The sequence below is a fragment of the Ruegeria sp. YTSA135 genome, assembly GCF_059610165.1.
In genome coordinates, this window is record NZ_JBXWNC010000013.1 from 1 (window position 1) to 113438 (window position 113438).

A 113438-nucleotide genomic window follows, 5' to 3' on the forward strand; every position below is an offset into this window, starting at 1 on the left:
CGCGGGATGGAGCAGCCCGGTAGCTCGTCAGGCTCATAACCTGAAGGTCGTAGGTTCAAATCCTACTCCCGCAACCACCATAGTCGAACAAAGTACCGAACAAGCCGCCTCAGGGCGGCTTGTTCGTTTTGAGATGACCCCAATCACCGCCGCCAGCGCCCTCCATCGCAAGGTGTTCACCATCCAACTAAAGTGGCGGCTGTCGTTCGATTTTGGATCGCTTTGTTGACAACCGATTCTGAAGCCTGCTGGGTGGGCATTCCGGCGTAAAGTCGCCCATTTCGACTGTTTTTTGTGTATTTGCTTAACAGGTATGGCTTTGCACATTGACATGCGCACGCAAATATATGCCCCGTGCCGCTGTTGTAGCAAAATATTCGAAAGTGATAGTATTAAGCTACATCACTGTATGAAGAAGAGCGTTACGAAAAAATAACTTGAACTGGAAATCAGATGCAGACTTCGAAAGAAATTGTTACAAGATTTTGCGATGCGCTCGCATCTGATGACGACACATTAGCAGCGCAGGAAGGCGAGACGTTTCGCAGTCTGTTTAGATCACAACTATCTTCGCGCAATGCCAAATCATCCGCCGCTATTTCCTCTCTGTATAACGAGGTACGTAACCGTCCGGAAACTTGGGGTAACTTACCAAAATTCGAAGATGCCGGTGATGAATACAAGCCGGACTACAGTATCGCCCCCGGTTTTTCGGTCGTTACATGTTGTATGAACAGAAATGACCACCTCGCTCAGTCCCTGCCAACATGGTTGGCTCATCCGGAAATTGACGAAGTTATCATCGTAGATTGGAGTTCAAGGGTTCCGGTTTCGATCACTTTTGACCAAGCCGGGATACAAGACCCGCGCATACGAATTTTGCGAGTAGAGGATGAGGGCACTTGGATCCTATCCCATGCGTATAACTTGGGCTTTCGAGCGGCGAGCAGGGATAAGATCATTAAAGTTGACAGCGACATCATGCTTGATGCTGGATTCTTTCAACTAAACCCGACTGACGCAGCACGGTTGACCGCCGGAAACTGGCGGCAGGCTAAATCCGGACAGAGCCACGTGAACGGCTTTTTTGTTGTTGGGCGCGATGCGCTTCTAGCTGTAAATGGGTTCAACGAACGGATCGTAACCTATGGGTGGGACGATGACGACTTGTATGAGCGACTGACGAAGGCTGGTGTTCAAAGGAAAGACGTCGACCCCGATACGATCAGGCATATCGACCACTCTGACCTGCGACGGATTGAACACCCGAAATGCAAACCGCTGACCGGTTGGGACGAAATACAGACCTTTCCCCAGTTCTGGATCGCCCTGAACAGGCAATACGCGTCTTCGTGTGCGCCTTGGGATGCAAGTTGCCCGATGACCGCTTTTCGCGTCCTTGGCGACTCCCGTCGCGAACTGAGGCTAAGGCGGAGTCACCCTTACGGAATCGACACAAACCTTATTGGCACCCGCATCGAACGTGCCATAGCGGCCGTCAGCGCGATTGAAGATGCCTTCAGCGGCGTTGCCGTCACGGTGTCACCAGATGTCGTCGATTATGCCCTTATGACGCGTTCGCTGAAAGACGCCGTTGCCGCCATCAGCAACCAGTCTCTGCAGCCTGTTGAGGAAACCAGTGAAGTAACTGCCCCGATCGGGCACCGAATTGACAGGCCAAGGCTTATCCTGGACGCCCAGCACGGGTTGGGGAACCGGCTACGCGCGATCGCTTCGGCCTATGCGTTCGCGCAGGTTCAGGACCGGGAATTGATTATCCAATGGGTCCGTGACGAACATTGTGATTGCAGCTTTGACTCGTTGTTCGACTTTGATGGCACCGTCGAAGATAGCCGAAAGAGCACCGCTGAAGACACTGTCGAAGTCGACCTGATGAACAAAGCGTTTCGAGACGCATTTGATCCTAACTTATTGGTTCGCACAAACCGGGATGTGGTCATTCGGTCCGCTTACAGGTTTACATTTGGCAAACCCTACGACCCAATTGAAAGAGAGTTTCTGCGCACGCTCAAGCCGAGCGCGGACGTACAAACGTTAATCGACTCGGTGCGCAGCCCAAACGACATTGCTGTGCATGTGCGTATGAACGGGGGCGCGTCAACCGATCCTCATGGGGATGTACCGGGCGATTGGTCGCGTTCAGAAGACGAGATTTCAAGGCGGGCCCGTAGCCGATCGCACTATGGGTATTTCTTTAAGCGCCTGGATGAATTGTTGGAGGAGAAAAGCACCCTGACAATTTTCCTCGCGTCGGACAACTCTGAATCCTACGGCGCCTTCAACGCAAAGTATGGTGATCAGGTAACCAGCTTACCAAGGACGGTATATGACCGATCAGAAATGCAGCTTAAATTTGCACTGGCAGACGTGATATTACTGTCGCGCGCACCGGTTTTATTGGGCAGCAATTGGAGTTCCTTTACAGAAATTGCGCATTCAATGTCCGAAAATCAACGTTTGGAAATTTCGGGCCAGCATTTTTGATATAGTCGAAATTTCAAGGACATCCGCTAAAGTAGCAATGCGTACTGATAAAACTGCCAGAGTGAAAATATAAATGAACGACAATAAAACAAGGAGCTTAGCCGTTGAGAAAGTTATCTCAGCGATTAAACAACCGGTGAGTGAAGTTATTGTTCTGGACGGCAGGCATCACTCGGATTGGTGCGCGGCGTATCAGCAGAACGCGATAGAACAAGTATCGCACACCACCTTCGGCAAGTTTACGCAGACCGCTCGTGACAATGTTGCCGAAAATAGTGTGCGAATTGTCCATGTTACCAAAGGTGTTCCCGCAAACAGCCTAAGCGAAGCAGAGCACAGCGTTAGTCTTCTAACGCAACGAGCGGACATAGTGGTTTTCTCGCCGGTTCCCGCTGCTGAGCAGAATGTTCAGGATTTGCTGATCTCGTGGCCCAGCTTTTGGGCCATGCTATTTCTCGCCGAAGGCTTCATTATGCGTGACGTTGTCCGCCCTGCTGTATGGGACAGTTACTACAGTGATTGGGACACGCTGCAGAGCACCATTGTTTTTACCAATTCCGCGTTGGGCGACGCTTGGCTGGACGTTGACGGCAATACCCTCAACTCGGTTGTCGATTATGTCCACCCCTCGTTGTTCGAGATCAGTCTGCAACGCCAGTTGGCATTACAGACAAGCGCGCTATTGTCATTGAATTCGGGTTCTTCCAATCCCGGCGTGTCAGGCGTGTCAGGCGTGTCAGGCGTGTCCGGCGTGTCCGGAGAGTTCGGCTCAAATATCTATATTGCCTTACCCAAACGGTATTCGAAGAAAGAGTACGAAAAGAAACTTTTTCAGGAAAGCCGCAGGTGGTGGCAAGTCGCGGTTTTTTCTCCTTGGCGGATTTCGTATTGGGGTGATCTGTGGCGTTTGCAGCGGCGAACCAAGCGTCGAATGAAATCTAAATAGCCTGGCTGTTATGCCCTGAAATGCGCATAAATCACTTTCTGCAAGATTTTTTACTAAAATCCGCGTCAGTGTTTGAAACCCGTATCCATCAGCGGTTGCTACACCGTGACCTGATCTATTGACGCATAGTCGGGTGATTTTTTGTTGCGATGGCAATCTGACGGCCATTGCAGGGTGACACTGCACACGGGAACTTGCAAAAAAGTATCATTAAAGTTTTGATATAAATCCAATTTTCGCCACACAGACCACATGGCTGCGGCGCGTCGCTTCTTTAGCCCTGATCTGGATCGTTACAGGATTCGGAGACAGAACAATGCCGCGCTTCATCAATCGTTTTGCTAAAACCCGCCGGACCGCGAAGGGTCTGTTTTCCCGCGGAGGCATCAGGTTCGTTCCCGCGTTTCTGGCCGTTGCGGTGTTGCTGCCTGCGGTCAATGCGCCGTCCCGTGCCGTAGCACAGCAGCTCTATATCATTGGAAATGATCGCGGCGGATATCTGCATGACCGCTTGATTGAGCTGGAAAACCTTCAGCGCAACGGTATCCAAGTCGAAATTCGCGGTCGTGTTTGTTACTCCACATGTACACTGTTCCTCGGCCTTGACGGAACCTGCATCGATCCGGACACAGTTTTTGGTTTCCACGGCCCGTCCCGCAGCGGAAGACGCTTGGCAGAAAAGGACTTTGACTACTTCAGCAATGTCATGGCGGATTACTACCCTGAGCCGTTGAAGTCATGGTTCATGAACAAGGCACGCAATCGGATCAATGGTGTCTATAAGGTCAAAGGCAGCGAGATTATACGCATGGGTGTGCCCCCATGTCGGTCCGCCTGACCTAATCTTGCCCGCAGACGGGCCCCCAGATATCAAGCGGGCAGCCATAACCAGTGCTTTGTCCAGCGCGTTGGATGGTTTTTGGCCACCGGACAGGAGATAGGCGCATGGTGCTGTCATCGCTTATGCGACGAATAGGACGACGCAAAACGTTCTCGCCACCGAAACCAGACGGTCCGATATGCGTGATTGGTGACGTGCATGGCTGTATCGTTCAGTTGGAAAAGCTCCTAGCTCAATTGCCGCAGGCCCACCGGGTGATACTGGTTGGCGACTACGTTGATCGTGGTGAACAAAGTGCCGAGGTATTGCGCCTGATCAGTGCACGTCGCGATCTGACTTGCCTGCGGGGCAACCACGAAGAGATGATGCTGCGCTTTCTCAAAGATCCCCAATGCCACGGCCCGCGATGGCTTCGCAATGGTGGATTACAAACACTTGCCTCGTTTGGAGTTCGTGGGGTGCGGCCCGAGATGAGCGGCGATGAACTGGCCGAGTGTCGGGACAGCCTGCAAGAGGCGATGGGTGAATCGCTACTCCAGTGGATGACGGGGTTGAGGACATACGACCTGTCGGGCAACGTTCTTGTGGCGCATGCAGGCGCTGATCCTGACGTCGCACCGAGCGAGCAATCGGACACTGTCCTTGTCTGGGGACATCCATCATTTCAGTCTACCGATCGCCGAGATGATGTTTGGGTTGTCCACGGGCATACGATCGTCCCCGTGGCCGAAGCGCGGCGGGGGCGTATTGCTATTGATACAGGCGCTTTCGCAACAGGTGTCCTGAGTGCGGTCTGCTTGGATGGAAGCGACCCAAGATTTCTGATGGCACAAGTCTGAAGGGTTGCTTCTTTAGGGGCGATCCGGTGCAATTCTGTCGCTAGGCTTGCTTTTTCAAGTTGAAGCAGAGCAAAATCTTGTAAATGCAAGTTACATCCAATAGGGCCTGTACAATATACGTCAGGTTTCGAGCTTATCATGATGATCACTCCTGTCCTCCTGTGCGGAGGGTCCGGAACACGTCTTTGGCCGCTGTCCCGGAAAAGCTATCCCAAACAGTTTGTACCGCTTGTAGGAGAGGAAACTCTTTTTCAGGCCTCTGCCCGCCGTCTTTCGGGCACAACCGAAACGCTCCAGTTTTCAACGCCCACTGTTTTGACCAATTCGGATTTCCGATTCATCGTCGCCGAGCAATTGCAGGCCGTCGGCATTGATCCCGGCGTCATTTTGATCGAACCCGAAGGCCGCAATACCGCTCCGGCGGTCTTGGCTGCCGCGTTGCACAGCCATGCCAAAGACCCGGATGCGGTGCTGCTGGTCGCACCCTCCGATCACGTTGTGCCAGACGTTGCCGCATTTCACGCCGCTGTCGCACGCGGCATGGAAGCCGTCGCGCAAGGGCAGTTGGTCACATTTGGCATTACTCCGGCGCATCCGGAAACCGCTTACGGGTATCTTGAATTGGCAACCACGCCCGACGATAGTGGATCGCCTGTTCCTCTGAAGCAATTTGTTGAAAAACCCGATTTGGCCCGAGCGACCGAGATGCTTGAGGCTGGGAATTTCAAATGGAATGCCGGGATTTTCCTGTTCCGTGCCTCTGACATGATCGCAGCCTTCCGGGAATATGCACCGGAATTGATGGCTCCGGTAGAAGAGGCCGTTGAGACAGCCAAACCCGATCTGGGCTTTTTGCGTCTGAACCCGGACCCTTGGGGGCGGGCCAAGGATATCTCGATTGACTACGCAGTGATGGAGAAGGCAACAAACCTGTCCGTTGTCCCTTTTGATGCGGCCTGGTCCGATCTGGGCGGCTGGGACGCGGTTTGGCGTGAAAGCGGGCCAAATGCCGATGGTGTCGTGACCGGGGGCGCGGCGACGGCGATCGACTGTCAGAACTCGCTTTTGCGGTCGGACAGCGATCAGTTGGAACTGGTGGGTATTGGTTTGGACAACATCATCGCGGTGGCAATGAATGATGCGGTTCTGGTGGCAGACTCCTCGCGTGCGCAGGATGTCAAGGCAGCCGTGACCGCCTTGAAGAAAAAAGGCGCTCCGCAGGCGACCGCTTTCCCCAAGGATCACCGCCCCTGGGGGTGGTTCGAAAGCCTTGTGGTCGGCGAGAGGTTTCAGGTGAAGCGCATTCATGTGCACCCCGGTGCGTCGCTCAGTCTGCAAAGCCACTTTCACCGGTCAGAGCATTGGATCGTGGTCGAAGGGACAGCCCGCGTAACCATCGATGATCGGCAGCAATTGGTGACCGAGAATCAGTCGGTCTATATCCCGCTCGGGGCTGTTCACCGCATGGAAAACCCTGGCAAGGTTCCAATGGTCCTGATCGAGGTCCAGACCGGCGTGTATGTCGGTGAGGATGACATCGTTCGGTACGAGGACAAATATGCGCGTGGTCAGGGCGCGAAGGGTTAGCGGACAAAACTCTCTCAGCCTATTCAGTCATAGCTGCACAACCAAAAGCCCCCGAGCGGGGCTTTATTGTTGCCGTAAAGCGGACTGATGGGGTGCAACGCACGGTCGGCTTTCAGGGCGTTAAGCGGATTTTCCTAGCGTGCCGTCAATTGTTACAACACGTGAGGCCTGAGCCATGACATCCAATCCCTTCACCGAGCGCGCGTCCAGCCTGTCAGGCCCTGCACGAGATGTTGCACCTGTTACGCCGTCCGACACGACCGATTTGGCCAACGTGGCGATCAGTCTCTACATCGAAACAGGAGGCACCGTGGCGGTAACTACTGTTCGCGGGGAAACGCGTACCGTTCAGGTGGCGGATTTTTCCATCCTGCCTGTCGGTGTCGCACGCGTTCACGCCACAGGGACAACTGCGTCGGGTATCCACGCCTTTGTACTTGCCTGACGCAGCCGGTTCACACGTAGTGTCTGACCGACAGGACCCTGCGGCTTGAATTCAGGTCGCTGGGGTTTGTCTGTTTCCTACACAGTCTTAATCCGCGCCAAACAAGTCGCGGGTAAAGACCTTGTCTCGCACATCCTTTATCTCGTCCGAAAGGCGGTTAGCGACGATCAGGTCGGCCTGCTGCTTGAAGGCATCAAGATCGCGGATCAAAGGTGAGTGAAAGAAATGCTCCGCCGACAGTACCGGTTCGTAGACAATGACCTGTATGCCCTTGGCCTTGATCCTTTTCATGATGCCCTGGACTGAGCTTTGACGAAAATTGTCACTGCCTTCCTTCATGACAAGCCGATAGATGCCAACCGTTTTCGGACCTCTCATCAGGATCTGGTCGCTAAGGAAATCTTTGCGGGTACGATTTGCATCGACGATGGCCCGGATCAGGTTCTGCGGGACGTGATTGTAATTTGCCAGCAACTGCTTGGTGTCCTTGGGCAAACAATAGCCGCCATAACCAAAAGACGGGTTGTTGTAATGCGTGCCGATCCGCGGGTCGAGGCTGACGCCTTCTATGATCTGGCGTGGATCCATCCCACCGGCCAGAGAGTAGCTGTCGAGCTCATTGAAAAAGGCCACGCGCATCGCAAGGTAGGTATTGGCGAAGAGCTTGATCGCCTCGGCCTCATCCGGATCCGTGAACAGAACCGGCACGTCCTTGTCCAAGGCCCCCTCTAACAACAGGTCGGCAAACACTCTGGCGCGGTCAGACCGTTCGCCGACAATGATCCGGCTGGGATGCAGGTTGTCGTACAACGCGCGGCCTTCGCGCAGGAATTCGGGCGAAAAAAACACGTTTTCAGTTCCGAACCGCGCACGCGCCTCAGTAACAAAGCCGACGGGGATGGTGGATTTGATCACGATCACAGCACCAGGGTTCAGCGCTGTAACCTGTTCGATCACCGCCTCGACCGAGCTGGTATCAAAATAGTTGCTACGCGAATCATAGTTGGTCGGTGTAGCGACCACGACAAAGTCCGCCCCGACATAGGCAGTTTCTGGATTTGTAGTGGCCGAAAGGTTGAGCGTGCGATTGCTCAGAAAATCTTTGATTTCGGCATCCTGGATCGGGCTTTGTCGTTGGTTGATAAGGGCTACACGATCTTCTGATACGTCAAGGGCCACCACTTCGTGGTTTTGTGCAAGCAGCACCGCGTTGGACAAGCCGACATAGCCGATACCGGCGATCGCGATTTTCATATCGCTGTTCCTTGTGTAACCAGAACCCTAAAACCCCGCCCGACCATAATCATGTTTTTACTGTCTGATAAGCTCTGGAAACAATTCAGGGCGATTATTCGGCTCGACCCTTTGTCGTACGCGGGTTTTTAGGGCAGTGTCCCGTCGGTTGTGTCAATTCACGGCAGCATTGATCGGCGTTGTGATGAGGGACGGCGTGATCTGACTTATAGTTCGGCCCCAACGAGTGACGGGGTTTTCGGCGATGAAGATGATATCGTTGCTTCGCAGTTCGAACTGGGCGGCCAGTGTCAGGTGCCCTGCGTTCCTCGTATCAAGGTGCCAGGCTGTGACCGCACCGAGCTCACGGAGGTCTTGAGCCGCGCGCAGAACATAGATTTCAGAGACATCGCCGGTTTCCTTGGCGATGCCGCCACCGGTGTCATACAGTGCATCGGCCAGAGTGGCCTTGTGGTTGAAGGGCAGGACGTAACGGCCCTGGGTGCGCACCTCGCCAGAAAGGTAGACGTAGTCGCGGTCAACGGCGTTCAGGTCTATGGACTGGATGAAATTGCTGCGGCGCTCCTCCAGATCGGCGCGGCGCAGGTTCACCGCGGTGGTCAGCTCTTGCAGGGCGGTCTGGCGGCCCTTCAGTATCGTCTCGCGCAGGGCGATTTGTTGCGCGAAATAGCGCTCGGCGCGGTCCAGATCATAGTCCGTGTCGACAAAAACCGCATCATCAGCGATCAGATCAAGATTTTGCAGTTCGGTGCGCGAGTAGAGGTCTTCAAGCGGTATCTGATACACCTGCCCGTCGCGGTAGATGCGAACCGAGGAGTTGTCTATATCGCTGACCGAAACTGAGCCAGCGGCAGAAAGCGCCTCGCCCAATGTAAGTCGGGTCAGCGTAACAGGTTGCAAGCCCGGTCGTCCTACAGCGCCGCCGACTGAGACGCGGCGGGAGTTGAACTCAGCTATTTCAAGGCTGAAGGTGGGGTCGATCTGGTTTTCTACCAGGCGTTGGAACAGTTGCGCCTCGGCCTCATCCACGGTCAGGCCGTCCAGTCGAACGCGTCCCAGATCGGGAATGTTGATCGCGCCGTCATCCTGCACGGTATAGCCGTTGCGGCTGTTCTGCGCGGTCAGCAGACCCGACAACTCAGCGGCGGTTCCTTGTGTGGACGGTGTGGACAGCACCAGCACGTCGCCAATGCCGATGGTATAAGGGCCGAGGTTGACCTGCGGCGGCGGGTCTAGTTGCAACCCGGCGCGCGAGCCATCTTGGGTCGAGGGTGCCTGAGGCAATGGGCCGGTGCCACGCAGACCGGTATCGGAACCCGATCCGGCTGACACGCCGAACACCGAGGGGAGCGTTTTGGGGGAATAGGGCGCGCGGTTGGCGATCAGAACGGTTTCGGGCGTGACCGGTACGACACGGACCTTTCCGGCATCTGACACGCCTGCGGTCACCGAAGGGCTGCGGTAGATGGTCGAGCATCCGGCGATCAGACCGGTCAGAGCCAGAGCACCTAGGAAAACTGGAAGATGGCGCATCAGAGGGCCTCCGCTGTTCAAAGACTTACAGGTCATCGGGCACGACTTTTATTGCCATGTTGCCCAGAAAAGTGTCGGTCCATTGCGAGGATTGGACGATACGGCCGGTGCTGTCCCGCACCCAGTAGATGTTGGTGAAGCTTTCGGCCAGCCCATAGCAGTCTTCCTGCCGCTTTTGCGTGGCAACGGGCATGCCTTGCAGGATCACGGTCTCGGGTCCCAGCGTGGAAACCCGGCATTTATAGGCGTGCAGCTCAATATCATCATTGCCGTTGAGAAAGCTTAGAAAGCGTACGGCCTGACCCGTGCCGCCGCTCAGGATCAGGTCGGCGCTTTGGTGGATTTCCGACCCGGCCAAGCCGCCACCGAACCCCTTAGCCGAGGTAAGCAAACCCTGATCCAGTGTGATGGTTGCGCCATCTGCGGTCAGCCAGGTCTGTACCCCCTCGCGTTCGGTCTCAAGCAGCATGACACCGGCCAAATCGCGTGACGGGAAGCCAACCTCAAGCCGGGGTGGAAGCGGGCGGCGTGCGACCAGCGCCTCGGCCCGCGGGTGCAGCCGGGGCGCATCAGGAAACAACGCACCTTTCAGCAGATCAACATCATCCCGCGCTTCACCGCAGGAGATCAAAAACAAGGCCAGCAAGGCGGGACGCAGCGCCTTCATCGCCAGAACCTTCCCCAACTGCGGGCAAGGTTTTGTGCGCGAGCTTCACGTGTGACGCCATAGAGCCGGTTGCGCACGTTCAACCGCGCCCCGCCGTCGCGCAGGACCGGACGAATGGTTTGTGCAACCTTGTTTCGGGATGGGCGTCCGGTCAGCCACGAAACGGGGATTTCCAGTCGGATGCCCTTGTCAAACGAGCCTTCGCCGAACTCTTCTGAACTGACATTGGTCAGGGTGAAAAACGCGCCGACCTTGAAGCCATTGGTGAACTCGCGATCCAGCGTGAATGTGGCACCGTAATCGCCAGCCAGATAGCGCCCGACATCGACCTGCGCGTGGTAATCACCGGGCAAGTCGTAATAGGCCGAGGCATGACCAGTGCCGACGGAGTAGCTTTTAAAACCGAACAGTACGTCGAAATCGCGTTGTGCGACATAGTTGGCCTCAACCCCCAGGGCGAGACGGTTGTTGGTTGGGTACCAGAGCAACTCGACCGAAACCCCGCCGAACATGGTCTCCAGATACCCCAGAGAGGTGCGGGCATAGAGGTTCTTGCCGGGTCGCCAGATGTATTCGGCGGTCAAATGCTCGATCCGCAGGTTGGAGTCCCGCGCATAACGCGCCCAATCCGAACGCACGCGTGGCAGCGTCGAGTCTGAGATCCGCGTGCTGTCATCCAGTGTACTCAGGATCGGTAGGCGCAGGCCGGTCGATAAGGTGAAGCCGGGCGACAGGATGTAATCCAACCCCAGCGCAGCCCCCAGTTCGTATCGCAGCGGGTCGTCAGGGTCAAAAAACGAGAAGTTCAGATAGGGACCGAAGCGATAAGTGAAATGCGGGAAAGCATCGGTGAGGGTGCCACCCTGCACCAGCGGCAATGTGTCTGAAATCTCGGCCCGGGCAAAACTGCGCCAGGCATTGTCGGAATCATGCTCCAGTTCATACAGGTCGCTGCGATTGATCCGCACCGCGCTGAGCGGGACACCGTTCGACATAAGGGCGATATCGAATTGCTCGGTCCGGGGTGGTTGTTCATTGGCCAGCACGCGGGCGGTCCGGCCCAGAGCCTGTGCCGCCTGTCCGTAGGTGGGATTTTCGACCCCGACCTGAACGGTGTCCCCGGCCCCGGACAGGTAGATCAGCCTCAGCCCCTCCTGGTTCAGCGCGGCCTGCAACTGATCCCGAATGCCGCCCGGGCTGCGCTTGGCAGTAGCGGCAACCTGCGACTTGGGCCGCAACGGCGGCGGTGCTGCACCTTGCCCGCCCGGAACCACAGATTTGCGCGGGTCGATGAAATAGCTGAAGCTAAGCCCGAGCGAGGCGCCATAAAGGTATGAGGCCGTCAACTGCGATCCATTGCGAAACCGGTATTGCAAGCCAAAATTAAAAGGGGATTTGACCCTGAAACTGTCGTTTACGCTTTCCTGAGTGTAAAGGTCGGGGGAATACTCGGCCAGAAATGTCAGCCGGTCATCGTATTGCCAGCTTGCCCCGCCGAAAAGGGCGGCGTCACCATGGAACCAGTTGCCAAAATCCAGCTCGCCCGTCTCTCCTGTATTCGAAGCGGGCCGTGTGTCGAACTGGTTGCCCAAGGCGCCCAGTGGATTCGAAAAAGAGCCCCGCCCCGCCACGCGTCCCCAGCCAATACCGCCGGTTAGTTTGAACTGATCCTGAAAGGTCTTTGTGGCCACCAAATACTCTGCAGCATAGATGCCAGTGCCTCCGAAATCGCGCAAACCCAACGCGATGGCCGGACTGCGTTTACTTTCGTCACGCAGCCGAAAATGGAGGTCGAAGCTGCGGTCATAGCGTGTTGTGCCCGACCCATCCAAATCGTGAATGACCGCATACCGGAAACTGCCGTGAACCCAGGGGAGCATCTGGAATGTCATAGTGGCCCGACCGGTTTTTTGGAATCCGGCGGCGGTGAAGACAAGCGTGCCGTCCTCAAACATTTCAGCGGTCGGTATCTCAAGCAGGCCGGGCGTTCCATAGCTTGAAACGGTCTGCGCCTGTGCTGCGGTGGTTGAAACAGCACAAATTAGCGCCAAAAGACTTCGCTGCGCAGGATTTACAGTTCGGGTCTTGATGCTTGGCCTTTGCTTTTTCGCGGCCTGACCGGTGGCCATTCCCGGCGGCATCTCAGCTGTTTCGTTGTGGCTAATATCACTTTGAAAAGAAGTAATTTTACCAGCTCGGATGTGAAAATCTTTCAGCGGTTGCATTCTCAGTTCCGACCCGGTGTGCTAGCGTCGGGCCAGCATTTATCAAGGAGATGCACGATGATCAGGGCGAGCCTTCTGATTCTGGCCTTTTCCACCACCAGCGCATATGCGCAGGCCACCACCGATGGGGCCATAAACCAGAATGACGATGTTCGCACCGCCGCAACGGACGAAGCGATCAACGCGGCGGCAGAGGCGGGAGTGACCGGTTTCGTACCGCTTGTAGCGCCTGCGCTTGGTGTGGCTGCCGCCGCAGTTGGTGTGGCCGCGGCTGGCAGCGGCAGCGGTTCATCGAACAGCACTACAAGCACGGTCGGCACCTCGAATTAAGTCGCTGGCTCAAACGGAACGAAACAGCGCGAAACACCATGGCGCTGTTTTTTGTGCCCAACACCAGACCTAGTTGCTGTAATACGTCGTGGCATAGTTACCGTAAGCATAGCCATAATGCCGCGCGCTGCGTGTATTGATCTGGCCGAGAACAAGTCCAGTAAAGCGCTGGTTGTCGGTGTGAAAAAGGCGGAGTGTTTCTGCGACGTCTTGTTCGGATGTGTCGTTCCATTTGACTGTTAACAGCACTGCATCTGCATTGCGCGCGATCAGGCGTGCATCTGACACCAACAGGATCGGCGGTGTGTCGATCAGTATGACGTCATAGAACGTGCGCATCTCGTCCAGGAATTGCCGGAACCGCTCTGACGCGAAAAGGTCCGCAGCGTTGGCCGAGGTCCTCTCACCCGCCAGAACATCACAGGCCAGAAGCGGATCTTGGAAAATGGCCTCTTGCGCCGATACATCTGCCGCCAGAACGGATACGATCCCGTGTTTCGGGGCATTATTCAGCTGCGATGTCAAGGTCAGGCGCCGGATATCACCTTCGATCAACAAAACCTTTTTGCCGATGCCCACAAAGTTCTGCGCCAGTGCCAACGCGTTTGTTGTCTTGCCTTCACCAGGAAGCGATGATGTCATTACGACAACCTGAGGCGGGCGGTCGACGTTGGACAACATCAAAGAGGTACGCAGGTTGCGCATGGCCTCTGCAGTGGCCGAAGAAGGCTTTTCAGCGAGATATTCCAATACCTTGCGGCGACCACGTGCGGGAAAGGTTGGTATCTGGCCAAGAACGCTGTAGCCTGTCTTTCCTTCCAATTCCCGCGTCGAGCGGTAGCCCTTTCGCCGCACCTCGGCCAGCAAGATGACTGCTGTGCCAGCCAAAAAACCCAAAACGGCCATTGCCGCAAGGATCAGACCCTTTTTGGGTTCGGATGGATCCTTTGGAATAACGGCACGCGAAAGTTGCCGGCTATCAGCTTTCTGGATACCCTCTTGCGCTGATGTTTCTTTCAGTCGTGCAAGGAAATACTCATAGAGTAGACGCACGGCTTCAGCCTCGCGAGCCAGCTGTTGAAGTGTGATCAGATCAGTGCTTTGCTGGGCAATCTTCTGGCCCAACTCCTCGATCGACACCATCAGGGTCTGAACCTGCTGTGTCGCGCGCTGGGCTTCGATCGCGGTTCGCGCACGCACGCGCCGGAAGGCCGTATCAAAGGTGGCTTTTGCTGAACCGGCTCCGTCGATCTGGGTCAGCAGCCGTTGCAGTTGTGGGTCTTGACTGGCTTTTGCTTGTTCCTTGCGGCTTTTGGCTGCGTTCAAAACCTCATATCGCGCCTGCGCAGCAGCGCGGATAGATTCTGCAGATGCGCGGCGTTCACGCAAATCCTTTAGCTGTATTTCTTGCAGTTTCAATGCCTCGGGCGAGATCAGTGCCGTCGCAGAATTGAAGTCGCTGACCTTTGCCTCGGCTGTTTCCAGGTCGATCTGCAACTCGGCTACGCGGTCGGTTAGCCATGCGGTTGCCTGCTCGGTCGCCTCGAATTTTACTTCGATCTGGCTCAGCACATAAAGCTCGACAATCGTGTCCGCGATCAGGGCCGATTTGCGCGGTGACCCGGTTTCAATCGTCACTTCAAAGACCAAACTTTGTGGTACGTTGCGGATCGACACCTGCTTGAGCAACGCGGTAATCACATCGTCCCGAAGTATTTGGTCCGCCAGTTTCTCCGACGCCGCCTCGGGGATAGGTTTAAGCCGAAACGTTTTCGCAAAGAGTTCCTTCACCTTTTCAATAGTCGTTTCAGGTCGCAGGTTGGCGTTGAATTCCGGATCCAGGATCAGGTTCAACTTGTCCACAACCTTGCCCATCAGGCCACGTGACCGAAGAACTTCAAGCTCGGAATTGACTTCTGCTGTGTCACCGGCCAGGCCACCCACCACAGATTGCAGATCAATCACGCTGGTCTGATCGGTTTCCAGCATGACCACTGCGGACGACCTGTAGATCGGGGCAGCACCGAAAAAAGCATAAAACGCCCCGGTCAGAATGAACAGAATGCTGATCAGCGAGATGAACCACTTACCACGCCACAACGTGCCCATTAAAGCACCCAGGTCGATAACGTCACTTGCAGGCGCGTGTTCGAAAGGGGACCGACTTGATGGGAACTGCGCGTTCTGTATTGGGGATTGCTTCATAATTTACGTCAAAACCCCGCAATTTCCAGCACTCGCATAACGCGAAGGCCGCGGCTTCCAAAACATGGGTGAAAGTCTGCGCATCTGTTACAGCCCCGTTCTGCGAAGTACGGCCGAAGCTGTCAAAAAGATGATCCTCAGATCGTTCAGAAAGCTTCGATGTTCGAGGTATGTGACATCCATCGCCACCCGCTCGGAATAGCTGATGCTATTGCGACCCGATACTTGCCACAGCCCGGTTATACCCGGCTTCTGCGCCAGGTAGGCCGAGGCGCAGCTGCCATATTTGATCAACTCGACCGCAACTACAGGGCGCGGTCCGACAAAACTCATCTCACCTTTCAAGACATTCCAAATCTGTGGCAACTCATCCAGACTGAAGGTGCGCAGTATGCGCCCCAAATGGTTGATCCTAGGATCATCTTTCAGTTTTTGGTGGTGCTCCCACTCGCTTGCGGCGTCGGGATTCGCGTTCAGATATTTTTGCAGCCGTGTTTCAGCATCGACGACCATGGTGCGAATCTTCCAACAATTGAAAGGCTTGGCGTCTTGCCCCACACGCTTATGACCAAAGAAGCCGGGCCCTCCATCGCGGCGCACAAGGAACCACAGTAGGGCAATGGCCGGAATAACAACGGGCAATAGCACCAGGGCGAGAACAACGTCAAAAGTACGTTTCCCAACGCTTGAATACAAACCTGCTGGGGCTGAGCAAGACGTAGGCTGTCCTGCTTGCCGGCTTGACATCTGCGTTGGGGACGAGACATCCAACATTGTTTTTTCATCCTGGCGCCAGTGATCCGCGTAGATTGCATCGAAGACGCAATCAATCGGTGTCTCGGATAACTACGCAACGGGAAAAGATTAAGATGCAAAATGAACGAGTATGAGAAATTTCCTGCGTCTGACATGGTTTTACGCCGAATCTGATAGGTAAAAGCCGCTTGCCAAATACTTTTGCCCCCATACCACCACAGATTGTGTCGATCACAATCGATTGGGTGCCACGCAATGCGAAGCTGTCCTGCGTCTGGACAGTCTTCCTTTGTGCCAGTAATTCCACCGGCGGCGCTGCAGCCACGCTGAAATTGGTTGGGCATCATATGAAAAAATTGACTGAAAAGACGAAAAATGCTGCCATCTCGCCACACAGGAGAGTGTTATGAAAAAAGCTAAATTCTCAAGACGAATGCTGCTGGCTGCGGCCGCGGCGATATCTACCTTGTACTCCGCTGGTCTGGCGGCGGCAGAAACTGTCAAGGTGGCGGCGATATATACTTTGCCGGTTGAACAGCAATGGATCAGCCGCATTCACAAGGCTCTGAACACCGCAGCCGAGAGGGGCGACATCGAATACGTGTTCTCAGAAAACGTCGCAAACACGGATTATGAGCGGGTCATGCGTGAATATGCCGAACAGGGCGCTCAGCTGATTGTGGGCGAGGTTTTTGGCCTGGAACGCGCAGCACGCAAAGTGGCAAAGGACTATCCCGACACCGCGTTTCTGATGGGTTCGTCCTTTGGACCGGTGGCGCCTAACTTTTCGGTCTTTGACAACTGGATCCACGAACCGTCTTACCTGACCGGTATGGTGGCCGGGGCGGCGACTGAGTCGAACGTTATCGGTATGGTCGGCGGCTATGCGATCCCCGAAGTGAACCGCCTGATGAACGCCTTCATGGATGGCGCGCGTGAGGTGAACCCGGATGTTACCTTCCTGGTGACCTTCATCGACAGCTGGTATGACCCGCCCAAGGCCAAGGAAAGCGCCATCGCGATGATGGATGCGGGGGCTGACATCATGTATGCCGAACGTTTTGGCGTTTCGGACGCGGCGGTGGAGCGTGGTGTAAAAGCAGTGGGCAACGTCATCGACACTTCGGGTGACTATCCGGGTACGATCATGGCATCTGCCCTTTGGCATATGGAGCCAACCATCGACAAGGCCATTGCCAATGTTGCAAATGGGTTATTCGAAGCAGCAGATTACGGCCAGTACAGCTTTATGGGCTATGGCGGTGGCTCACTTGTTCTGGATGAGGAACTTGTTTCAGCCGAAGTCATCGAGGCGGTGAATGCCCGCCAAGCCGAGATCCTGGACGGTCTGTTTCGTGTAAACGTGAACGACGACCGCCCGGTTTCTGATAATTGATTACTTTTGGGCCGGTCGTCATGCCGGCCCGCAGTCCCAATGAAAGACTCCACAGTTCTGAAGCTAAACGGGCTGAGCAAACGGTTCGGCCCGGTCATCGCTAATGACGATGTCAACCTGACCCTGAAAAAGGGTGAGGTTCTGGCGTTGTTGGGCGAAAACGGCGCGGGCAAGACCACGCTGATGAATATACTGTTCGGGCACTACCTGCCCGATTCAGGCACGATCGAGGTCGCGGATGAGGCGGGTGTGCTACACCCGCTGCCTCTGGGGCATCCTCAGGTCGCGCTGGCCGCGGGCGTGGGCATGGTTCACCAGCATTTTACACTGGCTGAAAACATCTCGGTTCTGGATAATATCACGCTGGGGTCCGAACCCCTGTTCGCAATAAGCCGCAATCGGCGTGCCGCAAGGCGAAAAATCGAGTCTATTATGGCGCAAAGTGGCTTGAATGCGCCGCTGGATATGCGTGTTGGGCGACTGTCCGTAGGCGAAAGGCAGAGGGTCGAGATCCTCAAGGCGTTATACCGGCAGGCGCGGATTCTGGTGTTGGACGAACCAACGGCGGTGCTGACCCCGCAAGAGGCCGACGCCCTGTTTGAAAACATCCGCATGATGACGGATGAGGGGCTGTCGGTGATCTTCATCAGCCATAAGCTGCGTGAGGTTCTGGCTTTTTCCGACCGGATCGCCGTTCTACGCCACGGGAGGAACGTGGGTGAGATGGCCACGTCGGAGGCGGACGAGAAATCCATTGCCCGCATGATGGTTGGTGCCGACACTCCGGAACTGGCAAGCACTAAGATGGCTCCGGGCGCACCGGTTTTGACGTTGTCTGACATCTCGGTCGCGGGCCGTTCAAAGCGCGATACACTTAACGGACTAAACCTGACTGTGCATGCGTATGAAATCCTGGGAATTGCCGGGGTGTCAGGAAATGGTCAAACCGGGCTGGCAAACGTGATCTCAGGTACAGCTGTGCTTGAACAGGGTCTAATTAAGGTAAACGAAGCCAAAATTGACGCCCCAAACCCTACAACGATGGTGCGGGCCGGCGTCGGTCGCATTCCTGAGGATCGTCACCACGAAGGCATTGTCGGGGCGATGAGTGTTGCGGAAAACATGATAATTGAACGGCTGGATGACCCCGATGTGCAGTCGCGCGGTCTTTTGCGGCGCGAGGCGATTCAGGACAACGCGGAACGTCTGGCCAAGGCCTATGACGTACGCGGGCCCGGCGTGGATGCGCCATCACGCCTATTGTCTGGCGGCAACATCCAGAAACTCATCCTAGCCCGTGTTTTTGAGCGTTCCCCCAGCCTGATCCTTGCCAACCAACCAACGCGTGGTCTCGATATGGGGGCTGCGGCCGAAGTCGGGCGTCGCCTGCTTGACGCGCGCGCGCGCGGTGCGGGTGTCGTGCTGATTTCGGAAGACCTTGATGAAATCTTGGGCCTTGCCGACCGGATCATGGTGATCCGCGACGGCGAATTGCACGAGGCCCCCAGTCGCGATAGGGAACAGATCGGGCTGATGATGGCAGGAGAACCGGCATGATCCGTATTGAGCCGCGCCAGACCCAGTCGCGCGCTTTCGCAGTGGGTGTCCCCATCCTGTCTGCCCTGATCGCACTGGCCTTCGCTGCCATTCCTTTAATGGCCGCTGGGGCGAACCCAATCCAGGCGTATGGCGAGATGTACAAGGGTGTTTTCGGCTCAGTTTTTGCTTTTTCCGAAGTTCTGACGCGCGCTACGCCACTGATTTTTACCGGTTTGGCCGCCGCTTTGGCGTTTCGCGCCAAACTTTGGAATATCGGTGCCGAGGGGCAGCTGTATCTGGGGGCGATGGCTGCCGTGGCGATTGGATCAGGAGTGTTGGATGTGCCCGACCTCTTGCTTCTGCCTCTGATTGTCGTCCTGGGTGCAGCGGCTGGTGCGGCGGGGATGGTTGCCCCGACCTATCTGAAAACCCGTTTTGGCGCGGATGAGGTTGTGACCACGCTGTTGCTGAATTTCATCATTCTGATCTTTGTGCAGATGATGCTGGAGGGCCCACTGCAAGACCCGATGAGCCTGGGCTGGCCGCAATCTGCCCCGGTTCTGGATCAGGGAATGCTGCCCCCCCTGATCGAGAGGATGCGGGTTCATTCCGGGCTGATTTTGGCTCTGATACTGGCTGGTTTGGCTCAATTCATGCTGGCGCGCTCTGTCTGGGGCTTTCGGGTGCGGGCTGTAGGGGAAAACGCCGCCGCCGCGCGCCATGCCGGGATCAATGTTAAACGTTCGCTATTTGGCGTTGCCATTCTATCGGGCGGTGTGGCCGGTCTGGCCGGTGTCAGCGAAGTCGCCGGGCTGAAAGGATACCTGACATCGGACCTTTCACCTGGCTTTGGGTACACGGGAATCGTCGTGGCGATGCTGGCGGGTTTGTCACCTGCAGGCGTGGTGATCGCGGCGTTGTTCATCGCATCTGTCTTTGTCGGTGCAGACAGCATGAGCCGCGCCATGGGCGTGTCATCCTTTCTGGCTGATCTGGTCGTATCAGTTTCGTTGCTCTGCGTACTCGTCGGCGGTTTCTTCGCTCGATACCGGGTCGTGCGGGCCAGCACCACGAGGGCAGCATCATGATGGATATTCTCAACATCCTTCTGTCCGAAAGCTTTTGGGCCGCGTCCCTGCGCATCGCAACGCCGCTGATCTTTGGTGTCTTGGGCGCGCTGATCTGCGAGAGGGCGGGCGTGCTGAACCTTGGGATTGAAGGTATTTTTGTCGTCGGCGCGATGTGTGGCTGGATGGCGGTTTGGCTGGGCGCCGGGCTGTGGGGTGGCGTTCTGGTCGCTGCGTTGGCCGGGGCGTTTTTTGGCCTGCTGCATGCCATTCTGACGGTGCCACTTGGGCTGTCCCAGCACGTTTCGGGCCTAGGGATCACTCTGTTTGCCACATCGGTCAGTTATTATACGTACCGCACTGCGCTGCCGAATGTTTCCTCGCCACCCCGGATTGAGCCGTTTCAGCCGCTGGATCTGCCGGTGCTGTCCGATTTACCCTTTTTAGGGACTGTCTTGTTCCAGCAAACCGCATTGACATGGCTGGCCCTTTTGCTGGTGGCTGTGGTCTGGTACGTGATGAACCGCACCGCGCTGGGCGTGGCCGTTCAGGCGGTCGGGGACAACCCCGACAGTGTCGACGCGCAAGGTCTATCGGTCTACGGGCTGCGGATTGGCGCCATTGTTGTTGGTTCGGCCCTTATGGCGCTGGGCGGCGCGTTCCTGACGATGAGCGCCTTTGACGCGTTCTTCTTCGGTATGGTCAACGGGCGCGGCTGGGTTTGCATCGCGCTGGTGATCTTTGCCAGTTGGAGACCGGGCAAAGCGCTGTTGGGTGCCCTGCTGTTCGGCGCGTTCGATGCCTTGCAGGTACGCCTGCAGACCGAGATCGGCGCGTTGGTGCCCGGTCAGGTATTCCTGATGGCCCCCTATATCCTGTCGATCATCGCGCTTGTTGTTGCGGCGCGGTCGGCGGACTATCCTCGCGCATTGCTTTCCCCCTGGTTCAAAGGCCAAAGATAGGAGCCTGCATGTTCGACCTGATCGTAAAAAACGCCACCCTGCCTGATGGACAGACCGGGGTGGATATCGCCTGCATCGATGGCAAGATCGCTGCGGTTGAGCAATCGATCACCGCCGAGGCGCAAGAGGTCATGGATGCCGGGGGGCAACTGGTCTCTCCGCCTTTCGTAGATCCGCATTTCCACATGGACGCGACCTTGTCACTGGGCACGCCGCGCATGAACGTTTCAGGCACCTTGTTGGAGGGGATCGCGCTGTGGGGCGAGTTGAAGCCGATCCAGAGCGTAGACGATATCATCACCCGCGCCTTGCGCTATTGCGAGCTGGCTGTGGCCAAGGGTATCGGCGCAATCCGTAGTCACGTAGACACCTGCGATGACGAACTCAAGGGTGTGCAGGCTTTGCTTGAGGTCAGGGAACAGGTGAAGGACTATCTGGACCTGCAACTGGTCGCTTTCCCGCAAGACGGGGTGCTGCGTGACCCTACCGCCATGCAGAACACGATCCGCGCCTTGGATATGGGTGTAGACGTGGTGGGCGGTATTCCTCATTTTGAGCGCACCATGGCCGATGGGGCCGAGTCCGTCCGTCTGCTGTGTGAAATCGCAGCTGAGCGTGGGTTGATGGTCGACATGCACTGCGACGAAAGCGACGATCCGCTGAGCCGCCATATCGAGACCTTGGCCTATGAAACCCAACGTTTGGGTCTAAACGGCAGGGTTGCGGGATCGCATCTGACGTCCATGCATTCAATGGACAACTACTATGTCTCAAAGCTGATCCCGCTGATGGTTGAGGCCGGGGTGCATGCAATTCCGAACCCCCTGATCAACATTATGTTACAAGGTCGGCATGACGCGTACCCCAAACGCCGGGGCCAGACCCGCGTGCGTGAACTACGTGATGCCGGGATCACCGTTGGCTTTGGCTCGGATTGCGTCATGGATCCGTGGTACTCATTGGGGAAGGCTGACATGCTGGATGTCGCCTTTATGGGGTTGCACGTCGGGCAGTTGTCCAGTCGGGCAGACATGGGCTGGTGTTTTGATGCGGTGACCGAAAACTCTTCCCAGATCATGGGGTTAGAGGGGTATGGCATTGCCAAAGGATGCGCGGCAAATTTCGTTCTGCTGCAAGCCAGCGACAGGATTGAGGCGATCCGGCTGCGCGCGCATCGATTGGCTGTGGTGCGCAAGGGGCGCATCATCGCGCGGTCAAACCCGGTCACATGCGACCTGAGCCTGCCCGATGGGACAAAAACCCTGGACGAGGCGCGGGTGCCATTCAGTTGATTCGGGGTACTTTCCCCCGCGTCTTCATTTTCAAACACAATCTAGTGTTGCAACTGCTGAACTGATCTGGATGATCGGGTTTACTACGGCCGCAGCAAGCGGCCGGCCGTTGCAATGACGGCGCTAACAATAAACCGGGGAGACTATAATGATCCTAAGAAACCTGATGATTGCCGCCAGCGCCACTGCGTTGATGGCGGCGAGCGCGTCTGCTGAAACTTTGCGCTGGGCGCGGGCGGGTGACTCGCTGACGCTGGACCCGCATGCGCAGAACGAAGGTCCGACCTCGGCGCTGGCGCACCAAATCATGGAAACGCTGGTGATGCGCGACCATTCCGGCGCGCTGGTTCCGTCGTTGGCGACTGAATGGGCGCCCTCGGAAGACAATCCCAATATCTGGGTGTTTAAACTGCGTGAAGGTGTGACCTTCCATGATGGTGCCGAGTTTGACAGCGAAGATGTTGTCTTTTCGTTGGACCGTGCCAGAACACCGGATTCCGACTACAAGGAATTGCTGGCCTCTGTGAAAGAGGTGCGCGCGACCGATAAATACACGATCGAGATCGAGACCGACGGTCCGAACCCGATCATGCCCAACAACCTGACCAACATGTTCATGATGGACAAAGGTTGGGCCGAGGCGAACAACGCCGTCAAGGTTCAGGATTACGAGGGCGGTGAAGACACGTTCGCGGCCAAGAATGCCAACGGCACCGGACCTTATATGCTGGTCAGCCGCGAACCCGATGTGAAAACCGTTCTGGCAGCCTATGACAACTACTGGGGCAAGGACGAGTTTCCGTTGGAAGTGACCGAAATCATCTACACTCCGATTCAGAACGCAGCCACTCGTGTTGCCGCCTTGCTGTCGGGTGAGGTCGATTTCATTCAGGACGTGCCCGTGCAAGACCTTGAGCGTGTTGCCAGCGCTGATGGTCTGGACGTCCGCACCGCGCCGCAGAACCGCGTCATCTTCTTTGGTATGAACATGGGGGATGCGGACTTGGCCAACGACAATGTCGAAGGCAAGAACCCGTTGTCGGATGTTCGCGTGCGCCAGGCCATGTCCCGGGCAATCAACCGCGATGCGATCAAGCAGGTCGTGATGCGCGGTCAGTCGGCCCCGGCGGGCATGATCGCTCCGCCGTTTGTGAATGGCTGGAATGAGGCGATGGACAGCTCGACCACCGATATCGAAGGTGCCAAAGCCCTGATGGCCGAGGCGGGTTACCCGGACGGGTTCTCCATCCAGCTTGACTGCCCGAACGACCGCTACATCAACGATGAAGCGATCTGTCAGGCGGCGGTTGGTATGCTGGCACAGATCGGGATCACCGTGAACCTGGATGCCAAACCGAAAGCGCAGCACTTCCCGCTGATCAACAACCTGGAAACCGACTTCTACATGCTGGGTTGGGGCGTTCCGACCTATGACTCGGAATATATCTTCAACTTCCTGGCGCACACCAAGGGTGAAAAATACGGCTCGTGGAACGGTACGCGCTATAGCAACCCGGAACTGGATGCCAAGATCGTTGCGCTGGCGTCGGAAACCAACCTGCCCGAGCGTGACAAGCAGATCGCTGAGATCTGGCAAGTTGTACAGGACGAACAGCTGTACATCCCAATCCACCACCAGGTGCTGAACTGGGGCATGAAGTCAAACGTGGGTACTGTGGTCGAACCGGAAGATTCGCCCAAGATCAAGTACTTCACCCTGAACTAATCACTCAGAGTCAGTGATATGGCAGGGCGTGATCATCGCGCCCTGCCTTTTGTGTTACCCTTCAAGACCACGCCCCGGTTTGGGGCATACAGGGAAGTTCCGCCATGATCCTCAGAAACAGTGCCGTTGGTCTCGCGATGCTCATCGCCACCAGCGCTCAGGCTGCCGAGTTCAAATGGGCCTCAACCACCGATCCGCAGACGATGGACCCGCACGCGGTTAACTCTGCCCCGGTTCTTGGCTTTCTCAACAACGTCTACGAAGGGCTTGTCCGCCGCGATAAGGATATGCAGGTGGAACCAGCCCTTGCGGTCAGCTGGGAACCAATCGGTGACGGCGAAGGCTGGCGGTTCAATCTGCGCGAGGGCGTGACCTTTCATGATGGCAGCACATTTGATGCGCAGGACGTGCTGTTCAGCTATCAGCGCGCCTCGGGCGAGGCGGCGGATACCCGTAGCTGGTTCGCTCCGATCCGAGAGGTGAAGGTCGTTGACGATTATACCGTCGATTTCCTGACCACCGCTCCGAACCCGCTGTTTCCGTCGTCTATCGCCAACTGGATGATAATGGATCAGGGCTGGACCGAGGCCAATGACGCCGTTGTGCCGGACAAGGAAATTGGAAACTATGCCACGCTGAACGCGAATGGCACCGGCGCATTCAAAGTTACCGCGCGCGAACCGGGGCTGCGCACTGTTCTTGAGCCGTTTGAAGGATGGTGGGGTGAAACCGAACACAACATCACCCGCGCCGAGTTTACCCCGATCCAGAACCCGGCCACTGCCGTTGCGGCCCTTCTGTCGGGTGACGTGGATATGATCAACCCGGTGCCAATTCAGGACGTGACACGCTTGCAGGGCAGTGACGGTGTTGATGTCATTCAGGGCATCGAGGCGCGGGTCATTATGCTGGGATTTGATCATCGGGCCGAGACGCTGAAATACACCGAAGATGAGGGCAAACCGAACCCGTTCCGCGATCCGCGCGTGCGGAAGGCCGTAGCGCATGCTGTGAATGTCGATGCAATCCTCGCCACCATCATGCGTGGGAATGCCGAAGCAGCCTCGCAACTCGTCAGCCCGGCTATGAGCGGGTATTCGCAGGCCAATGCCGAACGCCCGGCCTTTGATATCGACGCCGCCAAGGTTCTGCTGACCGAGGCAGGCTATGGCGATGGATTCTCTTTCGGTCTGAAATGTCCCAATGACCGCTACCTCAACGATGAAGCGGTCTGTCAGGCTGTCGTCAGCATGCTGGCACAGATCGGGATTACTGCAGAGCTGGACGCAATGCCTGTTCGCAACTACTGGCCCGAACTGCGCGAGGACAATTACGACATGTACCTGCTGGGCTGGAGCCCGGGGACCTTTGATGCGGAACATCCGGTGAGATTCCTGGTCGCAACACCCAACGAAGAGAAAAAGCTGGGCAGCTGGAACTTCGGCGGTTTCTCGAATGAACGGATCGACGAGGTGCTGCCGTTGATCCAATCAGAGCTGGACGCCGAAAAACGGCAGGCAATGCTGGATGAGGTCGCGCAGATCATTCAGGATGAACAGGTTTACGTGCCGCTTTATGTCCAACCGTTGCTGTGGGGGACGCGCAGCAATATCGATCTGACACAACGCCCGGACAATTTCTTCCTGCTGCGCTGGGTGACGGTAAACTAATTGGCGGGAACTTGACGTCTGGATGGTGGCGATAACTTGACCACTTGGTCAGCACTGGCCTAGACAGACAGACCAACGGGGAAAAGTGAATGTTCGCATATATTGTCCGAAGGATGTTCCAATCCGTGATCGTTCTGCTGGTCGTGGGTCTGGTAGCATTTTCGATGTTCCGCTTTGTCGGCGATCCGATCGACAACATGCTGGGGCAGGAAAGAACACAGGCTGACATCGACCGCCTGCGTACTGAGCTTGGGTTGGATCAACCATTCCCGGTGCAGTATTTCAAGTTCCTGCAAGGCGCGGTGCAGGGCAATTTCGGTGTGTCGTATCGGCAGGGCCGCCCGGTTTCCACCATCATAGCCGAGCGTGCGCCCGCGACGTTGGAACTGGCCTTTGTCTCCGGTGTCCTCGCGATCACGTTGGGCATCGCACTGGGGGTCTTCACGGCGATCCGACGACAAGGGGTCGCGGCGAATGTCATCATGACGGTGTCGCTGATCGGAGTATCCTTGCCCACCTTCCTGATCGGCATCTTGCTGATCTACATATTCTCGGTTGAGCTTGACCTCCTCCCCAGCTTTGGGAGGGGCGAGACCGTTATGATTGGCAACTGGTCCACGGGGTTTCTAACGACCTCGGGGCTCAAGGCACTGATCCTGCCCGCGATCACGCTGGGCCTGTATCAAATGACATTGATCATGCGGCTGGTAAGGTCGGAAATGCTTGAGGTGATGCGCGCAGATTACGTCCGCTTCGCCCGCGCCCGAGGGTTGTCGGACCGGGTGATCAACTTTCGCCATGCGCTCAAGAACACGTTGGTGCCGGTGATCACCATTACGGGCTTGCAGCTGGGCTCGATCATCGCCTTTGCCATCATTACCGAGACGGTGTTCCAGTGGCCCGGTGTCGGGCTGTTGTTCATCAACGCAATCCAGTTCGTCGATATCCCCGTCATGGCCGCTTATCTGATGCTGATCTCGGTCATGTTCGTCACGATCAACCTGATTGTCGATCTTCTCTACTATGCCATTGACCCGCGCCTGCGTGTCGACGCGAGGGCCACATGACCGATACCATCGAAACCCCGACAGCCGCACCCAAGTCGCGTTTCGCCAAATTCTGGGACAGCGATTTCGCGTGGTCGTTCCGGCATTCGCCTGTGGCGATCATTGCGTCGCTTGTGGTGAGTGTACTGGCGTTGGCGGCGATTTTCGCACCGCTGATTGCGCCCTATAACCCGTTTGATCCGGCAACCCTGAACCTGATGAACGGATTTACCCCGCCAAGGACGCCAAACGCATTCACGCAAGAGACATTCCTGATGGGTACCGACGATCAAGGACGGGATGTATTCTCGACCATCCTATACGGCATGCGCATTTCGCTGTTCGTCGGTGTTTCGGCTGTTCTTCTGGCGATGATCATCGGCGTCATCCTGGGGTTGATGGCTGCTTACTTTGGCGGCTGGACCGAAACCATCATCATGCGCATCGCGGATGTTCAGCTGACGTTTCCGGCCATTCTGGTGGCCATGCTGATCTTTGGTATCGCCAAGGGCGTGACCCCGCCTGAATACCGGAATGAAATGGCAATCTATGTGCTGATCATCGCCATCGCGCTGTCCGACTGGGTGCAATTCGCCCGCGTGGTACGGGGTGCTGCGCTGGTTGAGAAGAACAAGGAATATGTGCAAGCCGCCCGCCTGATCGGGCGCGGGTCGATCCCCATAATGTTCCGCCATATCCTGCCCAACGTGCTAAGCCCGGTTCTGGTGATCGCGACGATCTCGCTGGCGCTGGCGATTATCGCCGAGGCAACGCTCAGCTTCCTTGGTGTCGGTGCCCCGCCGACGCAACCGTCGTTGGGAACCTTGATCCGTATCGGGCAAGGCTTCCTGTTCTCGGGTGAGTGGTGGATCCTGTTCTTCCCGGCCTGCACCCTTCTGGCGCTTGCGTTGTCTGTGAACCTGCTGGGCGACTGGCTGCGCGACGCGCTGAACCCCAAGCTGCGGTGATTTCATGAGCCTTCTGACGATCAATGACCTGACAGTCGAATTCCCGACACGCCGCCAGCTGTTTACTGCGGTGGACCATGTGGATCTGTCGGTTGAACCCGGTGAAATCCACGGTCTGGTGGGCGAATCCGGTGCTGGTAAATCCACCATCGGCGCCGCGATCATGGGCTTACTGGATCGGCCCGGCCGTATCGCCAGCGGCACGATCAAGCTGAGCGGTGAACAGATCAGCGGTCTGGACGCCGAGGCGATGCGCGGGCTGCGTGGCAAGAAAATCTCGATGATCTTCCAGGACCCGCTGACATCGCTGAACCCGCTGTTCACGGTGCGTGAGCAGCTGGTCGAGACGATACAGGCCCATCTGGGTGGTTCGGACGCCGAGGCGAACAAGCGCGCCCGTGACCTGATCGACCGGGTGGGTATCCCTGACCCCGATACGCGGTTGGATCAGTACCCGCACCAATTCTCAGGCGGGATGCGGCAGCGCGTGGTGATTGCGCTGGCGCTGTGTACTGAGCCGGATGTGATTATTGCGGATGAACCGACGACAGCGCTGGATGTTTCAGTTCAGGCGCAGATTCTGGATCTGATCAAGGAACTGGCGACCGAACGTCAGGTCGGCGTGATCCTGATTACGCATGACATGGGTGTAATCGCGGACACCACCGACAAAGTGACCGTCATGTACGCGGGCAAGGTTGTTGAGACTGGCCCGACTTCACAAGTCATGGGGCGACCCAGCCACGAATATACCAAGTCGCTCATTGCTGCTGTGCCCCGCCCTACGCTCAAGCTGCACCGCTTCCCGCAGATCAGCTATGGCGGGCGTGAAACGCGCTTCGCGATCGAGGATATGGCCCGCCACTGGCCGAAGGTGGACAACGACACCTCCAAGCCGGTGTTCGAGATTCGCGACCTGACCAAGAAGTTCCTGCAACGCAAAGGTCTACTGCCTTGGGATCGCACCTATTTCACGGCGGTGGATCAGGTCAGTTTTGACATCCGTGCGGGTGAGGTTTTTGGTGTCGTGGGCGAGTCCGGCTCGGGCAAATCCACCGTCGCCCGGATGATCGCGGGGCTGTATCCGGTGGATGGCGGAACCATCACGTTCGAAGGGCAGGTGGTGAGCGACCTGAAAAACCGGGCGGCCCTGGATGCATATCGCAAGAACATCCAGATGATTTTCCAGGACCCGTATTCCTCCCTCAATCCGCGTATGCGGGTGGATGATATTGTGGCCGAACCCATCCGCCATCACCGTCTGATGGACGGCGCCGATATCAAGCGCCGCGTTGATGAGCTGCTGGATCAGGTTGGGCTGGGACATGAGGCGGGGCTGAAATACCCGCATGAGTTCTCGGGCGGTCAACGTCAGCGAATTTCCATTGCGCGCGCGCTGGCCACGCAACCGCGTTTCCTGATCTGTGATGAGCCAACCAGCGCCTTGGACGTGTCAATTCAGGCGCAAATCCTGAACATCCTGAAGGATTTGCAAGAACATCTGGGTCTGACCCTTCTGTTCATCAGCCACGATCTGCCGGTGGTGCGCCAGATGTGCGACCGGGTCGCAGTGATGAAACAGGGCAAAGTTGTGGAATTGCAAGAGACCAACAGCCTTTTTGCCAATCCGCAGACCGAATATGCCAGTGAGTTGCTTCGCTTGATGCCGAGATTGGATGACCTGTCGACCGAGGGACTAAGCGCCGAGGGTTAAGCCGCCGGTCAATATGGCAGGCGCCCTAACTTTGTTCATGGCTTGGGTGCGACCTGCCATCATGCGGGCTCTGCTACACGCTTTAAGGCTCCAAAAACGGATGTTCGGGGAACAAACCTCGCTTGGAGTCTCGCTTTTGCCTCGGCATGCCAGAGGTTTGCTTTGCGCATGTCCATTTTTATCTGCCCCCGACATTTCTCCGAATTATTCGTCATAATGACGTAACTTTCGACGCTTTCGTCAAGAATGCCCCTGCGGTTCGAACAGCCCAAGCCTCATACTTTTGAGAAACCAAAAAAGGAGGCGCGTCTTGAGCTGGAGCATTTGTGTCATAGGGGCAGGTAAAATCGGTCAGATGATCGCCAGCCTGCTGCAATCATCATCCAATTACTCGGTCACGGTTGCCGATCGGGATTTGGCCGCGCTGGCGGTTCTCAACAAACAAGGGATTGCAACCCGGCAGATTGATGTGGGGGATGAGGCGCAATTGGCCCAAGGGTTGGCGGGGTACAATGCGGTAATCTCGGCTGCTCCTTTCTTTTTGACGCCGACAATTGCAAAGGCGGCGAAGACCGCAGGCGCGCACTACTTCGACCTGACCGAGGACGTGGCCGCCACCAATGCCGTGCGCGCTTTGGCCGAAAACAGCGAAACAGCATTTATGCCGCAATGTGGTCTTGCGCCGGGCTTTGTCGGAATTGCAGGGGCCGCCCTGGCCGACGAGTTTGATGAGCTTGACAGCCTGCACATGCGGGTGGGCGCTTTGCCGCTGTATCCGACCAATGCGTTGAAATACAATCTGACGTGGTCCACGGACGGCCTGATCAACGAATACTGCAACCCCTGCGACGCCATCGTGAATGGCGAACGGGTCAAGACCGCACCTTTGGAAGACTATGAAGTGCTGGGCCACGACGGGGTTGAGTACGAATGTTTCAACACGTCCGGTGGGTTGGGTACGCTGCCCGAAACACTGGAAGGCAAGGCGCGGGCAGTGTCCTATCGCTCGATCCGTTATCCCGGGCATTGCGATATCCTGAAGCTGCTGCTCAAGGATCTGGGGCTGGAACGCCGCCGCGATTTGCTGAAGGATATCTTTGAAACCGCCCTGCCGCGCACGGATCAGGATGTGGTTCTGGTTTATTGTACCGCAAAGGGCATGATCGACGGGGCGCTGCGCGAGAAATCCCTGATCAACAAATCCTTTGCGCGCACCCTTAACGGGCAGGTCTGGAGCGCCATTCAGATCACCACCGCCGCTGGCGTTCTGGGCGTGGTTGACCTGATGCGGACGGGGGCCGTGCCCACCAAAGGTTTTGTTCGGCAGGAACAAGTGAAACTGTCCGACTTTCTAAACACTGAATTTGGCCGGCTGTATCGCGCCGGTGACGAAACCAATCAGAACAAGGCGGCCTGAGATATGAAAGATATTGTGATGACTGCGCAAACCACACTTGCAAACCTGGACCTGTCCAAGGCCGAACTGACAGGCGGTACGCTCAAAGTGACCTCGCCCATCGACGGCAGTGTTCTGGCTGAGGTGCATCAAACGCCCGAATCCGAGATGGAGGCAGTTTTTGCCCGGTCCAAGGCGGCCTTCAAGGCATGGCGCACGGTTCCGGCCCCTCGCCGCGGAGAATTGATCCGCCTTCTGGGTGAAGAATTGCGCGCTGCCAAAGATGACCTTGGTGCCTTGGTCAGTTGGGAGGCGGGCAAGATCACATCCGAAGGTTTGGGCGAAGTGCAGGAGATGATCGACATCTGCGACTTTGCCGTTGGTCTGTCGCGCCAGCTTTATGGTCTGACCATTGCGTCCGAACGTCCAGGCCATCGTATGATGGAGACATGGCACCCGGCGGGTCCGGTCGGCGTGATCTCGGCCTTCAACTTCCCGGTTGCGGTCTGGTCATGGAATGCGGCGATTGCGCTGGTCTGTGGTGACACGGTGATCTGGAAACCGTCCGAGAAGACTCCGCTCACGGCGATGGCCTGCCAGAAGATATTCGAGCGCGCGCTGGCGCGGTTTGGCGATGCGCCCGACCATCTGCTGCAAACGGTGATCGGTGGTGCCGCGCTGGGCGAGGCGCTCGTGGCCAGCGAAGACGTGCCCGTGATCTCTGCCACCGGCTCTACCCGTATGGGTCGCGCGGTTGCCCCGGTCGTGGCGCTGCGGTTCGGCAAGTGCATTCTGGAATTGGGTGGAAACAACGCGATGATCGTTGGCCCGTCGGCCGATTTGGAAATGGCGGTGCGGGCGATTGTGTTCTCGGCCGTTGGGACGGCTGGTCAGCGGTGCACTTCCCTGCGCCGCCTGATCGTCCACAACGCGATCCGAGAAGAGCTGCTGAGCCGCTTGAAAAAAGCCTATGCCGGTCTGCCGATCGGCAACCCGCTGGACCAAGGAACGCTGGTCGGTCCCCTGGTGGACGAAGCCGCGGGTGAAGCGATGACCGCAGCACTGAAAGCCGCGGAGGTCGAAGGCGGGCAAATATTTGGCGGCAATCGCGTGACCAAAGGTGTTCCGGACGGCGTTTACATGGAGCCTGCAATCGTCGAGATGCCGGATCAGACCTCGGTGGTGAAGACCGAGACTTTTGCCCCGATCCTTTACGTCATGGGGTATGACGACTTCGACGACGCGATCGAGATGCAAAATGATGTGCCGCAGGGGCTATCCTCGTGTGTGTTTACCCTGAACATGCGTGAGGCCGAACAGTTCCTGACCGCCGCCGGCTCAGATTGCGGTATCGCCAACGTAAATATCGGACCATCAGGGGCCGAGATCGGAGGCGCATTCGGCGGTGAAAAAGAAACTGGCGGCGGGCGCGAAAGCGGGTCTGATGCATGGAAGGCATATATGCGACGTCAAACCAATACGGTGAACTATTCCGCTGAACTACCGCTGGCGCAGGGCGTGAAGTTCGATATCTGATCAACGGTCCGGCGGCGTCGACAAGTGCCGCCGGATCAATCCGCGAACAAGTAGTCCAGCCGCAGGACGGAATTTGCCTGTTCATTCGACACACCTAGAAACTCGGCTATCGCCTCCGCGTTCTCGGCTTGTGTGTTGGTTTCTCTCATAAGTGAGTATCCACTGAAACCTGCCGCCCGGATCAACTCGGATTCGTGGGCCAACGCGTTGCGCAAAGCTGGCACAAGGCGGGCCACAGTTTCCGTCGGGCTGTTTTCACCGGCCAGACCAACCCGGCGGGCATGTCCGATCAGGTAGTCGTCGGAATATTCGCACTCGATCTCAAGCACGTGCGTTTCGGCCTGGTCGGCACAGAAATCCTGAATGATATCGAGATTGGCGGGATCGACGCAGAGCACCAGCTTGCTGGCGCCAAAATGGTCGAACAACATACGCAGGACCGCCCGGCGGTGGCGCGAGCGTTTCTCCAGCGTCGCCTCGATACCACCCAGATCGGGCAGGGGCGCACCCTCTTCGTTGAACAGATATTCGATGCAGGGGATTTCTGTCTCGGACCTGATTTGATGAACAAGACGCTTGGCCACGTGCCATTTCTTGCAGGCGATCAGCAATATCTGACGCTCGGACCCCAACGTATTGCCCGCCTCCCAGAACCGTTGCCCGAAACGGCGGCCAACACGGCCACGTCCGGTCAGAAAGCTGTAGAGGTTTCGCCCCTCATCCGAGATTTTGAATTCGACCCCTTCGCTGGCATAAAGCGCGCCCAACCGGTCCTTCAACTCATGCGCTTCGGGGCTGATCTTCCGGGCGAACAGGTAGTTTTGTCCCAGCAGCATGTCATAGTGGTCGTTATAGAAGGTCACCGGCATTCCATAGTCTGAGAACATCAGAAAGGTTGGGGTGCGGTTCTCGATCTCTTCCTTGGGAATCAGGTGACGGACAAGGGTTTGGAAAAATGTTTCGTCCGGTATCCATGTGGTCGAGAAAAACCGGATCACGTCCGTGCGCTTTTGCCGGAAATCGAGGATCATCTCAATTGTGCGGCGGCGCAGACACCACCACTGGCTGCCGATCGTAACCTGAAGATCAGCCGGAATGTCGCGCTTCAGCCCAAACCGTTTCTGAAGGCTAAATGAGGCGTAAAATAACGTGCTCTGAGTGCGTTCATTAAAAAAGTGGCGATAGATCAGCCGGTCCTCTTTCATGCCGGTTTTGATCCAGTTGCTCGCAAAGAAATCGTGACTTTCGATGAAATCCCTTTCGTTGTGGTCCAGAAACCAATGCGCATATTCGGCGGTTTTGATGGCCATGCAGTCACCGGACAGCATGTAGAAATGCGTGGCCCTTGGGAACGCTTCTACCGCAACCTGCAAAGCATTCAGGGTTGCTTGCACCAGGGACCACTCGCCCCAGCCGCATTTTACACGCTTGGCGGCAAAAACCACATTCGGGTTGTCCTTCAGTGCACTAAAAATACGGTCATAGGCCTGCGTACTGGCCCGTGCATCAAAGTGTATCGCCATGCAATCGCCTGCGGCCGTCAGCTGCTCTGCCTGCGCAACAATCGCGTCAGGGTCTTTATGGCACAATAGAATATAGGCAATCCTTGCCATCTTGTGTCTGCGATGTCCGTTTCTGCCTGTTTACACCCTGATACTGAGGATGAGCGATTGAATAAACAGATTAATTTTGGTTCTTTGGCAACCAGAGCAGAAGTGCGTTGCGAGTTCCTACACGTTGAGGAGGCACAGCAGATGGGTTTTCCCGGTGTTTGGATGACCGAAAGTGAAAGCATGATCTATAGGGTCGTGCCGAAATGTGCCTGCTCGACCATTGGCCAGATCATGTACTACTCGGATCATGGCCGCTTTTTCGACGGGGACATTCACGACGCCACGCAGGGGTTGCACAAATGGGCCTTTGCTGACAGCCAGGACCGGATTTCGAAAACTGTGCGCGAACATACGTCCTACTCGTTTACTTGTGTGCGCAATCCGTACACGCGGATACTCAGCTCATTCTTCGATAAGATTTGCGGCATTCAGCGGAATGGCAGCCGGTATCGTGGCAATTTGGTGCCGACATTGATCTATAATTACGGGATCGAAGTTGGTGGAGACGACGGCAAGGGAGAATTTGATCAGATCGCCAGCTTTCGCCGGTTCCTGCTGTTTGCGCGGGATACGATCCGCTGGCGTCGGCCAATGGATCCTGACATCCACTGGTCGGCCATGTCGGGTCACGTTTCGACTTTCATTGTGAATGGTGGGCGGTACGACCAGATATTCTGGACCGAGAAATTCAATGACGGGATGCAGGGCGTGTTGGACGCGTTGGAAACCCCACATCCCGTGTCCCTGTCCGAAATCCCGCGATTCAATGAATCCGAAGGGCACGGCCCCAAACGCGCGCATCCGGTCGAGGATTATTTTGACGATCTGTCGATGCATCTGGTCTATGAAATCTACAAACAGGATTTCGAGCTGTTCAGATACGATTTCGAAAACCCGGCAAACAAGATGCCGGTGGGTGAGATTGACCTGGACGAGATCCACGCCAAGTTGGGGGATTGATCTAGTCTGCCCCAACAGGCCGGGGCGCTCCCGCCCATCGTCAATGTCTCTGGCGAGACATCTTCTCTGGTTAGGCCGGGCGCCGCGCTGCGCGCGGCCCAAGACTGATGGAAGCATCGGCGAAGCCGATGGTGCCGGTCAGACGCGGGAGCCTTTGGGATTTGGGTGATCGTCCGGTCCACGTGGCGCGGACCGGTTGAGATCAGACCTGACGCACGGCACCTTTCGCCGCGCTGGTGGTCAGCTTCGCATAGGCTTTCAGTGCCGTGGACACCTTGCGTTTGCGCGGCTGGGCAGGCTCCCATCCTTTTGCGTCCTGCGCCTTGCGGCGTTCGGCCAGTTCTTCGTCGGACACGGCCAGATGGATAGTCCGGTTGGGGATATCGATCTCAATCGTATCTCCGTTCTGCACCAGCCCGATCTCACCGCCCTCGGCGGCTTCGGGTGAGACGTGGCCGATCGACAGGCCCGACGTGCCGCCCGAGAACCGACCATCGGTCAGCAGGGCGCAGGCTTTGCCCAGCCCTTTGGATTTTAGGTACGATGTCGGGTACAGCATCTCTTGCATTCCCGGACCGCCGCGCGGGCCTTCGTAGCGGATCACCACGACGTCGCCCTCTTTGACCTTGCCGGTCAGAATATCGTTGACTGCCTGATCCTGGCTTTCACAGACATAGGCTGAACCGGTGAATGTCAGGCTGCTTTCATCCACGCCCGCGGTTTTTACGATACATCCGTCACGCGCGATGTTGCCGAACAGAACGGCCAGACCGCCATCTTGACTGAAGGCGTGTTCCTTGGTCCGGATCACGCCGTTTTCGCGGTCAGTGTCCAACTCTTTGTATCGGTTCGACTGGCTGAACGCCTGTGTGGTGCGCACACCACCCGGGGCCGCCTTGAACAGATCCTGTGCCTTGGGGTTATTTGCAACCGTGATGTCCCAGTTGGCAATCGCCTCACCCATGGTCGGTGTGTGAACCGTGTTGCAGTGCTCGTGGAACAACCCGGCCCGGCTGAGTTCGCCGAGGATCGAGAAAATGCCGCCGGCGCGGTGGACGTCCTCCATATGTACATTCTCGGTGTTGGGCGCGACCTTGCACAGGCAGGGCACCTTACGGCTCAGACGGTCCATGTCGCTCATCGTGAAGTCGACGCCGCCTTCATTGGCAATGGCCAGCAGGTGAAGAACGGTGTTGGTGGAGCCCCCCATGGCAATATCCAGGCTCATCGCGTTTTCGAAGGCGTCAAACGTGGCGATCTCGCGCGGGAGGAAGCCCTTTTCGTCCAGCTCATAGTGACGTTTGGTGATTTCAACGATCCGGCGACCGGCTTCAAGGAACAGCTCTTTGCGGTCAGAATGCGTGGCCAGAGTCGAGCCGTTGCCCGGCAGGGCCAGACCCAGCGCTTCGGCCAGGCAGTTCATCGAGTTCGCGGTAAACATGCCCGAGCACGACCCGCAGGTCGGGCAGGCGTTCTCTTCGATGTGCTGAACCTGCTCATCGGTGAACTTGTCGTCAGCGGCGGCAACCATAGCATCGACGAGGTCGATCTTCTTAGCTTCCAAATCTTCGATGTCGATCTTGCCGGCCTCCATCGGGCCACCCGAGACAAAGATCGCTGGGATGTTCAGGCGCATGGCGGCCATCAGCATGCCGGGCGTGATCTTGTCGCAATTCGAGATACAGACCATCGCATCGGCGCAATGCGCGTTGACCATGTATTCGACCGAGTCCGCGATCACTTCGCGCGACGGCAGTGAGTACAACATGCCGTCATGCCCCATGGCGATACCGTCATCCACCGCGATGGTGTTGAATTCCTTGGCAACACCGCCTGCGGCCTCAACTTCGCGCGCGACCATCTGGCCCAGATCTTTCAGGTGTACGTGGCCCGGCACAAACTGGGTAAATGAGTTGACGATAGCGATGATCGGTTTGCCGAAATCGCTTTCGGTCATGCCTGTGGCACGCCACAGGCCGCGGGCACCGGCCATGTTGCGGCCATGAGTGGAGGTTCTGGATCGGTACATTGGCATGATGCTGTTTCCCTTTTGCCCCGGTTGCGATATGCGGGATATGTGCGTTATAACGCACGTACCATATGTGCGCTATAACGCACAAGGGGATTCGAAAGACGATGAAGATGGCACCGGACGAAATCACACTGAAGCTAAGGGATGTGCGGGCCGCCGCGGGCTTGAGCCTATCCAAGGTGGCAGAGATGACCGGTGTCAGCAAAGCAATGCTGGGCCAGATCGAGCGCGGCGAATCCAGCCCGACCATCGCAACGCTGTGGAAGATCGCAAAAGGGTTCCAACTACCTTTAGGCGCTCTTATCGGTTCGGAAACGCTGCGGGAAACGCCCGGTTCGGACGTGTTTCGTACTGTGACTTTCCCCGGCAGTCTTGAGGTCAAGATCGTGTTTCCCTTTGATCCCGCGCTGCGGGCCGAAACCTTTCATGTTGATCTTGCTCCAAACCAGAGCCACGAATCCGCAGCCCACGCCACTGGCGTGACCGAAGAGGTTTTTGTCCTGCATGGATCGCTTGAGATTCTGCGCGATGGCGAATGGGTTCCGTTGCGGGCTGGGCAAGGACTGCGGTTCGCCGCCGATTCACCGCATGGCTACCGTGCCGGTGATCAGGGCGCGGCGTTTCTGAATATGCACCACTACGCGCAGCTTGACGCTCTGGCCGCGATCGGCTGATTCAAGGAGTGAAGTATGGCCGCATTGCTGAACAGTCTGACGCTGGCAGATGCCATTGGGTCTTTTGGGGCGCTGGTTGTCGTAGCCGCCTATTTCGCCACGCAGATGCGGATGATGAATTCCAATGACCTAGCCTTTCCGGTCCTGAACCTCGCCGGGTCCATTCTGATCGTCTATTCGCTGCTTGAGAACTTCAATCTGGCCTCGATGCTGATCGAAGGGTTCTGGATTCTGATCAGCCTGATCGGGATTATTCAGTTTTTTCGACTTCGCCGCACGGGTTAAGCCTGCAAACCCCCTTCCAGCCTTGAACCCGCATGCCTGCGCGTATAGGGAAAAACCAACCGCGATTTGGGGAAGCTTTGATGCAGGACGATCCAAAAACCCTCGTTTCAACCGAATGGCTTGCCGCCCATATCAAGGACCCGGATCTGCGGATTCTGGACGGGTCTTGGTATCTGCCGCAACAGGGGCGGGACGCCAAGGCGGAATATGACGCGGGTCACATCCCGGGCGCGCGGTTCTTCGATATTGATGAAATTTCCGACCTACGCTCGGACCTTCCACATATGGCTCCGCCGGTTGAAAAATTTATGTCGCGCTTGCGGGCGATGGGTGTGGGCGATGGTCATCAGGTCGTGGTCTATGACGGCGCCGGGCTTATGTCCGCCGCGCGGGTTTGGTGGCTGTTCCGGCTGATGGGGCAGGAGAATGTCGCCGTTCTGGATGGCGGTATGCCAAAATGGCAGGCCGAAGGGCGCGAGGTCGAAGACCTGCCCCCCGTCATCCGTGACCGCCATATGACCGTGCGTGTGCAAAATCATCTGGTGCGCGACGTGACGCAGGTTTCAGCTGCCGCCAAACTGGCGGATCATGAAATCATAGATGCCCGGTCGGCAGGCCGCTTTTCCGGGGCCGAGGCTGAGCCGCGCGAAGGCTTGCGTTCTGGTCATATTCCGGGGTCGCGAAATGTACCGTTTGGCAATTTGCTCAATAAGAATGGCACTATGAAGTCACCTGACGAATGCCGTGCCATATTCGAGGCCGCAGGTGTCGATCTGTCGAAACCTGCTATTACGTCCTGCGGATCGGGTGTAACGGCTGCGATCCTCAGCCTTGCGCTGGAACGCATGGGCAAGAAAGACCATTCGCTTTATGACGGCTCCTGGGCCGAATGGGGTGCCTTCCCAACCCTGCCCGTCGCAACCGGAGAGATCTGATGTTCGAGAACCTCAAACCGCAGCCCGCCGACAAGATCCTGGCGCTGATGCAGATGTACCGCGAAGACCCGCGCGACAATAAGATTGATCTGGGTGTTGGCGTCTATAAGAACGCCGAGGGTATCACTCCAGTCATGCGGGCGGTGAAAGCTGCCGAAAAACGTATTCTGGAAGAGCAGGAGACCAAGGCCTATACCGGTCTGGCCGGTGATCCCGCTTATGCCGATGCGATGATCGGTCTGATCCTTGGGGCCTCGGTGCCGCGTGCCAATATCGCGGCCGTGGCAACCCCCGGAGGCACAGGCGCCTGCCGTCAGGCGTTTGAGATGATCCGCATGGCCAATCCTTCGGCCCGCGTTTTTGTGTCTAATCCAACATGGCCGAACCATTTGTCGATCCTGAACTATCTGGGGATCGAGACGATTCAGTACCGCTATTTCGATGATGAAACGCGTGGTGTCGACTTCGACGGCATGATTGAGGACCTGAAAACCGCCAAGGCGGGCGATGTGGTTCTGTTGCATGGCTGCTGCCATAACCCGACCGGCGCAAATCTGAACATGGTCCAGTGGCAAGAGGTTGTGAACTTAATCAACGAGCGTGGTCTGGTGGGGATCATAGACATTGCCTATCAGGGCTTCGGCGACGGTCTGGAAGAAGACGCGCAAGGCGCGCGGCTGGTGGCGTCCTCGGTCAAGGAATGCCTGATTGCAGCCTCCTGTTCAAAGAACTTCGGCGTATACCGCGAACGCACTGGTCTACTGATGGCGATCAGCGATGACGCGGAGCAAACGGCCCTGAATCAAGCGACATTGGCGTTTTTGAACCGCCAGAACTATTCCTTCCCACCCGATCATGGCGCGCGCGTTGTGACCACGATCCTCAACGACGAAACTCTGCGTGCGGATTGGGCGACCGAGTTGGAAGAGGTCCGCCTGTCCATGCTGGGACTGCGACAGCAGCTGGCGGACGAGTTGCAGCGCCTGACCGGCTCCGACCGTTTCGGGTTCATCGCCCAGCACCGCGGCATGTTCTCGCGATTGGGTGCAGCGCCCGAGCTGGTCGAAAAGCTGCGCGCCGATCACGGCATCTACATGGTCGGCGACAGCCGCCTGAACATTGCCGGGCTGAACGCGACAACCGTGCCGATTCTGGCGAAGGCAATTGTCGACGTTGGCGTTTAGACCACTCTGCGAACAAAGGAAAACCCGGGCGCGAACGCCCGGGTTTTTTGTCTGCGCGTGGCTAAGATTTAGCCTTTGGAGAATTCCGGATAGGCTTCCATACCCAGTTCCGCCATGTCGAGACCGTTGATCTCTTCTTCCTCGCTGACGCGGATGCCCAAGGTCGCCTTTAGCACGCTCCACAGGATCAGGGCGCCGACAAAGGTAAACACGCCATATGCGACGATACCGGTCAGCTGCGTGATAAGGTTCGCCTCACCGTAGAAGATCACGGCGATGGTGCCCCAGATACCCGCGAACAGGTGAACCGGGATCGCACCAACCACGTCGTCGATCTTGAACTTGTCCAGCATGGGGATGGCCAGCACGACGATCACGCCGCCAACTGCACCGATCCAAAGGGCACCGAACAGGGTTGGGGCCAGCGGCTCGGCCGTGATCGAAACCAGACCGGCAAGTGCACCGTTTAACACCATGGTCAGGTCAGGCTTTTTGTACAGAATCTGCGACAGAAGCAGGGCTGCAACGGCGCCCGAAGCGGCTGCCATGTTGGTATTGGCAAAGATGCGCGACACGTCGGATACGTCACCCACGGTGCCCATCGCCAGTTGCGAGCCGCCGTTGAAGCCGAACCAACCCAGCCACAGGATGAACGTACCCAGGGTTGCCAGGGCCAGGTTCGAACCAGGGATCGGATGAACCTTGCCATCTTTGTACTTTCCGATCCGTGGGCCAAGGATGATGCAGCCAGCAAGAGCCGCCCAGCCACCGACCGAGTGAACGACGGTCGAACCGGCGAAGTCGGAAAAACCAGCTTCGGACAGCCAGCCGCCACCCCACTGCCACGACCCCGAGATCGGGTACATGACACCTGTCAGCACGATCACGAAGATCAGGAAGGGCCACAGCTTGATGCGCTCCGCCACGGCACCCGACACGATGGACGCGGTTGCAGCCACAAAGACCAGCTGGAAGAAAAAGTCTGAGCCGATTGAGGCGTAGTCCAAAGCTGCCTCGGCAGGGTCAACACCAACCGGATCAAGCACGGTTGGACCGCCAATGGCAAAGAAACCATTGAAGTCGCCCGGATACATCGTGTTAAAGCCGATCAGCCAGTACATGATCGCGGCAATGGAAAATAGCGCCACGTTTTTGGTCATTTGCATGGCAACGTTCTTGGAGCGCACCAGGCCGCCTTCCAGCATTGCAAAGCCCGCGGCCATGAAAAACACTAGGAAACCCGCCATCAGGAACAGCAGCGTGGTAAAGATGTACTGAGTGTGCAGCGCGGGCTCTCCGGTCGCGGTGGCCTCTTGCGCAAGGCCCATCTGCGGCAGCGCGACGATCGCGGCAGCAGGGATGAGAGATTTCATCAGATTCATTGTCAGTCCTCGAATGTTGTGAATGGCGGCGCTTACAGCGCCTCTTCGTTCGTTTCCCCGGTCCGCACGCGCATGGCCTGCTCAACTTCGAGGACGAAAATCTTGCCGTCGCCGATCTTTCCGGTCTTGGCGGTTTTTGTGATGGTTTCGACGATCTGGTCGGCCATCGTGGCAGGCACCACGATTTCCAGTTTGATCTTAGGCACGAAATTCACGGCATATTCTGCGCCACGATAGATTTCTGTGTGACCCGATTGCGAGCCGAAGCCCTTGATTTCGGTCACCATCATGCCGCGTACGCCCGCGGTGGTCAGTGCCTCGCGCACCTCCTCAAGCTTGAACGGCTTGATTGTCGCAATAATCAGTTTCACGTTTATCCCCTCTGCTTTCCGGGTCCGTCCGGTCTGTTTTGCACTTGCAGGAAAAGAGCGTGACTGACCGCAGTAAGGAACGGTTAGAGGGCGCTATGGGGGGTAAACTGGGGGTAAGGTGCACAATTTTTGCACAAAAATAAATGAATGATTAAAAATTAGGCGAACTGATGAGGCGATTTGACGGAAATTCAGACCTCTACTTCATCGCCATTGCGGGGTATTGTGCCTCAAAACGATAACCGGGCAGAGTTTGAGCATGACTGAGTCCAGGCGCCGCAAGACACCGCTTGTCGCGGACAAGAGATACCCGTCGAAAGGGCGCAGGCCCGCAGCGACCAAACGAACGGCGAAACCCGCGGGCAAAAAGGCGGTTGCGCGCAAAACGGCTGCGCGCAGAACCACACGAAAAAAGACGCGCAAGAAATCCGGTGGCGGAGGCGGTTTTTTTCGCCGCCTCTTTCGCTGGGCCGTGCGGCTGATCTGGAGCGTGACCTGGCGTGTGGGCGCGGTCGCCGCAATGCTGTTGGCGCTGGCCGTCGGGGTGGTTTACACGTCGCTGCCCGATCTGGATGCCTTGCTGGATGGGCGCGCGCGTGGCTCGGTCACATTGTTGGACCGCAACGGAGATGTCTTTGCCTGGCGTGGCGATCAGTTTGGTGGCGTCATCACGGCGGATACCGTCTCGCCGCATTTGAAAAACGCCGTCGTCGCCACCGAAGATAAACGATTCTACCGTCATTTCGGGGTCAGCCCGCGCGGTATTGCCAGTGCCGTACGCATCAACCTGAGCGAAGGGCGCGGGCCATTGTCAGGGCATGGCGGATCGACGATCACGCAGCAAACCGCGAAGCTTCTGTGCCTAGGTGTGCCATATGTTCCAGGCGAATGGGACTCCGAAGCCGCCTATGAGGCGGATTGCCGTCAGGGTTCGTTGTGGCGTAAGGCCAAAGAGGCGGTCTATGCCATCGCGATGGAGGTCAAATACTCAAAGGACGAGATCCTGACGATCTATCTGAACCGCGCATTCCTTGGCGCAGGCGCGCGTGGGTTCGAAGCCGCAAGCCAGCGCTATTTCGGCATCTCTGCGGCCGAGGTTAACCCGGCGCAAGCGGCGATGCTGGCGGGTCTGCTGGTTGCACCGACACGCTATGCGCCGACGAACAACCTGCAACGTTCGCAAAACCGGGCGCGCTTGGTCATTGGGTTGATGGAGGATCAGGACTATCTGACCACTGCCCAGGCCAGCACTGCGCGCAACAACCCGGCCCAGCTGTCCGATGCAGCCGCGGCGCAGGCTGGTGGGTATTTTGCCGATTGGGTCATCACCGAACTACCAAGCTATTTTGGCACGAACACCAGAGATGACGTCGTTATCCGCACCACGCTGGATCAACGGCTTCAGAAATCGGCAGAAGAGGCGCTGAAATACATCTTTCAGGAAAAGGTCCGCGAAGGGTCGAAAGCGCAGGCCGCGATTGTTGTGATGTCTGCGGATGGTGCCGTGCGCGCAATGGTCGGCGGGCGCAAAACACGCGTATCCGGCGCGTTCAACCGTGCCACGCAGGCGCTGCGCCAAACCGGGTCGTCCTTCAAGCCCTTCGTCTATGCCACGGCTCTGGAATTGGGCTATTCCCCGCTGGATACGGTCGTGGACGAACCGTATTGCGTCAACATTCCGGGTTCGGGCCAGTGGTGCCCCAAGAACTATACCAACAAGTTCTACGGTCGGGTCACCCTTGCGGATGCGCTGAAGAATTCGCTGAACATCCCCGCAGTCAAAGCGGCCGAAGTTGCAGGGCTAGACAATGTCCGTACGGTTGCCAGCGAGTTTGGTATAGAAAGCGATCTGGCGCAGGGTCCGGCCCTGGCGCTGGGTGCGTCGGAAAGCACGCTGATCGAGATGACCGGAGCTTATGCCGGTATCCTCAACGGTGGTTCCGCGGTTGAGCCGTACGGTCTGTCTGAACTAAAGCTGCTGGGGGATGAAACGCCCGTGATGGTGACGACAACCGGCATCGGCGAACGGGTAATCAACGACAAGGCTGCCAAGCAACTGACCTGGATGATGGAGCGCGTGGTGTCCGAAGGCACCGGTGGACGCGCACAGCTACCGGGCTGGCAAGTGGCAGGCAAGACTGGCACGACCCAGGCAGCACGGGATGCCTGGTTTATTGGGTTCACGGCGGATTATGTGGCCGGTGTGTGGATGGGGTATGATGACAACACGCCCCTGTCCGGTGTGACGGGTGGTGGATTGCCTGCCGAGATATGGCGGGAAACCATGCTGCGCGTGACCGAGGGTATGACGCCCACGCCGCTGCCCATGCTGGCCCCGGACCCCCCGGTGCGGACAGCTCAGCCGCAACAGCAAAGACGCCGGCAGGGTGGCGGTTTTGAAAATGCCATCAACAACCTGCTGAACAACCTTTTCGGAAACTGATACGCGAAAAAAAAGGCGGTGCGTCTGGCACCGCCTTTCTGTTCAATCGCACCCAGTGATCAGAGGCTACTGTCCAGTGCGGCCAAAATCGCGTCGCCCATCTGGGTGGTCGAGACCGGTGTTACCCCTTCATCCGCCAGCAGGTCGCCGGTGCGGACGCCATCGGCCAACACCTTCTCGATCGCAGCTTCCAGGCGGTCAGCTTCGTCGCCCTGATCAAAGCTATAGCGCAGCGCCATGGCAAAGCTGAGGATACAGGCGATCGGGTTGGCCTTGCCTTCACCTGCGATATCCGGGGCAGACCCGTGCACGGGCTCGTACATCGCCTTGGGACGGCCATTCGCCATTGGGGCACCAAGGCTGGCCGAGGGCAACATACCAAGCGATCCGGTCAGCATCGCGGCGCAGTCAGACAGGATGTCGCCGAACAGGTTATCGGTCAGGATCACGTCGAACTGCTTGGGTGCGCGCACCAGCTGCATGGCGCCGTTGTCGGCATACATATGGCTCAGCTCGACTTCGGGATAGTCTTGGCTTACGCGGGTCACGACTTCACGCCACAGGATGCCCGATTCCATCACATTGGCCTTTTCCATTGAGCACAGTTTCTTGTTCCGGCGCATTGCCAACTCAAAGGCCGAACGCGCGACGCGCTCAATCTCGGATTCGGTATAGCGCTGGGTGTTGATGCCGACGCGCTCATTACCTTCCTCGAAAATGCCGCGCGGCTCGCCGAAATAAACGCCCGAGGTCAACTCGCGCACAATCATGATGTCCAGACCCGCGACGATGTCTTTTTTCAGCGATGAGAAATCGGCCAGCGCGTCAAAACACTGTGCCGGACGCAGGTTTGAATACAGGTCCATTTCTTTGCGCAGTCGCAGCAGACCGCGCTCGGGCTTGAGGCTGAAATCCAGATCGTCGTATTTCGGGCCACCGACGGCACCCAGCAAAACGGCGTCCACCTCTTGCGCCTTGGCCATGGTTTCGTCCGACAGGGGCTTGCCGTGCGCGTCGTAGGCCGCGCCACCCACCAGGTCTTCGCTCACGTCGAAGTGAAGGCCGCGCTTGTCGCTGAACCAATCGATAATTCTGCGCACTTCGGCCATAACTTCGGGGCCAATTCCGTCTCCGGGCAGGATGAGGAGCGAAGGGTTGGACATGAAGGATCTCCTTGCGTTTGGTCGAAAAGGCCCTAGCGTCTGCGCCGCATCGGGTCAATGAGACGAACCCGCCAAACTACGAGGAAAATACATGCTGACACCGGGAAAACCCGTCCCTGCGCTGAAAATCGAAACAGTAGGCAACGGAACATTCGATCTGGATACCGACAAGGGCGAAAACGGCACGCTGGTGATTCAGTACAGGGGTTTGCACTGCCCGATCTGCATCAAACAAATGTCCGAGGTCGAAGCCGCATTGGACGAGTTTGCCGCGCTGGGCGTCGAAGTAATCATGATCTCGACAGATACGGCGGACCGTGCGGTAGAAACCGCGCAGAAGGCTGGTGTCTCGCGTCTGCGTGTTGGCCACAGCCTGCCGCTGGCGACCGCGCGCGAGGATTGGGGGCTGAACATCTCAACCGCGCGCGAGGGCAGCGCGGAACCGGCACTGTTCGCCGAACCCGGCCATTTCTATATTGCACCCGACAGGTCGCTTTACTTCGCCTGGCAGCAAACAACACCATTCGGGCGTCCATCCACGTCTGATATCGTGGGTGGCCTGAAATTTACCCTGGGCAATAACTACCCGCCGCGCGGAACTTACACCGGCCCGCTCTGACCAGTCGTAGCCAAGGCGAACTCGTTTCGCTCATGGTAGGTGGAGTTCGGAACGTCACCGGACAAATTGGGCAAGTCAGTTCATTGGGTGGGTAGGCGCGGTTACGTCCACCCACACCAGCCGATGCCTGCTGGCTTGCTCAGCCGTTTTCCGCAGGGGCGTGTCCGGGTTGGGCCAAAAGATGCCCGCATCCAATACCTGCAGGTCCGCTGATGGCAGCACATAATCGACCCGCATCTCACCTACGGCCTTCCATTCCACGGTCGTCAGCGCGCCTGACGCATCAGCGGGGCGGGGATCTTGCAGCCGCGGATCGGCCAGCAGGGCCTGTATTGCTTCGGTGCGTCCATCCCCCCGCACGGGGTCCAAGTTGGCATCTGCGGCGATAACGAACGGGCCATCCGGTTTGCGCCCGAGTTCACCGTCCAGAACAAGGGACCAGAAACGGATCTCATCACGGTTTCGCAGCCCGTTGCGATCCTCGGGCCCGTCAAACACAGGCGGTGCCGCGTGAAAAGTCATCAGGTCCAGTGACCCGATCGGCGTGTCCACAGTCACGATCCAATGGGCAACAGAAGACAGGCGCTGTATGGCCTGCGCCTCTTCCGAGGGGAAAGGACCGGCGTCCGTTACCGGCAATTCTGCACCCGGCAAGTCACGCCACAGCAGGTTGGTAAAGTCCTGCACCTTGTTTTCATTGATGGGGTAACGCGAAAGCACCGCCAACCCGGCCTGACCAGTGAAGCGACCCCAGCCCTGGGCGTCTGCCGGGCCGTGGGTTCGCCCGTCACCATTCAGGTCCAACGCGGTTTCGAGCCCCGAATTCGGTGCCCCAGCAAAATGATAGCGGTAGTCCAGTCCTGCGGTACGGAGTTGGTCGATCAAAGCGGCAATAGCTTGCCCCTCCAAGTCCCAGTCGACCCCCTGCAGGGCAACGATATCCGACTGCGCTGAGACAAGCACATCGACCACGGCCTGCACCTGCGGGTCGCCACGCTGAATGTCGCGCAGCAGCAAGCCCGGTCCATCACGGCTGAGTTCGGTGTTGTATGTGGCAATACGCACTGTTTCTGCCTGCGCCATCATGGGCAGCAGTAAGATAAACAGGGCGCGGATCATGCGGCCTGTGTGAAGTCGGCGGTAGAATAGGCGCGGCGTTTTTCGACAATCAGGTTGGCGATGCGCAGTGTTGCCATGCCGCGCATGATCATGCTGGCGGGCAGGAAGGCCCAGGCGCTCATTGTCCAGATTAGGGTTTGCGGGTTGCTCAGCGAAATCGGGTTGGCAAAATCGGTCAGCAGCTTGATTACGGCCGGGATCAGGAAGGGCAGCAGCACCCCGATCGAGATGTTCAGGCGCCCGTCCCGTTGCAACCGGGTGACGACATCTCCGCCTTTGGTCGGGTCGAACAAGGGCAGGTTGGTCCAAACGTTGAAGGCACCGTTGCCGGTGGGCCAGCCACGCATTTTCACCGCGTAGGCAAAACTTGCAATTGTAACCAACGCTGCGACATAAGCCACGCTGGCCGAAATGCGCACCAATTCGATCAATTGCGGGCTGGCATCAGAAGGCAGAACCAGAACGACGAGGCGAACGGGTGAGTAAGGGAAATCAACTACATTGGCGACGCCCAGACCCATCGCATAGAATGACTCGGTCAGATCAGTTGGCACATAGGCGTTTTTACAGATCAGCGTCAGGAAGGTGACCATCGACATCAGCCCGACAAAGCGCAAGCGGTTCACAGGCGGCGCATCGCGGAATTCGATAAAGCTGGGAAAAGCCGAGTTGTATTCGGCAAACGTCAGGAAAAAGGCGAGAATCGCAAGGAAGACGACGATCTCGGTGCCGTTTGTTGATGATATGGGCAGGTACAATGCGGGGGTCAGTACCATTAAGGCGACCAATATACCCCGAACCGCCGCCCCTGTTGTGCGCGCAATCACTATCCGAACCCTTTCCAAACCGGAATAGCCGATTCTACGCCGACTTCGTTCCAACTCGTGCCCGCCGCGTGTTTCGTAGACGGATGCCTCTTAAATTCCAGACATTGGCGATAAGCGACATTTCGCTCAAGCCAAGCTTTAGAAAACACTGAGTTTTGGGCAAAAAGATGGCGCAACTGGTGCGGGATTGCATCATTTTCGACGCAAATCCGACGTGTATCGCAACAGGGTATCTATATATTGTGGTTTACTGAAATTTAACCCCAAGAATGAGAATGGGGCCGCCGAAGCAACCCCATTGGTTGAGTGTCCACAGATTCGTCCTCAGAATCACACCCAGGGACGGGCTTGACTCGCGTGTTGCTCAAACTTGTCGATATGGTGGTCTTTCTCCATGGTCAGACCGATATCGTCCAACCCGTTCAAAAGGCAGTGTTTGCGATGCGGATCGATGTCGAACTCGATCACATGCCCATCCGACGTCGTGATCTGCTGATCTTCCAGATTGACGGTCATACGGGCATTTTCTCCCTTGTGCGCGTCGTCCATCAGGATCGCATGGTGTTCTTCGTTAACCACGATGGGCAGGATGCCGTTCTTGAAGCAGTTGTTGAAAAAGATGTCTGCAAAGCTGGTTGAGATCACAACCTTGATGCCAAAATCCTTGATCGCCCAAGGCGCATGTTCACGCGACGAGCCGCAGCCGAAATTGTCCCCCGCGACAAGAATTTCGGCCTCACGATACGCGGGCTTGTTCAGAACGAACTCGGGATTTTCCTGACCGTCGTCATGATAGCGCATCTCATCAAACAGAACCACGCCAAGACCAGACCGTTTGATGGTTTTAAGGTGTACCTTCGGGATGATCATATCCGTGTCGATATTGATCAGCGGCATTGGGGCGGCCACCCCGTGGACTTTTTCAAACTTTTCCATGTTCATTCTCCTGCGGGAGAGGGCCGCGCCCGTGCCCCGCGTTTAAGCCTCTTTCGCTTTAGTTATTTCGCCGGGCGCGCTTTTGATAAAGAGCGCCATGAAAACCAATCCGAACCCGTTGAACAGCATCTCGATACCCAACAAGATACCCAACAAGCTAAGCGCCAGCCCTATTGAGGCATTGGCAAGGATGTAGGCGGCCAAGGCCAGGGACAGGACACCTGAAACCAGCGTTGGCCAGTAGAATTGAGTGCCACGCATCTGGAACGACAAAATGATGCGAGCGATTCCGCCGGCCACAAACAGGATCATGACCACAGTTGTCAGGGTCAATGTCCCCTCCAGTGGGTTATCCAGAAACGACCAGCCCAGAAACAACATCACGGCACCCATTATGAGTGACAGGATTTTGTTGCCTACACCTTCGACCGTGAAGCCGCCCACAACTTGCAGCCCGCCCGAAATCAGCAGCAACACGCCGGTTACCATGGTTACGGCGATCGACGCCACAACCGGCGCGCCCAGCACAAAAATACCAAACGCAATCGACAGCAGCCCCAACAGAAGCCATTTAATCCAGTCACTCATATTCTTAATCCCTCAAATATCTAGATATGAGGGGACCTTACATCAATTCACGGACGTCTGTCAGCCGTCCTGTGATTGCCGCTGCGGCAGCCATTGCCGGGCTAAGCAGATGGGTGCGCCCACCACGCCCCTGACGGCCTTCGAAGTTGCGGTTCGAGGTCGCCGCGCAGCGTTCACCCGGCTGCAACTGGTCGGGGTTCATCGCCAGACACATTGAGCATCCTGCAAGACGCCATTCGAAACCGGCCTCTTTGAAGATATCGGCAAGGCCTTCTTCTTCGGCCTGCATGCGCACAAGGCCCGATCCAGGAACGACCATGGCGCGCATGCCGTCCTTGATCCTCTTGCCTTTCAGGATTTCGGCAGCGGCGCGCAAATCCTCGATCCGGCCATTAGTGCAGGATCCGATAAAGACGGTATCGATTTCCACATCGCTCAGCCTTTGACCGGCTTTCAGGCCCATGTATTCGATTGAACGGCGGGCTGCGTCGACCTTGCCGCCCTCGAAATCTTCGGGGTGCGGCACAGTTGCCGTGATCGGCAGAACATCCTCGGGGCTGGTGCCCCATGTAACGACCGGCGCGATATCCTCGCCTCGTATGGTGACGACCTTGTCGAAATGTGCGCCTTCATCGGTATAGAGTGTCTTCCACCAATCCATCGCCGCTTCCCACTGGGCACCTTTAGGGGCGTGAGGGCGGCCTTTGACATATTCAAAGGTGGTTTCATCAGGCGCGATCAGGCCAGCGCGGGCGCCGCCTTCGATCGCCATGTTGCAGACGGTCATGCGGCCTTCCATCGACAGGTTGCGGATTGCTTCGCCGCAATATTCGATGACATAGCCAGTACCGCCCGCGGTGCCGGTCTCGCCTATAACGGCAAGAGTAATATCCTTGGCGGTCACGCCCGGCTGAAGTTTGCCAGTGATTTCCACCTTCATGTTCTTTGATTTCTTTTGGATCAGGGTCTGAGTTGCCAGAACATGCTCAACCTCTGAGGTGCCGATACCATGGGCCAGCGCGCCAAACGCGCCGTGGGTCGCGGTGTGGCTGTCGCCGCAGACGACGGTCATGCCGGGTAGGGTCCAGCCTTGTTCAGGGCCAACAATGTGCACAATGCCCTGACGGACGTCATTCACCGGGTAATAGTGAATGCCAAAGTCCTTGGCGTTCTTGTCCAGCGCTTCTACTTGAATACGCGATTCCGGGTTTTCGATCCCGTTCACGCGATCCGGTGTGGTTGGAACATTGTGATCCGGCACGGCGATGGTCTTTTCCGGCGCGCGCACCTGACGGCCCGCCATGCGCAGGCCTTCGAACGCCTGCGGGCTCGTGACTTCGTGCACCAGATGGCGGTCGATATACAGCAGGCAGGTGCCATCATCGGCTTCGTGCGCGACATGGGCATCCCAGATCTTGTCATAGAGTGTTTTGGGGGACATCGGTCCTCTCCCGTATGTAATGAGAAATAGCTGGCGAGTTGGCTCAGGCGACAGGTAGGCGTGCCAGGACCGTGCGGGCAGCCCCAAAGAACCGCTCACGCAGGCGCGCGCGGTCTTCCAGATTCTGGAATTGGGCCACATTGAGTCTCATGCGCACCAGATATAACGGGGTTTGCTGTCAATCAAGGTTCAATCCAGCACCAGGCTTGCATCATGTGGAAACGCTGTTCAAGCTGGCAGTATGGACCAAGATCTGATCCCCAGTTCGCTGTCGGACCTCTATCAGAACATGACAGCGGGCTTTTCCGTGCAATTCGAAAATCTTGTCGAGCTGATTGTCACGCCTGGCTGGCGGCAGCATCAGTTGGTCATCATTCTGGTTTTGTGGGCCGTGGCCTATAGCCTGAAACTGGCAACGCAAGGCCGGTGGGAAACTTGGGCGCGGGCCCGGGCTGGCTGGCCAAAATGGCGGCTGCGGATCCTTGTCCAGCTGATGCAGCGCCTGACTTTGGTCTATTTCGTGGTACTGTCTTGGGCGTTGTATCTGCTGATGCAGCAGATCACCTGGCCGTCACGCAGCTACATCATCGGGGTTGTGGCGACGCTGGCGACGGCATGGCTGGCGATTGCGCTGGTTGCCCGGCTGGTGCGCAACCGAACCCTGCGGCGGATCTTCAAATGGGCCATGTGGGTCTATGCAACCCTGATTGCACTCAATCTTACGGATGATGTGGCCGAGTTTCTGGACGGTGTGGCGGTATCCATTGGTGAGCTGCACATCTCGGTCCTTGGGATACTCAAGGCGACCCTGCTGATTGGTATCCTACTGACCCTGGCCCGTTTAGGTGCCCGTGCGGCCGAACGGGGTTTGCAGAGCAACGACGATATTTCCCCATCAATGCAGGTGCTTTTGGCCAAGGGTATCCAGGTTGTGCTTTATGGCACCGTCTTTCTGGTGGCCATCCGCACGTTGGGCTTTGATCTGACAGGCATCGCGCTGCTGTCCGGTGCGATCGGCGTGGGGATCGGCTTTGGTCTGCAAAAGGTGGTGTCGAACCTGATCTCGGGGATCATCATCCTGATGGACCGGTCCATCAAGCCGGGTGATGTGATCTCGCTGGGCGACACGTTCGGTTGGATCAATGCGCTCGGCGCGCGGTATGTTTCGGTTGTGACGCGAGACGGGCGGGAGTACCTGATCCCGAACGAGGATTTGATCACCAACCAGGTGGTGAACTGGTCGCATTCGGACCGGTTTGTGCGGTTGGATCTGGATTTTGGCACCAGCTATGGCGACGATCCGCATCAGGTGCGTGCAACCGCGATCCGGGCAGTCAAAGGGGTCAAGCGCGTGCTCAGCGGCGGGCCGCACGAACCGGTCTGTCACATTACCGGCTTTGGCGACAGCAGTGTCGATTACGTCCTGCGTTTCTGGATCAGCGATCCGACCAAGGGGCTGACCAATATTCGGGGCAATGTCTACCTCGCCCTGTGGGACGCGTTCAAAGAGCAGGGTATCTCAATCCCCTTCCCACAGCGCGAGGTTCGGTTGCTGGACGACGACGCAGCCACGCAACAGGTCGCCAAAGAGTGACCCCCTGTGCCTTACGCGTCGCGGCATTTCATTGAAATGTTGCATTCCTCTTGCTACCTTTATACTACCCCGGCGCCGGGGGTTTGCGGCGCGCAGCAAAGGAGGACGATGTTCTGTCTCTACATACTCAGGCGGGTTTGCCCGCCGAAGACGGGGCCAGCGTGATGGCCCACTCTCAGTCAATCAGCGATAAGCTGCTTGAGCGTATCCTTTCCTCACTTTCCGATGACAAGGCCGAAGATGTCGTGCAGATCAACCTGCAAGGCAAATCATCGGTTGCAGATCACATGGTGATTGCCTCGGGTCGGTCGACCCGTCAGGTCTCGGCCATGGCGGAAAAACTGACGGATCGCATCAAGCAGGAGTTCGGCTTCACCTCGAAGGTCGAAGGCAAGGATGCCGGCGACTGGGTGCTGATCGATACGGGCGACGTGATCGTTCATATCTTCCGCCCCGAAGTGCGTGAATTCTACCAGCTGGAAAAGATGTGGCTGCCTCAGGGCGGCAGCGCCTCGGCCAACTAAGGCGCTATCCCGGTCTGCATTAACAGGCCGGTGGCGAGAGAAATATGCGTATAAACATTTGTGCGGTCGGGCGATTGCGTGCCGGACCGGAGAAGTCCCTGCTTGATGATTACCTGACCCGATTTGACAGGACCGGCCGCAGCTTGGGCCTTGGTCCCGCGCGTGTGGTCGAGGTCGAAGACAAGAAAAGCACAGGCAAGAGCGCCGAAGCCGCCCTGCTGCGCAAATCGCTGCCCAAAGGCGCGGTGATCTGCACGTTGGATGAACGCGGACGGGTGATGTCATCGCCGGAATTTGCCGAGAAGCTCGGCGGCTGGCGGGATGCGGGGCGGCAAGACCTTGCGCTGATCATCGGCGGTGCCGATGGAATAGACCCTGGTCTGCGGGCTGAGGCCGATTTTTCCATCTCCTTCGGGGCGATGGTCTGGCCTCATATGCTGGTCCGTGTGATGCTCGCTGAACAGCTTTACCGGGCCGCAACGATATTGTCGGGTGGCCCATATCACCGGGTCTGACATGGCGCAGCTTCTGATTGTTTACCATTCCCGCACTGGTGGAGCCCGGCAGATGGCCGAAGCGGCGGCTGAGGCCGGGCGAGACGAGGCGGATGTTGTTCTGACATTCGCAGATCAGGCCGGGCCGGAGGATTTGCTGGCCGCCGATGGCTATATCTTCTGTGCCCCGGAAAATTTGGCTGCGATTTCGGGTCTGATGAAGGAGTTTTTCGACAAATGTTATTATCCCGTGCTGGGCAGGATCGAAGGACGCCCCTATGCCCAGATGGTTTGCGCGGGGTCCGACGGAGAGAATGCCGCGCATCAGATCGCCCGGATCGCGACCGGTTGGCGGCTGAAAGAGGTGCAACCGCCTCTGATCCTGTGCACCCATGCGAAAACGTCCGAGGCGATACTGGCTGAAAAGACCATCCCTAAGGATCAATTGGAAAAATGCCGTGAGATCGGTGCTGCCTTGGCGGCTGGTCTCAGCCTTGGCGTGTTTTGAAGTTTAGTTCAGATCAACTACCATAGCGCCGTCATTCCAGCCATCGACATTGCACCGCGCCTGTATCTGAACCTGAGTGACTCCGTCTGGGATCACAACACCACTTAATGAGCGCGTAAACGGCTGCTCAGTCTCGTGCGGGTGATGCAGCACGCGCATGCCCAACTCGTTACCGTTCATGTCCAGAACACGCCAACCGTCAGCATAGTGATCCCAGCCTGTATCTGGGTGACGAATTGTGACATCGAAACGCCAAGTCTCACCGTTTTGACGGGCCGAGACGTTTTCGATCACAGCGGGATCGGCAAAGGCGGGGCTTGCCAGAAAGGCACTGAGAATCAGATAGCGCATAGAACGACGATAGGTGGCCTGCCTTATCCGCGCCATCATGACTTGGTGTTGGGCGGTAATTTCAGCAGCACCGAGCGTGAATGGGATGCAAATTCTCGCCGGTATAGCACTCCAAACGTCGCAACAGTTCCGATAATCAACGCGACCGGCCCTAAAATCCATGTGACCGAGGCCAGCGCGAAATAGGTGGCACGCAGGGCGCGATTAAAGCTGCGCGCCGCCGTCACGCATATTTCGGCAGCCTGTGCTGCACGGGGATAGGCCTGTGGGTCCTCGGGATCGTTTGGCACGGCGGCCATCATCACGGCGCAATAGCCAAAAAGGCGGTGTGCCCAGACATATTTCAGGAATGCGTTCGACAAGAAGACCAGAACCACCAGTATCTTGATCTCCCACACCAGCGCAGGTGCGCTGCCGATGGCAAGATCGCGCGCTACTCCCGCAAGGCGTTCTGTATTCCCCAACAGGGCCAGTCCGCCCCCGATCGCGATCATGGTGGTCGAGGCGAAGAATGTGCTGCCCTGCCGCATGCTGGCCACCACTTGCGCATCGAACATGCGCGGTTGACGCGTCACCATCTCATGCATCCAGTCGCGGCGGAAATCATCCATCATCATCGCGACGGATTTCCTGTTGGGCGAGGGGTTGTCGATCCGCCAACCGATCCACTGCCAGGCACAAAGCAGCAGCAGAATGGCGGCGTAGTCGAGCGGTGAAAACACCATGGCGCGTTCGATCCAAGTCATGGCCGTGACACTACGTTGAGATACGGAAACTTGCCAGATGGGTAAATTGGTAATATTACTTTACCAAACGTGAGGGATCGCCATGGATATGCCAACGCCAAACCCCGATATTTTGAACCGCAAAGCCTTGGTTTTGCGCAGGTTACAGCAAGTGTTGCCCGATGACGCCGTGATTCACGACCCTGCCGAGACGCGCGCCTATGAATGCGATGCATTGACGGCTTACCGCTGCCCTCCGATGCTGGCGGTTTTGCCATCAACCACGCAGCAGGTCTCGGACGTGCTGCGCATCTGCCATGAGGAAGGCGTGCCCGTTGTGCCGCGCGGTTCGGGCACGTCGCTGGCAGGCGGGGCGTTACCAACAGCAGATTGCGTTATCCTGGGCGTCGCCCGCATGAATGAGGTTCTGGAAACCGACTACGACAACCGGTTCATTCGCGTTCAGACCGGGCGCACCAACCTGAGCGTGACCGGCGCGGTTGAAGAAGAAGATTTCTTTTATGCCCCGGACCCGTCCTCGCAACTTGCCTGCGCCATCGCAGGAAACATCGCGATGAATTCTGGCGGGGCACACTGTCTGAAATACGGGGTGACTACCAATAACCTTCTGGGTGTAAAAATGGTCCTTATGGATGGCAGCGTGATCGAGATCGGCGGCGCGCATCTGGATGCGGGTGGGCTGGACCTGCTGGGTCTGATCTGTGGGTCGGAAGGTCAGTTAGGCGTAGTGACCGAGGCGACACTGCGCATTCTACGCAAGCCCGAAGGGGCGCGGCCCGTCTTAATGGGGTTCGATGACAATGAGGTGGCCGGGCAATGCGTGTCCGATATCATCAAGTCTGGCATTCTGCCTGTGGCGATCGAATTTATGGATACGCTGTGTATCAAGGCCTGCGAAAATTTCGCCCACGCGGGCTATCCCGACTGCACGGCGCTCCTGATTGTCGAGGTCGAGGGCTCGGAGGCTGAGATCGACGATCAGCTTGCAAAAATCATCGAGATCGCAAAACGCCATAACCCGGTGGAACTGCGCGAAAGCCAGTCAGCCGAGGAAAGCGCCAAAATCTGGTTGGGGCGGAAATCAGCGTTTGGCGCGATGGGGCAGATGAATGACTACATGTGTCTGGATGGCACAATCCCTGTGTCCTCTTTGCCCGAAGTGCTGCGCCGGATCGGAGAGTTGAGCAACGAATACGGCCTGCCCGTGGGAAATGTGTTCCATGCAGGCGATGGCAACATGCATCCCCTGATCCTGTTTGATGCCAACAAGCCCGGCGATCTAGAGAAATGCGAGGCTTTCGGCGCCGAAATCCTGAAGCTTTGCGTGGATGTTGGCGGTTGCCTGACGGGTGAGCATGGGGTTGGCATAGAAAAGCGGGATCTGATGTCTCATCAATACGCGCCGGCAGATCTGGAGGCGCAGATGGCGGTTAAGGATGTCTTCGACCCGAACTGGTTGCTGAATCCTGCCAAGGTATTTCCGCTGGCCGCATCCGAGGCGCGTCGTACGGCGCAAATAGCGGCAGAATAAGGCTCTAACAAAGAATGATTGCCATGAAACCTAGGACAGAAGCCGAACTGGCCGAAATGGTGGCCGGATTGCAAAACCCGGTGCGTATTGTCGGTGGTGGCACGCGTGGGGTGTCTGGCCCCGAAGCCGTGATCAATACCTCGGGTATCAACGGCATAACCCTGTATGAACCCGGCGCGCTGACGCTGGTGGCGCAGGCGGGAACGCCTGTGGCAGAAATCGAGGCCGCGTTGAATGCAGAGGGTCAGCAACTGGCGTTTGAACCGATGGATCATCGCGGATTGCTGGGTACGAAAGCAGAGCCAACCATTGGGGGCGTGGTCGCGGCCAATATCTCGGGCCCGCGTCGCATTCAGTCCGGGGCGTGCCGCGATTTCTTGCTTGGCGTGCGATATGTAGACGGGACAGGACAGGTTGTTAAGAATGGCGGTCGCGTGATGAAAAACGTGACCGGATACGATCTGGTCAAACTGATGGCGGGGTCTTGGGGCACGTTGGGCGTTCTGACCGAAGTATCGCTGAAGGTGCTGCCAAAGCCCGAGGCCGTTGCGACCCTTGCCGTTCGGGTCGCCGATATCGACAGGGCGGTTCAGGTCATGTCTGTTGGGCTGAATTCTCCGTTTCAGGTCAGCGGAGCGGCGTATGATCCGCAGGATGGCAACGCCTATCTCAGGGTCGAAGGATTTCAGGACTCGGTGTCTTACCGACTGGAACAGTTGACGCCGTTGCTTGCCAACATAGGGGAGGTAAGCGAGGTCGCTGATCCGATTGCCACGTGGCCTGCCATTCGTGATGTGCAGGCGTTTCATGATCAGGGCGGTGATGTCTGGCGGATTTCGGTCAAGCCAACCGACGCACCGGAAATTTCGGAACGGCTGGGCGCGGATCAGACCCTGTTCGATTGGGGTGGCGGCCTGATCTGGGCCCGTGTCCCGCAAGGCACCGATCTTCGCACAAGACTGGGGCACTTTGACGGACATGCCACGCTGGTGCGTGCCGCCGAGGAAACCGTCAAGGCGTTTGGTCGCTTCCAACCTGAACCGATGGCATTACAAGCTCTAACAAGGGGAATAAGACAGCGATTCGATCCTCGCGGTGTCTTTAATCCCGGACTGATGGGGTAGGGTGATGCAGACGACATTTACCAAAAAGCAGCTTCAAGATCCGGCGATCCAACGCTCAAACGAAATCTTGCGCAACTGCGTCCATTGCGGTTTTTGCACCGCCACCTGCCCGACCTACCAAGTTCTGGGCGACGAATTAGACAGCCCTCGCGGCCGCATCTATCTGATCAAGGACATGCTTGAGAATGAGCGTGTGCCCGACGAAAAAACGGTCAAACACATCGACCGCTGCCTGTCCTGTCTGGCCTGTATGACAACATGCCCGTCCGGCGTGCACTACATGCATCTGGTCGATCATGCGCGCGAATACATTGAGGCCAGGTATAGACGCCCCTTCACCGATCGTGCGTTGCGGTGGGTGCTGGCGCAGATTCTACCCTATCCGATGCGGTTCCGCTGGGCTCTGATCGGGGCCAAGCTGGGCCGACCATTTCGTTTTCTTGTCCCTGATGCGCGGTTGCGGGCGATGCTGGATATGGCGCCAAGACATATCCCTCCGGTCAGCCGAAATGATGACCCGCAAAGCTTTGCGCCCAAAGGACAGCGCCGAAAGCGCGTGGCGCTGATGACAGGATGTGCGCAGAAAGCTTTGAACACGGACATCAACGACGCCACGATCCGCTTGCTCACGCGGTTGGGGTGCGAGGTCGTGGTCGCCAACGGCGCCGGTTGTTGCGGTGCTTTGACCCATCACATGGGCAAGGTGGAAGACAGCCACAAGGCAGCCGCCGCCAATATCAGAGCGTGGACTTCCGAAATGGACGGGGATGGTCTGGACGCAATTGTCATCAACACCTCGGGCTGTGGGACAACTGTTAAGGACTACGGGCATATGTTCCGCAATGATCCGCTGGCAGAGGACGCTGCGCGTATTTCGGATATCGCAATGGATATCAGCGAGCTGCTGGTCCAGTTGGACCTGCCGGCAGGGGCCAACAAAGGTATGACGGTTGCCTACCACGCAGCGTGTTCCTTGCAGCACGGTCAAAAGGTAAAGATGCATCCCAAAAGCCTGCTAAAAAAAGCGGGATTCACCGTGTTAGAGCCTGCTGACAGTCATCTGTGCTGCGGTAGTGCAGGGACCTACAACTTGATGCAGCCCAAAATTTCGGGGCAGTTGAAACGGCGTAAAGTCAAAACTCTTGAGGCAAAAAACCCCGATGTGATCGCTGCGGGTAATATTGGCTGCATGATGCAGATCGGGTCGGGCACTGATATCCCAATCCTGCACACGGTCGAGCTGTTGGATTGGGCCACCGGCGGACCCGTACCGCGGGCTTTGCAACAGGACAACGTGCCGGCGGTTCCGATCCTCAGATAGGCTGTCTGGTGCCGCGGTGCATCACTTGGATTTGAAAACCAGATCTGAACCCGTCGCCCTATTTTCGCCCCACACCAACCGTAGGGATAAAAGCAAGCAACAACGCCGGAGAACCGCTTGCGAAACTGGATCAAGGCTTTAGCGCTGGCTCTGACGCCGATGGCGGCGATGGCGCAGGATAGCGGGCTGAAAAGCCTCGACACCACCGATGCCGGGCGGGCTTGGATGGCCGTCGGCCGCTTGGACATCAACGGGGTGGGCTTTTGCACCGGCACGCTGATCTCACCGACATTGGTTCTGACGGCCGCGCATTGTTTATATGACAAGGCCACAGGACAACGGATCGACTTGTCAGAGATTGAGTTCCTTGCCGCTTGGCGTTTGGGTCGGGCGTCGGCCTATCGCGCGGCGCGGCAGGCGGTTGTGCATCCCGATTATCGTTATGAAAACGAGACATCGACCGCGCGACTGCGCAATGACATTGCATTGATCGAGCTGTGGCAACCCATTCGCAACACGACCGTGATCCCCTTTGAAACCGGTGATCGCCCGGGCCACGGAGAAGAGGTTGGCGTGGTTTCGTACGGGCGGGATCGGGCCGAAGCGCCCGCGCTGCAAGAAGTCTGTTCGGTCATGACCCGTCGGTCGGATGTTTTGGTGATGTCCTGCGACGTCGAGTTCGGCTCGTCCGGGGCACCGGTTTTTTCATTCGCGGGCGAGCGTCCACGTATCGTGTCTGTCGTGGCCGCAAAGGCCGAATTTGACGGCCAACGCGTTTCAGTCGGCACCCCGGTCGCAGGATCGCTGCATCTGTTGCAGGCTGAATTGTCGGCAGGCCGTGGGTTTCGGGCACAGATCTCCGAAGGCGTGACCAAAAAGAACATCGGCGCGAGGTTCATCAAACCATGATACGTCTGATGCTTGGCGCCGTTATGTGCCTGTCTGTCCTGTCAACCGCATCCTTTGCGCAAAGCGCCAAGCGAAAACTGACTGATCGAGAAGACCTGTACGGATGGGAAGCCATTGGTCGGCTGGATATTGGCGATCAGGGCTTTTGCACCGGTACTTTGATCGCGCAGGATTTGGTTCTGACAGCGGCCCATTGCGCGGTTGAGAAAAGGACAGGTCAGATCTATGCGCCCGGCAAGCTGATGTTTCGGGCTGGCCTGAGTGCGGGAAAAGCGTTGGCGGACCGCAAAGTGGTTCAGATTGCAATACATCCGGACTACGTCCACTTGCCAGAGCTGTCCGCGGCCTCCGTTCGGGCGGACGTGGCTTTGATGCGGCTGGAACACCCCATTCCCTACTCTGTCGCCGATCCCTTCGCCTTGCATAGCGGCCGCGTGGCTGGGAACGAGGTTAGTCTCGCATCATATGGGCGTGGCCGGTCAGAGGCGATCACACGTGAGCGGTCGTGTCGAATACTGCAACGCCAGCAGGGTTTGATTTCATTCAATTGCGATATCACCTTTGGCTCGTCCGGTTCGGCACTGCTGGCCCGGAACGGCCCGCGCTGGCAGATTCTGTCGGTCGTGTCCGCAGTGGGAACCGATGGTCGCCAAAAAGTTGGATACGGAATGGAACTGGCTGGAATCGTTGCGGAACTCAAGGCCGATCTGCGGCGAAATGCGCCACAGCCCAAGGCCGCGATCCGACGGCTGCAGGTCGGGTCGGGAAAGTCGAACTCGGGCGCGAAATTCATCTCATCCGGCGGGTCTTGAACTCGGCCAAAACGCTTCCCATTTCAATCTTGCCGGGTCGCCAATAACGGGGCTTGGCAATCTCAGTCGCCCGTCCAAACGGAGGGCGTAATACAGATCGCTCAAACATGAGGATATGACACATGCGTAGTTTTGATTTTGCACCGCTGCACCGCGCCACAATTGGTTTTGACCAGATCGCCGACATGATGGATCGCGTTCTGACCAATGACGTGGCCCAGCCCACCTATCCGCCCTATAATATCGAAAAAACCGATGCCGACACCTATCGTATTTCGATTGCTGTTGCCGGTTTCTCGGAAACTGACCTGTCGGTCGAAGTCAAGGAAAACGCTCTGATCGTTGCGGGCAAAAAAGCCGCTGAGGATAAAGAGCGGAGCTATCTGCATCGCGGAATTGCCACCCGCGCGTTCGAGCGCCGCTTTGCCCTGGCCGACCACGTGCGCGTGACGGGCGCAAGCCACGAGGATGGGATGCTGAACATCGACCTGAAGCGCGAGGTGCCAGAAGCCCTTAAGCCGCGTCGGATCGAAATCTCTTCGGCGAAAGCCATCGAAAAGGATGTGGTCGACGCCAAAGCCGTAAACTAAGGCGGTCGACATTAACGAAGCGATGATCCTGTCCTCTTTGGATCATCGCACCATACGCCCCGCGTTCCTCCAGGCGCGGGGCGTTGTATTTATTACCCACGTGGTAAGACTGATCATGCATCGCACAATTGCTGCAGGCGTCTGCGCCCTTTGCCTATAGGAGCGTTGTCAAGTTAGGCCAACGCTTGCAGGCGCTGGCCAAAACTGGATCACACGGACAGACAGATGTATTTCATCTCAAGGTAGTCTTCCATGCCGTGGTGGCTGCCTTCACGTCCAAGGCCGGATTGCTTGACGCCCCCGAACGGGCCCAATTCGGTTGAGATGATGCCCGTGTTCACACCGACGATGCCGTATTCCAGTGCCTCTGCCACTTTGTAGACGCGGCTCAGATCTTTGGCATAGAAATACGAAGCCAGACCAAAGATGGTGTCATTGGCCATGGCGATCACGTCATCTTCGTCTTCGAACTTGAACAAAGGGGCAAGCGGGCCAAAGGTTTCGTCCTGTGCCACCATCATGTCCTGAGTCACATCGGTTACGATGGTCGGCTGGAAGAAGGTGCCGCCCAGATCGTGGGGCAATCCGCCGGTCAGAATCGCGCCGCCCTTGTCGGTGACGTCCTGAATGTGTTCCTGCACCTTGGCGACAGCATCATCGTTGATCAGCGGGCCGGTTGTGGTGCCCTCGGACAGGCCATCGCCAACCTTCAACGCCTCTACCGCGGTTTTGAGTTTGGCAGCAAACTCATCGTAGACACCGGCCTGCACATAGATACGGTTGGCGCAGACGCAAGTCTGACCGTTGTTGCGGAACTTGCACAGCATCGCACCTTCGACGGCCGCATCCAGATCAGCATCGTCGAACACGATGAACGGAGCGTTGCCGCCCAATTCCATCGAGCATTTCATGACTTGATCAGCCGCCTGACGCAGCAGGATGCGGCCCACTTCGGTCGAACCGGTAAAGGTCAGCTTACGCACGCCGGGGTTTTCGCAGAATTCCTTACCCACCTCGCTGGCACTTGATGACGGTACAACGTTGAACACGCCAGCCGGGATACCTGCCTGTTCGGCCAACACCGCTAAAACCAGTGCCGACAAAGGGGTTTCCATTGCCGGGCGCGCAACAAAAGCGCAGCCCGCAGCCAGCGCTGGTCCGGCCTTGCGGGTAATCATCGCGTTGGGGAAGTTCCATGGCGTGATCGATGCTGCAACACCGATGGGCTGTTTAAGCACCATAATCCGTTTGTCGCGTTGGTGCCCGGGGATGGTTTCACCGTAGACGCGCTTGGCCTCTTCACCGAAAAATTCAATGAACGAGGCGCCATACCCGATCTCACCAATGGCTTCGGCCAGCGGTTTGCCTTGTTCAGCGGTTAGGATCTTGCCCAGATCCTCGGCGTTTTCCATCATTAGATCAAACCAGCGACGCAGGATCGTGGCGCGCTCTTTTCCGGTCAGTTTGGCCCATTCCTTCTGCGCAGCCTCGGCCTGTGCAATCGCACCAGCGACCTGGGCGCGGCTGACATCGGCCACCTCGGCGACCACGTCACCGCGTGCGGGGTTGGTTACCGCGAAGGTGCCATTGTCACCCTCTACCCACTGACCACCGATATAGGCTTTGGTCGCAAGCAGGTCGGGGTTTTTCAAAATGGATTTCAGATCGGTTGTTGCGTCCAGCATGGGTCAGCCTCCGGCAGGAATTTTGTTCAACGCACCCAATCAGGTGGTGTCTGGATTGTCTATGCCCACTATGCAAAGCGGATCAATCCAGATTTGATCAACAAACGCAGGTATCAGGTCAGAACATCGCGCCTATCTTTTTGAGACCGAGTTTGTCACAGTTTGCGGGAATTTTGGACTCACGGGGATGTAAATCAGCGTAACATTCCCTATCTTATTGGGTAATTGAAGAAAAAAGGGATAGCAGTGATGTCGAACCACCAATTTGACGCCTTGATCGAAGAAACTCAGGCGAAAGTGCGGGAAAGCCAATCGCAGATTGAAGGGCTGACATCCCGGATCGAAGCGGCCCGAACCAAGATCGGCACGGCCGAGGCGGATATCGACATCGAAAACGCAACGCTCGAAGACGTGCACGCCCATACCGAGGTGATGAACGCCAACATCGCCGAGTTGATCATGGGTCTGGATGACGTCACCAACGCGTTTTCCAAGGATTTTGACGAGATGCGCTCGAAAACCGGCTGGGAATCGTTTGTTGGCATCTTCTCGAAAGGCAAATCCGAGTCGATGCGGCAAGAGAGGATGCGCACGGCTAATATCGACGACAAGCTGCAGGACCTGATCGCCAAATCAGACGTGATCGTGAAACTGCTGGAAGGGCAGCTGGCGGTGCTCGAAGAGCAGCGTGTCAAGGTCGAGGATAATCTGACCGGCACGCTGGATGACCGTGAGGCGACCGTTGCGGAACTCGAGGCGCTGCGGGCTGAGATTCAGAGTATGGACCCAACCATTATTACGCTGGAAAACAAGATCAGCGTCGAACAGGACGCTGCCGCGCGTACCCAGCTGGAGACCGAACTGGCCGAGCTGAACAAGCAATACAACGCCAAGGTTCAGGAAGAGCAGGTCAAGCTGGCCAAGTCTCAGACGCTGGAGCGGTATATCGAAAAGGGCAAGACCTGGGTCGATTCACTGCAGAACCAGGCGGCGACGCAGATGGTGCTGATCAACAAGCTACAGACAGACACCCAACAGCGCGTGGTGCTCTATGACGCCCTCACCAAATCGCTGAAAACCGCGCAGCAGCAGGACGTGGCGCACCGCATCAACGAGATCGGCGTGCAGACAGACCAAGAGGCGCAAACCGCCATGGCCGCCATCGGCACCGCGACCAACCAGAAAATGGCCGACATGCTTGAGGCGCATGAGGACCACATGGTCTTTGCCCGCGACGTGTTGGAGAAAAAGGCCAAGGCGGACGAACGCTTTGCCCGCCGGTTCGCGTCGATTGTCGAGAAGCACGATAAGAATTTGTATGGGGGTTAATCCTCGATGGTTCGATTGGGTCGGACTAGCTCAACACTCAAATTCTTGGCTTCGTTCTTGGGGCTTGGCGCCATCGGAGTGTTGCTTTGTGTGGGATCATGTGTGATCGCAATACGAGCTTTTGGTTCGGACGCTTTGATCACCGAGGTCGTCATAGTCTTGGCCAGTTTGGCGCTCATCGCTTATGGTTTTTGGTTGTTCATTTGGTTCCACAGAAAGGGGAGCGAGCTTGATCGAAAATACCGCCCTTGGGCCTACGACAAGTTTGGTAACCCAAAATGACTAACCCCACCCAAGACCATGTCGGCCTGACCGACACTTTCGCTTCGCGCCGCTATTTCCGCAAATTCGAGGTGATCACCATCCACCTCCTACGTGTGGCTGCTACGATGGAGGCTGAGGGCGCGATCAGCAAGCAAGAGGTGCGGATCGTGTCGCGCTACCTCTCGGGGCTGCTGTACACCTTCCGCGCGCTCAGCATGAAATACCTGCTGGTCGGGCGCGATACGGGGCGGTTCTTTGGCAGCCTCGCCATGGACAAGCGCGACAGTGGATTTCCGGTGGCGGCCGAACTGCTGACCATGGCCAATGACGCGCAGCAGGCGCGGGTGCACCTTGAGAATATGCCCTCGGAAGATGATCTGAAAACCGACATGGTCCGCACCATCATCAGCGACCGCGAAATTCCAACAAAACTGCAATTCGCGCTGTCCCAAAGGCTCTATTATGAGGAATTATTGAAAGGTCAGCTGTTCTGGTCTCGCAACGATCCCGAATGTCACTGGATCGGTAATGAAGGCGAGCGGCGCAAGTTCATGATCCACTGGGCGGTCTATGACAGCCAGATCAACCTGCCGGTCATCTACCTGATGCAGTTGGAGGACAGCGGCAAAACGGCTTTGCCCAAGGACCAGCGCCGCTGGCCCGAGGTGCAGGCGCATCTGATGGCGCAGTCCCTAGGCGGGCTGAAATTGCTGACCATCGCCAAAGGGTTCGATCAAGATTTCGACGACCTGCACCCCAAACACCTGCGCCGCATCCATGTGGGGCCGATGTATTCTTCGGCTTATACCGAGCAATCCGGCCCCTTGCGGCAGGTGCTCGAGGACGCTCAGGCGCCTCAGGAGCAGGACTGGGCGCTGGCATGGACCACGGAAGAGTTGGCAAGCGAAGAGGTCATCGAAGAACGCACCGGGTGGTTTTCCACTGTCGAGCGCGAGGTCTTTGCCCTCGACCCGTTCGGCGGGCAGGGGGCCGAGACCGGCGCCACGCGCACCCAACGGTCCATTATCCTGCCGCAGCGCCCGTTTCAGGTTCTGGCCGAACGCAATCCGCCGGGTTTTGCTGATGTGCAGAAATTCGTCGTCAGCGCGACTGGGCAAGTCCTGAGATACTAAAGACACAAAGGCGGTTTTGAGATGAGTTTGACGTCTGATCAGATGGAATTGCGCGAGGCGGATATTCGCAAGCATTATCCCGCGGCCACCGCCTTGCTGAACGGGTTTGAACACGCGCCGCGGATTGCCAAACCCGTTGAGACCTCGACGGAACGGTCGCCGGGTGTGTCAACCGGGCGGCGGTTCCGGTCGACCACGCCGGGGCTTGTCACACGCCGGACCGCACGCGCGGACGGGGTGCATCTGGTTGAGCGGATCGAGGCCTCGGATGAGGGCGATGCGCTGGTCTCGCCGCCGCAAGCCACCGCGCAGCAGGCTATTCGCCGTGCCATTTCAATCGCGCTGGCCGTGGCCGAGGCCTATGCAGACCAGACCCCGCTGGCCGATTTGAAGCGCGCCAATCTGGCCGGAGACTTGCCAGCCGCGCGCAAGACCGAATTCTCTGGGCTGCTTACGGCTGAGGCGTTGGTCACGCTACATACATTCGGCAACGCACTGGCCTATTTGATGTCCTCGCATCTGGGGGAAACTACGGTCGACATTGGCGAAGTCCAGGAGGTCCTGACCGATAACGGCCAACTCGCTCTGCACGGTGCGTTGTGGGAATTGGATCAGACGCTGGCCAAACACGCCCCGGACGACGCGCACCTGATCGCGGCCACCAGCGCCTATGCCGAACAACTGATGGACAAGGCCGCCCTGCGCGCAGGGTCCGCTGGCCATCTGGCTCCGTTCCAGAACGCCGCGTGGCATATCGAAGCCGATGATCTGACGATCCGGGGCTTTGAACCCGCATCGAAAGCCAAATCCACCACCCTCACTATGACGTTCAAGAAACCGAACGAGGTGGTGGGCAACCATATTGCCAAGTATCAGGCGATGAAGCTGGCCAAGATGCTGATGGCCTATGATTTCGAGCGTCGCCTGAACCCGTTCGCGGAACTCGGCGGGTTCATCTTTACCTTCATGGGCGACGGCCAGCCGGGCACCGGCAAGACCACGCTGATCCAGATGATGGCCGGGCTGATCAATGATTATTGCCAGAACGCGGGCTATCCGTTCCGCTATCAGAACCTGAGCACCGACAATATCGACAGCTATCAGGGCAAATCCGGCCAGAACGCCAAGGCATTCATCAACACGATCATCGACCCCTCGGTCATCGGCTTTGGCACCATCGACGATATCGACCAGCTGGCCGGCAAACGCGGCGACCGGCAGTCCAGCGCTGGGCAGCTGGAAATCACCGCGGTGTTGATGGAGAGCTTTGCGGGGGCCAACACCGTCGTGCGCGGCAACTGCACCTTTGGCATGTTTTCGAACTACCCCGAGAATGTGGACGACGCCCTGCGCCAGCGGGCGGGCGCGCGGTTCCTGGTGGACGGACCGCAGACGCGTGAGGATTACATCGACATTCTGCACCTGCTGATGGGCCGCAACCACGACATCCCGCTGGGCGAACACGACGCCTATGCCGCGCAGGAAATCAAAAAGGCCGTCGCCGCCAGTTTCGAAAGCCACGCCCGCCCGCATGAGGACGCCTTGCTGCAGGTCTATGACCGGGTCTCCGGCGAGATCGGCCAGATGGATACGATTGCCAAGATGGGCACCTACCTCAAGGCGATCCAACAGGCGGATGAGCGGTTCACCGGCCGCGCGATCAAGAACATCACCGATGCGGTGAAAGTCCGCGCGATGGATTTCGAACTGCCTGATGAGTGGATGGAAAACCCCGACCTGTTCCTGTTCCGCGACTACGACACCAAGAAGGCCATGATCGAGGACCTGCGCCAGCCGATCACGGTTGAGATGGTGATGCAAGAGATCAACCGCTACGCCGACAGCGAGTTCCGCTATGCCGACAAGAGCGACGAGGTTGCCATCGAGAACGCCGTCCGTGAGATGGGCCGGATGGAAGAGGCCAAGCGGCGGTATCTGGAGGGTAAGGGGTGACTGAAAGTCTAGTCCACTTCCATGAGTTTAATCTGAAGAAGTCTGATCTTGGTTCGATGACCAAGGAAGAGATAGCTGTATTGGGTATGCTGTCTTACATCTGTAATGAACTTAACGTTTTCGCGCGGTTCCTCAGGCTTACGGAGCGGCAGGACGACGAAAGAGGTCCAGTAAAATTTGCATCGGATCTTCAGTTCCATGTGGTCCTGAGAACGTTATCTTCCCGCGTTTTTGAGGCATACGAGTTCCTCAAAGAAGCAACCAAGAAAACTGAAAAGCTAGATCCGGAAATGCTGGCGCTCATCCAAAAAAGTACGGAAGAAATTGAAAGATTGGGCGCTTCGGAAGGTCACGCAATAAACCGCAACATTAGAAACGAAACGAGCTTTCACTATAAACTTAATACGGCCCTAAAAAATGCAGGAAGTCTGCCCTGCGATGCAGATGCATCAGTCTATGTCAATTCTCTGGACGGCAACACATACTTCGTGTTCGGAGAAAGCTTGGTGTTTTTTGAAAGACTGCGAAGGTTCTCCGCTGCTGACAAGAAATTTGAAGACCCTGAGATACTGGCAGAAAGCTGGATAAAATGGTCTTTAGAGGTCGTTATGCTTATCAAAGACTTACAAGCGAATTTGTTTGGTATCGTTCTGGATAGGGCGAAGAAAGTACCGAGGAAAACCCACTACTTCGTAAAATCCGAAGACGTCGCAAAGGATAAGCGTGCAGTAATGCCAGTATTTATACAGAGCGGACAATGATCCGCCTCATCGAAAAAGGCCTGATGTTCGGCAATCTCGTCCACATCTCCAGCCCGGCTCTGGTCGAGCGGTATAACCGCGCGCTGCAGCATTTGGCGGGCAAGACCACGGCGTTGACGGATTTCCATGTCGATATCTCGGGCTATTCGCCGGAGGTGGGGATTGAGCTGGACGACCCGCTCTACCTCAACCCCAACGGGGTCAATCGGCAGTTCATCCTGCTGACGACCGAGCAGAAACGCAGCCCCCTGCTGAACGTCAAATTCTCGACCTCGCGCGATATCCTGCGCGAATTCATCGAGATGAACGAGGCGCAACTGTTTGCCCTGACCGCCACCGATGCGGTGGCCGGCGAGCTGGTGAACTCGGTCTTCAAACTCACCACCCCGCGCGACCTGCTGAACCTGCGCAAGATCGAAATCGAAGCTGACACCGCAGGCGGCACCCTGCGCAAGGCGCAGCAACTGGCGGGCATGGTCGAACGGTTCAAAACCGAAGAGGATGCATGGTTCGACGATGTGCTGATCGCCAAGATGATCGAAACCGCCAAGGAAACCGGAGACGTCACCCGCAACCCTGTCCGCCTGCGTCACACAGCTTTTGAGCAGCGCAATTTCTGGACGGCGCATTTCGGTGGGCTCTACCTGTTCCCCGACGTCGATCACCCGGCGGCGATTTGCGTGGGCGATATACCAGATGACCTGCCGATCAAACACGTCTTCACCTCGTCCCAGCGAAACCAGATTGCCAAGTTTCTTGATTACAACGATCTGGTCGAACCCATCGTCAAGGCACGTGGTGTGGATGCCACCGCGATTTTACAGCAGAAGATGGATTTCCTGACGATCGACGCCGCGGCAAATGCAGGTGTCGATCTGACTGGGCTGGACCGCAGCGACATGCGGCGTCTGGCCCGCAACCACTCGGACCAACTGCCCGACGCGTATCACGGCCTGGCGCAACTGCTGCGCTGGGCGAGTGATGGTGGGCCTTGGCCGCGCATCACCTCGGATCATCCGGCCTATTTCTATACGCTTAGGGCCACAGATACGCCGAACCGCGATCTGGTGAACATGTTGCTGGCCGAATTGGCACCACTGGACCCGCGGCAGATGTTCATCTGTCACAAAGAGCTATTCTATCGTACCTACGCCATGTGGTCCGAAGCCAAAAAAGCCTATGTTGCCGATTTCCTCGCCCGCGAGTATCAGGTGGACAAGGCAGGCGCCCGTGCCGCGCTGTTCGGCCATGAACCGGATATGGATGGCGCGGATCGGGTCAGCGATGACATCATCGCGCGCGTCGGTCCCTGGGGCGCTGTTGGGAGAGGTTGAATGTTCGTCGCACTGCGCTTTTTGGTACCCTTGCTGATCATTCTGACGGTCCTCTATGTTGGTGTTTCGATCTATTCCCGTTGGGTTCGACGCGGTAAGCTGATTGCTCATTGGGAAAAAAAGGGTCTGACCGGTGATCGCGACGCTTTTATTCGGCGCGGCCTGGAAAAATACGATGGGTCTATGCGCCGCAAGCTGATCCTCGGGATTTACGTGGTGCCGCTAAGCCTGATTGCGATCCTGATTTACGTTACGAATTTCATGTGAGGGCTTCGCCAATGCGATACGTCAAATGGGCCATAATCATCCTGTTTTGGGGCACGCTTGCAGCGGTGCTGCACTATACTCTGCCGCAGCATGACGTGGTGCGAATCTCGGATACGTATGAAAAGCGGATCGATCCGGGCGAGAACAGCATTTTCTGGTCAGTGCACGACGTTGGCAGCGACCCGACTGCACCGAACCGCGACGTATTCTTTATTCAGACGCGAAAAACCAACGATAGGGTGATGGTTTACCGAAATGAAGATACCGGTTGGAGCTGGCCGCCCTACTTCAAACTTAACTCCTCAAACCTGCAAGCCGAGGCGGTGGACCTGAAGTCTTCTACTGAAAATCCGCGCTGGATTGTCGTACGACATTATGGCTGGCGCAACGAATTCCTTTCGATCTTTCCAAACGCCGTAAAGATTTGGCAGGTCGACAGTCCTGATGTACGGATCATCCCGTGGTTCAACATCATTTTCCTGACCGTCTTCGCCGCGCTTCTTTGGGCGATTTGGGCCCGTTGGCGTCGGTTTCGCGAGGCCCGCATCGACCCGGTGCTTGAGAATATGGAGGACGGGCTCTATGCCGCCGGTGACGCGATCGAAGAAAGAAGCAGCCGATTTAAACGGTGGTTGAACAGTTGGAAGTCCAAGTGATGGCCAGGATCAACTGATCCCGCCATCACTGTTTGCAGCTATCGCACCAGGAATTCGGCATGTAGTGCCCCGGCAGCTTTGATTGTTTTCAGGATATCAATCATGTCGCGGGGCGAAACCCCAAGCGCGTTCAGGCCTGCGACAACCTCGGACAAGGTGGTGGCTTCGGGAATCTCGGCTAACCCCGTGCCTTCATCTTCCTCAATCCCAGTGACCGTTCGGGGAACAACAACAGTTTCTCCGCGCGCAAAGGGGTTAGGCTGAACGGCGATGGGCGTTTCTTCGACTGTTAGAGTTAGATTGCCTTGTGAAACCGCGACCCGTGAAATGCGAACCTCTTGTCCCATGACGATGGTGCCTGAGCGTTGGTCAACCACGACGCGGGCTTTGGTTTCCGGCTCGACCAATATATTCTCAATCCGCCCCAACGCGTGTGCCGTCGAAACCGATTGAGTTGCCGCGATGTTCAGCTCTACCGTTCCTGAATCTCGCATGATTGCAACCGCTCGATTGAATTCCCTATTGATCGCCGTTTCGATACGGCTGGCCGTGGTGAAATCGGGCTCGCGCAGGGCCAACCGCATTTCTGTAAGTGTCGAGAGATCGAAGTCGATCTCGCGCTCAACCCGCGCGCCCGAAGGGATCACACCAGAGGTCGGCACACCCCGTACGACCGACGCCGCCTCGCCCTGGGCCACGGCGCCTCCGGCAAGCACAGTGCCTTGCGCCACCGCGTAGATTTGGCCGTCCGCAGCGTTCAGCGGTGTCATAACCAAGGTGCCGCCAAGCAGACTATCAGAATCGCCGATGGCCGACACCGTAACATCTATCTGCCCACCGACCCGCGCAAACGGCGGTAGGCTGGCTGTCACCAAAACGGCCGCCACGTTTTTGGGCCGGAAATCTTCGCCGTTCACGTTGACACCCAGCCTTTCAAGGATGTTCGACATGATTTCTTCCGTGAAAGGCGAGTTGCGCAGCCCATCACCGGTGCCGTTTAGCCCCACGACAAGCCCATAGCCCACCAGGTCATTGCCGCGCACCCCGTCGAAATCCACAAGATCCTTGAGGCGTATCGTTCCGGCAGATGCGATCCCGGGCAGTAGCATCAGTAGAAAAGCAAGGAGTCTCATCTCAGGAAGTTCACCAATGACAGGTTCGAATTGCGGACGGTGACGGAATACAAGCTCTCCAATTGAACCTGGACGGTCTGGAGTTTTGTGGCGGTCTCTTCCGGATTTGCCGCAATCAGCTCGTTCCTGCTGAATTCCAGGCTGGTCCTGGCTGCACTGTTGCGTGTGGCGGCCTGTTCGATGCGTGCCTGAGCCGAACCGACCTGCGCCCTTAGATTCACCAACTGGTTCTGGGTGTTCGCTAAATCGCCACCTAGCTGTTTAAATAGAGTCGTACGCAGATCCCTTGGTAGGTTAAGTGCATCGTCGGACAACAATGCAGCAACGGCGATATCGCGCATCGCATCCTTAAGCGCGGGATCCGCGGCAGTGATCGGGATTTGGACGCTTTCGTTCTCAGAAACCTGCATCGGTGCCAGTGCAGTATCCGATCCCTGATAGATTACCGCATCAAATCCGGCGGGGTCGTTGAACCAGTCCTCTGCTGCCTGGCGGATATCGACCGCTGATGTGTGGCCCGACAGTTCTCCCCCAAGTGCAGAAAGCAGGGTATCGGCAGAAGCCAGCGGAGAGACATCCGTGGTCGTTCCGGAATACAAGCTACGCCCGCCTGCGCGTTTGTTCAGCGCGGACATGATCGTGTCCAGTTCGTTTCGCGCCAGCGCCGATGCGTTTTCGTGGCTGACCGCTTGGTTTGACGTGCCAAACGACAACAGGGTTGCCGCAACCTCATCCACGGAGTCATTGACCGTTGTCAGGCTGAGCTGCGTGGCATCTGTGAAAAGCTGGGCCTCAGCCGTCGACACCTTGAATGCGTCGAGGCGCGAAAGGCTTCGGTCCAGATCCAGCAGGTGAGAATAGTCCCCATCGAGTCGTCCAGAAACGTCCTGAACCTTGCCGCTGACCAACTCGTAAGACAGGGTCTCTATTTGGTTTCTAAGCTCGACCGAGCGGGTCTGAAGTCTCATCCCGCGCGCCAGATCACTGATAGACGTAAAATTTATCATCACAGCCTCAACAAGGTTTCCATCAATTCATCAACTACCGAGATCACCCGTGCATTGGCGGCATAAGCCTGCTCAATCTTGATCAGGTTCTGTAGTTCCTGATCGGTGTTAACGCCTTGCGCCGTCTCGATTCGGACCATTTCTTGCTGAGCACTATTGGCAAATGTCAGACTTTGACTTGCTGTATGTGCGTCTGATCCGGCCTTGGACATCAACGCTTCGGTCAGATCAGCTGCGCGCATTTCACCGGTGCCAAAGGGCGACCCCGCGACGGGGCGCGATTCGCTCAGTATCGCTCCGAACGCCTGTAGTTGTGTGGCATCACCTGAATTACCCGGAGCCGTCGCGCCAAGCCCGTCACGCAAGAGCCGACTGTCGCCGCCGTTGTCGGGATCGACAATCTTGTTCAGACCAATGCGCGAAGCCAACCCAGCAGGTGCCGTGGAATCGAACCGTTTGCCGTCGTCGGTGAACAGGCCGGGGTCAGTGGGCTTTGCAGTTGGATCCAATCCGGGTGTTTCGAACCGTTCGATCAAATCGCGGGCGACCGAGTCCAGGTTGGCCTGCGCCTCTACGGCAAGCTCATCGCGGATTTGAAACTGCGCCATAAGTGCGCCGCCCTTAATCTGCGCGCTATCCCCACTGGTGCGCACAGGCTTGCCATTCATTTCCAGCCCGGACAGCAAACCGTTATCAAGGGTCATATGAGCCTGGATATTGCCGGATTTCGAGAACGAGAACTCGGCCGCGCTGCCTTCCAGCAGGATAAGCCCACCGTCAGAATACAGCGATACCTGCTCATTCGGACGCGCCATCACGTTTACAGGCACCACCGCGTTAACTTGGTCAATCAGAACCTGCCGCTGATCAAGAAGGGCTCCGACATCACCACCCGAGTGCTTAATTGATGGAATTTTGGTGTTGAGCTTTTCGATCTCTTTGAGCGTTTGGTTCAGGCTGTCCACTTGCCGACCAATCGAGCGATCAGCTTCCGAGCGTAGATGCCGAACGCCCTCGGACGCTCTGTTGATGTTTGTCGCCAGATCGCGACCGGTACGAGCGACCTGATCGAGGCGTTCAGACGAGTCCGGCAGGCTAGCTGCGGTGATCAAGCTGTTGTCGAACTCTGCCAGTGCATTCGCCAGCGATCTGGGGTCGTCGGCTGTACCGATGAAGTCTTCCACGTTGGTGAAAAACTTCGATACCGCAGTACGATAGGCCAGATCCGAGTCCGTGGCACGGCGATTTGCTGTTAGTACCGGGTCATGATTACGGACGACGCCAACCGTACGCACCCCAGTACCAGAGATTCTATTGGTCGTCAGTTCCAACGACCTACGAGCGTAACCGGGTGTCAGCGCGTTGGCGATATTATCCGACACAACCGACGTACCGCGGCTGGAAGCGGCCAGGCCACTTACCGCGTTGTTGAATGCTGTTGACAAGTTCATCAGGCAGCCCTCCTTTTCGGATCAAAACCGAAATTAACGTTTGATGTTGGTGGTTTCCTGCAGCATTTCGTCAACGGTCTTGATCACCGTTGCGGTTGAGGAATAAGCGCGCTGGGTTTGAATCAGCGACGTCAGTTCGGTCGAGACATCGGTGGTCGATTCTTCCCGTGCGAAGGACACAAGCTCCCCGGTTGGGCCTTCGCCTGCATTCCACAGGAAAAAGTTGCCGCTTTCCCGCGACGGTGCATAGGTCTGGCTGTCCAGCGCCGTCAGCCCGTTGGGATTGGGTACGTCCGCCAGAGGAATCTGGAACATACGGCGGCTGATGCCTGTATCGTAAAACGCGTAGACATACCCGTTTTCATCGACCTGGATGCTGGATAGCGTACCAACGGCAGATCCGTCGCGCGTGATCGAAACCGGGGCAAAGGTGTCTGACAGCTGGGTAATGCCTTCGTTGTCACCGATCAGGCCAAGATCGATCTCCATCGGGCCACCTTTGACATCTACGACAACGCTGCCTGTGTCTTCATCGTAATCCCCACCTTTGACCTTGGTGACTGTTTCCAGCGTACCACCTGCAGTACGGCTGTCGGTGAAGGTCAGGGTGTACTCCCCAACAACATCCCCGTCCGAGGCTGAATCGCGCAGAGTCATAGTCCATTTATTGCTGCTGCCGTCTGTGGGAACAGTTGGCTTAAGCTCGATATCAATGGTCTCGGTCTTGCCCAGGTTGTCAAAATATTCGATCGACAGGGGTTGCGTGTCTCCCGAAGCACCCGCTTGGGTGGCCGTAGCGGGAAGGTTCATGCGAAGCTTCGCCTTTGTGGTCGGAGAGCCCGCCAGCTGATTGACGCTAAGCTGTACAGGCTCCAGCGCGGCGGGCGTATCCCGGGCAACAGTCGGGATCGACCCATCCGAATTGGCACGCCAGCCCAAAAGCACAAGACCGGATTGGGTGACAAGGTATCCTTCCTCATTGGGGCGGAACGATCCGGTGGTGGTCAGCAGCATCTCGTTGGATCCGCCGGCAATTTGCGAGCTTGGGCGAACTGGCAGCAAGCCCCGGCCGCGCACCGCCAAATCGGTCGAGTTGTTGGTGGTGACCAAGGACCCGCGCTGGTCGATAAGGCGCTGGCTGGTGGTTCTGACCCCGCCTGCGGAGTAACTGCCACCCTGGCCCGTCGTGACCATCGAGTGAAAATCCGTATTTACCCGTTTGTAGCCGTAAGTCCCGGAATTCGCGATGTTGTCCGAAATTGTGGACAGTCGGTTGGCGTTGGCCTTCAATGCGGCCACGCCGGCATTCAACGAGGAGGAAATTGTCATTGGTACGCCCTTCTGTTGCGTCAATCTTGAAGCAACAGCTAGCGCACTGTCCTTAACAGCGCGCTAACAGGTAAAATGCAGTCTATCCAAACTCTCAGGTGTTGCGCAGAAAGATGATCTCAATCCTATTGTTGCGCACGGCCATCGGGTTCTTGTCAGACAGTTCACGATCGGCATGACCCGTGACGCGATCCAGCCGTGAGTTTGAAAAACCCTTGTCTTCAAGAAGTTGGCGGACAACCTGCGCGCGTGATGTCGAGACATCCCAGGACGGGTTTCGGGCCAAGACCACAGGCGATGCGCTGACGTGGCCCTCGACCGCAACTTGATTGGTCACAATGTCCGAAGATCGCGCCACCAGTACCGCCAGCGCCCGCATCATAGGCGTTGGTTCGTCCGTTCCCGATTCGAACAGGGGCTGATCCTCTGTATCGAACAGCTCGACTACCAGGCCTTCGTCGGTGACCCGCGTGACGATGTGTTTAAGAACCTTATCAGATACCAAACTTTCCCCGGTGCGACCCAGAAGCTGCGCCTCAAGCGTAGTAAGATCTTCGGATACTTCCTTACCCTTGTCCGCGCTTACACCGCTTGACCCGCGTGCCTGCCTAGCAGTCGTGGGCTGTTGTTTTGCAGCCCCGGACCCTTCCATCACGAGGGTTACCTCGGAAAACATGTCATTGCCGCCAAAGGGTCCATCGCCGCCGCCCGAAACCGGGTTAACCGGAATTGTCGGCGAGAAATAATCTGCAAGCCCCTTTCGTTGTTTTTCAGTCGTTGCGTTTAGCAGCCACATCAACATGAAGAACGCCATCATGGCTGTGACGAAGTCTGCATACGCAACCTTCCACGCACCACCGTGGTGGCTTTCACCACCTGACACACGTTTCTTCTTGATGATGATCGGCGCCGCATTGGATTGCGTACCCATCTCCACCACCTTTTTTATCACCCAGCTACAGGCGTAGCCGTGCAGGTGTTAAGGTGGTCTTAACACTTAAAACTGTCCGGACTTCTTCAGCGCGGCAGGTTGGCGGTGGCGCGTCGCAGGATCAGTTGCAGGCGGTTGAAGCTGTTCTTTATCCCGTCTGTATCGAGTTTGCCAAAGAAAGCGTCCAACTCATCGTGTACGCGTACGGCCTGATCCAGCAACGGGTCGGCGCCTTCGGCGTATAGACCGGCTTTGATCATCACCTCGGACTGTTCATAGCTGCCCACCAGCTTGCGGGTTTCCGAGATCATCCGGTTTTCCTCTTCGGATGCCGCCCCCGGCAGGCTGCGCGAGACCGAGCGGCTGAGGTCAATGGCGGGAAATCTGCCGCGTTCGGCAATTTCACGGCTCAGGACAATGTGCCCGTCCAGCACACCGCGCAGAATGTCGGCGACGGGTTCATCCATATCCGATCCGGCAACCAGAACACTGAAAACCGCCGTGATATCGCCCTGATCGCCAGAACCGGGGCCAGCACGTTCACAGAGACCAGCGATCAAAGGCGTCACTGAAGGCGGGAAACCGCGAAGCGAGGGGGCCTCGCCCATAGCCACGGCAATTTCCCGATGTGCCTCGGCAAAGCGGGTCACCGAATCGGCCAGAAACAGGACGTTCAACCCTTGATCCCGCAGGTGCTCGGCAATGGAAATTGCAGACCATGCGCAACGCCTGCGTGCCAACGCCGACTGGTCCGAGGTGGCCGCAACAACGACCGACCGCTTCATTCCCTCAGTCCCAAGCGCGTGTTCCACGAACGCGTTTACCTCGCGTCCACGTTCGCCCACCAATGCAACGACGACTGCGTCCGCCTGCATTGATTTTGCCAGTGTTGCCAGCAGCGTGGATTTGCCCACGCCCGACCCGGCGAAGAGGCCAATGCGCTGACCTTGTACGATAGGCAGCATAGTGTTGAGCATGGCCAACCCGGTTTCCATCCGCTTGCCCAGCGGTTTTCGGGTCACCGCCGGGGGTGGAGCCCGCATAATGTCCTGCCCCACCGCTCCGGGAAGCAAGGGTTTACCGTCCAGCGGCCTGCCGAAAGGATCAACCACGCGCCCCAGCCAGTGCAGACCCGGAGCAAAAGCGGGCGTCTGGTCCAGAATCACCTGATCACCAAGGCTGACCCCATCCGGTGCGGCCGTCGGTAACATGTGAATAACCTCTGCCTCAACATGCAGCACTTCGCCCGGCAGATCCGACGCGCCGCCACGTCGAAGAGTCAGGTGGTCACCGATTCGTGCTTTCCCCTCCAGCCCCTGAATTTCGATGACACCTCGCGCAACGCCTGAGACGCGACCCAAATGACGCATAGTGGATAAACGGTCGAACTCGCATTTCAGAAGCGACGGGTCGAGATTTGACATTGTGGGTTCTCCAACAGGTTTCTGAAAACGCTTTCTAAAGGAATCGGGGTTAAGCCTTGATTGAAATTAATCGAGGGAGAAGCCCCGATGTTCTATGACCTGAACGTCTTTAAAACAGCGTACGCAATGGCAACCCACGCCGGTCAACGGCAGGCTGTCATCGCGCGCAACATGGCCAATGCAGATACGCCGGGCTATCAGCCCCATGATATTGAGGCCTTTCAGAAAACTTTCGAAAGCTCCGGCCGTCGGGTGGAAATGATAGCCACACGAGACGGCCACCTGAATGGCACCACCGAAACGCTACCCTGGTCCGAGTATGAAGTGACGCCGTCAGGTGATCCAAGGGCCAACGGTGTGTCCGTCGAAGAAGAGATGTTCAAAGCGATTGAGGTCAAGCGCCAGCATGATCGTGCTCTGGCAATCTACAAGTCTTCGATGAATGTCCTGCGCAGCAGTCTTGGCCGAACATAAAAAGAGCGTACCATGAGTGATTTTTCCAATTCCCTCGCCGCATCGACGAGCGCGTTGCGGGCGCAGTCTGCCCGCTTGCGGCACGTGTCCGAGAATATCTCGAACGCGGACACACCGGGCTATCGCCGCAAAACCGTACCGTTTGAGACTGTGCAAAAGGATGGCCGCGAGGTTGTGCAGGTCGGAGATGTCAACCTCGACCGTCGCGACGGGTCGCGCATTTATGACCCTGGGCACCCATTGGCCGATGAAACCGGCCACTACACCGGCTCAAATGTCGATCTGATGATCGAAATCGCCGACGCGCGCGAAGCGCAGCGAAGCTACGAAGCCAATCTCAAGATGTTCGACCAGACACGCCAGATGTCGTCGAGCTTGATGGAACTCCTCAGAAAATAAAGGACACCAGAATGGATATCCGATCCCTTACCGCAGCACAAAACTATGCCTTTGCGCGCCCCGCCACACAGGCCGATCCCGATCACATCGGAGTGGCGCAGGGATTGCGGTCTACTTTTCAGGATTTTACGGCGACCCTGAAACGGTCAGAGCAGGTCTCTGAGGTTGCCATGACAGGCCAGGCGGACCCGCACGCCCTTGTGCAGGCCCTGGCCCAGACCGAGCTTGCCGTGGAAACGGCGGTGATCGTGCGAAACAAGGTGGTAGAGGCCTATCAGGAAATCCTCAGGATGCCGGTCTGACGACATGCTGAGCGAAGGTCTTTTCTATGACATCGTACGCCAGGCATTGTGGGTCGCGGTCATCACCTCGGTTCCGATCCTGGCGGTGGCGCTGATCTCGGGTCTGATCATCGGCCTGTTTCAGGCGCTGACCTCGGTGCAAGAAATGACGCTGACCTTCGTTCCCAAGCTTATCGCCATTGTCATCGTGTTCTGGATCTCGATGGGCTTCATGACCCAGACGCTGGTGACCTTTTTCGCTTCAACCCTGATCCCACTGATCGCCGGAGGTCGTTGATGGATTCCGTTTATACCACTTTGTCCCGCCAGTCTGGGCTAATGAATGAAATGCGGCTGGTTGCGAACAATATCGCCAACGCAAATACAACAGGATACCGCGCGCAAGGCGTCGTGTTTTCAGAGTATGTCCGCGACAGGCCAGGCAACACTTCGTTATCCATGAGTCGGGCCGAGGTGCGCAACACATCACTGCAACAAGGTCTGCTGACCGAGACAGGGGGTCAATTCGATTTCGCAATCGAGGGTGATGGCTTTTTCATGGTTGCAACCCCTGCGGGTAATCGGCTGACGCGGGCGGGGGCGTTTTCGCCCAGCGGCCAGGGCGATCTAGTCACAATGGATGGGTACCGGGTACTGGATAGCAACGGTGCACCCGTTTTCATCCCGCCGAATGGTGCTTCGATCGACGTAGGCAATGATGGCACGCTGAGCATCGGGGGGCAGTTTCTGGGGCAGATCGGCGTCTATCGCGTGGCTGATCCCAAGATGCTGGTGCGAGAGGGCAGCACCCAGTTCCGGACTGAGGAAGATGTTGACCCGGTGGAAAACCCCATAGTCCTGCACCGTTTCCTTGAAGGATCCAACGTCAACGCAGTCGAACAGGTGACACGGCTTGTAGAGGTTCAGCGCGCCTATGAGCTTGGCCAGAGTTTTCTGGAAACCGAAGACGACCGTTTGCGCGGTGCGGTCAAAACACTGATGCGCTGATATTTGAAAGGAAGATTCCAAAATGCGGGCTTTGAAGATTGCAGCAACAGGCATGACTGCGCAGCAGATGCGGGTCGAAACGATTTCCAACAACTTGGCGAACACGAACACAACCGGCTACAACGCGCGCCGGGCCGAATTCGCGGATTTGCATTATCAGCAGATGGCACGGCCCGGAGCAGTAAATGCCAATGACGGGACCGTCCTGCCGACGGGTATTCAACTGGGTCTGGGGGTGCGTCCTGCGGCTGTAACGGTGCAACTGGCGCAGGGGGCGTTGTCAGAAACGGGAAACGATTTGGATGTCGCCATCGAAGGGCGCGGATACCTTGAGGTAACGCTGCCTAATGGGCAGTCGGCCTTTACCCGCGATGGTAGTTTGAAACAGTCCGCCGAAGGATTGATCATCACCTCGGATGGGTTCGCAGTGGCCCCGGAAATCACCATTCCCGACGATGCCCGGTCGATCTCGATCAATGCGTCGGGTGAGGTCTATGCCTATTTCGACGATACGACTGACGGGCAACGGTTGGGGGAACTGACGCTTGCCAGTTTCTCGAACGCCAAAGGGCTCGAAGCGATTGGCGGTAACCTGTTCAAAGAGACCGAGGCCTCTGGCGCACCAATAGTCGGAACCCCGGGTGAGGACGGGCTGGGCACCCTGCGACAGGGTTATCTTGAGGACAGTTCGGTCGATGCGGTGCGCGAGGTCACGGAACTGATCGAGGCGCAGCGAGGCTACGAGATGAACGCCAAGGTCATCTCTGCCGTCGATCAGATGATGGGCGCAACGACACAGGTGCGGTGATGCGGTTCCTGATCCTGATCCTGATAGCATCGCTTCTGGTGCCGGTGGCTGCCATAGCCGATACCGTCGTTCCAACCCGGACGATCCGCGCCAAGGAAATTATCGCGGCCAACGATCTTGAGACCAAACCCCAAAAGGTAGCCGGAGGTATCAGTGATCCTGAGTTCCTGGTTGGGTTAGAAGCCCGCGTGGCGCTGTATCCGGGGCGCCCCATTCGCGCGACTGACGTGGGGCCACCCGCACTTGTGGATCGCAACGACCTTGTTGTGCTGATCTTTGACCGCCAGCCGCTGTCGATCACGGCAGAGGGTCGCGCGCTGGGGCGTGGAGCCGCCGGAGATCGCATTCGGGTCATGAACCTTTCGTCCCGCACCACCATCTCCGGCGTAGTTCGACCGGATGGCAACATCGAGGTAAAATGATGTCCATACTCTCCAAGTCTCTGCTCGGCGCGGTTCTGCTCGTGTCGGCCTGTGGGCGCGTTGATCACCTGGGTCGGCCGCCAAGCTTTACCCCAAACGAGGACTCTCCGGAACAGGTCGCGATGCTGTGGCCAGGACTGCCACTGCATACCCAGCCGCAACGCAATGTGGACCAGTCCTCGTTGTGGAGCGGTGGGCAGAATTCTCTGCTGGGAGATCAGCGGGCGATCAAGAAGGGTGACATCCTGACGGTCGTGATCGAACTGGACGAACAGGCAGAGTTCACGAATGACACGGAACGGTCGCGTTCGGCCTCGGAAAGCCTTGGGATAAACGGATTGTTTGGATTGCCGCAGCGCGCGAACCGGCGCTTGCCCGAAGGGGCGTCGCTGGCAGAGGCTGTTGCGATCAACTCCGCTTCGGAAAGTGAGGGCGAAGGGTCGGTGACGCGCAAGGAAAAACTGACGCTGCGCGTAGCTGCGACGGTCGTGGATGTTCTTCCGAACGGCGTCCTGTCGATTACTGGTTCGCAGGAACTGCGGGTCAATTTCGAACTGCGCGAGCTGTTGGTCACAGGCTACGTGCGGCCGCAGGATATCTCGCGCAGGAACGAAATCACCTATGACAAGATCGCTTCGGCCCGTGTGTCTTATGGTGGACGAGGACAGATCACGGATGTGCAACAGCCACGCTTCGGCCAGCAGATCCTTGACGCTGTACTGCCGTATTAAGGAGCGGATGTGATGAAGATACTTCTACCCGTTTCGTTTCTGCTGCTGGGTCTTGGCGCCGGTATTGGGGCCGGAGTGACACTTCCGCCGGTCAGCAAGCCGAATGAGGCCGCAAAACACAGCCATGACGCGGCGAAACCCACCGAGATATCATCAAATAAAAGCGATATGGTGGGGGAAAACTACAAGAACAGCGACTATGAGTACATCAGGCTGCCAAAGCAATTTGTAGTACCCGTCGTTGACGAGGACCGGATTGCGGCACTTGTTACGATGTCATTGAGCCTTGAGGCCAGCGTTGGTACGACCGAAGTTTTCTATGCGATCGAGCCGAAGCTGCGTGACGGTTTCTTACAGGTCATGTTTGACCATGCAAATACTGGCGGTTTCAACGGTGCGTTCACCGAGTCAGACAACTTGGATGTACTGCGCAAAGCGTTGCTAGAGGTGGCGCGCAAAAGCATGGGCGGTGGCGTTTCGCAGGTCTTGATCATGAGTGTCAGCCGTCAGGATGTTTGATCCTGACGGCTTTTATAGCCTGTTACCTAGTACACTGACGATTTTTTCCCCCGTGCGCGTTTGAGCACCTCTTTCTGCGCGGCGGAAAGCTTCACGACGGCTTGTTGGCGGCCGAATGCCGTGCGCAACGCTTCCATTGCGTTAAGTTTTTGGGCACGAATTCGGGCCAATTCCAGATTGAGTTGGCGACGTGATGCCGATTCCCAGCTGCTCCACAAAATATCTGTACCGGTCACGCGGTAGCCCTCGGACGAGGCGCTGTCCTTTCGCGATTGCTGCACCTGCGCTTCAAGCCGGGCCAACTGCTGCTGCACGCGGGCCTCAGCCTCAAGCAAGGGGCGCAAAAGCTTACGCTCTTTTTGAAAAATGGCTTCAGTGACTTTCTCAAGATCCGAAAATACGTCTTGTTTCACCTGATCTGTCCTTTTGCCTTTTTGCGCATGGCCTCTGCGAAACGGATCGCCGCCGCGACAGGCCGATAATGTTCTTCCGCAATTTCCTGTCCGATCTCGACCGCTGCATGCAGGGCGCGGGCAGTGGGCGGGTCGGAATGCAGTGGAACACCGGCTTCCATGGCGCGGGCTCGGATGGCGGCGGCGACCTCATCAACGCCCTTGGCCACGCAAACTGGCGCGGATCCCGCTGTACGGGCCCATTTCAAGGCTACAGCGTAGTGGGTTGGGTTGACGATGACGACGTCCGCTTCGGGCACGTCCGACATCATTTGGTTCATGGCGATGTCCTTTGCACGTTGGCGGCGTTGTTGTTTTACGTGGGGGTCGCCTTCGGCATCTTTGGTCTCGTCCTGAACTTCCTTGCGCGACATCCTGTTCTTGCGCATGTGTTCCGCGTGTTGCCACAGGTAATCCACCACCCCGATCGCCAGTGCCACTGCAATAACGATGAACATAAAGCGAAACAGAAAGTTCATCATCAACATCACGGACATCCGTGCGGGTGATGCGCTGGCCGAAAGAATCACGGCCATGTTGGCCTTTAGAAACAGCGCCAGGCAGGTACCGTAGATCACCAGTTTCACAAAGCTTTTGGCAAATTCGAACAAGCCACCGCGACCAAATTTGTTCTTGGCGTTGGAGATGATCGAGATGCGGGAAAGCTTCGGCTTTAATTTGCTGGGCGCGAAGATCAGCGCGCGTTGAGCGATGAGGCTAAGAAGAACCGCAGCGGCGGGTACAGCGAATAGGAGGCCGGCCGACAGTAACGCGGTAGACAACATCCCTCCGACCGGGTTGGCGGCTGATCCGTCAACCAATAAAGGTGCGATTTCACCGGCCTGGTCAATCAGTACGGCGAACAAGCTGCCCATGCTCTGCACGCTGAATTGTCCAGTTGCGAGCAACGCGACAAGCAACCCAGTATAGGCGGCCACGACGGACAAGTCGTTCGACTTCGCAACCTCACCCTTTTCGCGGGCTTTCTGAAGCTTTTGCGGAGTCGCCTCGTGGGACTTGTCGCTGTCGTCGTCAGATGTGCTCATCGCGGGTCCTCAAGCGGGTTCAGCATGAATGAGAACAAGGCATCCGACCATACCGACAGGATCAGGGGGGTTCCTGCGAACAGAAGGAAAAGGCCCGCGAAGGTGATGGCTGGCGCGCCGACAAAGGCCACCATCAACTGCGGCATCGCACGGTTAATGACGCCCAGCGCGAGGTTGTAGATCAGCGAGGCTATGACGAAGGGCATGGCCAGGGAAAAGGCCAATGCAAAGCTGCGCGCGATCTGTTGCACCCCCCATTGTGACAGGTCCGGCGCAAGCGGCGCTGTGCCCATCGGAAACAATGTATAGCTGTGGATCAGAAACTGCGCCGCGCGGACGTGTAAGCCGAGCAAAACAGCAAGTGTTATCCCGGCCAGCGTCAGCATGTACCCCATCGCCGGGACAGGGTCTGCAGCGGTCGGTCCAAGAATTTGCGACAATGACGTTGCCTGGGCAGCAATCGAGCCTGCGGTCTGCAAGGCCAATACGAATACCCGCAGCGCAATTCCCAAGGCGACCCCGATCAGCACTTCGGTTAATACCATACCTACCATAGGCAGCAGGTCTGGCTGGGTGACTAGCTCCGCAATCGCAGGTGTTACAATCAAGGTGAAAGCCGCAGCGACACTAAACTTTACGCGCGTCGGGATGCTGCGTTCGCCGAAGGCGGGCAGCAGCGAGACCATCGCCGAGACACGTAGAAAAACGGCAAACAGGTGCCACAGACCTTCGCTCAGCTGGGGCAAAAGCTCCGGTGGCAACGCGATCATGCGGGGACCGTTCCGACCAGCGCCGGGCGCGCCTCAAGCCCTATCTCTTCAAAGGAAAGTACAGGGTTGGCAATGCCTCGCGCATGCATGACGGTGCGCAGCAACCGGCGTCGCCGGGTCGAGGTGACCAATGCAGGAAACAACCCGTGATCGGCGGATTGCGCCACACTATCGGTCACACCGTCAGCCAGTTTGTTGAACAGGTTAGGCGGCAGCGCCACGTCCAGGCCAGACACAGGCGCATCTATCTGATAGGTGGCGAATGTATCTTCCCACTCCGGCGCCAGCTGAATCAGGGGGATCGAACCGTCTTCGCGTTTCATCTCCGCGACCAGTTGAAAGCCTAACCGCTGTCGAACCAGTTCGCAGATGCCTTCGGGCTGGGTAGTAGTCAGGCGCGCCTCGGCAACGGATTCCAAGATAAGGGCCATGTTGCGGATGGAAACCCGTTCGTCCAAAAGCAGCCGTAGCACGGCATGCAACGTGTCGATCGGCACCTTGTCGGGGATCAACTCATCCAACAGTTTGCGGTTTGCCTCAGCCCGGACCGGATCACTCAGACGCGTCATCTCGGACAATAGCCGGCGAAGGGATTTCAGCGTCAGCAGGCGCGAGAAATTCTGCTTGATGATCTCAAGCAGATGGGTGGCGAGAATCTCGGGCGGTGAAACGATGGTGGCCCCGCTTAACGCAGCGGCCTCTTGGTCCTTGGGTAGAATCCACCGCGCAGGCGCGCCATATACAGGTTCGGTGACATCATTCCCCTCGGGCAGCACATCCTGGCCGTCCTGCACCAACGCCAGCACCAAGTCAGGGTTCAGAACACCGCGCGCCTGCTCAACTCCTTGCACCTTGACCACATAGGTGCCCATTGGCAGTTCGGCGCGGTCGGTCAGGCGAATGTCAGGTAGGATCAGGCCAAAGCTAGAGGCCACGTAGGTCCGCATATTGGCAATCCGAGCATCCAGCCCGGTACCCGGATTCAGAACCATACTGACCAGATCCGGCGCGAATTCCAGATGAACGTCGTCGAGGTCCAGAATGTCTCCGATAGCTTGAGAAGCCGGCGTGTCATCCTGTGCCGTAGGGTCTGCGGCCTCGGCGTCTTGCGCGGATTGCTTGCGGTAAACAGTAAAGGCCGCGTAGCCCAGCACGCCCGCGCCCAAAATGAATGGCAAGAAGGGCAGACCGGGCACAAGTGCAAATAGCACCATGAGCATTGCGACAGTTCCCAGAGCGGCCGGATGCCGCCCCAATTGCGAGAAAATCGCATTATCGGTTGCGCCCTGCGTGCCGCCACGCGCCAGCAACAGAGCCGAGGCGATTGAGATTATAACGGCCGGGATTTGCGACACCAACCCGTCGCCAACGGTCAGTATGGCATAGGTTTCAAACGCCGACGAAATTGGCATCCCGTGCACGATTACGCCCATGATCAGGCCCATCACAAGGTTCAGCAAAGTGATCAGTAGCCCGGCAACCGCATCGCCTTTGACAAATTTTGACGCCCCGTCGAGTGAGCCGAAAAAGGTCGTTTCCTGCTGTTCGCGCTCACGCCGCTCTTTCGCCTGCTGGTGGTCGATGGCTCCGGCGCTCATGTCGCTGTCGATTGCAAGTTGCTTTCCGGGCATCCCGTCCAGAGCAAATCGCGCGCCAACCTCGGCCATGCGCGCGGCACCCTTGGTGATCACCATAAAGTTCACGATCAGCAGAACGCCAAAGACAACCAGCCCAAGAAATATGCTGCCGCCCATAACGAAATCGGCAAAGCCTTCGATTACGTCTCCGGCGGCGTTTGGTCCAGTGTGGCCTTGCCCGATGATCAACTTGGTTGAGGACACGTTCAGCGACAGCCGCAACATCAGCGAGGCCAGAAGGATTGTTGGAAAAGACGAAAAATCCAATGGCCGTTCGATAAACAGCGTCAGCGTGAAGATCAGGATCGCCAAGGCGAACGAGGTCGCCAGACCCACATCCAGCACCCAGGCGGGCATTGGCAGGATCATCATCACGATGACCGTCATCAGCGCAAGCGCCAGCAGCACGGTCGGAGAAAACAGGGAACGGGCGTCGATTTTGGGCACGCGATTCTCCTAGTCGAACGAGATAAAGGCGGTTGCAGCGCCGGACGGCGGAACCAGAGAGCCCAGCGATTTCCCGCCAGACTGTTGAGGGTTTATCGGGAGCAGAGAGGCCGCACTGGAAGTCGACGTGTCATCCTCGCCCCAGCCCAAGGCTTGCTGCCCGCTTTGATCCAGTTGGGCAAAAACGGTCTGAAAACGGCTTGAATACGACTGTGCCAGTGATGGTGTGCGGGAATGATAGGCCCCGACCGCAGCGGGCCAGGACCCGAGCTCGGCATATAGCCTTTTCAGAAAACGAGCGGCATAAGCGGCATTTTCATAAGGGTCGAACATCGCATCAATGGATCGGAAAGCCTTGCTATGCCAACGATAATTGATTTGAAAACAACCGATATCAAAGCTGCGTTTGCCCGCTTTGAAAATGTTGAAGACGTAAAATTTTGCCTCGCGTTCCGAGGTGAACCAAAATCCCTGCCCCTCAACATTTATGGTCCACGGCCAAGGCTCGAGCCGCCCGTCCCGCGTGCGCCCGGTTTCTATGCGCGCAATCGCACGCAGAACGTCCAATGGTACGTCTTCGGCATGGGCGGCGCGGCGGGCGGCGGCGTCACATATCCTGGCCCCGCCGGCATTCGGCATGGCAAAACCCTGATGCGCCACGCACAAGGTTAGAAAACAAAGCCCAAGAATCAAAAGATGAGGCATTCTGCCAGTCCGGAATTCTGATCAATCCGGGCCAAGCTAGTCTTGCTAGGGTTTACAGAGGGTTATCAGCCACTCAAATTCGATCTATCCGGCGGCCAAACACGACACTTGTGTTTGTGCGCTGAACACCGGGGATCTTGGCCAAGTCGTCAACCAGAATATCCAGATCCTCGAGCCTCGGAGCCTCGGCGGACAACAGCAGATCGAACTCACCATTGATGGACAGGCAGAGTTTCACTTCGGGGTAGGCCTCAAGCCGTTTGATGATGCGCGTGGTTTCCTTTTGCTGCACTTCAAGCAAGACAATGACCTGCACGCGTGGGGCATCTTCGGGGCTGTTCAATACGACGGAATATCCGGCGATTGTGCCGTTCTCTTCCATTCTGCGAATTCGCTCATGCACGGTCGTCCGGGCTACGCCCAGTTTCGCCGCGATTTTCGAGGTCGACTCGCGGGCGTTGTGTTGCAGCGCAGCTATGATGCGACGGTCTAGTTGGTCCATGGTAGTCCAAGGTGTAACACAGCGCGTTTGCGGCTCAAGATGTGTCGGAATGCTTTTGGAAATGGCTGTCTGGCCCGAGCGTGGCCAAATTACCAACGCTGCCGCGAGCCCGGGCGCCGAGGTCAGGGCCATCCATAAAAGCGTTGTCGCCAGCCCGGTTGCCCAACAGTGCAGCAATCTGAGCGCCCGGCAGGTGGCATTGAGCACGAATGCGCACCAACTTTATAGGTATTTTGTTATCGTCTTAAAGCTTTCTATGTCAGGTGAATCGCTTTGACCATCAGGCGACAGACAGTGTTCGATGTGATCGTAGATCAAAACGCGCTTGGCGATAGCGATTGCTTTTTCAACAGCAAAGAGTTGCTGGGCAATGTCGGCGGGAGGGGCCTGATCGTCCAGCATTTGTATGACCTTAGCCAAGTGACCATTTGCCCGTTTGAGCCGTGCCGAGATCTGTGGATGAGAATTGCGGGTGTCCAGCGTCATATCTATATCCCTATCCCCCCCATATGGATTCTGTCAAACGCGGGCGACATGAATAGCGTGATCCTGCCTGTGGCGTTGAGTTTGCGGACCAAACCGCCTATTTCGGGGGCAATATCGCGTAAAGGAAGACCCTCGTGGCAAACCATCTCTATAAAAACGACCTGCCGGACGGGCTGGACCTTGGTTCCGTAGTGGCGATTGATTGTGAAACCATGGGGTTGAATCCGCATCGCGATCGCCTGTGTGTGATCCAGATGTCCGGCGGCGACGGTCACAGCCATATTGTACAGGTGGAAAAGGGCCAGACCGCAGCACCGAACCTGTGTGCGCTGCTGGAAAATCCGAATGTGCTCAAGCTATTTCATTTCGGCCGGTTTGATATCGCCGCAATGTATCATGCTTTTGGGGCTTTGGCAGCACCGGTTTATTGCACCAAGATCGCCAGTCGACTAGTGCGCACCTATACTGATCGCCACGGGCTGAGGAATTTATGCCAGGAACTGATCGGGGTCGATATTTCGAAGCAGCAGCAAATGAGCGACTGGGGTGCTGAAACGCTGACCGAGGCGCAGTTGGACTATGCCGCATCGGACGTCTTGTACCTGCACCAACTGCGTGATGCGCTGGATGCGCGTCTGGCGCGCGAAGACCGTACCGAGATGGCGCAGGCTTGTTTTGACTTCTTGCCGATGCGTGCGAAGCTTGACCTCGCCGGTTGGCCCGAAACGGATATCTTTGCACACTCATGACCGACAACGAGTCCTTTCTGAAAACTGCCAAGCAGGTTGTCACCGACGAGGCCCGAGCGCTGGATGTGCTGGCTGATGGTCTGGATGACCAGTTCGCCGAAGCGGTGCATATGATCCTTCGGGCGCCGGGCCGAATTATCGTCAGCGGCATTGGCAAATCCGGCCATATCGGCCACAAAATCGCTGCTACACTGGCCAGCACAGGCACGCCCGCCTATTTCGTGCACCCCGCCGAGGCCAGCCACGGTGATCTGGGCATGGTGTCCAAGGGCGATGTGGTTCTGGCGATTTCCAACTCGGGCGAAGCGCCTGAACTGGCGAATCTGCTGGCCTTCACACAACGCTTTGGGATTCCGCTGATCGGGTTGTCGAGCAAGCCGGAAAGTACGTTGATGAAGCAGGCGGACGTGCACCTGTTGATCCCGTCTTTGGGCGAGGCTTGTGGCTTTGGAATGGTGCCCTCGATCTCGACCACGCTGACGTTGGCGATGGGCGATGCGCTGGCGATTGCCCTTATGAAGTACCGCGATTTCAAACCCGAGGATTTCCGCGCCTTTCACCCCGGCGGCAAGCTGGGTGCGCAGCTTTCGACTGCACGTGATCTGATGCACAAGGATTTGCCCTTGGTCCCTGTTGGCACACCAATGAGCGAGGCCTTGCTGGTCATGAGTCAAAAAAGCTTTGGCGTCGTTGGCGTGACGGATGAAACTGCCCGCCTTTTAGGTATCGTGACCGATGGCGACCTGCGCCGGAATATGGATGGCCTTTTGGATAAAAACACCGAAGAGGTCATGACGCGTGACCCGCTAACCATCGCACCTAATGCAATGGCGGAAGAGGCGGTCGCGATCATGAACGACCGCAAGATTACGTCATTATTCGTGGTTGATCCCGCTGCTCAAGGACGGGCCGAAGGCTTGTTGCACATCCACGATTGCCTGCGCGTCGGGCTGGGTTAGACGGGAGGTATCGCAGTGGACGGACATTCACGCAGGGTACAGTTCCTCAAGGTGTTGCTGCCGCTGGTGGCCATCCTGATGCTATCCAGCGTATTCCTTTTGTCCCGTAGTATCGATACCAGCGTGAACGTTCCCTTTGCGCAAAATGATATTGACGAACGGCTGGCGGATCAGGTGGTCACACTGCCAAACTACCGCGGCACCACGCGCAAGGGTGAAGAGGTTCAGATTCAGGCGATCCGGGCCACGCAGGGGACGGGGGCATCCACTCCGACTGCCGCAGAATTCCGCGGTCGTTTGGGTCTGTCGAATGGTGGTGTAATTACGCTGGATTCAAATTCGGGCGTGCTGCGGCCTGACAAGAACTCGGCCACCTTTGTCGGAGACGTGGTCATCACGTCAACAGATGGCACTGTCGTTACCACCGATCTGCTGAACACGGCACTCAACGAAATCCGTGGCGACGCGCCGGGTCAGGTCAATGGAACTGGTATCATCGGTAATTTCACGGCGGGTGGGATGACCTTCGGCGCGGAAAAAAAGGATGGTCCTGTCCATATTATTTTTACAGACGGCGTGAAGCTGATATACGAGCCCGAAAAGGCAGAAAGATAACCTGTGGCAAATTTTCGTTTTGTTCTGATTTGTTGCGCTCTGACCCTGGGTGCTTTTGGTGCGGCTGCGCAGGAAACGCAGGTCGCGTTTGGCGCTGTCCAAGCAGATCCTAGCCAACCAGTCGAGGTGACGTCGGAACGGTTGAACGTCAATCAAGAGGACGGATCGGCCGAGTTTCTGGGAAATGTGATCGTTATTCAGGGTCAGATGCGCCTGACGGCTGAACGCGTGTTGGTGATCTACAATGAGGAACGCTCGGGCATTGAGCGGATGGAAGCGACCGAAGATGTGGTTCTGGTCAGCCCGCCCGATGCGGCCGAGGGCGATTGGGCAGAATATACCATCGACTCGGGCGTCATCGTAATGAAGGGCAATGTGCTGTTGACGCAGGGACCCAGCACCATCAGTGGCGATCAGATGAATGCCAACCTGACGACCGGCACAGCTACGATGACTGGAAATGTCAAAACCATCCTGCAACAGGGTGAAAACTGATGACGCGGCCTGAATTGACCGTGGCCCATGGGCAATCAGGCCTTCGGATCGAAAAACTGCGGAAATCCTATCGCAAGAAAACGGTGATCCGGGATGTGTCAATGACGCTCGACCGGTCCGAGGTTGTTGCGCTGCTGGGGCCAAACGGTTCAGGCAAAACCACAACGTTCTATTCGGTCGCTGGTCTGGTGTTCCCCGAGGCCGGCACCGTCACGATTGACGGGCAGACCGTGACGACCCTGCCAATGTATCGCCGTGCGCGGCTGGGCATCGGCTATCTGCCGCAGGAAATGTCGATTTTTCGCGGTATGAGCGTTGAGGACAATATCGCTTCGGTGCTCGACATCTCGGTGAAGCATGTTCATCGCCGCAAAGAACGACTTGAGGAATTGCTGTCGGACTTCTCGATCGAACATCTGCGTCGGGCACCTGCGCTGGCGTTGTCGGGCGGGGAACGTCGCCGTGTCGAGATTGCGCGCTGCCTCGCGGCTGATCCGAAATACCTGCTTTTGGACGAACCTTTTGCCGGTGTTGACCCGATCAGCGTCGGTGACATCCGCCACCTTGTTGCCGACCTGAAAAAGCGCGGCATCGGTGTTTTGATCACCGATCATAACGTGCGGGAAACGCTCGAGATTGTGGATCGCGCCTACATCCTGCATGATGGTCAGGTCCTGATGTCCGGCACACCGGATGAAGTGGTCGAAAACGAAAACGTACGCCGCGTGTACCTGGGCGAAAACTTCCGGATTTCATAAGCTTGCGCAAAATTGCGCCGACGGTATGGCGGATTTTACGTATATGCACGTCTGTTTTGATTGACTCTTTCGCCGTCTCTTGCCTCAATTGGGTTATGGCGTTTCTTCGGTTCCCGTCTGGATCACGATCCCCCTTCTTTGAAGGGAGGCAGGTGCGGCTACCGCGGAATATGCCTTTATCCCCCACCCGATAAAAAGACATGCGTCGCGCTACGTGACGTAAGAATGGGTGTGAATTGTGAAGGAGATCACATGCGTTACCAAATCAGCGGAAAACAGATCGACATCGGTGCGGCGCTGCAGACTCACGTGCAGACCGAGCTGGGCGAGGTTGTGGGTAAATATGCCCAGCGACCTACAGATGCCAACGTCGTCTTTTCCCGTTCAGCGCATGAATATGTATGCGAAACCACAGTGCATCTTTCCACTGGCCTGACAGCGCAGGCCAAGGCCCATGCGACTGAAATCTATGCGGCCTTCGAAGGCTGCTGTGACAAGATGGAAACACAACTGCGCAGGTATAAGCGGCGGCTGAAGGACCATCACAAGGATCGTGCAGAGCCTGTTGAACTCTTCGGGGCGTCGTCTTATATCCTCGCCTCTGATGAATCTGAGTCGGCTGACGAACCCGAATCCCTGCAGCCGATGATCGTGGCCGAGATGGAAACCAAGATCCCATCGCTGAGTGTTGGTGAAGCCGTTATGCAGATGGAACTTGCCGGTGCCCCGGTGCTGGTGTTCCGGAATGAAAACAAGGATGGATTGAACGTCGTGTATCGTCGGGAAGACGGCAACATAGGCTGGATTGATCCGTAACAGGCAAGAATAGCAAAGGCGCGCCCCCGCATCTGTGGGAGCGTCGCCATGGAGCGTAATCATGGAGCTTTCGAGCATACTGAAGCCCGAGGCAGTCCGCGTATTGTCTTCTGCTTCCAGCAAGAAGCGGTTGTTTCAGGAAATTGCGGATGTGGCTGATGCGACACTGGGCCTTGAAGCTCAGCTCGTCGTTGACGCGCTGCTAGAGAGAGAAAGCCTCGGGCCAACCGGTGTTGGGCATGGCGTGGCGCTCCCGCATGCAAGGATGGGCGGGTTGGAAAGTGTTTCGGGCGTGTTCGTGATGCTTGAAAAGCCACTTGATTTTGGCTCGGTCGACCGCCAACCGGTCGATATCGCTTTTGCCCTGTTCGCGCCCGAAGAGGCCGGGGTGGATCACTTGAAAGCGCTTGCGCTGGTGTCTCGTACCTTGCGCGATACGTCAGTCTGCTCGAAGCTGCGCGCCAACCCGGATCCGGTCAAGCTGTATGCCATTCTGACCGAAGCACAATCAATGCAAGCGGCTTAGTTTACATAAGAAAAAGCCCCCGGACATCCGGGGGCTTTTTCGGGTTCCACCGCGACTACCCGCCGGTGCCCATTTCCAATGTCCACCAGATTTTGCCGCCGCCTTCTTGATGCCAGGCAAACCCCATTTGCGTAGCCTTCGGATCCATGATCACCGAACGCGGCCCGGGTTCCTGCATCCAGGCAGCGAGGGTCTCGGTCTCGGTCTCATAGGTCTCAGAGATCGCTTCACCCAGGAAGGTACCAAAGTAGCCCACGCGCCGCGCGCGGTCGATCGGAGAGGACCCGTCCGACCCAAAATGCCATGGACGATTCTGTCGGGCCATGTCCTTTGAATGTGTTGCCGCGGCAGCGTTCAGTTGTGCGTTCAGTTGCACGGGCTGCAAGCCTTGGGCCTGACGCAGCGCATTGACCGAATCAAGCATGCGGAACTGCAGTTTTTCGGAGTTTCGCCCGATCTTGTAAACTGTCGGCAATGGCCGCCCGTCCGAGCCATAGGTCGGAGTGCTGGTTGGAGTACACGCTGCCAGCGCAACAACGCATGCAAAAAGGAAAGAAACTATACGCGTCATGATTAGCCTGATGATTGGTTTAACCTAGGGCATAGCGCGACAGACGGTCTTGGGCAAACGAACGGTGCCCCCATTTCGCATGATTCTGCCGGTTTGGTTTGCGACTGAAGCATTCTGGCAATAGAATATGTCAGATTTTCAGATTGGCCTTAGCAGAGGACCGTTCATCATGGTGAAGAAATACTTCTACACTTCCACACGTCGTGGGTTCCTGGCCGGAGCGTCGGCAGTACTGGCCTCTCCTGCTATCGCGCAATACATACCCGGCGATCCGCTGCGCCCCGCGCCCGAGCCGGAACCGCAGGTGCGTCGGAACATTTCGGGTTTTCGCGCGCAGGATTGGCGAACCTATTTCTCAAATACAAATAACGGCGCGATCCTGGTTGATACAATTTCTCGTGCGTTACATTACTGGTCCGAAGACCAGAGAACCTACAAACTCTACCCGTCTTCAGTGCCATTGACCGAGGAATTGACGCGTCGTGGCCGGACCAGCGTGATCCGCAAGGTTGAAGGTCCAAGCTGGTCTCCGACACCATCGATGAAAAAGCGAAACCCCGAATGGCCGGACTATATTCCGCCAGGTCCGGATAACCCGTTGGGAACACACGCTTTGTATCTCAGCTGGAAATATTACCGCATCCACGGCACGCATGATACACGCAAGATCGGGCGCCGATCGTCAAATGGATGTATCGGCTTGTTCAACGAAGATATCGCGGAATTGTTTTCAATGACGAATGTTGGCACGCAAGTGTTGCTAATTTGACCACATTTTTGCTCACGAACCCGCTTGCAGCGCAAGTTGCAATTGCATTCCAGTCAGATAGCTGATTAGAAAAATAACACGAGGTAAGTCTTGGGTGCGCGGTTTCACTATTTGGAATCGTGCAAATTCTGGAGGTTAATATGAAGAAACTCGTTCTCGCCGCTGCACTGACCGCTGCTGCTTCGACCGCTTATGCCGGTAACCTGGAAGAGCCGATTGTCGAAGCACCGGTTGTTGTGGAAGAAACACAGGGCACGTCGCAGGGTATCCTGCTGCCGCTGATCCTGCTGGTCGTCGTAGCCGCAGCTGTTGCAGCAAGCTAATTTGACGAGCGTTATCTAGAGAAAAGGCGGTGGAGCACTCCACCGCCTTTTTTCATGCCTGGGTGCAAAGATGGCTCAGTCCAACCAGCCCTTCAGGTTATCTTCGATCACTTTGCCAAGGGCTTCGATGTGCGAATCGTCATCGTTGAGGCAAGGGATGTAAGTAAACTCCTCACCGCCCGCTTCCTCGAAGCTTTCCTTTATCTCTTCGTTAATTTCTTCCAGCGTTTCGATGCAATCGGCTGAAAATGCGGGTGCGATGACGGCGATGTTTTTCTTGCCCTGTTTGGCCAAGTCGGCCACGTGGTCAACGGTATAGGGTTTCAACCATTCCTCGGGGCCAAAGCGCGACTGGAACGTCGACGTGATCTGATCATCTGGCCAGCCGAGCCGTTCCTTCAGCAATCTTGTCGTCTTGGCGCATTGGCAATGATAGGGATCACCCTGTTGCAGGTACCGTTCCGGCATACCGTGGTACGAACAAACCAGGATGTCCGGCTTGGTTTCCATCTGGTCATAGGCGTTTTCCACCGACCGGGCCAATGCGTTGATATAGGCGGGCTCATCGAAATAGGGTGGTACCGTGCGGGCTGAGGGTTGCCAGGCTTCATCCATCAATGCACGGAAGAACTGATCGTTGGCGGTCGCGGTCGTAGCGCCCGCATAATGCGGGTAAAGCGGGAAAAAAAGCATGCGATCACATCCTGCGGCTACCATTTCGCGCACTTTCGATTTGGTCGACGGGTTTCCGTAGCGCATGCAGAAGTCGACCAGCACCTGATCTCCATAGCGCGCCTGCATCGCTTTGCGCATCTTGGCTGTCTGGTCCTTGGTGATCGTCATGAGTGGGCTTTCACCCTTATCGTGGTTCCAGATCGACTTGTAAGCCTCACCCGAGCTGAAAGGACGCTTGGTCAGGATGATGCTTTGCAGGATCGGCTGCCACTTCCACTTGGGATAGTCGATCACGCGCTGATCCGACAGAAACTCGTTCAGATACCGCCGCATTGGCCAATAGCTATAGTCATCCGGCGTGCCCAGATTGGCCAGCAGGATGCCAACGCGGCCCATTTTGACCTTGGGGTGGTCTGCGGGGGCATGGGATGGGCGGGTTGCGTCAAACATGTCGGGCTTCCTGAATTTCTGCGTATCGGGCTGAGATAACTGGAAAAGACCAGTCGTCAATCGGGCAGTTTGCCTTCTTTTGTTCCCAAGGCATCGGCAAGGCGCGCTTTGGCCGATCCGGGGCGCAAGGGTTTTTGTTGGCTTTCGTCGGGTGACCAGCCGGTCAGGCAGATCAATTCGTATGTTGCTGGCAGCCGCCCTGAAGGGGTCGAGAAGTGGCCGGCATAGATCTCTTGGGCGCGCGAAAAAATCTTCCGTTGTGTGGGGTGTTTCACACGCCCGGACAAGCTGTTGGTCTCTCCCATCGCGCGCAGGTCATGCATCAGGTGGGTCAGGTCGCGATATTCCGCCGTCAGACGGGCGGTGTCGGCGACTGGCAGGGCAAGTCCGGCCCGTTGCAGCAAGCCGCCCAGATCGCGCAGTTCGGCCATGGGCGCGATGCGAGGGCTGAGCCCGCCAGTGACTTCTATTTCAGCCTGTCCAAGAACCGCGCGCAACTCGTGCAGAGTTTCGCCTCCCAGACATACCACCAACAGCAACCCATCTGGTCTTAGGGCGCGGTGGCATTGGATCAGTTGGCCCACGGGATCATTGGCCCAGTGCAGCGCCATGGCGTGGATCACCAGATCATACGCCTTGGGGTGCAAGGCCAGAACCTCATCATCCGGGATAACCTGTGCGTTGGTCAGAACATTCTGCCAAATCTGTCGGAACGGCGTCACGATCGCCGGGGCCGTGAAGGTTTTGTTAACCATAGAGAGGCGATCCTGCACTTCGTCCACGGCGGCATGATGCAGGAACAGGGCCTCATCCCGCGCGCGGGCACGGTGCCGGTCAAGTGCCCGGCGGTCGAACAAAGAGGGTGCAGTGGAGTCAGGCAGCTTCATAGGGCGGAATTATCGCATCTTGCAGCGAATTCAAACCGCTGTTCAACTGATCTATCCCGCGCGGTGTCTGGGATGCGGTGATCTGACCGAAACCGATTTTGGTCTGTGTGGTTCTTGCTGGCGCGATACGCCCTTTATCGGCGGGCTCGTATGCGAAAGTTGCGGCGTGCCCCTGCCGGGCGCGCCAGACGGTCATCGAATTGAATGTGATGACTGTATGAAAACACTCCGCCCCTGGAGCGCCGCGCGCGCAGCGCTGTTGTACAAGGACAAGGCAAGGTCGTTGATCCTTGCGTTGAAACATGGCGACAGACCCGAGCTGGCCCGCCCAGCGGCCAGGTGGATGGCGCAGGCTGGCAGGGGCTTGATACGCGATGATATGCTAATTGCGCCGGTGCCGTTGCATTGGTCGCGATTGGTCAAGCGGCGCTACAACCAGTCGGCGCTGTTGGCGCAGCATCTGGCGAGCGAAACCGGGTTAGAGCTGTGCCCGGACCTTCTGAAGCGTCGGGTTCGGACGCCTGTTCTGGACGGGAAAACCGCAGCGGAGCGGGCAGACACCCTGTCAGGCGCGATTTCACCCCACCCCGGACGCCTGCATCGGATGCAGGGCCGGGATGTGCTGTTGGTGGATGACGTCATGACCTCGGGCGCGACACTGACGGCCTGTGCACGTGTCTGCCGTGAAGCTGGCGCAAATCATATTTTTGTGTTGGCTCTGGCGCGCGTTGCCAAGGATGCCTAATTCGCACAAGATTGTAAAAAATCTGAAGGACAAGAAATGAAACCGGTTGAAATCTACACCTCGCCGCTGTGCGGCTACTGCCACGCGGCCAAACGTCTGCTGAAACAGAAGAAAGTTCAGTTCAAAGAAGTCGATGTGCTGATACATCCCAAACGCAAGCCCGAAATGATCAAGCGCGCGGGCGGCAAACGCACCGTGCCGCAGATTTTCATCGGTTCACAACATGTCGGCGGCTGCGATGAGCTCTATGAACTTGAGCGGCAGGGCAAGCTGGACCGTCTGCTGGCGGCCTGATGAAATCCGCGCTGCTGCAACTCACCTCGTCGGATGATCCGGCCGAAAACCTGGCGACCGTTCGCGGCCTGTTGGCCGAGGCGGCAGGCCAGGGCGCGCGGTTCGTCCTGACGCCCGAGGTGACGAATTGTGTCTCTACCAGCACAACGCGGCAGCGCGCGGTTCTTCAGCACGAAGAAGACGACATCACGCTCGCGGGTCTGCGCGATCAGGCCGCTGAGCTGGGCGTTTGGCTGCTGATCGGCTCGCTTGGGATCAAAACCCATGACGCTGACGGACGCTTTGCCAACCGCTCCTTCCTGATCGACCCGCAAGGGCAGATCGTGGCGCGGTACGACAAAATTCATATGTTCGACGTGCAAGTCACCGAGTCTGAGACGTTCCGCGAATCAAAGAACTTCCGCCCGGGTGATAAGGCCGTTTTGGCCCAGACCGACTTTGGTACGATTGGGATGACCATCTGCTACGATATTCGGTTTCCACATCTCTATGCGTCTCTGGCGCAAGCAGGCGCGCGAATTCTTACTGTTCCGGCGGCATTTTCCCCAGTAACCGGCGCAGCGCATTGGGAATCGCTGCTGCGTGCACGGGCGATTGAGAATGGCGCATGGGTGCTGGCACCTGCGCAAACCGGAGAGCACGCGAAAACCCGTGGAAAGACCCGCCACACATACGGCCACAGTATGGTCGTGGCCCCGTGGGGAGAGGTCGTTGTCGACGCAGGGACCGATCCGGGCATTCACTTTTTCGATTTGGATGATAATCCTGTGGCTGAGGCGCGTCGCCGCGTGCCCTCGTTGACACACACCCGTCGTTTTGACGGGCCCTGATCCAGAATCGGACCATGACAGACGATCACAATGCCCTCGCGGTCACGCTGTTCAGCGAGATCCTGACCGCAGACCAGCTATTGCGCAACCGGCTCAGCCGGGTGCTGCCAAAGGGTATGGAGATTTCACATTTCTCGGTTCTGAACCATCTGGTGTTCGTGGGCGATGAACGATCGCCTGCGCAATTGGCAAGCACGTTTCATGTGACGCGCGGGGCGATGACGAACACTTTGGCCAAACTGGAATGGGCCGGATACATCCACATCCGACCGGACTGGGACGATGCCCGCCGCAAGATGGTCGCGATCAGCCCCGCAGGACGGCGCGCGCGCGATCAGGCAATCGCGTCAATTGCGCCGATGATCAACCACGTGGTGGAAGAGTTAGGTGTTGAACGCGTGCGCAGCACGTTGCCGGTGCTGCGCGATCTGCGAATCCAGTTGGAAGGCGAATAGCTTTAGCTTGGCTTCACACTCGCCGTCACATAGTTCACGCTCAAATCCCGGTCTGAGATCGACCAGCTCCAGAGAATCGGATTGAAGACAAAGCCTTTGCGATCTACCGGCTCCAAACCCGCCTGACGCAGCAAGTCGAACAACTCGTCAGGCGTGATGAACTTGTTCCATTCATGCGTGCCGCGTGGCAGCCAGCGCATGACCACTTCGGCCCCGAAAATAGCCATCGCATATGATTTCGGGTTGCGGTTGATGGTCGAGCAGATTTGCAGCCCGCCGGGTTTTAGCAGTTGTTGTGTTGCGGTTAGATACGAGAGCGGATCGGCCACATGCTCGACCACCTCCATATTCAGCACCACATCGAATTGCTCACCTGCGGCAGCCATGTCTTCAGCCGTGGTGTGGCGGTAATCGATCTCAAGCCCAGACTGCTCGGCGTGAATGCGGGCGACGGGCAAATTGCGTTCAGCTGCGTCCGCGCCAACAACCTCGGCGCCCAAACGGGCCATGGGTTCGCTCAGCAACCCACCGCCGCAACCGATATCCAGTAGGCGAAGGCCTTCGAAAGGCTTAGGCGACTTTAAATCCCGGTCGAATTCTCCTGCGATCTGCTGTGTGATATAGTCAAGACGGCAGGGATTCAGCATGTGCAGAGGCTTGAATTTCCCATGCGGGTCCCACCATTCCGCGGCCATCGCCTCGAATTTTGCGATCTCGGACGGGTCCACAGTATTCGGATGCGCTTGCATTCCTGTCTCCGTATGCTCTTTTACGTTAAAGGACTATATAGGGCGATAATGGACAAGTACCCGGACCAAAAGCGCGCAGTGCAATATCTGTACCCGCCGATCGACCCGTTCGATCAGCGAATGGTCGATGTTGGCGAAGGCCACCGTATCTATATGGAACAGTGCGGCAATCCCAATGGCGTGCCGGTTGTGGTCCTGCACGGTGGCCCGGGCGGCGGCTGCAGCCCGGCGATGCGGCGCTATTTTGACCCCAACACATATCGGGTGATTCTATTTGATCAACGCGGGTGCGGAAGATCACGGCCACACGCATCAGTGACCGACAACACCACCTGGCATCTGGTGGCTGACATAGAACGGCTGCGGACCCTGCTGGATATCGACGACTGGACCGTGTTTGGCGGCAGTTGGGGCGCCACCCTGGCATTGATCTACGCACAGGCGCATCCGGACCGAGTGAACCGATTGGTGCTGCGCGGTGTCTTTCTGGCCACGCAGGCCGAATTGGATTGGTTCTACGGCGGTGGGGCCGGCAAGTTCTGGCCCGAGCAATGGGCAAAGTTCACCGCGCTGCTGACCGAGGGCGAGCTGTCCGACACGATCGGCGCCTACAACAAACGTCTCTTCTCGGGGGATCGTGCCACTGAAATCCTGTACGCGCGGGCCTGGTCGGCGTGGGAGAATGCATTGGCGTCGATTCATGCGCAAGGCGGGGTTGGGGAAAGCCCCGGTGAATACGCGCGCGCCTTCGCGCGACTAGAGAATCACTATTTCATGAATGCTGCTTTCCTTCAGAAGGATGGGCAGATCCTCGACCAGATTGGTAAGATCGCACATATTCCGGGACATATCGTGCAGGGCCGTTATGACATGATCTGCCCACCACAGGCGGCGTGGGCCCTAGCTGATCGCTGGCTCAATGCCGAGCTGAAGATGGTACGCAACGCGGGCCACGCTCTGTCTGAACCCGGCATCAGTGCCGAGTTGGTTCGAATCATGGACCGCGTGGCCGAGGGGGTAGCATGACCCGGATTGACCGCCGCGCTCTGTTCGCCTCGGGTGCCGCGGCTGCTTTGCTGGCGGCGATAGGCAAGTCATTGGCGGATACGCCAAAGGCGGGGGGTGCCCTGCGATTGGCCGTACCGCGCGACGATAGTCTGGAACTGGTGGCGCGCGGTGCTGTCTTTGACACGCTGACCGAGATTGCGCCAGACGGCACGTTGCGCGGCGAATTGGCGACTGGCTGGCAAACCGATGCCGAAGCGCGTATCTGGCGTTTTGACCTGCGAAAAGGTGTCACCTTCCACGACGGCGCGCCGCTGGAAGCCGCCCATGTGGTGGCTGTTCTGAGTGAGGTCGGACAAGCCGAGGTATTGGCAGTGGATTCGGTTCGGCTGGAGCTTGCCGAGGCCAACCCGGGCTTGCCATTCCTTCTGGCTGACAACCGCTTTGTCATCACCCGGGGCGGTCAGGGCGTAACGCCGCTGAACACGGCAAACGGCACCGGATGCTACCGGGTGGAACGGGCGGATGATGATCGCCATTTCCTGGGCCGCAAAGTGTCCGGGCATTACAAGGACGGTTCGGCAGGGTGGGCGGAGAAGATCGAAATCATCGTTATCCCCGATGCACGTGTACGGGCTGAAGCGCTGCGGGACGGATATGTCGATGTGGCCGCGTTGCCGGCAGGTGACGGTCTGAAAAACCAGCGTGGGTTGCGATATTTCCCGAGTGAAGCGAACATGGCGCTGGCCGTGGCCCCGCATGTGGGTATGCCGCGTCAGATTGCTACGGGCCGCGCGCTTGATGATGGCCGCATCGCCGAACGGTGGTGGATGGCGTAATTCCGGCCACGAAACGCGCCGGGGGTTGCAGATTCGGGAAACCGCGCGTATATGCAGTTGCAACAGCGGCGTGTCGGGCTTCGGTCCGGGGCTCCACCGGAAAGTTCGACGGGCCGCGCGCCCGTTTTTTTGTGCCCGTTCGAAGGGTAGAGCACCAGATGACAAATGACCTGATAGCCAAGGCAGCCATAGACCGGCGACTCGCGGAAATCATTACGCCCGTGATCGAGGATTTGGGGTACGAGCTTGTCCGCATCCGCTTGATGAGCGGCAAGCAGACCACACTGCAGATCATGGCAGACAAGCCCGATGGTGGCATCGAAGTGGATGATTGCGCCGAGATTTCCAACGCCGTCAGTGCCACTCTGGATGTCGAGGATCCGATCCTTGACGCCTATACGCTTGAGGTTTCCAGCCCCGGCATCGATCGACCCCTGACGCGTCTGAAAGACTTTGAGATGTTCGAAGGGTATGAGGCCAAGATCGAGACTGCCGAACTGATCGATGGCCGCCGCAGATTTAAAGGTGAACTGGCCGGTATCGAAGGGAATGAGGTTCTGATCAACATCCCCGAAGGGAGTGAGACCATCACCATCGGTCTGCAATTTGACTGGCTGAGCGACGCCAAGCTGGTCCTGACTGATGACCTGATCAAGGAAATGCTGCGCCAGCGCAAAGACGCCGGTGCCCTGAACGAAAACGCTTTCGACGAGATTGAGACCGAAGGGTCCGAAGAGGAGACGAACTGATGGCAATCACCTCAGCCAACCAGCTGGAGCTGCTGCAGACCGCCGAGGCCGTGGCCCGCGAAAAGATGATCGACCCCGGTCTGGTTGTCGAAGCGATGGAGGAATCGCTCGCCCGTGCCGCCAAGAGCCGTTACGGCGCGGAAATGGATATCCGTGTCTCCATCGACCGCAAGACTGGCAAGGCGACCTTTACCCGCGTCCGTACAGTGGTCGAGGATGAGGAGCTTGAGAACTATCAGGCCGAGATGACCGTCGAACAGGCGCGCCAGTACATGGAATCGCCCGAAGTTGGTGACGTCTTCGTCGAAGAAGTGCCCCCGGTTGAAATGGGCCGGATTGCTGCCCAGTCCGCCAAGCAGGTGATTCTGCAGAAGGTGCGCGAAGCCGAACGTGATCGTCAGTACGAAGAATTCAAGGATCGCGCGGGCACCATCATCAACGGTGCTGTCAAACGCGAAGAGTTCGGCAATGTCATCGTCGATCTGGGCGGGGCCGAGGCTGTTCTGCGCCGCAACGACAAGATCGGTCGCGAAAGCTATCGCCCGAATGATCGCGTGCGTGCATATATCAAGGAAGTTCGCCGCGAGGTTCGTGGCCACCAGATCTTCCTGTCGCGCACCGCGCCGGAATTCATGGCCGAATTGTTCAAGATGGAAGTGCCGGAAATCTATGATGGCATCATCGAGGTCAAGGCCGTGGCCCGTGACCCCGGTTCGCGCGCCAAGATCGCCGTGATTTCTTATGACGGTTCGATCGACCCTGTCGGTGCCTGCGTTGGTATGCGCGGCAGCCGCGTGCAGGCCGTTGTGAACGAGCTGCAAGGCGAGAAAATCGACATCATTCCCTGGAACGAAGATCAGCCAACCTTCCTGGTGAATGCGCTTCAACCCGCCGAGGTCTCAAAGGTGGTTCTGGACGAAGAAGCCGGCAAAATCGAAGTCGTGGTGCCTGAGGAACAGCTGAGCCTTGCCATCGGTCGCCGCGGTCAAAACGTGCGTCTGGCCAGTCAGTTGACCGGTCTGGACATCGACATCATGACCGAAGCCGAAGAATCGGCACGTCGTCAGAAAGAATTCGAGGCGCGCACCAAGCTATTTATGGATAGCCTGGATCTGGACGAATTCTTTGCGCAACTGCTGGTTTCGGAAGGCTTCACCAACCTCGAAGAGGTGGCCTATGTCGAAATCGAAGAATTGCTTGTGATCGACGGTGTCGACGAAGGGACCGCGCAAGAACTTCAGACCCGTGCGCGAGAGTTTCTGGAAGCACAGGCCAAGGCGGCGCTGGACAGTGCGCGGGCGCTGGGCGCCGAGGATAGCCTTATTGAATTCGAAGGCCTCACACCCCAGATGGTAGAGGCGCTGGCCAAAGACGACGTGAAGACGTTGGAAGACTTCGCAACCTGCGCCGACTGGGAACTGGCTGGCGGCTGGACGACCGTCGACGGTGAGCGGGTCAAAGATGACGGCGTGCTTGAACCTTTCGGTGTTTCTTTGGAAGAAGCGCAGGATTTGGTCATGACCGCACGCATCATGCTAGGCTGGGTTGACCCGGCCGAGTTGGCGCAGACCGAAGAAGATGGCGAGTCTGTAGACGAGGAGGCCGAGGCCTGATTTCAGGTCTCGGGGTAGGCGCATGGGTCGCGGTGGCGTCCATAAAGATCGGTCCGAAGGACCTGAGCGTAAGTGCATCGCCACGGGCGAGGTGCAACCCAAATACGGGTTGATCCGCTTTGTGACGGGGCCGGACGGTCAGGTCTATCCGGATGTCGCGGCGAAGTTGCCGGGGCGCGGGGTCTATGTGTCGGCAGATAGAACGGCCTTGGACAAGGCGGTGGGCAAAAAACTGTTCGCGCGCGGGTTCAAGTCTCAGGTAAATGTGCCTCAGGACTTGGTGGACGAGGTCGAAAAGCAGGTCTCACGCCGTGTGATCGAGTTGTTGAGCCTGGCACGCAAGTCCGGCGATGCGGTCGCCGGATACGAGAAAGTCAAGACGTGGCTGGACCGGGAAGAGGCCCAGGTACTGATTCAGGCCGCTGATGGATCGGGGCGCGGAAAGTCGAAACTCAGCACGCCGCACTTCGGAAAATACATCGGCTGGCTGACGGCGGACGAGTTAGGACAGGCTTTTGGGCGCCAAACCGTGATTCATGCGGCGCTGGCCTCTGGCGGACTCGCCAAACGTGTTGTAGAGGAAGCGCAGCGCCTGCGTGGCTTGCGCGAAACGGATGACGGCGGCAGGGGCCGCGCGGAAGGGTAAGAAGCTTTATGAGCGATAATGACGGCAAAAAGACATTGGGTCTTCGTGGCGGGGCACGCCCCGGAAATGTGAAACAGAGTTTCAGCCACGGACGCACTAAGAATGTCGTGGTGGAAACCAAACGCAAACGCGTGGTGGTCCCCAAGCCGGGTGCTGGAAAGCCGGGCGGCGGAGCTGCGCCCTCGGGCGATCCATCGCGCCGCCCTGCCGGGATTTCCGACGCAGAAATGGCCCGCCGGATGAAGGCGTTGCAGGCCGCCAAAGCGCGCGAGGCTGAAGAAGCCGCCGAGCGTGAAGCGGCAGAGAAAGCGCGTGAAGAAGAACGCGCCCGGCGGCGTGCGGAACAGGAAGCCAAGGAACGCGAACAGCGTGAGGCCGAAGAACGCGCACGCCAAAAGGCAGAAGATGAAGAGCGCAAGCGCAAGGAAGCGGAAGTAGCTGCCCAACGCGCTGCTGCTGCCCCGGCTCCGGAAGAGCCCAAGGCCGCACGCGCCCCGGCCAGCAAACCCGCGCCGGCTGCGGCTCCGCGCAAACAGGACCGCGAACGCGAACAGCGTGGCCGCGGCAAAGGGCGCGATGACAACCGTCGCTCCGGTAAGCTGACACTTGGTCAGGCCACTGGTGGCGAAGGCAACCGTCAACGCTCAATGGCGTCAATGAAGCGCAAGCAGGAGCGTGCGCGCCAGAAAGCCATGGGCGGCCCGGTTGAGCGGGAAAAGGTGATCCGCGACGTTCAGTTGCCTGAGGCGATCATGGTATCGGAACTGGCCAACCGCATGGCCGAGCGTGTGGCAGATGTGGTCAAGTCGCTGATGCAGATGGGTATGATGGTCACGCAGAACCAGACCATCGACGCCGATACCGCCGAGCTAATCATCGAGGAATTCGGCCACAAGGTGACCCGCGTTTCCGATTCGGATGTCGAAGATGTCATCAAAGAGATCGAAGACGACGAAAAAGATCTGCAACCGCGTCCGCCGGTCATTACCATCATGGGTCACGTCGACCACGGTAAGACCTCGTTGTTGGACGCGATCCGCGATGCACGTGTTGTGGCGGGTGAGGCCGGAGGTATTACCCAGCATATCGGTGCCTACCAGGTGAAAACCGATGGAGGTACGACGCTGACTTTCCTGGACACCCCTGGCCACGCGGCCTTTACGTCGATGCGGTCGCGCGGGGCTCAGGTCACGGATATCGTGGTTCTGGTTGTGGCCGCGGACGATGCGGTGATGCCGCAGACCATTGAGGCGATCAACCACGCCAAGGCGGCCGAAGTGCCCATGATCGTGGCGATCAACAAGGTCGACAAACCCGATGCCAACCCGGACAAGGTGCGCACCGATCTGCTGCAGCACGAAGTGATCGTCGAGAAAATGTCGGGTGAGGTTCAGGACGTCGAAGTGTCTGCCATAACCGGTCAGGGTCTGGATGAGCTGTTGGAAGCCATCGCATTGCAGGCCGAGATTCTGGAACTCAAAGCCAATCCGAATCGCGCCGCCCAAGGTGCCGTGATCGAGGCGCAGTTGGATGTGGGCCGTGGTCCCGTGGCCACCGTTCTGGTTCAGAACGGCACGCTGCGTCAGGGCGATATCTTCGTTGTGGGTGAGCAATACGGTAAGGTCCGTGCGCTGATCAACGACAAGGGTGAACGCGTCAACGAAGCTGGCCCCTCGGTTCCTGTCGAGGTTCTGGGTCTCAACGGCACGCCCGAAGCGGGTGACGTTCTGAACGTGACCGGGACCGAGGCTCAGGCCCGTGAAATCGCCGCCTATCGTGAGCAAGCTGCCAAGGACAAGCGCGCCGCAGCCGGGGCCGCGACCACCCTTGAGCAGCTGATGCAGAAGGCCAAGGAAGACGAAAACGTCACCGAGCTGCCGATTCTGATGAAAGCGGACGTACAAGGTTCGGCCGAAGCCATCGTTCAGGCGATGGAAAAGATCGGCAACGACGAAGTGCGTGTACGTGTCCTGCACTCGGGTGTTGGTGCGATCACCGAGACGGATGTTGGTCTGGCCGAAGCCTCGGGTGCGCCGATCTTCGGGTTCAACGTCCGTGCCAACGCATCGGCGCGGAACACCGCGAACCAGAAGGGCGTGGAAATCCGCTATTACTCGGTGATTTATGACCTCGTGGATGACGTGAAAGCAGCCGCTTCTGGCCTGCTAAGCGCCGAAATCCGCGAAAAGTTCATCGGTTACGCCGAGATTCGCGAAGTCTTCAAAGTTACCGGTGTCGGCAAAGTTGCCGGCTGTCTGGTGACCGAAGGTGTTGCCCGCCGCTCGGCTGGCGTCCGCCTGCTGCGCGACAACGTGGTGATTCACGAAGGCACGCTGAAGACGCTGAAGCGTTTCAAGGACGAAGTGAACGAAGTTCAGTCGGGTCAGGAATGCGGTATGGCATTCGAAAATTACGACGACATCCGCGAAGGCGACGTGATCGAAATCTTCGAGCGCGAAGAAGTTACCCGTACGCTGGACTGACCTGAATTTACAAAGAAACGGAAAACAGCGGCTCAATCGAGCCGCTGTTTTTCTTTGGGGCTAGTGCCCGGCGGGAAAAAACGTTTCGGGATGCATGATGATATCGAAATGCTGCATCCCCTTTTTCAGATCGAAACTGACCGAATGGCCGCCCTTTCGTAACAGTTCGGCATAGTCGCGACTTTGGCGGATGAATTCAGGCGTGTCCCGTTCGGCCACTGTTACGTGATAGCGCGGACCGGGGGCAGGAAGGTGCAGGATGGGGGACAGGTCATGCACCTCGACCGGGGTCAATTGTAGCGGGTCGTTGATCGGGGTCAGGCTGATCGGCTCAAGATCATAGACACCGCTGATCAGAATCACATCGCGCACGCGCAAACCGGCCCGGGCGAGCGCATCGGCAGAGGTTGCCATGACCATGGTCGCCAATTGCGCACCGGCGCTGTGTCCTGACAGGGTGATTCTGGATGGATCAAAACCCAAGACGCCCGCGTGTGAGGCCAGCCAAAGAAGCGCATCGCGACACTCGGCAATCATCTGATCCAGCCGTGCATCCGGGGCGAGCGTGTAATTCAGGGTGGCAAAAGACTGTTCGGCTTCGATCAGCGCTGGGGCCATCATGGCGGACTCGCGGTGGCTGAGCGCCTGCCAATAGCCGCCGTGGATAAAAACATGCAGCGGCGCGCCTGTGCCTTTGGCGGGAAAGAAATCCAGAACCTGCGTTGGGGTATCGCCATAGGCTAGGTTCTCTTTCACCTCCATCTGCGTGCGATGCCGGGCGCTGAGCGCGGCGTAACTATCCAGATATGGCGTCAGGTCCCCACCGATCATCGAACGGGGTGAATATTCCTGATCCAGTTCTTCCTGAGAGAACCCGCGGTACAGCATCGCTTACTCCTGCTTGGTATACATCAGTTCGGTGCGCATATCGTAAAGATCATGGAAAAATCGCAAATCCAAGGCCTTACGCAGGAAAGAAACGCCGCTGGACCCGCCCGTGCCGGGTTGGTTGCCGATCACGCGCTCGACCGCTGTAACGTGATCGAACCGCCATCGTTGAAATAGGGATTCCACATCCATCAGTTTTTCGGCAAGCGCATACAGGTCCCAATACTGCTCCGTATCGCGGAACACCTGCACCCACATTTTCACGACGCGCGGATCGCCGGAATAGGGTTGCGCATAGTCGCGTTCCAGAACGTCCCTGGGCACGTCAAACCCTTGGCGGGCCAACATGAACAGCACCTCGTCGTAAAGAGACGGTTTGGTCAAGGCGTCGTTCAGCATCCCCATAACCTCGGCATCATGCTTGTGAACTTTCAGGGTCGAGGGGTCCTTATTGCCCAGAATGAACTCGATCTGACGATAGCCATAGCTTTGAAAACCGGATGAATTCCCCAAGGCGTGCCGAAAGGTCATGTAGTCTGCGGGCGTCATGGTCAGGAGTGTTTCCCACGCCGCGATCAACTGCCGCTGGATCGCTTTGACCCGGTCGAGGTTCTTCATCGCGGGGCCAAAATCGTCCTGTTGCAGAAACCTGCGCACCTCAATCAATTGATGATGCATCAGCTTCAACCAGAGCTCGCTGACCTGGTGGATGATAATGAACAGCATCTCATCCGGCTGCGCGGGGTCTTGAAAAGTTTTTTGCAGGTTCAGCAGCGTCTTGAGTTGCAGGAAATCGCCGTAACTCTTGCGATGGGTTTCGGTGAAATCAGTGACCAGAGTATCTTCGATCCCGCGTTCAAGATAGCGGTCATCCTTGTCGCTCATGTGGCCCTCCAAAACGTCTGTGTCACCCATGTTTAGGGTCTGAGTCTGCACAGCGCCAGAGGCTCAGGTCCAGTCCAAAACCACCTTGCCCGACCGGCCCGATTTCATCGCGGCAAAACCTTCGGCAAAATCGTCGACCTTCATCTGGTGGGTAATGACCCGGTTGACGTCCAGACCATTTTGCAACATGGCAATCATCTTGTACCAAGTCTCGAACATTTCACGGCCATAGACGCCTTTGATCGTGATTGCCTTGAACACGATGCGGGACCAGTCCACCGGCGATTTTCCGGGCGGTATTCCCAGCAGAGCGATCTTTCCGCCCATGACCAAAGCCTCGACCATCTGGTCTAGCGCGACCTGCGCGCCCGACATCTCAAGCCCGACATCGAACCCTTGTTTCATACCCAGTTCGGCGATGACGTCCTCCAGGCCTTCTTTGGACGCGTCCACGGTGCGCACGGTGGGCACCACGTGTTCAGCCAGTTTCAGGCGATCGGGGTTGATATCGGTGATCACCACATGCCGGGCACCGGCGTGGCGCGCAACGGCGGCGGCCATGATACCGATAGGGCCTGCGCCGGTGATCAGGACATCCTCGCCGAGTAAATCAAAGCTAAGCGCGGTGTGAACGGCATTGCCAAGCGGGTCGAGGATTGCGCCAATTTCATCCGGTATGTCGTCCGGCAAGGGCACAACATTGAAAGCAGGCAGTTTCAGATATTGCGCAAACGCGCCCTGTTCGTTTACCCCAATACCCCGCGTTCCGGGATCAAGGTGAAATTTGCCCGAGCGGCTCTGGCGGCTGTCTTTTCCGATCAGGTGCCCCTCGCCCGAGCAGCGCTGACCGATCTCAAGCCCGGTTACGTTGCGCCCTATTTCGACGATCTCACCAGCGAATTCGTGACCGGTGATCATCGGGATGGGCACGGTGGCCGCGGCCCATTCATCCCAATTCCAGATGTGAATGTCGGTTCCGCAAATGCCTGTCTTGTTGATGCGGATCAGAACCTCGTCCGGGCCGATCTCAGGCACCGGAGCCTGCACCATCCACAGTCCTTCTTCGGGCTTGGTCTTTTCCAAGGCTTTCATTGTGTTGGGTCGCATCAGATCACTCGCAAGTCCTTGCCGACCTTGCCGAAAGCGGCAAGTGCCCGGTCCAATTCGTCCTTTGTCAGAGCCGCATTCATCTGAGTTCTGATCCGCGCCTGACCCCGCGGGACAACGGGGAAGAAGAAGCCCGCGACGTAGACCCCTTCATCAAACAACCTGGCTGCCATCTCTTGCGCCAGTGTCGCCTCACCCAGCATCACCGGGATGATCGGGTGTTCGCCGGGCAGCAGGTCAAAGCCCAGCTTTTCCAGCCCCGCGCGCCAGTACTTGGCATTGCCGAACAATTGGGCGCGCAGCATTTCACCTTCTTCGACCAGTCGGATTGCTTCTATACCAGCGGCAACGATGGCTGGCGGCAGTGAATTCGAAAACAGATAGGGCCGCGCCCGCTGTCGCAGCAAGTCGATCACTGGTTGCGGCCCGGCGATATAGCCGCCGATTGCCCCCCCAAGCGCCTTGCCCAAGGTTCCGGTCAGAATGTCTACCTTGACCCCGAAGTGATCCGGCGTGCCAGCGCCGTTTGGTCCCATGAAGCCGGTGGCGTGGCAGTCGTCGACCATGACGATGGCGTCGTATATGTCGGCCAGTTCCCGGATCTTCGGCAGGTTGGCCAGATAGCCGTCCATCGAAAACACACCATCGGTGGCGATCATGATATGCTGTGCCCCGTCTTCGCGCGCCTGTTTCAGCGACGCCTCAAGATCATTCATGTCGTTGTTCTGGTAACGATAGCGTTTGGCCTTGCACAACCGCACCCCGTCGATGATCGAGGCATGGTTCAAACTGTCCGACACGATAGCGTCTTCCGGCCCTAACAAAGGTTCGAACAACCCGCCATTCGCGTCGAAACAAGCGGCAAACAGGATTGCATCGTCCTGTTTCAGGAATTGCGCCAGCTTTTGCTCTAACTCGCGGTGTATGTCCTGCGTGCCGCAGATAAACCTGACCGAAGCCATGCCGAATCCTCTGGGTTCCATCGCGCCCTTCGCGGCGTCGATAAGGGCAGGGTGATCAGCCAGACCAAGGTAGTTATTGGCGCACAGGTTGATAACCTGTTTTTCGCCCACCGTAATTTCACCGCCTTGCGGCGAAGTGATCATCCGCTCGCGTTTATAAAGCCCCTCGGATTCGATCTGTGCGAGTGTGTCCGTGATGTGGGACAGGAATGCATCTGCCATGGCGGTCTCCGTCTCTGTGAGTCGCATGTCTAACATAACGGATTTAATTCCCAAATGGGGGAATTCAGTATATGGGAAAAAAATCCACTAAAACGGATCGCGGCGACCGTCAGGCGTTTTTTACAATCAGGAACACGCGGGCCGGACCCTCAGCCACAATCGAATGCGCCACATCCGCAGCATACCGCGCGGTATCACCCCTTTGCAGGTCGCGGGACGCGCTGCCAGAGGAAACACGAACCGAACCTTCAAGAACTGTCAGTTGTTCCCGTGCGCCGCGCGCATGAGGTTGGCTTAACAAGGCACCATCCGCCTCAAATTGAATATCGTAGACCTCATGCCCACCGGCCTCTTCTGGTGGGGAAAGGATACGAATTCGGCAGTTCCGCCCCATGTTGTCGATGCTGGGCACTTCGGCGTTGCGCAGCACTTCGACCTGATCGGTGGTGTTGGCCTCGTCCAGCAGGCCCGCGAAATCCACCTGCAGGGCACGGGTAAGGTTCCACAGGGTTGAAATGGTCGGGCTGCTTTCGCCACGTTCGATTTGGCTGACCATCGAGCGGGATACTCCGCTCAGGTTTGCTACGGCCTCAAGCGACAGACCTTTGGACCGGCGCGCCTCTTTCAGGCGGGCAGGAAGGCGTGTCAGGATATCGTCGGCATTGTCCGTCATGACGGAATTTCTTGCGTCTTAAGCGGGTGAATGTCAATTCTGTGTGTTACGACACGTTTTGCGCGACAGCCCAATGCTGCAAGTGCATAATCTCGCCGAATCGACAAGGAGTGATCCATGAAAGACATCGTAATTCTAGATGGTGCCCGCACCGCGATTGGAACTTTTGGCGGGGCGCTGGCCTCGACCGCTCCCATCGACCTGGCGACGGTTGCGACCGAAGCTGCGCTGGAACGTTCGGGCGTCGAAGGAGCCCAAATCGGACACGTCGTGTTCGGACATGTGATCAACACCGAACCGCGCGATATGTATCTGTCCCGCGTTGCTGCAATGCAGGCGGGTATTCCCAACGGCACCCCTGCGATGAATGTGAACCGGCTGTGTGGGTCGGGCGCACAGGCGATTGTCTCGGCGACACAGGCCCTGATGCTTGGGGACGCCGAATTCGCCGTTGCCGGTGGCGCGGAAAGCATGTCGCGCAGCCCGTATATCATGCCGCAGGCACGATGGGGGGCGAAGATGGGCGATGTCACGTCGCTCGACATGATGTTGGGCGCGCTGAGCTGTCCGTTTGGCACGGGTCATATGGGCGTCACGGCTGAAAACGTTGCGGACGAACATCAAATCAACCGCGAGCAGATGGATGAATTTGCCCTGACCAGCCAAACCCGCGCGGCAGCGGCAATCGACGCCGGATATTTCGACAGCCAGATCACACCTGTTCAGGTCAAGGTCAAACGCGACATGGTCGACTTCAAGGTCGATGAACACCCAAAGGCTACCACGGTCGAAGCGCTTGCCGGCTTGCGTCCGGTCTTTAAGAAAGACGGCCGCG

The 113438-nt window shown here is 57.4% G+C and carries 115 protein-coding genes and 1 tRNA gene (1 of these 116 running past the window's edge); 73 read left to right on the forward strand and 43 right to left on the reverse strand.

Annotated elements, in window-relative coordinates:
• From AC2FIT_RS16020 to AC2FIT_RS16050, 7 genes are all read left to right on the forward strand, one after another.
• Positions 1–77, forward strand: a tRNA-Met gene (locus AC2FIT_RS16020).
• A 904-nt stretch (positions 78–981) separates the two neighbouring features.
• On the forward strand, positions 982–2505 hold the full coding sequence (locus AC2FIT_RS16025; protein ID WP_496831052.1) for a galactosyltransferase-related protein: 1524 nt from the start codon (positions 982–984) through the stop codon (positions 2503–2505).
• A 136-nt stretch (positions 2506–2641) separates the two neighbouring features.
• Positions 2642–3451 (forward strand): hypothetical protein, encoded by an 810-nt coding sequence (locus tag AC2FIT_RS16030; protein WP_496831053.1) that lies wholly within the window; start codon positions 2642–2644, stop codon positions 3449–3451.
• Between the two features lie 316 nt (positions 3452–3767).
• Positions 3768–4289 carry a hypothetical protein gene (locus AC2FIT_RS16035; RefSeq protein WP_496831054.1) on the forward strand — a complete coding sequence of 174 codons (522 nt, stop codon included), beginning with the start codon at positions 3768–3770 and terminating at the stop codon, positions 4287–4289.
• A gap of 107 nt (positions 4290–4396) precedes the next feature.
• Positions 4397–5131, forward strand: a complete 735-nt coding sequence (locus AC2FIT_RS16040; RefSeq protein ID WP_496831055.1) for a metallophosphoesterase family protein — start codon at positions 4397–4399, stop codon at positions 5129–5131.
• A 138-nt stretch (positions 5132–5269) separates the two neighbouring features.
• The gene (locus AC2FIT_RS16045; RefSeq protein WP_496831056.1) at positions 5270–6718 is read left to right on the forward strand and encodes a mannose-1-phosphate guanylyltransferase/mannose-6-phosphate isomerase; all 1449 of its coding nucleotides are present in this window, start codon (positions 5270–5272) and stop codon (positions 6716–6718) included.
• Positions 6719–6893: 175 nt separating this feature from the next.
• Positions 6894–7163 carry a spike base protein, RCAP_Rcc01079 family gene (locus tag AC2FIT_RS16050; protein ID WP_496831057.1) on the forward strand — a complete coding sequence of 90 codons (270 nt, stop codon included), beginning with the start codon at positions 6894–6896 and terminating at the stop codon, positions 7161–7163.
• Positions 7164–7250: 87 nt separating this feature from the next.
• On the opposite strand, the gene AC2FIT_RS16055 is transcribed toward AC2FIT_RS16050, so the two are convergent.
• The 4 genes from AC2FIT_RS16055 to AC2FIT_RS16070 all read right to left on the reverse strand — a co-directional run bounded on the left by AC2FIT_RS16055 (position 7251) and on the right by AC2FIT_RS16070 (position 12842).
• Positions 7251–8417, reverse strand: a complete 1167-nt coding sequence (locus tag AC2FIT_RS16055; protein ID WP_496831058.1) for a nucleotide sugar dehydrogenase — start codon at positions 8415–8417, stop codon at positions 7251–7253.
• 153 nt (positions 8418–8570) lie between these two features.
• A complete protein-coding gene (locus AC2FIT_RS16060) occupies positions 8571–9950 on the reverse strand; it encodes a polysaccharide biosynthesis/export family protein (RefSeq protein ID WP_496831059.1) in 1380 nt (459 codons plus the stop codon).
• A 25-nt stretch (positions 9951–9975) separates the two neighbouring features.
• Positions 9976–10617, reverse strand: a complete 642-nt coding sequence (locus tag AC2FIT_RS16065; RefSeq protein WP_496831060.1) for a YjbF family lipoprotein — start codon at positions 10615–10617, stop codon at positions 9976–9978.
• Positions 10614–12842 carry a YjbH domain-containing protein gene (locus AC2FIT_RS16070; protein ID WP_496831061.1) on the reverse strand — a complete coding sequence of 743 codons (2229 nt, stop codon included), beginning with the start codon at positions 12840–12842 and terminating at the stop codon, positions 10614–10616. The genes AC2FIT_RS16065 and AC2FIT_RS16070 overlap by 4 nt, the downstream gene beginning before the upstream one ends.
• 57 nt (positions 12843–12899) lie before the next feature.
• Here AC2FIT_RS16070 and AC2FIT_RS16075 point away from each other — a divergent pair, with 57 nt between their 5' ends.
• Positions 12900–13172 (forward strand): hypothetical protein, encoded by a 273-nt coding sequence (locus AC2FIT_RS16075; RefSeq protein ID WP_496831062.1) that lies wholly within the window; start codon positions 12900–12902, stop codon positions 13170–13172.
• A gap of 69 nt (positions 13173–13241) precedes the next feature.
• Here AC2FIT_RS16075 and AC2FIT_RS16080 read toward each other — a convergent pair whose 3' ends face one another.
• Both AC2FIT_RS16080 and AC2FIT_RS16085 read right to left on the reverse strand, forming a co-directional pair.
• Complete coding sequence (locus tag AC2FIT_RS16080) at positions 13242–15377, reverse strand: GumC family protein (protein ID WP_496831063.1); 2136 nt, start codon at positions 15375–15377, stop codon at positions 13242–13244.
• An 87-nt stretch (positions 15378–15464) separates the two neighbouring features.
• Positions 15465–16124 (reverse strand): sugar transferase, encoded by a 660-nt coding sequence (locus tag AC2FIT_RS16085; RefSeq protein WP_496831155.1) that lies wholly within the window; start codon positions 16122–16124, stop codon positions 15465–15467.
• Positions 16125–16539: 415 nt separating this feature from the next.
• Between AC2FIT_RS16085 and AC2FIT_RS16090 the strand changes: the two genes are divergently transcribed.
• The 12 genes from AC2FIT_RS16090 to amaB all read left to right on the forward strand — a co-directional run bounded on the left by AC2FIT_RS16090 (position 16540) and on the right by amaB (position 32445).
• Positions 16540–17529 carry a BMP family protein gene (locus AC2FIT_RS16090; RefSeq protein ID WP_496831064.1) on the forward strand — a complete coding sequence of 330 codons (990 nt, stop codon included), beginning with the start codon at positions 16540–16542 and terminating at the stop codon, positions 17527–17529.
• A gap of 39 nt (positions 17530–17568) precedes the next feature.
• Complete coding sequence (locus AC2FIT_RS16095; protein ID WP_496831065.1) at positions 17569–19086, forward strand: ABC transporter ATP-binding protein; 1518 nt, start codon at positions 17569–17571, stop codon at positions 19084–19086.
• Positions 19083–20156: an ABC transporter permease gene (locus AC2FIT_RS16100; RefSeq protein WP_496831066.1), complete on the forward strand. Its 1074-nt coding sequence runs from the start codon at positions 19083–19085 to the stop codon at positions 20154–20156. The genes AC2FIT_RS16095 and AC2FIT_RS16100 overlap by 4 nt, the downstream gene beginning before the upstream one ends.
• Positions 20156–21097, forward strand: a complete 942-nt coding sequence (locus AC2FIT_RS16105; protein ID WP_496831156.1) for an ABC transporter permease — start codon at positions 20156–20158, stop codon at positions 21095–21097. The genes AC2FIT_RS16100 and AC2FIT_RS16105 overlap by 1 nt, the downstream gene beginning before the upstream one ends.
• Before the next feature lie 8 nt (positions 21098–21105).
• Positions 21106–22389 (forward strand): amidohydrolase family protein, encoded by a 1284-nt coding sequence (locus AC2FIT_RS16110; RefSeq protein ID WP_496831067.1) that lies wholly within the window; start codon positions 21106–21108, stop codon positions 22387–22389.
• Between the two features lie 148 nt (positions 22390–22537).
• The gene (locus AC2FIT_RS16115) at positions 22538–24115 is read left to right on the forward strand and encodes an ABC transporter substrate-binding protein (RefSeq protein WP_496831068.1); all 1578 of its coding nucleotides are present in this window, start codon (positions 22538–22540) and stop codon (positions 24113–24115) included.
• A 104-nt stretch (positions 24116–24219) separates the two neighbouring features.
• Positions 24220–25785: an ABC transporter substrate-binding protein gene (locus AC2FIT_RS16120; RefSeq protein ID WP_496831069.1), complete on the forward strand. Its 1566-nt coding sequence runs from the start codon at positions 24220–24222 to the stop codon at positions 25783–25785.
• An 89-nt stretch (positions 25786–25874) separates the two neighbouring features.
• Positions 25875–26852 (forward strand): ABC transporter permease, encoded by a 978-nt coding sequence (locus AC2FIT_RS16125; RefSeq protein ID WP_475185314.1) that lies wholly within the window; start codon positions 25875–25877, stop codon positions 26850–26852.
• On the forward strand, positions 26849–27799 hold the full coding sequence (locus AC2FIT_RS16130; protein ID WP_496831070.1) for an ABC transporter permease: 951 nt from the start codon (positions 26849–26851) through the stop codon (positions 27797–27799). The genes AC2FIT_RS16125 and AC2FIT_RS16130 overlap by 4 nt, the downstream gene beginning before the upstream one ends.
• A gap of 4 nt (positions 27800–27803) precedes the next feature.
• Positions 27804–29513 carry an ABC transporter ATP-binding protein gene (locus AC2FIT_RS16135; RefSeq protein WP_068338408.1) on the forward strand — a complete coding sequence of 570 codons (1710 nt, stop codon included), beginning with the start codon at positions 27804–27806 and terminating at the stop codon, positions 29511–29513.
• A gap of 310 nt (positions 29514–29823) precedes the next feature.
• Positions 29824–30930, forward strand: a complete 1107-nt coding sequence (locus tag AC2FIT_RS16140; RefSeq protein ID WP_496831071.1) for a saccharopine dehydrogenase family protein — start codon at positions 29824–29826, stop codon at positions 30928–30930.
• 3 nt (positions 30931–30933) lie between these two features.
• Positions 30934–32445: an L-piperidine-6-carboxylate dehydrogenase gene (gene amaB / locus AC2FIT_RS16145; protein ID WP_496831072.1), complete on the forward strand. Its 1512-nt coding sequence runs from the start codon at positions 30934–30936 to the stop codon at positions 32443–32445.
• Positions 32446–32480: 35 nt separating this feature from the next.
• Here the strand turns inward: amaB and AC2FIT_RS16150 are convergent, their stop codons facing one another.
• Entirely contained in the window at positions 32481–34058 is a 1578-nt protein-coding gene (locus AC2FIT_RS16150; RefSeq protein ID WP_496831073.1) for a DUF5928 domain-containing protein, read from the reverse strand.
• A 141-nt stretch (positions 34059–34199) separates the two neighbouring features.
• Between AC2FIT_RS16150 and AC2FIT_RS16155 the strand changes: the two genes are divergently transcribed.
• Positions 34200–35018: a sulfotransferase family protein gene (locus AC2FIT_RS16155; protein ID WP_496831074.1), complete on the forward strand. Its 819-nt coding sequence runs from the start codon at positions 34200–34202 to the stop codon at positions 35016–35018.
• A 202-nt stretch (positions 35019–35220) separates the two neighbouring features.
• On the opposite strand, the gene ilvD is transcribed toward AC2FIT_RS16155, so the two are convergent.
• The gene (gene ilvD / locus AC2FIT_RS16160) at positions 35221–37053 is read right to left on the reverse strand and encodes a dihydroxy-acid dehydratase (protein ID WP_496831075.1); all 1833 of its coding nucleotides are present in this window, start codon (positions 37051–37053) and stop codon (positions 35221–35223) included.
• Positions 37054–37160: 107 nt separating this feature from the next.
• Between ilvD and AC2FIT_RS16165 the strand changes: the two genes are divergently transcribed.
• The 4 genes from AC2FIT_RS16165 (at position 37161) to AC2FIT_RS16180 (ending at position 40128) form a co-directional block, all read left to right on the forward strand.
• Positions 37161–37724, forward strand: coding sequence for a helix-turn-helix domain-containing protein (locus AC2FIT_RS16165; protein ID WP_496831076.1), 564 nt, complete (start codon positions 37161–37163; stop codon positions 37722–37724).
• A gap of 15 nt (positions 37725–37739) precedes the next feature.
• Positions 37740–38009, forward strand: coding sequence for a CBU_0592 family membrane protein (locus AC2FIT_RS16170; RefSeq protein WP_496831077.1), 270 nt, complete (start codon positions 37740–37742; stop codon positions 38007–38009).
• An 80-nt stretch (positions 38010–38089) separates the two neighbouring features.
• Positions 38090–38944: a 3-mercaptopyruvate sulfurtransferase gene (sseA, locus tag AC2FIT_RS16175; protein WP_496831078.1), complete on the forward strand. Its 855-nt coding sequence runs from the start codon at positions 38090–38092 to the stop codon at positions 38942–38944.
• Positions 38944–40128, forward strand: coding sequence for an amino acid aminotransferase (locus AC2FIT_RS16180; protein ID WP_496831079.1), 1185 nt, complete (start codon positions 38944–38946; stop codon positions 40126–40128). The genes sseA and AC2FIT_RS16180 overlap by 1 nt, the downstream gene beginning before the upstream one ends.
• A gap of 68 nt (positions 40129–40196) precedes the next feature.
• On the opposite strand, the gene AC2FIT_RS16185 is transcribed toward AC2FIT_RS16180, so the two are convergent.
• Positions 40197–41510: an ammonium transporter gene (locus AC2FIT_RS16185; RefSeq protein WP_496831080.1), complete on the reverse strand. Its 1314-nt coding sequence runs from the start codon at positions 41508–41510 to the stop codon at positions 40197–40199.
• A gap of 32 nt (positions 41511–41542) precedes the next feature.
• Positions 41543–41881: a P-II family nitrogen regulator gene (locus AC2FIT_RS16190; protein WP_496831081.1), complete on the reverse strand. Its 339-nt coding sequence runs from the start codon at positions 41879–41881 to the stop codon at positions 41543–41545.
• Between the two features lie 259 nt (positions 41882–42140).
• Here AC2FIT_RS16190 and AC2FIT_RS16195 point away from each other — a divergent pair, with 259 nt between their 5' ends.
• The gene (locus AC2FIT_RS16195) at positions 42141–44324 is read left to right on the forward strand and encodes a transglycosylase domain-containing protein (RefSeq protein WP_496831082.1); all 2184 of its coding nucleotides are present in this window, start codon (positions 42141–42143) and stop codon (positions 44322–44324) included.
• Positions 44325–44383: 59 nt separating this feature from the next.
• Here the strand turns inward: AC2FIT_RS16195 and leuB are convergent, their stop codons facing one another.
• Positions 44384–45487, reverse strand: a complete 1104-nt coding sequence (leuB, locus tag AC2FIT_RS16200) for a 3-isopropylmalate dehydrogenase (RefSeq protein ID WP_496831083.1) — start codon at positions 45485–45487, stop codon at positions 44384–44386.
• A 91-nt stretch (positions 45488–45578) separates the two neighbouring features.
• On the opposite strand from leuB, the gene AC2FIT_RS16205 reads away from it, so the two are divergent.
• Complete coding sequence (locus AC2FIT_RS16205; RefSeq protein ID WP_496831084.1) at positions 45579–46106, forward strand: redoxin domain-containing protein; 528 nt, start codon at positions 45579–45581, stop codon at positions 46104–46106.
• A 75-nt stretch (positions 46107–46181) separates the two neighbouring features.
• Here AC2FIT_RS16205 and AC2FIT_RS16210 read toward each other — a convergent pair whose 3' ends face one another.
• The 6 genes from AC2FIT_RS16210 to AC2FIT_RS16235 form a co-directional block, all read right to left on the reverse strand.
• Positions 46182–47225 (reverse strand): endonuclease/exonuclease/phosphatase family protein, encoded by a 1044-nt coding sequence (locus AC2FIT_RS16210; RefSeq protein ID WP_496831085.1) that lies wholly within the window; start codon positions 47223–47225, stop codon positions 46182–46184.
• Positions 47222–48001, reverse strand: coding sequence for a hypothetical protein (locus tag AC2FIT_RS16215; protein WP_496831086.1), 780 nt, complete (start codon positions 47999–48001; stop codon positions 47222–47224). The genes AC2FIT_RS16210 and AC2FIT_RS16215 overlap by 4 nt, the downstream gene beginning before the upstream one ends.
• A gap of 381 nt (positions 48002–48382) precedes the next feature.
• Positions 48383–48988: a 3-isopropylmalate dehydratase small subunit gene (gene leuD, locus AC2FIT_RS16220; protein ID WP_496831087.1), complete on the reverse strand. Its 606-nt coding sequence runs from the start codon at positions 48986–48988 to the stop codon at positions 48383–48385.
• Between the two features lie 42 nt (positions 48989–49030).
• Positions 49031–49576, reverse strand: a complete 546-nt coding sequence (locus AC2FIT_RS16225) for an HdeD family acid-resistance protein (RefSeq protein ID WP_496831088.1) — start codon at positions 49574–49576, stop codon at positions 49031–49033.
• Between the two features lie 37 nt (positions 49577–49613).
• Positions 49614–51017 (reverse strand): 3-isopropylmalate dehydratase large subunit, encoded by a 1404-nt coding sequence (gene leuC, locus AC2FIT_RS16230; RefSeq protein WP_496831089.1) that lies wholly within the window; start codon positions 51015–51017, stop codon positions 49614–49616.
• Positions 51018–51060: 43 nt separating this feature from the next.
• Positions 51061–51168: an isopropylmalate isomerase gene (locus tag AC2FIT_RS16235; protein ID WP_068338442.1), complete on the reverse strand. Its 108-nt coding sequence runs from the start codon at positions 51166–51168 to the stop codon at positions 51061–51063.
• Between the two features lie 90 nt (positions 51169–51258).
• On the opposite strand from AC2FIT_RS16235, the gene AC2FIT_RS16240 reads away from it, so the two are divergent.
• From AC2FIT_RS16240 to AC2FIT_RS16255, 4 genes are all read left to right on the forward strand, one after another.
• Positions 51259–52611: a mechanosensitive ion channel family protein gene (locus AC2FIT_RS16240; RefSeq protein WP_496831090.1), complete on the forward strand. Its 1353-nt coding sequence runs from the start codon at positions 51259–51261 to the stop codon at positions 52609–52611.
• A gap of 164 nt (positions 52612–52775) precedes the next feature.
• Entirely contained in the window at positions 52776–53135 is a 360-nt protein-coding gene (gene rsfS / locus AC2FIT_RS16245) for a ribosome silencing factor (protein WP_058276550.1), read from the forward strand.
• A 44-nt stretch (positions 53136–53179) separates the two neighbouring features.
• Positions 53180–53650, forward strand: a complete 471-nt coding sequence (gene rlmH / locus AC2FIT_RS16250) for a 23S rRNA (pseudouridine(1915)-N(3))-methyltransferase RlmH (protein WP_496831091.1) — start codon at positions 53180–53182, stop codon at positions 53648–53650.
• Position 53651: 1 nt separating this feature from the next.
• Complete coding sequence (locus tag AC2FIT_RS16255; RefSeq protein ID WP_496831157.1) at positions 53652–54137, forward strand: flavodoxin family protein; 486 nt, start codon at positions 53652–53654, stop codon at positions 54135–54137.
• 3 nt (positions 54138–54140) lie between these two features.
• On the opposite strand, the gene AC2FIT_RS16260 is transcribed toward AC2FIT_RS16255, so the two are convergent.
• Positions 54141–54488 carry a hypothetical protein gene (locus tag AC2FIT_RS16260; protein ID WP_496831092.1) on the reverse strand — a complete coding sequence of 116 codons (348 nt, stop codon included), beginning with the start codon at positions 54486–54488 and terminating at the stop codon, positions 54141–54143.
• Positions 54489–54523: 35 nt separating this feature from the next.
• On the reverse strand, positions 54524–55234 hold the full coding sequence (locus tag AC2FIT_RS16265) for a DUF599 domain-containing protein (protein WP_496831093.1): 711 nt from the start codon (positions 55232–55234) through the stop codon (positions 54524–54526).
• Between the two features lie 82 nt (positions 55235–55316).
• Here AC2FIT_RS16265 and AC2FIT_RS16270 point away from each other — a divergent pair, with 82 nt between their 5' ends.
• The 6 genes from AC2FIT_RS16270 (at position 55317) to AC2FIT_RS16295 (ending at position 61521) form a co-directional block, all read left to right on the forward strand.
• Positions 55317–56765, forward strand: coding sequence for an FAD-linked oxidase C-terminal domain-containing protein (locus tag AC2FIT_RS16270; RefSeq protein ID WP_496831094.1), 1449 nt, complete (start codon positions 55317–55319; stop codon positions 56763–56765).
• Between the two features lie 23 nt (positions 56766–56788).
• Positions 56789–57889 carry an FAD-binding protein gene (locus AC2FIT_RS16275; protein ID WP_496831095.1) on the forward strand — a complete coding sequence of 367 codons (1101 nt, stop codon included), beginning with the start codon at positions 56789–56791 and terminating at the stop codon, positions 57887–57889.
• 4 nt (positions 57890–57893) lie between these two features.
• The gene (gene glcF, locus AC2FIT_RS16280) at positions 57894–59210 is read left to right on the forward strand and encodes a glycolate oxidase subunit GlcF (protein ID WP_496831096.1); all 1317 of its coding nucleotides are present in this window, start codon (positions 57894–57896) and stop codon (positions 59208–59210) included.
• 117 nt (positions 59211–59327) lie between these two features.
• Complete coding sequence (locus AC2FIT_RS16285; protein WP_496831097.1) at positions 59328–60119, forward strand: trypsin-like serine peptidase; 792 nt, start codon at positions 59328–59330, stop codon at positions 60117–60119.
• Positions 60116–60931 (forward strand): trypsin-like serine peptidase, encoded by an 816-nt coding sequence (locus AC2FIT_RS16290; protein WP_496831098.1) that lies wholly within the window; start codon positions 60116–60118, stop codon positions 60929–60931. Before AC2FIT_RS16285 ends, AC2FIT_RS16290 begins: the two co-directional genes overlap by 4 nt.
• 122 nt (positions 60932–61053) lie before the next feature.
• Positions 61054–61521 (forward strand): Hsp20 family protein, encoded by a 468-nt coding sequence (locus tag AC2FIT_RS16295; RefSeq protein WP_496831099.1) that lies wholly within the window; start codon positions 61054–61056, stop codon positions 61519–61521.
• A 209-nt stretch (positions 61522–61730) separates the two neighbouring features.
• Here AC2FIT_RS16295 and AC2FIT_RS16300 read toward each other — a convergent pair whose 3' ends face one another.
• Positions 61731–63206 carry an NAD-dependent succinate-semialdehyde dehydrogenase gene (locus tag AC2FIT_RS16300; protein WP_496831100.1) on the reverse strand — a complete coding sequence of 492 codons (1476 nt, stop codon included), beginning with the start codon at positions 63204–63206 and terminating at the stop codon, positions 61731–61733.
• Between the two features lie 249 nt (positions 63207–63455).
• On the opposite strand from AC2FIT_RS16300, the gene AC2FIT_RS16305 reads away from it, so the two are divergent.
• On the forward strand, positions 63456–64535 hold the full coding sequence (locus AC2FIT_RS16305; protein WP_496831101.1) for a hypothetical protein: 1080 nt from the start codon (positions 63456–63458) through the stop codon (positions 64533–64535).
• Here the strand turns inward: AC2FIT_RS16305 and AC2FIT_RS16310 are convergent.
• Positions 64532–64714, reverse strand: a complete 183-nt coding sequence (locus tag AC2FIT_RS16310) for a hypothetical protein (protein WP_496831102.1) — start codon at positions 64712–64714, stop codon at positions 64532–64534. The two genes, AC2FIT_RS16305 and AC2FIT_RS16310, sit on opposite strands and share 4 nt — an antisense overlap.
• A 99-nt stretch (positions 64715–64813) precedes the next feature.
• Here AC2FIT_RS16310 and AC2FIT_RS16315 point away from each other — a divergent pair, with 99 nt between their 5' ends.
• From AC2FIT_RS16315 to AC2FIT_RS16340, 6 genes are read left to right on the forward strand one after another with little or no spacing between them, the layout of a single operon-like run.
• Positions 64814–65932 carry a hypothetical protein gene (locus AC2FIT_RS16315; RefSeq protein WP_496831103.1) on the forward strand — a complete coding sequence of 373 codons (1119 nt, stop codon included), beginning with the start codon at positions 64814–64816 and terminating at the stop codon, positions 65930–65932.
• Between the two features lie 21 nt (positions 65933–65953).
• The gene (locus AC2FIT_RS16320) at positions 65954–67885 is read left to right on the forward strand and encodes an AAA family ATPase (RefSeq protein WP_496831104.1); all 1932 of its coding nucleotides are present in this window, start codon (positions 65954–65956) and stop codon (positions 67883–67885) included.
• Positions 67886–67941: 56 nt separating this feature from the next.
• Positions 67942–68646: a hypothetical protein gene (locus tag AC2FIT_RS16325; protein WP_496831105.1), complete on the forward strand. Its 705-nt coding sequence runs from the start codon at positions 67942–67944 to the stop codon at positions 68644–68646.
• A complete protein-coding gene (locus tag AC2FIT_RS16330; RefSeq protein ID WP_496831106.1) occupies positions 68643–69980 on the forward strand; it encodes a DUF6638 family protein in 1338 nt (445 codons plus the stop codon). The genes AC2FIT_RS16325 and AC2FIT_RS16330 overlap by 4 nt, the downstream gene beginning before the upstream one ends.
• A complete protein-coding gene (locus AC2FIT_RS16335; protein ID WP_068338475.1) occupies positions 69981–70247 on the forward strand; it encodes a hypothetical protein in 267 nt (88 codons plus the stop codon).
• Between the two features lie 11 nt (positions 70248–70258).
• Entirely contained in the window at positions 70259–70903 is a 645-nt protein-coding gene (locus AC2FIT_RS16340) for a DUF1523 family protein (RefSeq protein ID WP_496831107.1), read from the forward strand.
• Between the two features lie 38 nt (positions 70904–70941).
• Here the strand turns inward: AC2FIT_RS16340 and AC2FIT_RS16345 are convergent, their stop codons facing one another.
• From AC2FIT_RS16345 to AC2FIT_RS16370, 6 genes are all read right to left on the reverse strand, one after another.
• A complete protein-coding gene (locus AC2FIT_RS16345) occupies positions 70942–72036 on the reverse strand; it encodes a flagellar basal body P-ring protein FlgI (protein WP_496831108.1) in 1095 nt (364 codons plus the stop codon).
• The gene (locus AC2FIT_RS16350; protein WP_496831109.1) at positions 72033–73043 is read right to left on the reverse strand and encodes a flagellin; all 1011 of its coding nucleotides are present in this window, start codon (positions 73041–73043) and stop codon (positions 72033–72035) included. Before AC2FIT_RS16350 ends, AC2FIT_RS16345 begins: the two co-directional genes overlap by 4 nt.
• Entirely contained in the window at positions 73043–74494 is a 1452-nt protein-coding gene (gene flgK / locus AC2FIT_RS16355; RefSeq protein WP_496831110.1) for a flagellar hook-associated protein FlgK, read from the reverse strand. Before flgK ends, AC2FIT_RS16350 begins: the two co-directional genes overlap by 1 nt.
• Positions 74495–74527: 33 nt before the next feature.
• Complete coding sequence (locus tag AC2FIT_RS16360; protein WP_496831111.1) at positions 74528–75823, reverse strand: flagellar hook protein FlgE; 1296 nt, start codon at positions 75821–75823, stop codon at positions 74528–74530.
• A 94-nt stretch (positions 75824–75917) separates the two neighbouring features.
• Positions 75918–76754, reverse strand: a complete 837-nt coding sequence (locus AC2FIT_RS16365; RefSeq protein WP_496831112.1) for a flagellar motor protein MotB — start codon at positions 76752–76754, stop codon at positions 75918–75920.
• Between the two features lie 86 nt (positions 76755–76840).
• Positions 76841–78178: a FliI/YscN family ATPase gene (locus tag AC2FIT_RS16370; protein WP_496831113.1), complete on the reverse strand. Its 1338-nt coding sequence runs from the start codon at positions 78176–78178 to the stop codon at positions 76841–76843.
• An 87-nt stretch (positions 78179–78265) separates the two neighbouring features.
• On the opposite strand from AC2FIT_RS16370, the gene AC2FIT_RS16375 reads away from it, so the two are divergent.
• From AC2FIT_RS16375 to AC2FIT_RS16415, 9 genes are read left to right on the forward strand one after another with little or no spacing between them, the layout of a single operon-like run.
• The gene (locus AC2FIT_RS16375; RefSeq protein WP_496831158.1) at positions 78266–78652 is read left to right on the forward strand and encodes a FlgB family protein; all 387 of its coding nucleotides are present in this window, start codon (positions 78266–78268) and stop codon (positions 78650–78652) included.
• 12 nt (positions 78653–78664) lie between these two features.
• Positions 78665–79051 (forward strand): flagellar basal body rod protein FlgC, encoded by a 387-nt coding sequence (gene flgC / locus AC2FIT_RS16380; protein WP_224892020.1) that lies wholly within the window; start codon positions 78665–78667, stop codon positions 79049–79051.
• An 11-nt stretch (positions 79052–79062) separates the two neighbouring features.
• Complete coding sequence (gene fliE, locus AC2FIT_RS16385; protein WP_496831114.1) at positions 79063–79353, forward strand: flagellar hook-basal body complex protein FliE; 291 nt, start codon at positions 79063–79065, stop codon at positions 79351–79353.
• A gap of 4 nt (positions 79354–79357) precedes the next feature.
• Positions 79358–79630 (forward strand): flagellar biosynthetic protein FliQ, encoded by a 273-nt coding sequence (locus AC2FIT_RS16390; RefSeq protein ID WP_224892021.1) that lies wholly within the window; start codon positions 79358–79360, stop codon positions 79628–79630.
• Positions 79630–80340, forward strand: a complete 711-nt coding sequence (locus AC2FIT_RS16395) for a flagellar hook-basal body complex protein (RefSeq protein WP_496831115.1) — start codon at positions 79630–79632, stop codon at positions 80338–80340. The genes AC2FIT_RS16390 and AC2FIT_RS16395 overlap by 1 nt, the downstream gene beginning before the upstream one ends.
• Positions 80341–80362: 22 nt before the next feature.
• Positions 80363–81148 (forward strand): flagellar basal-body rod protein FlgG, encoded by a 786-nt coding sequence (gene flgG, locus AC2FIT_RS16400; protein ID WP_068338498.1) that lies wholly within the window; start codon positions 80363–80365, stop codon positions 81146–81148.
• The gene (gene flgA, locus AC2FIT_RS16405) at positions 81148–81570 is read left to right on the forward strand and encodes a flagellar basal body P-ring formation chaperone FlgA (protein ID WP_496831116.1); all 423 of its coding nucleotides are present in this window, start codon (positions 81148–81150) and stop codon (positions 81568–81570) included. Before flgG ends, flgA begins: the two co-directional genes overlap by 1 nt.
• A complete protein-coding gene (gene flgH, locus AC2FIT_RS16410; protein WP_496831159.1) occupies positions 81570–82301 on the forward strand; it encodes a flagellar basal body L-ring protein FlgH in 732 nt (243 codons plus the stop codon). Before flgA ends, flgH begins: the two co-directional genes overlap by 1 nt.
• A gap of 12 nt (positions 82302–82313) precedes the next feature.
• Positions 82314–82820, forward strand: a complete 507-nt coding sequence (locus AC2FIT_RS16415; protein ID WP_496831117.1) for a flagellar basal body-associated FliL family protein — start codon at positions 82314–82316, stop codon at positions 82818–82820.
• Between the two features lie 26 nt (positions 82821–82846).
• On the opposite strand, the gene AC2FIT_RS16420 is transcribed toward AC2FIT_RS16415, so the two are convergent.
• The 7 genes from AC2FIT_RS16420 to AC2FIT_RS16450 all read right to left on the reverse strand — a co-directional run bounded on the left by AC2FIT_RS16420 (position 82847) and on the right by AC2FIT_RS16450 (position 88865).
• Entirely contained in the window at positions 82847–83233 is a 387-nt protein-coding gene (locus AC2FIT_RS16420; RefSeq protein WP_496831118.1) for a hypothetical protein, read from the reverse strand.
• A complete protein-coding gene (flhB, locus tag AC2FIT_RS16425) occupies positions 83230–84318 on the reverse strand; it encodes a flagellar type III secretion system protein FlhB (RefSeq protein ID WP_496831119.1) in 1089 nt (362 codons plus the stop codon). The genes AC2FIT_RS16420 and flhB overlap by 4 nt, the downstream gene beginning before the upstream one ends.
• Positions 84315–85088: a flagellar biosynthetic protein FliR gene (locus AC2FIT_RS16430; protein WP_496831120.1), complete on the reverse strand. Its 774-nt coding sequence runs from the start codon at positions 85086–85088 to the stop codon at positions 84315–84317. The genes flhB and AC2FIT_RS16430 overlap by 4 nt, the downstream gene beginning before the upstream one ends.
• Positions 85085–87172, reverse strand: coding sequence for a flagellar biosynthesis protein FlhA (flhA, locus tag AC2FIT_RS16435; protein WP_496831121.1), 2088 nt, complete (start codon positions 87170–87172; stop codon positions 85085–85087). The genes AC2FIT_RS16430 and flhA overlap by 4 nt, the downstream gene beginning before the upstream one ends.
• A gap of 9 nt (positions 87173–87181) precedes the next feature.
• Positions 87182–87877 (reverse strand): lytic transglycosylase domain-containing protein, encoded by a 696-nt coding sequence (locus AC2FIT_RS16440; RefSeq protein WP_496831122.1) that lies wholly within the window; start codon positions 87875–87877, stop codon positions 87182–87184.
• A 73-nt stretch (positions 87878–87950) separates the two neighbouring features.
• Positions 87951–88379 (reverse strand): Lrp/AsnC family transcriptional regulator, encoded by a 429-nt coding sequence (locus AC2FIT_RS16445; RefSeq protein WP_475185148.1) that lies wholly within the window; start codon positions 88377–88379, stop codon positions 87951–87953.
• Positions 88380–88601: 222 nt separating this feature from the next.
• The gene (locus AC2FIT_RS16450; protein ID WP_224892032.1) at positions 88602–88865 is read right to left on the reverse strand and encodes a metal-sensing transcriptional repressor; all 264 of its coding nucleotides are present in this window, start codon (positions 88863–88865) and stop codon (positions 88602–88604) included.
• Positions 88866–88999: 134 nt separating this feature from the next.
• Here AC2FIT_RS16450 and AC2FIT_RS16455 point away from each other — a divergent pair, with 134 nt between their 5' ends.
• From AC2FIT_RS16455 to AC2FIT_RS16485, 7 genes are all read left to right on the forward strand, one after another.
• Positions 89000–89614: a ribonuclease D gene (locus AC2FIT_RS16455; RefSeq protein ID WP_496831123.1), complete on the forward strand. Its 615-nt coding sequence runs from the start codon at positions 89000–89002 to the stop codon at positions 89612–89614.
• A complete protein-coding gene (locus AC2FIT_RS16460; protein ID WP_496831124.1) occupies positions 89611–90573 on the forward strand; it encodes a KpsF/GutQ family sugar-phosphate isomerase in 963 nt (320 codons plus the stop codon). Before AC2FIT_RS16455 ends, AC2FIT_RS16460 begins: the two co-directional genes overlap by 4 nt.
• Before the next feature lie 15 nt (positions 90574–90588).
• The gene (gene lptC / locus AC2FIT_RS16465; protein ID WP_496831125.1) at positions 90589–91188 is read left to right on the forward strand and encodes an LPS export ABC transporter periplasmic protein LptC; all 600 of its coding nucleotides are present in this window, start codon (positions 90589–90591) and stop codon (positions 91186–91188) included.
• A gap of 3 nt (positions 91189–91191) precedes the next feature.
• Complete coding sequence (locus AC2FIT_RS16470; RefSeq protein WP_496831126.1) at positions 91192–91683, forward strand: LptA/OstA family protein; 492 nt, start codon at positions 91192–91194, stop codon at positions 91681–91683.
• Positions 91683–92441, forward strand: a complete 759-nt coding sequence (lptB, locus tag AC2FIT_RS16475; protein ID WP_068338535.1) for an LPS export ABC transporter ATP-binding protein — start codon at positions 91683–91685, stop codon at positions 92439–92441. The genes AC2FIT_RS16470 and lptB overlap by 1 nt, the downstream gene beginning before the upstream one ends.
• A 252-nt stretch (positions 92442–92693) precedes the next feature.
• A complete protein-coding gene (gene hpf / locus AC2FIT_RS16480; RefSeq protein ID WP_068338538.1) occupies positions 92694–93257 on the forward strand; it encodes a ribosome hibernation-promoting factor, HPF/YfiA family in 564 nt (187 codons plus the stop codon).
• Positions 93258–93318: 61 nt separating this feature from the next.
• Complete coding sequence (locus AC2FIT_RS16485; RefSeq protein WP_068338541.1) at positions 93319–93783, forward strand: PTS sugar transporter subunit IIA; 465 nt, start codon at positions 93319–93321, stop codon at positions 93781–93783.
• A gap of 55 nt (positions 93784–93838) precedes the next feature.
• Here AC2FIT_RS16485 and dalA read toward each other — a convergent pair whose 3' ends face one another.
• Positions 93839–94354 carry a divisome-associated lipoprotein DalA gene (gene dalA, locus AC2FIT_RS16490; protein WP_068338545.1) on the reverse strand — a complete coding sequence of 172 codons (516 nt, stop codon included), beginning with the start codon at positions 94352–94354 and terminating at the stop codon, positions 93839–93841.
• Positions 94355–94523: 169 nt separating this feature from the next.
• Between dalA and AC2FIT_RS16495 the strand changes: the two genes are divergently transcribed.
• Together AC2FIT_RS16495 and AC2FIT_RS16500 are read left to right on the forward strand one after the other, a co-directional pair.
• Positions 94524–95123 (forward strand): L,D-transpeptidase, encoded by a 600-nt coding sequence (locus tag AC2FIT_RS16495; protein ID WP_496831160.1) that lies wholly within the window; start codon positions 94524–94526, stop codon positions 95121–95123.
• A 140-nt stretch (positions 95124–95263) separates the two neighbouring features.
• On the forward strand, positions 95264–95446 hold the full coding sequence (locus AC2FIT_RS16500) for a ferrochelatase (protein ID WP_068338552.1): 183 nt from the start codon (positions 95264–95266) through the stop codon (positions 95444–95446).
• Between the two features lie 75 nt (positions 95447–95521).
• Here the strand turns inward: AC2FIT_RS16500 and hemH are convergent, their stop codons facing one another.
• Positions 95522–96571 carry a ferrochelatase gene (hemH, locus tag AC2FIT_RS16505; protein ID WP_496831127.1) on the reverse strand — a complete coding sequence of 350 codons (1050 nt, stop codon included), beginning with the start codon at positions 96569–96571 and terminating at the stop codon, positions 95522–95524.
• Between the two features lie 56 nt (positions 96572–96627).
• On the reverse strand, positions 96628–97458 hold the full coding sequence (locus tag AC2FIT_RS16510; RefSeq protein WP_496831128.1) for a methyltransferase domain-containing protein: 831 nt from the start codon (positions 97456–97458) through the stop codon (positions 96628–96630).
• Between AC2FIT_RS16510 and AC2FIT_RS16515 the strand changes: the two genes are divergently transcribed.
• Genes AC2FIT_RS16515 through AC2FIT_RS16530 form a run of 4 tightly spaced genes read left to right on the forward strand, consistent with a single transcriptional unit; the run spans position 97439 to position 99782 of the window.
• Entirely contained in the window at positions 97439–98203 is a 765-nt protein-coding gene (locus AC2FIT_RS16515; protein WP_496831129.1) for a double zinc ribbon domain-containing protein, read from the forward strand. The genes AC2FIT_RS16510 and AC2FIT_RS16515 overlap by 20 nt on opposite strands.
• 36 nt (positions 98204–98239) lie before the next feature.
• Entirely contained in the window at positions 98240–98497 is a 258-nt protein-coding gene (grxC, locus tag AC2FIT_RS16520; protein ID WP_068338559.1) for a glutaredoxin 3, read from the forward strand.
• On the forward strand, positions 98497–99327 hold the full coding sequence (locus tag AC2FIT_RS16525; RefSeq protein WP_496831130.1) for a carbon-nitrogen hydrolase family protein: 831 nt from the start codon (positions 98497–98499) through the stop codon (positions 99325–99327). Before grxC ends, AC2FIT_RS16525 begins: the two co-directional genes overlap by 1 nt.
• 14 nt (positions 99328–99341) lie before the next feature.
• Positions 99342–99782: a MarR family winged helix-turn-helix transcriptional regulator gene (locus AC2FIT_RS16530; protein ID WP_496831131.1), complete on the forward strand. Its 441-nt coding sequence runs from the start codon at positions 99342–99344 to the stop codon at positions 99780–99782.
• Positions 99783–99784: 2 nt separating this feature from the next.
• On the opposite strand, the gene ubiG is transcribed toward AC2FIT_RS16530, so the two are convergent.
• Complete coding sequence (gene ubiG / locus AC2FIT_RS16535; RefSeq protein WP_496831132.1) at positions 99785–100531, reverse strand: bifunctional 2-polyprenyl-6-hydroxyphenol methylase/3-demethylubiquinol 3-O-methyltransferase UbiG; 747 nt, start codon at positions 100529–100531, stop codon at positions 99785–99787.
• A 48-nt stretch (positions 100532–100579) separates the two neighbouring features.
• On the opposite strand from ubiG, the gene pip reads away from it, so the two are divergent.
• From pip to infB, 6 genes are all read left to right on the forward strand, one after another.
• On the forward strand, positions 100580–101557 hold the full coding sequence (gene pip / locus AC2FIT_RS16540) for a prolyl aminopeptidase (RefSeq protein WP_496831133.1): 978 nt from the start codon (positions 100580–100582) through the stop codon (positions 101555–101557).
• Entirely contained in the window at positions 101554–102375 is an 822-nt protein-coding gene (locus AC2FIT_RS16545; protein WP_496831134.1) for an ABC transporter substrate-binding protein, read from the forward strand. Before pip ends, AC2FIT_RS16545 begins: the two co-directional genes overlap by 4 nt.
• Before the next feature lie 158 nt (positions 102376–102533).
• Positions 102534–103124, forward strand: a complete 591-nt coding sequence (gene rimP, locus AC2FIT_RS16550) for a ribosome maturation factor RimP (protein ID WP_068338578.1) — start codon at positions 102534–102536, stop codon at positions 103122–103124.
• A complete protein-coding gene (nusA, locus tag AC2FIT_RS16555; RefSeq protein ID WP_496831135.1) occupies positions 103124–104737 on the forward strand; it encodes a transcription termination factor NusA in 1614 nt (537 codons plus the stop codon). The genes rimP and nusA overlap by 1 nt, the downstream gene beginning before the upstream one ends.
• Before the next feature lie 22 nt (positions 104738–104759).
• The gene (locus AC2FIT_RS16560; RefSeq protein WP_068338584.1) at positions 104760–105383 is read left to right on the forward strand and encodes an RNA-binding protein; all 624 of its coding nucleotides are present in this window, start codon (positions 104760–104762) and stop codon (positions 105381–105383) included.
• An 8-nt stretch (positions 105384–105391) separates the two neighbouring features.
• A complete protein-coding gene (infB, locus tag AC2FIT_RS16565) occupies positions 105392–107866 on the forward strand; it encodes a translation initiation factor IF-2 (protein WP_496831136.1) in 2475 nt (824 codons plus the stop codon).
• A gap of 60 nt (positions 107867–107926) precedes the next feature.
• On the opposite strand, the gene AC2FIT_RS16570 is transcribed toward infB, so the two are convergent.
• From AC2FIT_RS16570 to AC2FIT_RS16590, 5 genes are all read right to left on the reverse strand, one after another.
• Complete coding sequence (locus tag AC2FIT_RS16570; RefSeq protein ID WP_496831137.1) at positions 107927–108754, reverse strand: alpha/beta hydrolase; 828 nt, start codon at positions 108752–108754, stop codon at positions 107927–107929.
• Positions 108755–108757: 3 nt separating this feature from the next.
• A complete protein-coding gene (locus AC2FIT_RS16575) occupies positions 108758–109639 on the reverse strand; it encodes a tryptophan 2,3-dioxygenase (RefSeq protein WP_496831138.1) in 882 nt (293 codons plus the stop codon).
• A gap of 63 nt (positions 109640–109702) precedes the next feature.
• On the reverse strand, positions 109703–110731 hold the full coding sequence (gene tdh, locus AC2FIT_RS16580) for an L-threonine 3-dehydrogenase (protein ID WP_496831161.1): 1029 nt from the start codon (positions 110729–110731) through the stop codon (positions 109703–109705).
• A gap of 14 nt (positions 110732–110745) precedes the next feature.
• Entirely contained in the window at positions 110746–111930 is a 1185-nt protein-coding gene (locus AC2FIT_RS16585) for a glycine C-acetyltransferase (RefSeq protein WP_496831139.1), read from the reverse strand.
• Positions 111931–112039: 109 nt separating this feature from the next.
• Positions 112040–112603, reverse strand: coding sequence for a helix-turn-helix domain-containing protein (locus AC2FIT_RS16590; protein ID WP_496831140.1), 564 nt, complete (start codon positions 112601–112603; stop codon positions 112040–112042).
• 117 nt (positions 112604–112720) lie between these two features.
• Here AC2FIT_RS16590 and AC2FIT_RS16595 point away from each other — a divergent pair, with 117 nt between their 5' ends.
• A protein-coding gene (locus tag AC2FIT_RS16595) for an acetyl-CoA C-acyltransferase family protein (RefSeq protein ID WP_496831141.1) crosses the window boundary here: on the forward strand, positions 112721–113438 show its 5' portion. Its footprint extends 458 nt past the window's final position; only the first 718 of its 1176 coding nucleotides appear in the window; the start codon lies at positions 112721–112723; the stop codon falls past the right edge of the window.

Bases quoted from the DNA above. Each gene is read 5' to 3' on its own strand.
- AC2FIT_RS16585 (WP_496831139.1), bottom strand. From the start codon at position 111,930: ATGGCAGATGCATTCCTGTCCCACATCACGGACACACTCGCACAGATC.
- pip (WP_496831133.1), top strand. From the start codon at position 100,580: ATGGACAAGTACCCGGACCAAAAGCGCGCAGTGCAATATCTGTACCCG.
- nusA (WP_496831135.1), top strand. From the start codon at position 103,124: ATGGCAATCACCTCAGCCAACCAGCTGGAGCTGCTGCAGACCGCCGAG.
- amaB (WP_496831072.1), top strand. From the start codon at position 30,934: ATGAAAGATATTGTGATGACTGCGCAAACCACACTTGCAAACCTGGAC.
- AC2FIT_RS16255 (WP_496831157.1), top strand. From the start codon at position 53,652: ATGGCGCAGCTTCTGATTGTTTACCATTCCCGCACTGGTGGAGCCCGG.
- AC2FIT_RS16040 (WP_496831055.1), top strand. From the start codon at position 4,397: ATGGTGCTGTCATCGCTTATGCGACGAATAGGACGACGCAAAACGTTC.
- AC2FIT_RS16095 (WP_496831065.1), top strand. From the start codon at position 17,569: ATGAAAGACTCCACAGTTCTGAAGCTAAACGGGCTGAGCAAACGGTTC.
- AC2FIT_RS16240 (WP_496831090.1), top strand. From the start codon at position 51,259: ATGGACCAAGATCTGATCCCCAGTTCGCTGTCGGACCTCTATCAGAAC.
- AC2FIT_RS16445 (WP_475185148.1), bottom strand. From the start codon at position 88,379: ATGGACCAACTAGACCGTCGCATCATAGCTGCGCTGCAACACAACGCC.
- hpf (WP_068338538.1), top strand. From the start codon at position 92,694: ATGCGTTACCAAATCAGCGGAAAACAGATCGACATCGGTGCGGCGCTG.
- AC2FIT_RS16375 (WP_496831158.1), top strand. From the start codon at position 78,266: ATGTTCTATGACCTGAACGTCTTTAAAACAGCGTACGCAATGGCAACC.
- AC2FIT_RS16330 (WP_496831106.1), top strand. From the start codon at position 68,643: ATGATCCGCCTCATCGAAAAAGGCCTGATGTTCGGCAATCTCGTCCAC.
- AC2FIT_RS16270 (WP_496831094.1), top strand. From the start codon at position 55,317: ATGGATATGCCAACGCCAAACCCCGATATTTTGAACCGCAAAGCCTTG.
- AC2FIT_RS16165 (WP_496831076.1), top strand. From the start codon at position 37,161: ATGGCACCGGACGAAATCACACTGAAGCTAAGGGATGTGCGGGCCGCC.
- AC2FIT_RS16430 (WP_496831120.1), bottom strand. From the start codon at position 85,088: ATGATCGCGTTGCCACCGGAGCTTTTGCCCCAGCTGAGCGAAGGTCTG.
- flhB (WP_496831119.1), bottom strand. From the start codon at position 84,318: ATGAGCACATCTGACGACGACAGCGACAAGTCCCACGAGGCGACTCCG.
- rimP (WP_068338578.1), top strand. From the start codon at position 102,534: ATGACAAATGACCTGATAGCCAAGGCAGCCATAGACCGGCGACTCGCG.
- AC2FIT_RS16225 (WP_496831088.1), bottom strand. From the start codon at position 49,576: ATGAGTGACTGGATTAAATGGCTTCTGTTGGGGCTGCTGTCGATTGCG.
- flgC (WP_224892020.1), top strand. From the start codon at position 78,665: ATGAGTGATTTTTCCAATTCCCTCGCCGCATCGACGAGCGCGTTGCGG.
- AC2FIT_RS16260 (WP_496831092.1), bottom strand. From the start codon at position 54,488: ATGCGCTATCTGATTCTCAGTGCCTTTCTGGCAAGCCCCGCCTTTGCC.
- tdh (WP_496831161.1), bottom strand. From the start codon at position 110,731: ATGAAAGCCTTGGAAAAGACCAAGCCCGAAGAAGGACTGTGGATGGTG.
- AC2FIT_RS16460 (WP_496831124.1), top strand. From the start codon at position 89,611: ATGACCGACAACGAGTCCTTTCTGAAAACTGCCAAGCAGGTTGTCACC.
- AC2FIT_RS16340 (WP_496831107.1), top strand. From the start codon at position 70,259: ATGCGATACGTCAAATGGGCCATAATCATCCTGTTTTGGGGCACGCTT.
- infB (WP_496831136.1), top strand. From the start codon at position 105,392: ATGAGCGATAATGACGGCAAAAAGACATTGGGTCTTCGTGGCGGGGCA.
- AC2FIT_RS16135 (WP_068338408.1), top strand. From the start codon at position 27,804: ATGAGCCTTCTGACGATCAATGACCTGACAGTCGAATTCCCGACACGC.
- AC2FIT_RS16360 (WP_496831111.1), bottom strand. From the start codon at position 75,823: ATGACAATTTCCTCCTCGTTGAATGCCGGCGTGGCCGCATTGAAGGCC.
- AC2FIT_RS16305 (WP_496831101.1), top strand. From the start codon at position 63,456: ATGTCGAACCACCAATTTGACGCCTTGATCGAAGAAACTCAGGCGAAA.
- rlmH (WP_496831091.1), top strand. From the start codon at position 53,180: ATGCGTATAAACATTTGTGCGGTCGGGCGATTGCGTGCCGGACCGGAG.
- grxC (WP_068338559.1), top strand. From the start codon at position 98,240: ATGAAACCGGTTGAAATCTACACCTCGCCGCTGTGCGGCTACTGCCAC.
- AC2FIT_RS16390 (WP_224892021.1), top strand. From the start codon at position 79,358: ATGCTGAGCGAAGGTCTTTTCTATGACATCGTACGCCAGGCATTGTGG.
- AC2FIT_RS16275 (WP_496831095.1), top strand. From the start codon at position 56,789: ATGAAACCTAGGACAGAAGCCGAACTGGCCGAAATGGTGGCCGGATTG.
- AC2FIT_RS16085 (WP_496831155.1), bottom strand. From the start codon at position 16,124: ATGTCAAGCCGGCAAGCAGGACAGCCTACGTCTTGCTCAGCCCCAGCA.
- AC2FIT_RS16495 (WP_496831160.1), top strand. From the start codon at position 94,524: ATGGTGAAGAAATACTTCTACACTTCCACACGTCGTGGGTTCCTGGCC.
- fliE (WP_496831114.1), top strand. From the start codon at position 79,063: ATGGATATCCGATCCCTTACCGCAGCACAAAACTATGCCTTTGCGCGC.
- AC2FIT_RS16510 (WP_496831128.1), bottom strand. From the start codon at position 97,458: ATGAAGCTGCCTGACTCCACTGCACCCTCTTTGTTCGACCGCCGGGCA.
- flgA (WP_496831116.1), top strand. From the start codon at position 81,148: ATGCGGTTCCTGATCCTGATCCTGATAGCATCGCTTCTGGTGCCGGTG.
- AC2FIT_RS16150 (WP_496831073.1), bottom strand. From the start codon at position 34,058: ATGGCAAGGATTGCCTATATTCTATTGTGCCATAAAGACCCTGACGCG.
- AC2FIT_RS16210 (WP_496831085.1), bottom strand. From the start codon at position 47,225: ATGATCCGCGCCCTGTTTATCTTACTGCTGCCCATGATGGCGCAGGCA.
- dalA (WP_068338545.1), bottom strand. From the start codon at position 94,354: ATGACGCGTATAGTTTCTTTCCTTTTTGCATGCGTTGTTGCGCTGGCA.
- AC2FIT_RS16110 (WP_496831067.1), top strand. From the start codon at position 21,106: ATGTTCGACCTGATCGTAAAAAACGCCACCCTGCCTGATGGACAGACC.
- AC2FIT_RS16530 (WP_496831131.1), top strand. From the start codon at position 99,342: ATGACAGACGATCACAATGCCCTCGCGGTCACGCTGTTCAGCGAGATC.
- AC2FIT_RS16365 (WP_496831112.1), bottom strand. From the start codon at position 76,754: ATGGGTACGCAATCCAATGCGGCGCCGATCATCATCAAGAAGAAACGT.
- AC2FIT_RS16350 (WP_496831109.1), bottom strand. From the start codon at position 73,043: ATGATAAATTTTACGTCTATCAGTGATCTGGCGCGCGGGATGAGACTT.
- AC2FIT_RS16065 (WP_496831060.1), bottom strand. From the start codon at position 10,617: ATGAAGGCGCTGCGTCCCGCCTTGCTGGCCTTGTTTTTGATCTCCTGC.
- AC2FIT_RS16050 (WP_496831057.1), top strand. From the start codon at position 6,894: ATGACATCCAATCCCTTCACCGAGCGCGCGTCCAGCCTGTCAGGCCCT.
- AC2FIT_RS16170 (WP_496831077.1), top strand. From the start codon at position 37,740: ATGGCCGCATTGCTGAACAGTCTGACGCTGGCAGATGCCATTGGGTCT.
- flgK (WP_496831110.1), bottom strand. From the start codon at position 74,494: ATGAACTTGTCAACAGCATTCAACAACGCGGTAAGTGGCCTGGCCGCT.
- AC2FIT_RS16130 (WP_496831070.1), top strand. From the start codon at position 26,849: ATGACCGATACCATCGAAACCCCGACAGCCGCACCCAAGTCGCGTTTC.
- AC2FIT_RS16370 (WP_496831113.1), bottom strand. From the start codon at position 78,178: ATGTCAAATCTCGACCCGTCGCTTCTGAAATGCGAGTTCGACCGTTTA.
- leuC (WP_496831089.1), bottom strand. From the start codon at position 51,017: ATGTCCCCCAAAACACTCTATGACAAGATCTGGGATGCCCATGTCGCG.
- AC2FIT_RS16590 (WP_496831140.1), bottom strand. From the start codon at position 112,603: ATGACGGACAATGCCGACGATATCCTGACACGCCTTCCTGCCCGCCTG.
- AC2FIT_RS16325 (WP_496831105.1), top strand. From the start codon at position 67,942: ATGACCAAGGAAGAGATAGCTGTATTGGGTATGCTGTCTTACATCTGT.
- AC2FIT_RS16395 (WP_496831115.1), top strand. From the start codon at position 79,630: ATGGATTCCGTTTATACCACTTTGTCCCGCCAGTCTGGGCTAATGAAT.
- AC2FIT_RS16485 (WP_068338541.1), top strand. From the start codon at position 93,319: ATGGAGCTTTCGAGCATACTGAAGCCCGAGGCAGTCCGCGTATTGTCT.
- AC2FIT_RS16025 (WP_496831052.1), top strand. From the start codon at position 982: ATGCTTGATGCTGGATTCTTTCAACTAAACCCGACTGACGCAGCACGG.
- AC2FIT_RS16180 (WP_496831079.1), top strand. From the start codon at position 38,944: ATGTTCGAGAACCTCAAACCGCAGCCCGCCGACAAGATCCTGGCGCTG.
- AC2FIT_RS16560 (WP_068338584.1), top strand. From the start codon at position 104,760: ATGGGTCGCGGTGGCGTCCATAAAGATCGGTCCGAAGGACCTGAGCGT.
- leuD (WP_496831087.1), bottom strand. From the start codon at position 48,988: ATGGAAAAGTTTGAAAAAGTCCACGGGGTGGCCGCCCCAATGCCGCTG.
- AC2FIT_RS16185 (WP_496831080.1), bottom strand. From the start codon at position 41,510: ATGAATCTGATGAAATCTCTCATCCCTGCTGCCGCGATCGTCGCGCTG.
- AC2FIT_RS16440 (WP_496831122.1), bottom strand. From the start codon at position 87,877: ATGCCTCATCTTTTGATTCTTGGGCTTTGTTTTCTAACCTTGTGCGTG.
- AC2FIT_RS16575 (WP_496831138.1), bottom strand. From the start codon at position 109,639: ATGAGCGACAAGGATGACCGCTATCTTGAACGCGGGATCGAAGATACT.
- AC2FIT_RS16500 (WP_068338552.1), top strand. From the start codon at position 95,264: ATGAAGAAACTCGTTCTCGCCGCTGCACTGACCGCTGCTGCTTCGACC.
- ubiG (WP_496831132.1), bottom strand. From the start codon at position 100,531: ATGCAAGCGCATCCGAATACTGTGGACCCGTCCGAGATCGCAAAATTC.
- rsfS (WP_058276550.1), top strand. From the start codon at position 52,776: ATGGCCCACTCTCAGTCAATCAGCGATAAGCTGCTTGAGCGTATCCTT.
- AC2FIT_RS16215 (WP_496831086.1), bottom strand. From the start codon at position 48,001: ATGGTACTGACCCCCGCATTGTACCTGCCCATATCATCAACAAACGGC.
- AC2FIT_RS16195 (WP_496831082.1), top strand. From the start codon at position 42,141: ATGACTGAGTCCAGGCGCCGCAAGACACCGCTTGTCGCGGACAAGAGA.
- AC2FIT_RS16045 (WP_496831056.1), top strand. From the start codon at position 5,270: ATGATGATCACTCCTGTCCTCCTGTGCGGAGGGTCCGGAACACGTCTT.
- AC2FIT_RS16235 (WP_068338442.1), bottom strand. From the start codon at position 51,168: ATGAGACTCAATGTGGCCCAATTCCAGAATCTGGAAGACCGCGCGCGC.
- AC2FIT_RS16080 (WP_496831063.1), bottom strand. From the start codon at position 15,377: ATGAAGCAATCCCCAATACAGAACGCGCAGTTCCCATCAAGTCGGTCC.
- AC2FIT_RS16335 (WP_068338475.1), top strand. From the start codon at position 69,981: ATGTTCGTCGCACTGCGCTTTTTGGTACCCTTGCTGATCATTCTGACG.
- glcF (WP_496831096.1), top strand. From the start codon at position 57,894: ATGCAGACGACATTTACCAAAAAGCAGCTTCAAGATCCGGCGATCCAA.
- AC2FIT_RS16525 (WP_496831130.1), top strand. From the start codon at position 98,497: ATGAAATCCGCGCTGCTGCAACTCACCTCGTCGGATGATCCGGCCGAA.
- AC2FIT_RS16070 (WP_496831061.1), bottom strand. From the start codon at position 12,842: ATGCAACCGCTGAAAGATTTTCACATCCGAGCTGGTAAAATTACTTCT.
- AC2FIT_RS16120 (WP_496831069.1), top strand. From the start codon at position 24,220: ATGATCCTCAGAAACAGTGCCGTTGGTCTCGCGATGCTCATCGCCACC.
- AC2FIT_RS16345 (WP_496831108.1), bottom strand. From the start codon at position 72,036: ATGAGACTCCTTGCTTTTCTACTGATGCTACTGCCCGGGATCGCATCT.
- AC2FIT_RS16090 (WP_496831064.1), top strand. From the start codon at position 16,540: ATGAAAAAAGCTAAATTCTCAAGACGAATGCTGCTGGCTGCGGCCGCG.
- AC2FIT_RS16055 (WP_496831058.1), bottom strand. From the start codon at position 8,417: ATGAAAATCGCGATCGCCGGTATCGGCTATGTCGGCTTGTCCAACGCG.
- AC2FIT_RS16415 (WP_496831117.1), top strand. From the start codon at position 82,314: ATGAAGATACTTCTACCCGTTTCGTTTCTGCTGCTGGGTCTTGGCGCC.
- AC2FIT_RS16295 (WP_496831099.1), top strand. From the start codon at position 61,054: ATGCGTAGTTTTGATTTTGCACCGCTGCACCGCGCCACAATTGGTTTT.
- AC2FIT_RS16265 (WP_496831093.1), bottom strand. From the start codon at position 55,234: ATGACTTGGATCGAACGCGCCATGGTGTTTTCACCGCTCGACTACGCC.
- lptB (WP_068338535.1), top strand. From the start codon at position 91,683: ATGACGCGGCCTGAATTGACCGTGGCCCATGGGCAATCAGGCCTTCGG.
- AC2FIT_RS16310 (WP_496831102.1), bottom strand. From the start codon at position 64,714: ATGAGCGCCAAACTGGCCAAGACTATGACGACCTCGGTGATCAAAGCG.
- AC2FIT_RS16105 (WP_496831156.1), top strand. From the start codon at position 20,156: ATGGATATTCTCAACATCCTTCTGTCCGAAAGCTTTTGGGCCGCGTCC.
- flgG (WP_068338498.1), top strand. From the start codon at position 80,363: ATGCGGGCTTTGAAGATTGCAGCAACAGGCATGACTGCGCAGCAGATG.
- AC2FIT_RS16035 (WP_496831054.1), top strand. From the start codon at position 3,768: ATGCCGCGCTTCATCAATCGTTTTGCTAAAACCCGCCGGACCGCGAAG.
- AC2FIT_RS16545 (WP_496831134.1), top strand. From the start codon at position 101,554: ATGACCCGGATTGACCGCCGCGCTCTGTTCGCCTCGGGTGCCGCGGCT.
- sseA (WP_496831078.1), top strand. From the start codon at position 38,090: ATGCAGGACGATCCAAAAACCCTCGTTTCAACCGAATGGCTTGCCGCC.
- AC2FIT_RS16060 (WP_496831059.1), bottom strand. From the start codon at position 9,950: ATGCGCCATCTTCCAGTTTTCCTAGGTGCTCTGGCTCTGACCGGTCTG.
- AC2FIT_RS16570 (WP_496831137.1), bottom strand. From the start codon at position 108,754: ATGCTGTACCGCGGGTTCTCTCAGGAAGAACTGGATCAGGAATATTCA.
- AC2FIT_RS16100 (WP_496831066.1), top strand. From the start codon at position 19,083: ATGATCCGTATTGAGCCGCGCCAGACCCAGTCGCGCGCTTTCGCAGTG.
- AC2FIT_RS16315 (WP_496831103.1), top strand. From the start codon at position 64,814: ATGACTAACCCCACCCAAGACCATGTCGGCCTGACCGACACTTTCGCT.
- AC2FIT_RS16290 (WP_496831098.1), top strand. From the start codon at position 60,116: ATGATACGTCTGATGCTTGGCGCCGTTATGTGCCTGTCTGTCCTGTCA.
- AC2FIT_RS16450 (WP_224892032.1), bottom strand. From the start codon at position 88,865: ATGACGCTGGACACCCGCAATTCTCATCCACAGATCTCGGCACGGCTC.
- AC2FIT_RS16075 (WP_496831062.1), top strand. From the start codon at position 12,900: ATGATCAGGGCGAGCCTTCTGATTCTGGCCTTTTCCACCACCAGCGCA.
- flgH (WP_496831159.1), top strand. From the start codon at position 81,570: ATGTCCATACTCTCCAAGTCTCTGCTCGGCGCGGTTCTGCTCGTGTCG.
- AC2FIT_RS16155 (WP_496831074.1), top strand. From the start codon at position 34,200: ATGGGTTTTCCCGGTGTTTGGATGACCGAAAGTGAAAGCATGATCTAT.
- AC2FIT_RS16125 (WP_475185314.1), top strand. From the start codon at position 25,875: ATGTTCGCATATATTGTCCGAAGGATGTTCCAATCCGTGATCGTTCTG.
- hemH (WP_496831127.1), bottom strand. From the start codon at position 96,571: ATGTTTGACGCAACCCGCCCATCCCATGCCCCCGCAGACCACCCCAAG.
- AC2FIT_RS16320 (WP_496831104.1), top strand. From the start codon at position 65,954: ATGAGTTTGACGTCTGATCAGATGGAATTGCGCGAGGCGGATATTCGC.
- AC2FIT_RS16300 (WP_496831100.1), bottom strand. From the start codon at position 63,206: ATGCTGGACGCAACAACCGATCTGAAATCCATTTTGAAAAACCCCGAC.
- ilvD (WP_496831075.1), bottom strand. From the start codon at position 37,053: ATGCCAATGTACCGATCCAGAACCTCCACTCATGGCCGCAACATGGCC.
- AC2FIT_RS16205 (WP_496831084.1), top strand. From the start codon at position 45,579: ATGCTGACACCGGGAAAACCCGTCCCTGCGCTGAAAATCGAAACAGTA.
- AC2FIT_RS16115 (WP_496831068.1), top strand. From the start codon at position 22,538: ATGATCCTAAGAAACCTGATGATTGCCGCCAGCGCCACTGCGTTGATG.
- leuB (WP_496831083.1), bottom strand. From the start codon at position 45,487: ATGTCCAACCCTTCGCTCCTCATCCTGCCCGGAGACGGAATTGGCCCC.